Annotated in this window: 94 protein-coding genes and 2 pseudogenes (1 of these 96 running past the window's edge); 64 read left to right on the forward strand and 32 right to left on the reverse strand. The window is 53.5% G+C overall.

The genetic code is table 11. The annotated features are described in order from the left end of the window. The first annotated feature begins 422 nt into the window (after positions 1 to 422). Complete coding sequence (locus OGV57_RS16650) at positions 423 to 1,721, forward strand: MFS transporter (RefSeq protein ID WP_054528662.1); 1,299 nt, start codon at positions 423 to 425, stop codon at positions 1,719 to 1,721. On the opposite strand, the gene OGV57_RS16655 is transcribed toward OGV57_RS16650, so the two are convergent. The 5 genes from OGV57_RS16655 to trxC form a co-directional block, all read right to left on the reverse strand. Then, positions 1,718 to 2,053, reverse strand: a complete 336-nt coding sequence (locus OGV57_RS16655; RefSeq protein ID WP_191239131.1) for a YfiM family lipoprotein — start codon at positions 2,051 to 2,053, stop codon at positions 1,718 to 1,720. The genes OGV57_RS16650 and OGV57_RS16655 overlap by 4 nt on opposite strands. Positions 2,054 to 2,085: 32 nt before the next feature. After that, entirely contained in the window at positions 2,086 to 3,441 is a 1,356-nt protein-coding gene (pssA, locus tag OGV57_RS16660) for a CDP-diacylglycerol--serine O-phosphatidyltransferase (RefSeq protein ID WP_008319601.1), read from the reverse strand. A 114-nt stretch (positions 3,442 to 3,555) separates the two neighbouring features. Continuing rightward, a complete protein-coding gene (locus OGV57_RS16670; RefSeq protein WP_054528661.1) occupies positions 3,556 to 6,216 on the reverse strand; it encodes a bifunctional acetate--CoA ligase family protein/GNAT family N-acetyltransferase in 2,661 nt (886 codons plus the stop codon). Positions 6,217 to 6,252: 36 nt separating this feature from the next. After that, positions 6,253 to 6,951: a tRNA-uridine aminocarboxypropyltransferase gene (gene tapT, locus OGV57_RS16675; protein ID WP_032937942.1), complete on the reverse strand. Its 699-nt coding sequence runs from the start codon at positions 6,949 to 6,951 to the stop codon at positions 6,253 to 6,255. A gap of 69 nt (positions 6,952 to 7,020) precedes the next feature. Next, the gene (trxC, locus tag OGV57_RS16680) at positions 7,021 to 7,440 is read right to left on the reverse strand and encodes a thioredoxin TrxC (protein ID WP_032937941.1); all 420 of its coding nucleotides are present in this window, start codon (positions 7,438 to 7,440) and stop codon (positions 7,021 to 7,023) included. A 207-nt stretch (positions 7,441 to 7,647) separates the two neighbouring features. Between trxC and OGV57_RS16685 the strand changes: the two genes are divergently transcribed. Next, positions 7,648 to 8,727, forward strand: coding sequence for a tRNA/rRNA methyltransferase (locus OGV57_RS16685; protein WP_054528660.1), 1,080 nt, complete (start codon positions 7,648 to 7,650; stop codon positions 8,725 to 8,727). Between the two features lie 33 nt (positions 8,728 to 8,760). On the opposite strand, the gene ung is transcribed toward OGV57_RS16685, so the two are convergent. After that, a complete protein-coding gene (ung, locus tag OGV57_RS16690; RefSeq protein WP_003037561.1) occupies positions 8,761 to 9,450 on the reverse strand; it encodes a uracil-DNA glycosylase in 690 nt (229 codons plus the stop codon). 317 nt (positions 9,451 to 9,767) lie between these two features. Between ung and grcA the strand changes: the two genes are divergently transcribed. After that, the gene (grcA, locus tag OGV57_RS16695; protein ID WP_003037563.1) at positions 9,768 to 10,151 is read left to right on the forward strand and encodes an autonomous glycyl radical cofactor GrcA; all 384 of its coding nucleotides are present in this window, start codon (positions 9,768 to 9,770) and stop codon (positions 10,149 to 10,151) included. A 79-nt stretch (positions 10,152 to 10,230) separates the two neighbouring features. Here the strand turns inward: grcA and eamB are convergent. Then, a pseudogene (gene eamB, locus OGV57_RS16700) lies at positions 10,231 to 10,637 on the reverse strand (cysteine/O-acetylserine transporter); the annotation flags it as partial. Between eamB and OGV57_RS16705 the strand changes: the two are divergent. Beyond that, positions 10,634 to 11,246 (forward strand): annotated as a pseudogene (locus tag OGV57_RS16705) (substrate-binding domain-containing protein); the annotation flags it as partial. The pseudogenes eamB and OGV57_RS16705 sit on opposite strands and share 4 nt — an antisense overlap. Before the next feature lie 17 nt (positions 11,247 to 11,263). Here OGV57_RS16705 and srmB read toward each other — a convergent pair. Then, positions 11,264 to 12,592 carry an ATP-dependent RNA helicase SrmB gene (srmB, locus tag OGV57_RS16710; RefSeq protein ID WP_003037569.1) on the reverse strand — a complete coding sequence of 443 codons (1,329 nt, stop codon included), beginning with the start codon at positions 12,590 to 12,592 and terminating at the stop codon, positions 11,264 to 11,266. Positions 12,593 to 12,722: 130 nt separating this feature from the next. On the opposite strand from srmB, the gene trmN reads away from it, so the two are divergent. After that, a complete protein-coding gene (trmN, locus tag OGV57_RS16715) occupies positions 12,723 to 13,460 on the forward strand; it encodes a tRNA(1)(Val) (adenine(37)-N(6))-methyltransferase TrmN (RefSeq protein ID WP_003847060.1) in 738 nt (245 codons plus the stop codon). Here trmN and nadB read toward each other — a convergent pair. Then, positions 13,445 to 15,067, reverse strand: a complete 1,623-nt coding sequence (gene nadB / locus OGV57_RS16720; protein ID WP_003037572.1) for an L-aspartate oxidase — start codon at positions 15,065 to 15,067, stop codon at positions 13,445 to 13,447. The genes trmN and nadB overlap by 16 nt on opposite strands. 305 nt (positions 15,068 to 15,372) lie before the next feature. Here nadB and rseD point away from each other — a divergent pair, with 305 nt between their 5' ends. From rseD to acpS, 12 genes are all read left to right on the forward strand, one after another. Beyond that, positions 15,373 to 15,495, forward strand: coding sequence for a rpoE leader peptide RseD (gene rseD / locus OGV57_RS16725; protein ID WP_223306697.1), 123 nt, complete (start codon positions 15,373 to 15,375; stop codon positions 15,493 to 15,495). Next, complete coding sequence (gene rpoE, locus OGV57_RS16730) at positions 15,492 to 16,067, forward strand: RNA polymerase sigma factor RpoE (protein ID WP_003037573.1); 576 nt, start codon at positions 15,492 to 15,494, stop codon at positions 16,065 to 16,067. Before rseD ends, rpoE begins: the two co-directional genes overlap by 4 nt. A 31-nt stretch (positions 16,068 to 16,098) precedes the next feature. After that, the gene (gene rseA, locus OGV57_RS16735) at positions 16,099 to 16,749 is read left to right on the forward strand and encodes an anti-sigma-E factor RseA (protein WP_003037574.1); all 651 of its coding nucleotides are present in this window, start codon (positions 16,099 to 16,101) and stop codon (positions 16,747 to 16,749) included. After that, a complete protein-coding gene (gene rseB, locus OGV57_RS16740; RefSeq protein ID WP_003847063.1) occupies positions 16,749 to 17,705 on the forward strand; it encodes a sigma-E factor regulatory protein RseB in 957 nt (318 codons plus the stop codon). Before rseA ends, rseB begins: the two co-directional genes overlap by 1 nt. Beyond that, the gene (gene rseC, locus OGV57_RS16745) at positions 17,702 to 18,166 is read left to right on the forward strand and encodes a SoxR-reducing system protein RseC (protein ID WP_054528659.1); all 465 of its coding nucleotides are present in this window, start codon (positions 17,702 to 17,704) and stop codon (positions 18,164 to 18,166) included. Before rseB ends, rseC begins: the two co-directional genes overlap by 4 nt. Positions 18,167 to 18,436: 270 nt before the next feature. Next, entirely contained in the window at positions 18,437 to 20,236 is a 1,800-nt protein-coding gene (lepA, locus tag OGV57_RS16750; RefSeq protein WP_003037577.1) for a translation elongation factor 4, read from the forward strand. Between the two features lie 15 nt (positions 20,237 to 20,251). After that, the gene (gene lepB / locus OGV57_RS16755) at positions 20,252 to 21,226 is read left to right on the forward strand and encodes a signal peptidase I (protein WP_003037578.1); all 975 of its coding nucleotides are present in this window, start codon (positions 20,252 to 20,254) and stop codon (positions 21,224 to 21,226) included. A gap of 269 nt (positions 21,227 to 21,495) precedes the next feature. Further along, positions 21,496 to 22,176 (forward strand): ribonuclease III, encoded by a 681-nt coding sequence (gene rnc, locus OGV57_RS16760; RefSeq protein ID WP_003037579.1) that lies wholly within the window; start codon positions 21,496 to 21,498, stop codon positions 22,174 to 22,176. Further along, positions 22,173 to 23,078, forward strand: coding sequence for a GTPase Era (gene era, locus OGV57_RS16765; protein ID WP_003037581.1), 906 nt, complete (start codon positions 22,173 to 22,175; stop codon positions 23,076 to 23,078). The genes rnc and era overlap by 4 nt, the downstream gene beginning before the upstream one ends. 27 nt (positions 23,079 to 23,105) lie before the next feature. Next, positions 23,106 to 23,834 carry a DNA repair protein RecO gene (gene recO, locus OGV57_RS16770; RefSeq protein ID WP_003037583.1) on the forward strand — a complete coding sequence of 243 codons (729 nt, stop codon included), beginning with the start codon at positions 23,106 to 23,108 and terminating at the stop codon, positions 23,832 to 23,834. A gap of 11 nt (positions 23,835 to 23,845) precedes the next feature. Beyond that, positions 23,846 to 24,577, forward strand: coding sequence for a pyridoxine 5'-phosphate synthase (gene pdxJ / locus OGV57_RS16775; protein ID WP_016150781.1), 732 nt, complete (start codon positions 23,846 to 23,848; stop codon positions 24,575 to 24,577). Continuing rightward, entirely contained in the window at positions 24,577 to 24,957 is a 381-nt protein-coding gene (gene acpS, locus OGV57_RS16780; protein WP_054528658.1) for a holo-ACP synthase, read from the forward strand. The genes pdxJ and acpS overlap by 1 nt, the downstream gene beginning before the upstream one ends. Positions 24,958 to 24,986: 29 nt before the next feature. Here acpS and OGV57_RS16785 read toward each other — a convergent pair whose 3' ends face one another. Both OGV57_RS16785 and OGV57_RS16790 read right to left on the reverse strand, forming a co-directional pair. Beyond that, positions 24,987 to 25,247 carry a YfhL family 4Fe-4S dicluster ferredoxin gene (locus OGV57_RS16785; protein WP_003037590.1) on the reverse strand — a complete coding sequence of 87 codons (261 nt, stop codon included), beginning with the start codon at positions 25,245 to 25,247 and terminating at the stop codon, positions 24,987 to 24,989. A gap of 55 nt (positions 25,248 to 25,302) precedes the next feature. Then, positions 25,303 to 26,151 (reverse strand): MurR/RpiR family transcriptional regulator, encoded by an 849-nt coding sequence (locus OGV57_RS16790; protein ID WP_003037593.1) that lies wholly within the window; start codon positions 26,149 to 26,151, stop codon positions 25,303 to 25,305. Positions 26,152 to 26,268: 117 nt separating this feature from the next. Here OGV57_RS16790 and murQ point away from each other — a divergent pair, with 117 nt between their 5' ends. From murQ to tadA, 4 genes are read left to right on the forward strand one after another with little or no spacing between them, the layout of a single operon-like run. Beyond that, entirely contained in the window at positions 26,269 to 27,162 is an 894-nt protein-coding gene (gene murQ, locus OGV57_RS16795) for an N-acetylmuramic acid 6-phosphate etherase (protein ID WP_032937935.1), read from the forward strand. A gap of 9 nt (positions 27,163 to 27,171) precedes the next feature. Further along, entirely contained in the window at positions 27,172 to 28,536 is a 1,365-nt protein-coding gene (locus tag OGV57_RS16800) for a PTS transporter subunit EIIC (protein ID WP_054528657.1), read from the forward strand. Between the two features lie 3 nt (positions 28,537 to 28,539). After that, positions 28,540 to 29,175, forward strand: coding sequence for a phosphatidylglycerophosphatase C (gene yfhb / locus OGV57_RS16805; protein ID WP_003037603.1), 636 nt, complete (start codon positions 28,540 to 28,542; stop codon positions 29,173 to 29,175). 17 nt (positions 29,176 to 29,192) lie between these two features. After that, a complete protein-coding gene (gene tadA, locus OGV57_RS16810) occupies positions 29,193 to 29,729 on the forward strand; it encodes a tRNA adenosine(34) deaminase TadA (protein WP_071524296.1) in 537 nt (178 codons plus the stop codon). A gap of 12 nt (positions 29,730 to 29,741) precedes the next feature. Here tadA and mltF read toward each other — a convergent pair whose 3' ends face one another. Then, on the reverse strand, positions 29,742 to 31,292 hold the full coding sequence (mltF, locus tag OGV57_RS16815; RefSeq protein WP_003838390.1) for a membrane-bound lytic murein transglycosylase MltF: 1,551 nt from the start codon (positions 31,290 to 31,292) through the stop codon (positions 29,742 to 29,744). Positions 31,293 to 31,548: 256 nt separating this feature from the next. Here mltF and purL point away from each other — a divergent pair, with 256 nt between their 5' ends. The 5 genes from purL (at position 31,549) to glnB (ending at position 40,001) form a co-directional block, all read left to right on the forward strand. Then, entirely contained in the window at positions 31,549 to 35,436 is a 3,888-nt protein-coding gene (purL, locus tag OGV57_RS16820; protein ID WP_054528656.1) for a phosphoribosylformylglycinamidine synthase, read from the forward strand. A gap of 635 nt (positions 35,437 to 36,071) precedes the next feature. Then, complete coding sequence (gene qseE / locus OGV57_RS16825) at positions 36,072 to 37,502, forward strand: two component system sensor histidine kinase QseE/GlrK (protein WP_003847077.1); 1,431 nt, start codon at positions 36,072 to 36,074, stop codon at positions 37,500 to 37,502. Between the two features lie 22 nt (positions 37,503 to 37,524). Then, positions 37,525 to 38,268, forward strand: a complete 744-nt coding sequence (gene qseG / locus OGV57_RS16830; protein WP_003847079.1) for a two-component system QseEF-associated lipoprotein QseG — start codon at positions 37,525 to 37,527, stop codon at positions 38,266 to 38,268. Continuing rightward, a complete protein-coding gene (glrR, locus tag OGV57_RS16835; RefSeq protein ID WP_304502307.1) occupies positions 38,268 to 39,602 on the forward strand; it encodes a two-component system response regulator GlrR in 1,335 nt (444 codons plus the stop codon). The genes qseG and glrR overlap by 1 nt, the downstream gene beginning before the upstream one ends. Positions 39,603 to 39,662: 60 nt before the next feature. Next, the gene (glnB, locus tag OGV57_RS16840) at positions 39,663 to 40,001 is read left to right on the forward strand and encodes a nitrogen regulatory protein P-II (protein ID WP_002914032.1); all 339 of its coding nucleotides are present in this window, start codon (positions 39,663 to 39,665) and stop codon (positions 39,999 to 40,001) included. 101 nt (positions 40,002 to 40,102) lie between these two features. Here glnB and hmpA read toward each other — a convergent pair whose 3' ends face one another. After that, a complete protein-coding gene (gene hmpA, locus OGV57_RS16845) occupies positions 40,103 to 41,293 on the reverse strand; it encodes an NO-inducible flavohemoprotein (RefSeq protein ID WP_016150774.1) in 1,191 nt (396 codons plus the stop codon). A 326-nt stretch (positions 41,294 to 41,619) separates the two neighbouring features. On the opposite strand from hmpA, the gene glyA reads away from it, so the two are divergent. Continuing rightward, the gene (gene glyA / locus OGV57_RS16850) at positions 41,620 to 42,873 is read left to right on the forward strand and encodes a serine hydroxymethyltransferase (protein ID WP_003037627.1); all 1,254 of its coding nucleotides are present in this window, start codon (positions 41,620 to 41,622) and stop codon (positions 42,871 to 42,873) included. A gap of 92 nt (positions 42,874 to 42,965) precedes the next feature. On the opposite strand, the gene hcaD is transcribed toward glyA, so the two are convergent. From hcaD to hcaE, 5 genes are read right to left on the reverse strand one after another with little or no spacing between them, the layout of a single operon-like run. Beyond that, positions 42,966 to 44,168, reverse strand: coding sequence for a phenylpropionate dioxygenase ferredoxin reductase subunit (gene hcaD / locus OGV57_RS16855; protein WP_054528655.1), 1,203 nt, complete (start codon positions 44,166 to 44,168; stop codon positions 42,966 to 42,968). Positions 44,169 to 44,177: 9 nt separating this feature from the next. Continuing rightward, positions 44,178 to 44,990, reverse strand: coding sequence for a 3-phenylpropionate-dihydrodiol/cinnamic acid-dihydrodiol dehydrogenase (gene hcaB, locus OGV57_RS16860; RefSeq protein ID WP_003838406.1), 813 nt, complete (start codon positions 44,988 to 44,990; stop codon positions 44,178 to 44,180). Continuing rightward, entirely contained in the window at positions 44,987 to 45,307 is a 321-nt protein-coding gene (hcaC, locus tag OGV57_RS16865) for a 3-phenylpropionate/cinnamic acid dioxygenase ferredoxin subunit (protein WP_003847084.1), read from the reverse strand. Before hcaC ends, hcaB begins: the two co-directional genes overlap by 4 nt. Beyond that, positions 45,307 to 45,825: a 3-phenylpropionate/cinnamic acid dioxygenase subunit beta gene (hcaF, locus tag OGV57_RS16870; RefSeq protein WP_003847085.1), complete on the reverse strand. Its 519-nt coding sequence runs from the start codon at positions 45,823 to 45,825 to the stop codon at positions 45,307 to 45,309. The genes hcaC and hcaF overlap by 1 nt, the downstream gene beginning before the upstream one ends. After that, on the reverse strand, positions 45,822 to 47,183 hold the full coding sequence (gene hcaE / locus OGV57_RS16875) for a 3-phenylpropionate/cinnamic acid dioxygenase subunit alpha (protein WP_003847087.1): 1,362 nt from the start codon (positions 47,181 to 47,183) through the stop codon (positions 45,822 to 45,824). Before hcaE ends, hcaF begins: the two co-directional genes overlap by 4 nt. Before the next feature lie 135 nt (positions 47,184 to 47,318). Between hcaE and hcaR the strand changes: the two genes are divergently transcribed. Then, positions 47,319 to 48,212 carry a DNA-binding transcriptional regulator HcaR gene (gene hcaR, locus OGV57_RS16880; protein WP_044701979.1) on the forward strand — a complete coding sequence of 298 codons (894 nt, stop codon included), beginning with the start codon at positions 47,319 to 47,321 and terminating at the stop codon, positions 48,210 to 48,212. A gap of 3 nt (positions 48,213 to 48,215) precedes the next feature. On the opposite strand, the gene OGV57_RS16885 is transcribed toward hcaR, so the two are convergent. Then, entirely contained in the window at positions 48,216 to 49,409 is a 1,194-nt protein-coding gene (locus OGV57_RS16885) for an ROK family transcriptional regulator (protein ID WP_003037640.1), read from the reverse strand. Positions 49,410 to 49,523: 114 nt separating this feature from the next. Here OGV57_RS16885 and OGV57_RS16890 point away from each other — a divergent pair, with 114 nt between their 5' ends. The 4 genes from OGV57_RS16890 to OGV57_RS16905 all read left to right on the forward strand — a co-directional run bounded on the left by OGV57_RS16890 (position 49,524) and on the right by OGV57_RS16905 (position 56,382). Beyond that, on the forward strand, positions 49,524 to 52,790 hold the full coding sequence (locus OGV57_RS16890) for a DUF5107 domain-containing protein (protein ID WP_054528654.1): 3,267 nt from the start codon (positions 49,524 to 49,526) through the stop codon (positions 52,788 to 52,790). Positions 52,791 to 52,863: 73 nt separating this feature from the next. Next, the gene (locus OGV57_RS16895) at positions 52,864 to 54,303 is read left to right on the forward strand and encodes a sugar porter family MFS transporter (RefSeq protein WP_003838420.1); all 1,440 of its coding nucleotides are present in this window, start codon (positions 52,864 to 52,866) and stop codon (positions 54,301 to 54,303) included. Next, on the forward strand, positions 54,303 to 55,145 hold the full coding sequence (locus OGV57_RS16900; RefSeq protein ID WP_054528653.1) for an aldose 1-epimerase: 843 nt from the start codon (positions 54,303 to 54,305) through the stop codon (positions 55,143 to 55,145). The genes OGV57_RS16895 and OGV57_RS16900 overlap by 1 nt, the downstream gene beginning before the upstream one ends. Before the next feature lie 88 nt (positions 55,146 to 55,233). Further along, positions 55,234 to 56,382, forward strand: coding sequence for a 3-phenylpropionate MFS transporter (locus tag OGV57_RS16905; RefSeq protein ID WP_003037650.1), 1,149 nt, complete (start codon positions 55,234 to 55,236; stop codon positions 56,380 to 56,382). Here OGV57_RS16905 and csiE read toward each other — a convergent pair. The 7 genes from csiE to OGV57_RS16940 all read right to left on the reverse strand — a co-directional run bounded on the left by csiE (position 56,377) and on the right by OGV57_RS16940 (position 64,760). After that, entirely contained in the window at positions 56,377 to 57,654 is a 1,278-nt protein-coding gene (gene csiE, locus OGV57_RS16910; protein ID WP_054528652.1) for a stationary phase inducible protein CsiE, read from the reverse strand. The two genes, OGV57_RS16905 and csiE, sit on opposite strands and share 6 nt — an antisense overlap. A 322-nt stretch (positions 57,655 to 57,976) precedes the next feature. After that, positions 57,977 to 58,576, reverse strand: coding sequence for a KpsF/GutQ family sugar-phosphate isomerase (locus OGV57_RS16915; RefSeq protein WP_003847099.1), 600 nt, complete (start codon positions 58,574 to 58,576; stop codon positions 57,977 to 57,979). Further along, on the reverse strand, positions 58,573 to 60,210 hold the full coding sequence (locus tag OGV57_RS16920; protein ID WP_046670152.1) for an FGGY-family carbohydrate kinase: 1,638 nt from the start codon (positions 60,208 to 60,210) through the stop codon (positions 58,573 to 58,575). Before OGV57_RS16920 ends, OGV57_RS16915 begins: the two co-directional genes overlap by 4 nt. Before the next feature lie 17 nt (positions 60,211 to 60,227). Further along, the gene (locus OGV57_RS16925) at positions 60,228 to 61,181 is read right to left on the reverse strand and encodes an ABC transporter permease (protein WP_003037658.1); all 954 of its coding nucleotides are present in this window, start codon (positions 61,179 to 61,181) and stop codon (positions 60,228 to 60,230) included. 1 nt (position 61,182) lies between these two features. After that, positions 61,183 to 62,172: an ABC transporter permease gene (locus OGV57_RS16930; protein WP_003037661.1), complete on the reverse strand. Its 990-nt coding sequence runs from the start codon at positions 62,170 to 62,172 to the stop codon at positions 61,183 to 61,185. Continuing rightward, positions 62,165 to 63,673, reverse strand: a complete 1,509-nt coding sequence (locus OGV57_RS16935; protein ID WP_003838428.1) for a sugar ABC transporter ATP-binding protein — start codon at positions 63,671 to 63,673, stop codon at positions 62,165 to 62,167. Before OGV57_RS16935 ends, OGV57_RS16930 begins: the two co-directional genes overlap by 8 nt. A gap of 103 nt (positions 63,674 to 63,776) precedes the next feature. Beyond that, positions 63,777 to 64,760: an autoinducer 2 ABC transporter substrate-binding protein gene (locus tag OGV57_RS16940; RefSeq protein ID WP_003037665.1), complete on the reverse strand. Its 984-nt coding sequence runs from the start codon at positions 64,758 to 64,760 to the stop codon at positions 63,777 to 63,779. A gap of 420 nt (positions 64,761 to 65,180) precedes the next feature. Between OGV57_RS16940 and OGV57_RS16945 the strand changes: the two genes are divergently transcribed. Both OGV57_RS16945 and OGV57_RS16950 read left to right on the forward strand, forming a co-directional pair. Further along, positions 65,181 to 65,819 (forward strand): DUF1007 family protein, encoded by a 639-nt coding sequence (locus OGV57_RS16945; protein WP_054528651.1) that lies wholly within the window; start codon positions 65,181 to 65,183, stop codon positions 65,817 to 65,819. Continuing rightward, positions 65,810 to 66,790 carry a nickel/cobalt transporter gene (locus OGV57_RS16950; protein WP_054528650.1) on the forward strand — a complete coding sequence of 327 codons (981 nt, stop codon included), beginning with the start codon at positions 65,810 to 65,812 and terminating at the stop codon, positions 66,788 to 66,790. Before OGV57_RS16945 ends, OGV57_RS16950 begins: the two co-directional genes overlap by 10 nt. 72 nt (positions 66,791 to 66,862) lie before the next feature. Here OGV57_RS16950 and suhB read toward each other — a convergent pair whose 3' ends face one another. Then, positions 66,863 to 67,666 (reverse strand): inositol-1-monophosphatase, encoded by an 804-nt coding sequence (gene suhB / locus OGV57_RS16955; protein WP_003037670.1) that lies wholly within the window; start codon positions 67,664 to 67,666, stop codon positions 66,863 to 66,865. A 118-nt stretch (positions 67,667 to 67,784) separates the two neighbouring features. Between suhB and trmJ the strand changes: the two genes are divergently transcribed. From trmJ to sseB, 11 genes are all read left to right on the forward strand, one after another. Continuing rightward, positions 67,785 to 68,516: a tRNA (cytosine(32)/uridine(32)-2'-O)-methyltransferase TrmJ gene (gene trmJ, locus OGV57_RS16960; RefSeq protein WP_054528649.1), complete on the forward strand. Its 732-nt coding sequence runs from the start codon at positions 67,785 to 67,787 to the stop codon at positions 68,514 to 68,516. Between the two features lie 173 nt (positions 68,517 to 68,689). Beyond that, positions 68,690 to 69,181: a Fe-S cluster assembly transcriptional regulator IscR gene (iscR, locus tag OGV57_RS16965; protein WP_003037674.1), complete on the forward strand. Its 492-nt coding sequence runs from the start codon at positions 68,690 to 68,692 to the stop codon at positions 69,179 to 69,181. A 112-nt stretch (positions 69,182 to 69,293) separates the two neighbouring features. After that, a complete protein-coding gene (gene iscS / locus OGV57_RS16970; RefSeq protein ID WP_003037677.1) occupies positions 69,294 to 70,508 on the forward strand; it encodes a cysteine desulfurase in 1,215 nt (404 codons plus the stop codon). Positions 70,509 to 70,533: 25 nt separating this feature from the next. After that, complete coding sequence (gene iscU / locus OGV57_RS16975) at positions 70,534 to 70,920, forward strand: Fe-S cluster assembly scaffold IscU (protein WP_002913991.1); 387 nt, start codon at positions 70,534 to 70,536, stop codon at positions 70,918 to 70,920. A gap of 20 nt (positions 70,921 to 70,940) precedes the next feature. Beyond that, positions 70,941 to 71,264 (forward strand): iron-sulfur cluster assembly protein IscA, encoded by a 324-nt coding sequence (iscA, locus tag OGV57_RS16980; RefSeq protein ID WP_054528648.1) that lies wholly within the window; start codon positions 70,941 to 70,943, stop codon positions 71,262 to 71,264. Between the two features lie 108 nt (positions 71,265 to 71,372). Further along, a complete protein-coding gene (gene hscB, locus OGV57_RS16985; RefSeq protein ID WP_003838436.1) occupies positions 71,373 to 71,888 on the forward strand; it encodes a co-chaperone HscB in 516 nt (171 codons plus the stop codon). Positions 71,889 to 71,903: 15 nt separating this feature from the next. After that, positions 71,904 to 73,754 (forward strand): Fe-S protein assembly chaperone HscA, encoded by a 1,851-nt coding sequence (gene hscA / locus OGV57_RS16990; protein ID WP_054528647.1) that lies wholly within the window; start codon positions 71,904 to 71,906, stop codon positions 73,752 to 73,754. Between the two features lies 1 nt (position 73,755). Further along, the gene (gene fdx, locus OGV57_RS16995; RefSeq protein ID WP_003037690.1) at positions 73,756 to 74,091 is read left to right on the forward strand and encodes an ISC system 2Fe-2S type ferredoxin; all 336 of its coding nucleotides are present in this window, start codon (positions 73,756 to 73,758) and stop codon (positions 74,089 to 74,091) included. 11 nt (positions 74,092 to 74,102) lie between these two features. Beyond that, positions 74,103 to 74,303 carry a Fe-S cluster assembly protein IscX gene (iscX, locus tag OGV57_RS17000; protein ID WP_003037694.1) on the forward strand — a complete coding sequence of 67 codons (201 nt, stop codon included), beginning with the start codon at positions 74,103 to 74,105 and terminating at the stop codon, positions 74,301 to 74,303. Positions 74,304 to 74,364: 61 nt separating this feature from the next. Next, positions 74,365 to 75,648, forward strand: coding sequence for an aminopeptidase PepB (gene pepB / locus OGV57_RS17005; protein ID WP_003037696.1), 1,284 nt, complete (start codon positions 74,365 to 74,367; stop codon positions 75,646 to 75,648). A gap of 109 nt (positions 75,649 to 75,757) precedes the next feature. After that, a complete protein-coding gene (gene sseB, locus OGV57_RS17010) occupies positions 75,758 to 76,534 on the forward strand; it encodes an enhanced serine sensitivity protein SseB (protein WP_032937889.1) in 777 nt (258 codons plus the stop codon). A gap of 36 nt (positions 76,535 to 76,570) precedes the next feature. Here the strand turns inward: sseB and timP are convergent, their stop codons facing one another. Continuing rightward, the gene (gene timP, locus OGV57_RS17015; protein WP_306460201.1) at positions 76,571 to 76,699 is read right to left on the reverse strand and encodes a small toxic inner membrane protein TimP; all 129 of its coding nucleotides are present in this window, start codon (positions 76,697 to 76,699) and stop codon (positions 76,571 to 76,573) included. 339 nt (positions 76,700 to 77,038) lie between these two features. Then, positions 77,039 to 77,890: a 3-mercaptopyruvate sulfurtransferase gene (gene sseA / locus OGV57_RS17020; protein ID WP_003037701.1), complete on the reverse strand. Its 852-nt coding sequence runs from the start codon at positions 77,888 to 77,890 to the stop codon at positions 77,039 to 77,041. A gap of 206 nt (positions 77,891 to 78,096) precedes the next feature. On the opposite strand from sseA, the gene OGV57_RS17025 reads away from it, so the two are divergent. The 16 genes from OGV57_RS17025 to OGV57_RS17100 all read left to right on the forward strand — a co-directional run bounded on the left by OGV57_RS17025 (position 78,097) and on the right by OGV57_RS17100 (position 107,716). After that, the gene (locus OGV57_RS17025; RefSeq protein WP_054528646.1) at positions 78,097 to 83,031 is read left to right on the forward strand and encodes an alpha-2-macroglobulin family protein; all 4,935 of its coding nucleotides are present in this window, start codon (positions 78,097 to 78,099) and stop codon (positions 83,029 to 83,031) included. Further along, complete coding sequence (gene pbpC, locus OGV57_RS17030; protein ID WP_054528645.1) at positions 83,032 to 85,344, forward strand: peptidoglycan glycosyltransferase PbpC; 2,313 nt, start codon at positions 83,032 to 83,034, stop codon at positions 85,342 to 85,344. Between the two features lie 148 nt (positions 85,345 to 85,492). Next, on the forward strand, positions 85,493 to 85,924 hold the full coding sequence (ndk, locus tag OGV57_RS17035) for a nucleoside-diphosphate kinase (RefSeq protein ID WP_003037710.1): 432 nt from the start codon (positions 85,493 to 85,495) through the stop codon (positions 85,922 to 85,924). A gap of 290 nt (positions 85,925 to 86,214) precedes the next feature. Beyond that, positions 86,215 to 87,381 (forward strand): dual-specificity RNA methyltransferase RlmN, encoded by a 1,167-nt coding sequence (gene rlmN, locus OGV57_RS17040; protein ID WP_003037713.1) that lies wholly within the window; start codon positions 86,215 to 86,217, stop codon positions 87,379 to 87,381. A 284-nt stretch (positions 87,382 to 87,665) separates the two neighbouring features. Then, entirely contained in the window at positions 87,666 to 88,658 is a 993-nt protein-coding gene (rodZ, locus tag OGV57_RS17045; protein ID WP_003838449.1) for a cytoskeleton protein RodZ, read from the forward strand. A 26-nt stretch (positions 88,659 to 88,684) separates the two neighbouring features. Next, a complete protein-coding gene (ispG, locus tag OGV57_RS17050) occupies positions 88,685 to 89,803 on the forward strand; it encodes a flavodoxin-dependent (E)-4-hydroxy-3-methylbut-2-enyl-diphosphate synthase (RefSeq protein ID WP_003838451.1) in 1,119 nt (372 codons plus the stop codon). Positions 89,804 to 89,913: 110 nt separating this feature from the next. After that, positions 89,914 to 91,188 carry a histidine--tRNA ligase gene (hisS, locus tag OGV57_RS17055; protein ID WP_003835173.1) on the forward strand — a complete coding sequence of 425 codons (1,275 nt, stop codon included), beginning with the start codon at positions 89,914 to 89,916 and terminating at the stop codon, positions 91,186 to 91,188. A gap of 13 nt (positions 91,189 to 91,201) precedes the next feature. After that, positions 91,202 to 91,822, forward strand: coding sequence for a YfgM family protein (locus OGV57_RS17060; protein WP_003037727.1), 621 nt, complete (start codon positions 91,202 to 91,204; stop codon positions 91,820 to 91,822). Between the two features lie 10 nt (positions 91,823 to 91,832). Then, on the forward strand, positions 91,833 to 93,011 hold the full coding sequence (bamB, locus tag OGV57_RS17065; protein ID WP_003838454.1) for an outer membrane protein assembly factor BamB: 1,179 nt from the start codon (positions 91,833 to 91,835) through the stop codon (positions 93,009 to 93,011). Between the two features lie 117 nt (positions 93,012 to 93,128). Beyond that, complete coding sequence (der, locus tag OGV57_RS17070; protein WP_003037733.1) at positions 93,129 to 94,601, forward strand: ribosome biogenesis GTPase Der; 1,473 nt, start codon at positions 93,129 to 93,131, stop codon at positions 94,599 to 94,601. Positions 94,602 to 94,901: 300 nt separating this feature from the next. Beyond that, the gene (locus OGV57_RS17075; RefSeq protein WP_003037736.1) at positions 94,902 to 96,443 is read left to right on the forward strand and encodes a peptide MFS transporter; all 1,542 of its coding nucleotides are present in this window, start codon (positions 94,902 to 94,904) and stop codon (positions 96,441 to 96,443) included. A gap of 63 nt (positions 96,444 to 96,506) precedes the next feature. Next, positions 96,507 to 97,541, forward strand: coding sequence for a Gfo/Idh/MocA family oxidoreductase (locus OGV57_RS17080; protein ID WP_003838460.1), 1,035 nt, complete (start codon positions 96,507 to 96,509; stop codon positions 97,539 to 97,541). Between the two features lie 53 nt (positions 97,542 to 97,594). Continuing rightward, complete coding sequence (locus OGV57_RS17085) at positions 97,595 to 97,813, forward strand: zinc ribbon domain-containing protein (protein ID WP_003838464.1); 219 nt, start codon at positions 97,595 to 97,597, stop codon at positions 97,811 to 97,813. 205 nt (positions 97,814 to 98,018) lie between these two features. Then, positions 98,019 to 100,217 carry an intimin-like inverse autotransporter SinH gene (gene sinH, locus OGV57_RS17090; protein ID WP_054528644.1) on the forward strand — a complete coding sequence of 733 codons (2,199 nt, stop codon included), beginning with the start codon at positions 98,019 to 98,021 and terminating at the stop codon, positions 100,215 to 100,217. Positions 100,218 to 100,275: 58 nt separating this feature from the next. Continuing rightward, positions 100,276 to 101,232 carry a SinI family autotransporter-associated protein gene (locus tag OGV57_RS17095; protein ID WP_003838469.1) on the forward strand — a complete coding sequence of 319 codons (957 nt, stop codon included), beginning with the start codon at positions 100,276 to 100,278 and terminating at the stop codon, positions 101,230 to 101,232. A 133-nt stretch (positions 101,233 to 101,365) separates the two neighbouring features. Continuing rightward, a complete protein-coding gene (locus OGV57_RS17100) occupies positions 101,366 to 107,716 on the forward strand; it encodes an adhesion domain-containing protein (RefSeq protein ID WP_054528696.1) in 6,351 nt (2,116 codons plus the stop codon). Positions 107,717 to 107,747: 31 nt separating this feature from the next. Here the strand turns inward: OGV57_RS17100 and xseA are convergent, their stop codons facing one another. After that, positions 107,748 to 109,115, reverse strand: coding sequence for an exodeoxyribonuclease VII large subunit (gene xseA / locus OGV57_RS17105; RefSeq protein WP_003838475.1), 1,368 nt, complete (start codon positions 109,113 to 109,115; stop codon positions 107,748 to 107,750). A gap of 160 nt (positions 109,116 to 109,275) precedes the next feature. Here xseA and guaB point away from each other — a divergent pair, with 160 nt between their 5' ends. Together guaB and guaA are read left to right on the forward strand one after the other, a co-directional pair. Continuing rightward, positions 109,276 to 110,742, forward strand: coding sequence for an IMP dehydrogenase (gene guaB, locus OGV57_RS17110; protein WP_003037756.1), 1,467 nt, complete (start codon positions 109,276 to 109,278; stop codon positions 110,740 to 110,742). Between the two features lie 63 nt (positions 110,743 to 110,805). Then, positions 110,806 to 112,383 carry a glutamine-hydrolyzing GMP synthase gene (guaA, locus tag OGV57_RS17115; RefSeq protein ID WP_003037760.1) on the forward strand — a complete coding sequence of 526 codons (1,578 nt, stop codon included), beginning with the start codon at positions 110,806 to 110,808 and terminating at the stop codon, positions 112,381 to 112,383. 97 nt (positions 112,384 to 112,480) lie between these two features. Here the strand turns inward: guaA and mscS are convergent, their stop codons facing one another. Both mscS and OGV57_RS17125 read right to left on the reverse strand, forming a co-directional pair. Next, complete coding sequence (gene mscS / locus OGV57_RS17120) at positions 112,481 to 113,359, reverse strand: small-conductance mechanosensitive channel MscS (RefSeq protein WP_054528643.1); 879 nt, start codon at positions 113,357 to 113,359, stop codon at positions 112,481 to 112,483. 364 nt (positions 113,360 to 113,723) lie between these two features. Beyond that, positions 113,724 to 113,927, reverse strand: coding sequence for a YfgG family protein (locus OGV57_RS17125; protein ID WP_071524479.1), 204 nt, complete (start codon positions 113,925 to 113,927; stop codon positions 113,724 to 113,726). Between the two features lie 350 nt (positions 113,928 to 114,277). On the opposite strand from OGV57_RS17125, the gene OGV57_RS17130 reads away from it, so the two are divergent. Then, positions 114,278 to 115,343, forward strand: the beginning of a protein-coding gene (locus tag OGV57_RS17130; RefSeq protein ID WP_008319753.1) for a bifunctional diguanylate cyclase/phosphodiesterase. 1,205 nt of this gene lie beyond the right edge of the window; only the first 1,066 of its 2,271 coding nucleotides appear in the window; the start codon lies at positions 114,278 to 114,280; its stop codon lies off the right edge, out of view.

Here is a 115,343-nt window from a genome sequence, read left to right on the forward strand (position 1 = left end):
TTTGAACGTTGCGCAGCAACGGCCCGGAGGGTGGCGGGCAGGACGCCCGCCATAAACTGCCAGGCATCAAATAAAGTGAAAAAGCCCATCCGTCAGGATGGGCTTTTTTGCGTGTGTGCGGGGTAAAAACCGCCGGGCTGAACGTATTGATTGTGCAGGCCTGATAAGCGTAGCGCATCACGCAATTCCGGCGGCAGATTGCTGGATTCGACGTAACCGCCTTAATCGACTAACAAAAGCACACTGTCTCGATCTACTACACGGATCTCTCCCTCGAACATATCTGAATCCTTTCTCTGCTAATTAAAATCGTGATCTTTCCTGCATAATAATATATAACAATTATATAACATTTAATTCACTAAAAAACACACAACCATCATTGATAAATTCATGCGATCGTTGGCAGGGGTACAATTCTAATGGCTGATAGTAGTGTAACTGAGAACGGGGCGCTGGCAGACGGCGATACCCGCCGTCGTATATGGGCGATTGTCGGAGCATCATCAGGGAATCTGGTCGAATGGTTTGATTTCTATATCTACTCTTTCTGTTCTCTTTATTTTGCTCATATCTTTTTCCCATCAGGAAATACCACCACACAACTCTTACAAACCGCCGGCGTGTTTGCCGCAGGCTTCTTGATGCGACCAATTGGAGGCTGGTTGTTTGGCCGTATTGCGGATAAGCACGGGCGTAAAAAGTCCATGTTGCTGTCCGTTTGTATGATGTGTATGGGATCGTTGGTGATTGCTTGTCTACCGGGATATGAAACTATCGGTACCTGGGCCCCTGCGTTATTACTGCTGGCCAGACTATTCCAGGGGTTATCTGTAGGTGGTGAATACGGAACCAGCGCGACCTATATGAGTGAAGTTGCCGTTGAAGGTAAGAAAGGTTTTTATGCTTCATTCCAGTACGTGACGTTAATCGGCGGACAGTTACTGGCATTGCTGGTTGTGGTCATATTACAGCACACGTTAGAAGACTCTGCACTCAGAGCGTGGGGTTGGCGTATTCCATTTGCGTTGGGCGCCGTGCTGGCTATTGTTGCGCTATGGCTGCGTCGCCAACTGGATGAAACCTCGAAACATGACGTTCGCGCACTGAAAGAAGCGGGTTCCCTGAAAGGTCTGTGGCGTAATCGCAAAGCTTTTGTCATGGTGCTTGGCTTTACCGCCGCGGGTTCGTTGTGTTTTTACACGTTCACAACCTACATGCAGAAATACCTGGTCAATACCGCTGGTATGCATGCCAACGTAGCCAGCGGGATTATGACGGCAGCACTGTGTGTGTTCATGCTGGTTCAACCGCTGTTCGGCGCTTTGTCAGATAAGATTGGTCGGCGTACTTCAATGCTGTGTTTTGGCGCGTTGGCCGCGATTTTCACTGTTCCCATTCTGACAGCATTGCAAAGCGTAACATCCCCGTATATGGCGTTTGCTCTGGTGATGTGTGCCCTGTTAATCGTGAGTTTCTATACGTCAATCAGCGGTATTTTGAAGGCTGAGATGTTCCCGGCGCAGGTGCGCGCTCTGGGAGTTGGCTTATCTTATGCGGTGGCTAATGCCCTGTTTGGTGGCTCAGCTGAATATGTGGCGTTATCCCTGAAGTCTGTCGGTATGGAAACGACATTCTTCTGGTACGTCACCGCGCTGGCAGTTGTCGCGTTTTTAGTATCGCTGATGCTGCATGGGAAGGGGAAAGGTCTGCGCCTCTAGTAATGTGCCAGTTGCCAGACCGCATAGCCGGTAGACGCGCCTGCAACATCCCAGGCGAAGTCCTTCCAGCTCCAGCCGCTCCCTGCGGGACGGCTGTCCCACAGTTCTTTTGACGCGCCCAGGCTGACTGAGAACATCAGGCCGATAGCCGCACTGCGATCGCGGCTGTTGCCCTGATGTTGGGCATATTCAGTGCCGGCTGCGGCAAGCATGGCGGAGGCGATGAAGTGTTGAGCTTTGTCTTGCCCACTCCACTGGTCGTTAGCCATGTGGCTGCAGCCAGAAATGGCCAGAATGCTGGTAAGAATGAACAGGCGCACCGTTGCCTCCATATGAAAAACCCCGTCACTGGACGGGGTCTTGATTACAGAATACGGCTAATTAATCTGTCGATACGAATGCGGCGTAGTCGACGAATGAGCTTACGCACTTTGACTGGATAGTCAGCAATACTTTGCAGGTCGCGATAGTGCTTAACGACGGTAGTATGCGTACGGATAAGCTCCAGCTCTTTATCGCGCTGGGGAGTCAGCTCTTGCTTAGGATCGTGGATAAGGATGGCGTTTTCCAGATCCAGACGCCAGGCGCGAGGGTTAAGGTTGTTGCCGGTGAGCAGCATCCATTTATCATCAACCCACATACCTTTCAGATGATAGGTGTTGTCATCATCTTTCCATAGGCGTACGACCAGCTGGTCGGTATTCACGTAATACTGCAATCTGCTCAGGAAACGGCGCAGATTTATTTCATACAGATAAGGCAGCGCGCCGATGATCTTGAATGGCTCATCTTCTGGAATGAAAAAGTCGTTGGCGGTTTTATCACCGACAATGATTTCAACCTTTTTCCCTTCACGCAGCAGTTGAATGATATTGCGCACCAGTATGGCGGGCAGGTTGAAATAAGGGGTACAGATTGTGAGTTTGTGCTCCGCGCAGGGCATAAGATGGAAAATGGTCTTATTTAACAGACTGGATTTCCCAAGGCCCACCAGAGGCGTAACCGAAAGCTGTTCGTTATCAGCATCACCCTGAAAATGGAATGACGCATCACGCAGTTCTTGGCGGTACAGGCGGATATCGTTTTTAATTTCCGGGCTTTTAGGTCGGTTGATATCATCAAGGCGGTTAACGCCGCGACCCTTTATCAGGTTCTGCGTAACCCAATCGAACATGATATCGGCCATTTGCGCATTGCGAATCAACTGATAACGGTCATAGCGATATTTATCATGCTGATGCAGGTAAACATCGTTCAGACTGGCCCCGCTGTACAGGACGCTGTCATCGATAATAAAGCCTTTGAAATGCAGGACGCCAAGCGCTTCACGGGTGTTAATCGGAACGCCATAAACAGGAATATCGATACCAGGGTTTTCTTGCGCCATTCGGCAATACCAGTCAGCATTAGTATTGGATGCCGCAGCCCCAATACGACCGCGCTGAGCTCTGTGCCAGTCGACAAGTACCCGGACATCCAGTTCAGGACGCTGCCGTTTTGCCGCATAGAGAGCGTCAAGTATGCCTTTACCACCGTCATCCTGTTCCAGGTACAGCGCAATAATGCAGATCCGTCGCGTCGCGCTGGCTATTTTTTCCAGCAGAGTCTCCCTGAAATTAGCGGGAGCATAAAAGAAATCTACATCATCAACTGACTGAGAAATCTTGGGTAGTTGGGCAAGGTGTTGTTGATGTTTATTACGCTTAAATTTTGACAACATCACAGTGCATTTCTTCTCTGTTCATTGAAGGGTCCTCTGTGCTATGCAGACGACATAAGCGGGCAATGATACCACCAGTACCCATTAATGTGGTCAACATTTCCAGTACCTTACTCACGATTCCTCACATTGGGCCAGATTAAGCGTTAGCCCAACAATTCCCTCTTCGAGCTGGACGTCAACAACAAACCCGAGTTTTCGGGCCAGGGCGACCATCCCACGATTGTTTGGCATCGTAATACCATTCAAACGTATAAGTCCGTGATCTCGGGTATATGCAATTAATTTTTCCATCAATCGGCGACCCAGTCCAAGCCCTTTGAGATCGGAACGAACCAGTACGGCAAACTCAGCATCTACGTTATCAGGATCCGAGATTGCTCGCGTTACGCCGAGGATCTCTTCGTGATTATCTTTACAACGCACCGCAACAAAAGCCATTTCCCGATCGTAGTCGATCTGCGTCATATTGGCTAAATCTTCGTGGGTAAATTCATTGATCTCACTGAAATAGCGATAATAAAGATCTTCTTTTGTCACTTGAGAAATGAACTGCTGTAGATGAGGTTCATCCTCCGGTAAAATGGGGCGGAACAGACAGCGCTCGCCGTTCTTCAACTCCACCCACTCTTCAAGCTGATGGGGGTAGGGACGTACAGCCAGCCTGCTTTCGTTATCTCCCGCGAAAGGGGCAATATCCAGCGTAACGTCCAGCGCGGTAAATTCTTCGGCGGAGGCCAGCAGAGGATGAATATCCAGACGCTGAATTTCCGGGCAGTCGACGATCAGGTTGGAGACCTGCACCAGAAGTTGGCTCAACCCGGCGATATCCAGCGGACGTAGTGCGCTGCGAGCGCGGATCTTTTTATTTTTGATCCCCTGGATCACCAGATAACGCGCCAGATTCATGTTCAATGGCGGCAAGGCCACCACGGCTTGCTCTTCCGGTCGCCACTCAACACCACCTTCACCCAGCATAATCAACGGACCAAATACCGGGTCGTGTTCAACGACGACGCGAAGTTCTTGAGCACCAGCGCGATTCGCCATACTTTGTACTAATAAACCGTGAATGCGTGCCTGCGGCCAGGCCATTTTTACCCGATCGAAAATTGCATTGGCAGCCTGCTGCACTTCTGTTGCTGTACGCAGGTAGAGCATTACCCCCTGAACTTCCGACTTATGCGGGATATCAGGAGAACGCAGCTTGAGCGCCACCGGGTAGCCGATTTGCTCCGCGATGTGTACGGCCTCTGCGCTGTCGCTGGCGATCCAGGTCGGCAGTGTATGTAAGCCATAGGCCTGTAAAATAGGCTGAACTTCATGAGTATCCAGTGACGTTGCGCCTTCTGCAATCGCCTGTTGTAACAGATTATGCGCTTCGGCGGTGTTGGTGGTCAGATTGTCGGGTAGCGCTGGCGTTTCACGCAGTTGCTTCTGGTTACGCCGGTACTCCACCATATGCATAAATGCAGTGATAGTGCCTTCAGGCGTGCGGTAGGTTGGTAATCCGGCTTCGCTAAACAGTCTGCGGGCTTCCTGAGAGGAAAACTCTCCGCACCAGTTGGTCAGCAACGAGACGAATTTTCCTCGGGGATGATGCTTTACCGCTTCAATCAATGCCTGTGCGCTTTCGGTTCCGGGAGCGGCTGCGCTGGGTGAATGAATCACCATCAACGCGTCGAAATCCTGGCTGGCGAGCAAAATATCCAGCGTCTTAACGTAGTGTTCGCTGCTGGCGTCATCACGCAGATCCAGTGGGTTGGCGATATCAACATGTTCAGGCAATGCATCGCGTAATTTCTGGCAGGTGTCTTCACTCAACGTCGCCAACTTGCCATTTTTTGACCACAGTTCATCTAATGCCAGTGCGGCAGGCGCGGCCCCATTGCTGATGATCATCAGCCTGTCGCCACGTAGTGGACGCATGTGGCTCAAGGTTTCGACTGCTGAGAACAGCTCGTGAGTGTCTTGTACGCGCAGTAAACCGGCGCGCTGAATAGCTGCATCCCACGCAGGGTCCATCCCGGCGCTGGTATGCAGTAAACGCTGCGCTGCAGGGCTGCGACCACTCTTAATCACCAGAATAGGTTTATTGCGCGAGGCGCTACGGGCGGCGGAAACAAAGCGCCGGGCATCACTTAAATGTTCGAGATACAGCAATATCGCGCTGGTTTTACTGTCGCGTGCCAGGTAATCCAGTAGCTCATCAACGTCGATATCCAGGCTATCACCCAGTGCGATAAAGTAAGAAAAGCCCATTTCTCTCTGCTGTGCCCAGTCGAGTATGGTATTGGATACGGCGGCGGATTGAGAGATGAAAGCCAGCTTGCCGCGCTTAATCGGGACGGGGGAAAAGCTGGCGTTAAGTCCTTGCCAGGGTGCGAGAAGTCCCAGGCTGTTGGGACCCAGAAGACGTATGTTGTAGCGTGATGCGCAGGCCAGCAGCTCCGCGTGCTGCGCCGAGGGTGCTGAGAGAATAATGCAGGTTTTACAACCTTTCTCGCCAAGTGCTTCGAGTAATGCCAGGTTACGGCTGGCATTGGTGCACAACACGGCGAGATCGGGGCTAAAAGGCAGGCTGTTGATATTGGGCCACGCCAGTACGCCCAACACCGCTTTCCATGCGGGCGTCACCGGTAAAACAGGTCCATTGAAACCGCCAGCAAGCAGGTTACGCATCATCAGGTAACCCGCGCGATTAGGCTTCATTGACGCCCCAATCACCGCAATGGATTTCGGTCGCAATAGTGCTTCCAGACCACGCTGACTCATATCGGCTTCCTTAATGACACCAGTGACCGAATGATTTTAAACGTTTTCTGATGAATCTGCTGTGACGTTTCCCTGATGTTGAGTTTTTCCTGCCAGGTAGCGGGTTTTAAAGCGAGTAAAATGATCGCTTAACCCTTCTGCGGCTTGCGTATCTCCCGCCAGATCCAACAAGGCGATGGCCACCTCGGCTGTGCAATATTGCCCTTCGGCGTGAACGCCACGCAGGTGGTAAGCAGAAAGGCGTGATAAATCAACAGAGATCACCGGCAGGTTATCGAGGTACGGGCTTTTGCGGAACATTTTACGCGCCTCAGGCCAGGTGCCGTCGAGCATGATAAACAATGGGGGCTTACCGGCTGGTGGCGTGAAAATCACCTCACGCTTTTCACCTGCATAGGAGGCCGGGAATACAACCATCGGCTGGTAATCCGGATTTTTCACCAGTTCCAGCAGCGCCTGCGGCGGCTCGGTACGCGACCACTGAAAAGCCGTGGTATCGGGCAGAATATCGGCAATTAAACGCCCCGTGTTGCTGGGCTTCATCGGCTCGGTATCAAACATCACCAGACAAAAGCGACTTTTTGCCTCAGAGGGCGCCAGAGTTGCGCACAAGCAGAGCTTCTGCGGCAGCAGGCAGCGTTGACAGCGGCGAACGCGATTACCTCGGGCAAGGAAAGGACGCGTGGCGCGCGCGAGGCGCTCAGCGCGTAACTGAAGAACAGCGTTATCGGTCATGGGGAAACACGTTGAAAAACGCTATTGTCGCAGAGGTGAAAACGGGGCACAAGATGCGCCCCGTAGAGATTATAATGATTCGTTAAGCCAGTTATCAAACGGGGCTTTTGGTACAGCGCCGTTAAGCATGTCGACGATTTCACCTTTTCTGAAGATCATGATGGTCGGAATGCTGCGGATACCGAAACGGGCGCTGAGTTCACGCTCGGCTTCCGTATTCACTTTAACAAAACGCACTTTGCCGCTACGCTCTTCCGCGACATCTTCAAAAATCGGGGCGAAGTTACGACATGGACCACACCAGGGGGCCCAAAAGTCAACGACCACCGGGAGATCGTCTTTTAACAGTTTATCCAGTGTCTCACCGGTCGCATTGATCACCTCCCCATCAAACAGGTCGTGACCACAGCGTCCGCATTTAGCCGCTTCCTGGACACGATCGTCAGGGATGCGGTTGATAGCCTGGCAGCTGGTACAAACGGTATTCATAACTAACCTCTGGATGAGTGGAGTGGACTTCACGGCATAAACGCCAGTATGTTTCTATTATGTTACATATTATCGGAGAGTCTGTTCTAAACAACAATGCGTTTTATTCAATGAGTACAATAGTCCTTAGCTTTTAAATGAAATAATGGCTAACGACGTGCACATCGGGTAATCTGCGCGCTTCGCGCAGAGCAGGTGGAGAAAAACATGAGCGACGAACTGAAGAACAAAAACGGCAAGGTCAAAGTGATGTACGTCCGCAGTGACGATGACTCGGATAAACGCACCCAAAATCCACGTACTGGCAAAGGCGGCGGTCGCCCCGGTACTTCCCGAGCCGAAGGCGGTCGTCGCCCTGCCCGTGATGAACGAAAGGGTCCGAACAGCGAACGTGGTCGTGAACGCGGGCGTGACCGCGATGTAGAACGCGACCGCAGACGTGAAGATTCACCGTGGCGTACCGTTTCCCGCGCACCGAATGATGACGCAGCGGATAAAGCCGATCACGGCGGTATTAGCGGTAAGAGCTTTATCGATCCTGAAGTATTACGCCGTCAGCGCGCGGAAGAAACCCGCGTTTACGGTGAGAATGCCTGTCAGGCTCTGTTCCAGAGTCGTCCGGACGCTATCGTCCGCGCCTGGTTTGTTCAGAGCGTAACCCCGCGTTTTAAAGAAGCATTACGCTGGATGGCGGCAAACCGCAAAGCCTATCACGTGGTTGACGAAGCCGAGCTGGCGAAAGCCTCAGGCACCGAACACCACGGTGGCGTCTGTTTCCTGATCAAAAAACGTAACGGTACTACCGTTAAGCAGTGGGTCGGTCAGGCAGGGGCGCAGGATTGCGTGCTGGCACTGGAAGATATCGCTAACCCGCATAACCTGGGCGGTATGATGCGTAGCTGCGCGCACTTCGGTGTGAAAGGCGTGGTGGTTCAGGATGCGGCGCTGCTGGAATCGGGGGCGGCTATCCGTACTGCTGAAGGTGGAGCAGAGCATGTTCAGCCGATTACCGGTGACAGCATTGTCGATGTGTTGGACGATTTCCGTAACGCGGGTTACACGGTAGTGATGACCTCAAGCGTGAAAGGTAAACCGCTGTTTACTACCACGCTGCCGGAAAAAATGGTGCTGGTATTAGGGCGTGAGCGTGAAGCTCTGCCAGAAGCAGCATGTTCAGCCGACGACCTGTGCGTGGCGATTGACGGTACCGGCAAGGTAGAAACGCTCAATGTTTCTGTCGTGACCGGCGTTTTGCTCGCGGAGTGGTGGCGTCAGAACAAAGCCTGATAATAAAAATGCCAGCGAATCGCTGGCATTTTTTTACTCGCTTTCTGCGGGTAATACCGGCATCCAGTCAATCGGTTTTTCACCTCGTTGTTCCAGCCATTCATTCGCCAGTACAAAGTGATTGCAACCAAAGAAACCGCGATGCGCAGAGAGTGGTGATGGGTGGGGCGCTTTCAACACATGGTGACGCTGCGCATCAATAATCGCGCCTTTCTTCTGTGCGTGAGAACCCCAGAGCAGGAAAACCACGCCTTCCCGATGTTGGTTAATCAGGCTGATGACTTTATCGGTAAATGTTTCCCACCCAAGGCTGGCGTGAGAATGTGCCTGACCGGCGCGAACGGTGAGTACGGTGTTGAGTAACAGTACCCCCTGGCGTGCCCAGCTTTCCAGATATCCGTGTGTGGGGCGGGTGAAGCCGGGAATTGTTGCTTCCAGCTCTTTGTACATGTTCAGCAACGAAGGCGGAGTGGCAATCCCCGGACGAACAGAGAACGCGAGACCGTGTGCCTGGCCTGGGCCGTGGTAAGGATCCTGACCCAGGATGACAACTTTCACGTCACCAAGCTCGGTAAAACGAAACGCGTTAAACACATCTTTTTGCGGCGGATAAATTGTCATTCCTGACTGACGCTCGCCGGCAACAGTATGCAGTGTGTTAACAAAATAAGGCTGCTGTTTTTCTTCAGCCAGCACATCGTGCCAGGTTAATTCGGTGGCCATCTCGCTCTCCTGCGAATTTTCAATCCCCCTAGCTTAACTGCTTCTTTCGACGTCGCAAAATTCTGTACGTTTCTCAATGGTCTACCCCTTAAAGATAGTTGAAAATTTATGTAAAAAGTTTAGCTGTGTACACGGCGTAAGTTGATGTAAAACAATAAAATCCACCTATCACCACTTTTCATGTGTGGTTTTTGTTGATTTAAATCAAAGATTCAAGGGTGTGTGAGGGGTATATATACACTCAAGCAACAATGGTTTTACCAATTGGCCGGATGACGGCCAACCGAGATCAAATAATTTTGCCGGGGAGGCATCAAATGATTACAGGTATCCAGATTACTAAAGCTGCAAACGACGACCTGCTGAACTCTTTCTGGCTGCTGGACAGCGAAAAAGGCGAAGCACGCTGCATCGTTGCGAAAGCAGGTTTCAATGCTGATGAAGTCGTTGCTGTCAGCAAACTGGGCGAAATCGAATACCGTGAAGTACCGGTAGACGTACAGCCGGAAGTCCGCGTGGAAGGTGGTCAGCATCTGAACGTGAACGTTCTGCGTCGCGAAACGCTGGAAGATGCAGTTAAGCATCCGGAAAAATATCCGCAGCTGACCATCCGTGTTTCTGGTTATGCAGTGCGTTTCAACTCTCTGACCCCAGAACAGCAGCGCGACGTTATCGCTCGTACCTTTACTGAGAGCCTGTAAGGCTCACGGGGAATAGCCCCGTTTAGCAAAGAATCAAAAAGCGGAAGATGCCAGTGTGTCTTCCGCTTTTTTGCATCCGTTAGTAAAAGATCCTTACCGCGCAATACACCAACAGCAGCGCCAGAATGATATTCAACTGCCGGCCGTAACGGCGAAAAACGCGCTGAAAAAGATGGCCCGCCAGCGCCCAGCAGGCATTTCCGAAGGTGCCGATCAGCGCCAACAGAATACTCACCCCAATCAGCCAGTGTGCGTCCTGAGTGTACGGTAATACAAACGTGGATAACGCGGTAATGCCGTACAAAATGATTTCACGTTAACAAACTGCAAGCCAAAACTCGCCCAGAAGCTAATCGGCTCTGACCGCAAATCATCGTTTGTAGCCGGGCTGGTGGCGATCTTCAGCGCCAACCACAGGATATAAGCTGCCCCAGCCCAACTGAGCCAATGGATGATGGCAGGATCCATAACCGCCAGTGAAAATGACGGGCGAAACGCTGCTGGCGTATAAAATGCTGCAGGTTTTACAGCGAGTTAAACAACGTGCGCCCCATGTGCGGTTGTCTTTACAGTCACTCAATTGTTATGTAATTCGCGATGCGTTGCTCAGTGATGAGGTCGATCTGGGGGGGTTATCGGGTGGGTAATGACGATGCCCTTGAGTTGATGCCGCTAGGCGATCAGTCACTGGCATTAGTTGCTTCGCCGCTGCTCCAGCACGTTAATTTTACTCAGTATAACCAGCACATTCCCTGCAGTTTTATCATTAATGAGCCGCAATGTATTTTCAGACAGCGCTTCGAGGGGCTACTGCGCAAACGACAGATTACGCTGGAAAATACCATTGAGTTATGGAGCATTGAAAGCATTAAGCAGTGCGTATCGGCAAATCTTGGGGTCAGCTTTTTGCCGCGTTTTGCCGTTGAGAGGGAGCTACGTTCAGGGGAATTGATTGAATTACCGTACAGTGAACAACCTGAGTTAATTACGGCATTGTGTGGCTATCATGCCGGAAAAGTCGTTAGTCCGGCGATGCGTGTGTTTCTTGAGTGTATTGAAGAGAGTTTTGCATCACGTGAAAAAATGCCGGGCTAAACGGCCCGGCATTCGGTTTACTCTTTGTCGGACTGCTGGGTAGCAGCTCCGCTCGGCTTACGACGTTTGCCGATATTTTTTGCATCGCGGTGACGTTTTTTCACCCGCGGCTTCTCTTTCTCTTTCGCTTTTTTCTCGGCGCGCTTCGCCAGCACTTTCTTGGATGGTTTACCGTTGGATTTCTCACTTGGCGCGCGCGTGGTTGGACGCAGTTCGTCGATGACGCGTGCTTTCAGCGGCTCGTCAATATAGCGGCTCGCTTTGCCGAGAAGCAGATGGTCGTGCGCTTCAACCAAAGAGATCGCAGTACCTTTACGACCTGCGCGACCGGTACGGCCAATGCGGTGCAGATAGGCATCGCCACTGCGCGGCATGTCGAAGTTAAACACATGGCTGACGTCAGGAATATCGATCCCGCGAGCGGCAACGTCGGTGGCTACCAGCACGTTCACGCGGCCATCGGTCAGGCGTTTGATCGCTTCATTGCGTTTGTTCTGCACCATCTCGCCTTCGAGATAGCAGTTGTTAATGCCCGCCTGGCGCAGCCAGCCTGCCAGCTCGTGCACACGCTCGCGTTTACGTACGAAGACAATCGAGCGGGTCGCTTCCGGCTGTTTTAACAGATGGATCAGCAGGGCAGTTTTGTGCTCGATGTCATCAGCACGGTAGTAAAACTGATGGATCTTCTTGCGTTCGCGGGTGGACGGATCCGCTGAGACTTCGACCGGATCTTCCAACAGACGCTCGGCAAAATCTTTAATCGCATCGCCTTCCAGCGTGGCGGAGAACAGCATGGTTTGCTTACGCCAGCGGGTTTCACCGGCGATATGTTCGATGTCCTGGGCAAAACCCATGTCCAGCATACGATCTGCTTCATCGAGAATTAGCGTCTCAACCGCATGGCAGTCGAAGTTTTCTTCTTTAATGTATTGCAGCAGACGACCCGTGGTGGCAACCACGATGTCCTGGTTTTCGCTAAAGACTTCCATGTGGTTCATGTAAGCCACGCCGCCGGTAATGGTCGCGATATCCAGATGCGTATTTTTCGCCAGCTCACGGGCGTGTTCAGCAACCTGCATCGCCAGTTCGCGCGTTGGCGTCAGGATTAAAATGCGCGGCGGACCAGATTTCTTGCGTGGGAAGTCGAGCAGGTGCTGCAACGCTGGCAGCAAATATGCCGCCGTTTTACCGGTGCCTGTCGGCGCAGAACCGAGTACATCACGGCCATCGAGCGCAGGCGGAATGGCGGCAGCCTGAATGGCGGTCGGGCGAGTGAAACCTTTTTCCTGGAGGGCATCCAGAAGGCTTTCATCGAGTTCAAGTTCGGAAAAAGTCGTTACAGTCATGTTCTACCTCTGAGTGGGGCGCTGATTATAGACGTTACGGCTGCAATCTTCATCTGTTTGTATGGATATACCTTCTCAGGTATTGTTTTTATCCTATGTTATCGTTTTTTTTCCAGGAAGGTTGTTCTTCATGCCCCAGTCTACATCCGTACTGAAACGTAATGGATTTACTTTTAAGCAGTTTTTTGTGGCACACGATCGCTGTGCAATGAAAGTCGGAACGGACGGCATTTTATTGGGGGCCTGGGCCCCCGTTGCGGGCGTAAAGCGGATCCTGGATATTGGTACCGGGAGCGGCCTGTTGGCGCTGATGCTGGCCCAGCGCACTGATGAAAACGTCATCATTGACGCCGTGGAGCTTGATGTCGACGCCGCGCAGCAGGCGCAGGAGAACATCGCGCAATCTCCGTGGATGCATCGCGTGAGTGTTCATACAGAAGATGCGCAACAGTGGATACCGCGTCAGACCGTGCGTTTTGATTTGATAATCAGCAATCCTCCCTATTATGAACAGGGCGTGGAATGCGCTACACCGCAGCGCGAGCAGGCCCGCTATACCACCTCGCTCGATCACCAGGCGTTGCTTACGTTGGCGGCGGACAGCATTACGGAAGACGGTTTTTTTTGTGTGGTGCTACCGGAGCAGATTGGTAACGCATTTACTCAGCAGGCGCTTAGCATAGGCTGGCATCTGCGATTGCGCACGGATGTAGCAGAAACCGAGGCCCGTCTACCGCATCGGGTATTGCTGGCATTCTCCCCGCAGGCCGGGGAGTGCTTTAGCGACAGGCTGGTGATCCGTGGGCCAGACCAACGTTACTCTGAAGGTTATACGGCGCTGACCCAGGCGTTCTATCTGTTTATGTGATGACTGAGCGGCGAGAGAATTGACGGGCCCGCCTCTGGAAGCTGTTCTGGGTAATCCAGCGTGTAGTGCAGGCCCCGACTCTCTTTGCGCATCATCGCGCAGCGGACAATCAGCTCGGCAACCTGCACCAGATTGCGCAGCTCCAGTAGGTTGTTCGACACACGGAAATGGGCGTAATACTCGTCGATTTCCTGTTGCAGCATGGTGATACGGCGCAGGGCGCGTTCCAGACGTTTAGTGGTGCGCACAATACCGACGTAATCCCACATGAACAGCCGCAGCTCATGCCAGTTATGCTGGATAACAACCAATTCATCTGGATTTTCTACCCGGCTTTCATCCCAGCCCGGGAGCGTGCTGACGCCGCGTGCATAAGGCATACGCCTGTCGATATCTTCAGCCGCGGACCAACCGTAAACCAGACACTCCAGCAATGAGTTCGATGCCATCCGGTTGGCGCCATGCAGGCCGGTGTAACTCACTTCGCCGATCGCATACAACCCATCGACATCGGTACGGCCAAAGTCATCAACCATCACGCCGCCGCAGGTATAGTGCGCGGCAGGCACGATGGGAACAGGTTCTTTGGTTAGATCAATGCCCAGTCCCAGCAACTTTTCATAAATCATCGGGAAATGCTGACGAACAAATTCTTCCGGTTTATGACTGATATCGAGGAACATGCAATCTGCACCCAGGCGCTTCATTTCATGATCAATGGCGCGGGCGACAATATCGCGGGGAGCCAGTTCGCCACGCTCGTCAAAATCGGGCATAAAGCGTGAACCGTCCGGGCGTTTCAGGTGCGCGCCTTCGCCGCGCAGCGCTTCGGTCAGCAGAAAATTGCGCGCCTGCGGATGATACAGCGCTGTTGGGTGAAACTGGTTAAACTCTAGGTTGGCGACGCGGCATCCCGCACGCCAGGCCATTGCAATTCCGTCACCCGAGGAAATATCCGGATTGGTGGTGTATTGATATACCTTTGACGCGCCGCCGGTGGCCAGCACTACCGACTTCGCATGGCAGGTTTCTACGGCTTCTTTATTACGATTCCAGATCCAGGCACCGACAACCCGACGCGTTCCCGGCAGACCGATTTTATCGGAGACAATCAGGTCGACAGCATTACTGCGCTCGAGAACCCGGATGTTGGGATGATTTTGTGCCTGGCTGACGAGGGTGGTTTCGACTTCTTTGCCGGTAGCATCCGCAGCGTGCAGGATGCGTCGATGGCTGTGACCGCCTTCACGGGTCAGGTGATAGCTCTCTTCACCGTTAGGCTGAACCTGCGTATCAAATAAGACGCCCTGATCGATAAGCCATTGAACGCAGGTACGGGCATTGCTGGCGACAAATTCCACCGCATGGCGATCGCACAGCCCGGCCCCGGCAATCAGCGTATCTTCAACGTGGGAGTCGATACTGTCGGTTTCATCGAAAACCGCGGCAATACCGCCCTGGGCATAAAATGTCGAGCCTTCGCTGACCGGCCCTTTGCTCAGGACAATAACCTGATGCTTTTCAGCCAGGCGCAGCGCCAGTGAGAGTCCGGCAGCCCCGCTGCCAATGATCAGCACGTCACAGGATAATTCAGGAGTCGTATTCATGATTTTTGTTTAATTTACTAAACAGTGTTTGGTCACCATAGCACCACATTGCGCGATACTGCACGTTTTATTTTTAAACGTGTTGCAATGACTAAACATGAAAGAAAAACATGATGAGGGTGAAATAGGCAAAAATATTTTGTGAAGCAGGCCGTTAGCATCAGATTATGTGATGAAATAAAGTGCCCGTTGGGTTACTCTGCAAGCGGTGAAATGGGCATTTCTGTACAGATAGTGCGTTGATCGGGTTATGTAGACTTATAATGAGAGATAAGACCTGTCTACAACATGACAAACAAAAAACAATGCGTAACGGAACTTTACGAAACTTGAGCACTCTAAGCATTTGCTTGCTCATAGTGAAGCTGATGGAGTGGCGTTTCGAAGGCGCGTGGAAATTTGGTTTGGGGAGACTTTACCTCGGATGAGCGAGCAGTTAACGGACCAGGTCCTGGTAGAACGGGTCCAGAAGGGAGATCAGAAAGCCTTTAACCTACTGGTAGTGCGCTATCAGCATAAGGTGGCGAGTCTGGTTTCTCGCTATGTACCGTCGGGTGATGTACCCGATGTAGTACAAGAAGCATTTATCAAAGCCTATCGTGCGCTGGACTCGTTCCGGGGGGATAGTGCTTTTTATACCTGGCTGTATCGTATTGCGGTCAATACAGCGAAGAATTACCTGGTCGCTCAGGGGCGTCGTCCACCTTCCAGTGATATAGATGCGATTGAAGCAGAAAATTACGAAAGTGGCGGTGCGCTGAAAGAAATTTCGAACCCTGAGAACTTAATGTTGTCAGAAGAACTGAGACAGATAGTTTTCCGAACTATTGAGTCCCTCCCGGAAGATTTACGCATGGCAATAACCTTGCGGGAGCTGGATGGCCTGAGCTATGAAGAGATAGCCGCTATCATGGATTGTCCGGTGGGTACGGTGCGTTCACGTATCTTCCGAGCGAGGGAAGCTATTGATAATAAAGTTCAACCGCTTATCAGGCGTTGACGATAGCGGGATACTGGAAAAGGTATTAGGCATGCAGAAAGAAAAACTTTCCGCTTTAATGGATGGCGAAACGCTGGATACTGAGTTGCTCAAAGAGCTGGCTCACGACCCGGAAATGCAAAAAACCTGGGAGAGTTATCACCTGATTCGCGATTCCATGCGAGGTGATACTGCCGACGTTCTCCATTTCGATATTTCCGCCCGCGTAATGGCCGCCATCCAGGATGAGCCGGTACGTCAGACGGCGCCATTGATTCCTGAGGCCCAGCCAGCACCGCACCAGTGGCAGAAAATGCCGTTCTGGAAGAAAATGCGTCCGTGGGCCGCGCAGCTTACTCAAATGGGTGTGGCCGCGTGTGTATCACTTGCAGTTATTGTTGGCGTCCAGCACTATAATGGGCAATCTGAAACGTCCCAGCAGCCCGAAACGCCGGTATTTAATACATTACCGATGATGGGTAAAGCCAGTCCGGTAAGCCTGGGTGTACCTTCTGATGCGACGGCCAGCGGCGGTCAGCAACAGCAGGTACAGGAGCAGCGTCGTCGTATTAATGCCATGTTGCAGGATTACGAACTGCAACGTCGACTGCACTCTGAACAGCTTCAGTTTGAGCAGGCCCAGACACAGCAAGCCGCTGTGCAGGTGCCAGGAATTCAAACTTTAGGAACGCAATCGCAGTAATGAAGCAACTTTGGTTTGCCATGTCACTTGTGGCTGGTAGCCTGTTCTTCTCTGTCAACGCCTCGGCCAATCCTGCGTCCGGGGCGTTGTTGCAGCAGATGAATCTGGCCAGCCAGTCGCTCACCTATGAGCTGTCATTTGTCAGCATCAATAAGCAGGGTGTTGAATCCCTACGTTATCGCCATGCCCGCCTGGATAACCGTCCGCTCGCGCAACTGTTGCAAATGGATGGTCCGCGCCGGGAAGTGGTGCAACGTGGCAACGAAATCAGTTATTTTGAGCCAGGTCTCGAACCGTTCACGCTGAACGGCGACTATATCGTTGACTCGCTGCCCTCCCTGATTTACACCGACTTCAAACGTCTTGCTCCCTACTATGATTTTATCTCAGTAGGCCGCACCCGTATTGCCGATAGGCTCTGTGAAGTGATCCGCGTTGTGGCGCGTGACGGCACCCGTTACAGCTATATCGTTTGGATGGACACTGAGACCAAGCTGCCAATGCGTGTTGATCTTCTTGACCGTGATGGCGAAACGCTGGAACAGTTCCGCGTCATCGCGTTTACTGTTAACAACGGTGTCAGCGACAGCATGCAGACGCTGGCGAAAGCCAATCTGCCGCCGTTGTTGTCAGTTCCTGCGGGTGAGAAAACCAACTTCAACTGGAGTCCGTCGTGGTTGCCGCAAGGCTTCAGCGAGGTGTCCAGCAGTCGACGTCCGCTGCCGACGATGGATAACATGCCGATCGAATCACGGCTTTATTCCGATGGTCTGTTCAGTTTCTCCGTGAACGTAAACCGCGCGATGCAAAACAGTGCCGATCAACTGCTGCGCACTGGACGCCGCACGGTTAGCACCAGCGTGCGAGATAACGCCGAAATCACTATTGTCGGTGAGCTTCCGCCGCAAACGGCGAAGCGTATCGCGGATAATATTAAGTTCAGGGCTGCACAATGATTAAAGAGTGGGCGACGGTCGTCTCCTGGCAAAATGGTCTGGCGACGGTCAGCTGTGATGTTAAAGCATCATGTAGCAGCTGTGCTTCCCGGACCGGATGCGGGAGCCGCGTGCTGAACAAACTGGGACCACAGACCACACACACCATCGTGGTGCCCTGCGACGATCCCTTGACCCCTGGTCAAAAAGTTGAACTGGGCATTGCCGAAGGTAGCCTGCTCGGTTCGGCGATGCTGGTCTACATGTCTCCGTTGGCGGGACTGTTTCTTTTCGCGGCGCTATTCCAGGTACTGTTTGGTTCCGATCTTGCGGCATTAAGCGGAGCAGTGCTGGGGGGCGTGGGCGGATTCCTGATTGCTCGTGGATACTCTCGTAAGCTTGCTGAACGCGAAGCCTGGCAGCCGGTCATTCTGAACGTTGCTCTCCCACCCGATCTTATTCGCGTCGAAACCCAGCAGTGATATCTTTGCCTGATGGCACTGCGCTTATCAGGCCTACAGCGTCCTCAGATGCAGGCGTAGGCCGGATAAGGCGTTTATGCCGCCATCCGACAAAAGTTTCATCGACTTTGCAAAGTTGTTTCCAGTTCCCGCTATCCTTGCTCTATGAACATTTCCTCGCCTCAGCGTTGTAGTGTAGAATGCGGCGTTTCACTTAAACAGACGTTAAGCTCAGAACAGCGACTTCTCAGAGCCTGCTCAGGCGGGCGTAAGGCACAATAATTACACTATATGAAGAACATACGTAACTTTTCAATCATAGCTCACATCGACCACGGTAAATCGACGCTGTCTGACCGTATTATCCAGATCTGCGGTGGCCTGTCTGACCGTGAAATGGAAGCGCAGGTTCTCGACTCGATGGATCTTGAGCGTGAGCGCGGTATTACTATCAAAGCGCAGAGCGTGACGCTCGATTTCAAAGCATCTGATGGTGAAACCTATCAGCTTAACTTTATCGACACCCCGGGCCACGTTGACTTCTCGTATGAAGTTTCCCGTTCGCTTGCCGCCTGTGAAGGTGCACTGCTGGTGGTTGATGCCGGGCAGGGCGTAGAAGCACAGACCCTGGCTAACTGCTATACCGCCATGGAAATGGATCTGGAAGTGGTGCCGGTTCTGAACAAAATCGACCTACCGGCCGCCGATCCTGAACGCGTAGCGGAAGAGATCGAAGATATCGTCGGTATCGATGCGACAGATGCCGTTCGCTGCTCGGCGAAAACCGGCGTTGGCGTCACTGACGTTCTTGAACGTCTGGTACGCGACATTCCGCCGCCGGAAGGTGATCCGGAAGGCCCATTACAGGCGCTGATCATCGACTCCTGGTTCGACAACTACCTTGGCGTGGTGTCGCTGGTGCGTATTAAAAACGGCACCATGCGTAAAGGCGACAAAATTAAAGTAATGAGCACCGGTCAGGTCTATAACGCCGACCGCCTGGGGATCTTCACGCCAAAACAGGTTGACCGTACCGAGCTGAAATGCGGCGAGGTAGGTTGGTTGGTTTGTGCGATTAAAGACATCCTCGGCGCGCCGGTTGGCGATACCCTGACTCAGGCGCGTAACCCGGCAGACAAACCGCTGCCAGGCTTTAAAAAAGTGAAGCCACAGGTTTACGCCGGTCTGTTCCCGGTCAGCTCTGACGACTATGAAAACTTCCGTGACGCGCTTGGCAAGCTGAGCCTGAACGACGCCTCCCTGTTCTACGAACCGGAAAGCTCTACCGCGCTGGGCTTCGGCTTCCGTTGTGGCTTCCTTGGTCTGCTGCACATGGAGATCATTCAGGAACGTCTGGAGCGTGAATACGATCTGGATCTGATCACTACCGCGCCGACCGTAGTCTACGAAGTCGAAACCACGGCGAAAGAGACTATCTACGTCGATAGCCCGTCCAAGCTGCCGCCGCTGAACAACATCTACGAACTGCGTGAGCCGATCGCTGAGTGTCACATGCTGCTGCCGCAGGCTTACCTTGGCAACGTCATCACCCTGTGTATCGAGAAGCGTGGCGTCCAGACCAACATGGTTTACCACGGTAACCAGGTGGCGCTGACGTATGAGATTCCGATGGCGGAAGTAGTACTCGATTTCTTCGACCGTCTGAAGTCGACCTCTCGCGGCTATGCGTCGCTGGACTATAACTTCAAACGCTTCCAGGCGTCTGACATGGTGCGCGTTGATGTCCTTATCAACAACGAACGTGTCGATGCGCTGGCGCTGATTACTCACCGCGACAACTCCCAGAGCCGTGGCCGCGAACTGGTTGAGAAGATGAAAGATCTAATCCCTCGCCAGCAGTTTGATATCGCGATCCAGGCGGCCATTGGTACGCACATCATCGCGCGTTCAACGGTTAAGCAGTTGCGTAAAAACGTTCTGGCGAAATGCTACGGCGGTGATATCAGCCGTAAGAAAAAGCTGCTGCAAAAACAGAAAGAGGGTAAAAAGCGCATGAAGCAGATCGGTAACGTCGAACTGCCGCAGGAAGCGTTCCTCGCCATTCTGCATGTCGGTAAAGACAGCAAATAATCTTAAGGAGTTGGCATGGCGAACATGTTTGCCCTGATTCTGGTGATTGCCACACTGGTGACGGGCATTTTATGGTGCGTAGATAAATTCATCTTCGCACCAAAACGCCGGGAGCGTCAGGCAGCAGCGCAAGCTGCTGCAGGTGATTCACTGGATAAAGCAACGCTGAAAAAAGTATCCCCTAAGCCGGGCTGGCTGGAAACCGGGGCATCCGTTTTCCCGGTACTGGCGATTGTGCTGGTGGTACGTTCATTTATTTATGAGCCGTTCCAGATCCCGTCAGGTTCGATGATGCCGACGCTGCTTATCGGTGACTTTATCCTGGTGGAGAAATTCGCCTACGGGATTAAAGATCCGATTTACCAGAAAACGCTGATCGAAACCGGTCATCCGAAACGCGGTGATATCGTGGTGTTTAAATATCCGGAAGATCCGCGCCTGGACTACATTAAACGTGCTGTCGGTTTACCGGGAGACAAAGTAACGTACGATCCAGTGGCGAAAGAGGTGACTATTCAGCCTGGATGCCGTTCCGGTCAGGCGTGTGAAAACGCGCTGCCGGTAACGTATTCGGATGTTCAGCCAAGTGATTTCGTACAGACCTTTGCGCGCCGTAACGGTGGGGAAGCGACCAGTGGCTTCTTTGAAGTTCCGCTGAACGAAACGAAAGAGAACGGTATTCGTCTCTCTGAGCGTAAAGAAACGCTGGGTGAGGTCACGCACCGCATTCTGACTGTGCCAATCGCGCAGGATCAGGTGGGAATGTATTACCGCCAGCCTGGTCAGCAACTGGCAACCTGGATCGTCCCGCCAGGGCACTACTTCATGATGGGTGATAACCGTGACAACAGTGCGGACAGCCGTTACTGGGGATTTGTGCCGGAAGCGAATCTGGTGGGTAAAGCGACCGCTATCTGGATGAGTTTCGATAAGCAAGAAGGTGAATGGCCGACCGGTGTGCGTTTAAGCCGTATTGGTGGCATTCACTAATCGCCGATAATCGTTCACGTTGTCGTCATTACGGCGGCAGCGTGAATTATTTCTCGGATAAATTCCCGCAGACTAACGACATCCCTTGTCGTTGTGTATAGAATATTCCCCCGAAGTTTTAGGTTGGCACCGACAGGTTGCCACGGCACACGAAACAGCGTTGGTTTGTATATAAAAGCATGCAGGCGAAGCCAGATGGCTCCGCAAAGTGCGTATATCAGGTCTGTTTCGTGTGCTGAATTGTTGACGCATTCATTTATTGGTATCGCATGAACCCCATCGTAATTAATCGGCTTCAACGGAAGCTGGGCTACACTTTTAATCATCAGGAGCTGTTGCAGCAGGCATTAACTCACCGGAGCGCCAGCAGCAAACATAACGAGCGTTTAGAATTTCTGGGCGACTCTATTTTGAGCTTTGTTATCGCTAATGCGCTGTATCACCGTTTCCCTCGAGTGGACGAAGGTGACATGAGCCGCATGCGCGCAACGCTGGTTCGCGGCAATACGCTGGCTGAATTAGCCCGTGAGTTTGACCTCGGTGAATGTTTACGTTTGGGGCCTGGTGAGCTGAAAAGCGGTGGCTTCCGTCGTGAATCGATCCTGGCCGATACCGTTGAAGCGTTGATCGGCGGCGTCTTCCTCGACAGCGATATTCAAACCGTTGAGCAATTAATCCTGAACTGGTATCAAACTCGTCTGGATGAAATTAGCCCGGGCGATAAACAAAAAGATCCGAAAACGCGCCTGCAGGAATATTTGCAGGGTCGCCACCTGCCTCTGCCGTCTTATTTGGTGGTGCAGGTCCGTGGTGAAGCACACGATCAAGAATTTACTATCCACTGCCAGGTCAGCGGCCTGAGTGAACCGGTGGTTGGCACGGGTTCGAGCCGTCGTAAGGCTGAGCAGGCTGCCGCCGAACAGGCGTTAAAAAAACTGGAGCTGGAATGAGCGAAGAGAAAACTTACTGCGGATTTATTGCCATCGTCGGTCGCCCGAACGTCGGCAAATCCACCCTGTTGAATAATCTGCTTGGGCAGAAGATTTCTATTACCTCACGTAAGGCTCAGACAACACGTCACCGTATTGTTGGCATCCATACCGAAGGCGCGTATCAGGCGATTTATGTCGATACCCCGGGCCTGCATATGGAAGAAAAACGAGCGATCAACCGCCTGATGAATAAAGCGGCGAGCAGCTCGATCGGTGATGTTGAACTGGTTATTTTCGTTGTGGAAGGCACCCGCTGGACGCCGGACGACGAAATGGTGCTCAACAAGCTGCGTGATGGCAAAGCCCCGGTTATTCTGGCTGTGAACAAAGTAGACAACGTTCAGGAAAAAGCCGATCTGCTGCCGCACCTGCAGTTCCTGGCAAGCCAGATGAACTTCCTTGATATCGTGCCGATTTCTGCCGAAACCGGCTTGAATGTCGATACCGTTGCGGGCATCGTGCGTAAGCATTTGCCGGAAGCTATTCATCACTTCCCGGAAGATTACATCACCGATCGTTCTCAGCGCTTTATGGCCTCAGAAATCATCCGTGAAAAGCTGATGCGTTTTCTGGGTGCTGAATTGCCGTACTCCGTTACCGTGGAAATTGAGCGTTTTATCTCCAATGAGCGCGGTGGTTACGATATCAACGGTCTGATCCTCGTTGAACGTGAAGGGCAGAAGAAGATGGTTATTGGCAACAAAGGGGCCAAGATCAAAACCATCGGCATCGAAGCGCGTAAAGACATGCAGGAGATGTTCGAAGCGCCGGTTCACCTCGAACTGTGGGTGAAGGTGAAATCCGGCTGGGCCGATGACGAACGCGCGCTGCGTAGCCTCGGTTACGGCGACGACGTCTAAACCCATCTTCTGAAACACGGCGAGTATATGGAAGGATGGCAACGAGCCTTTGTCTTGCATAGTCGCCCCTGGAGCGAAACCAGTCTCGTGCTGGACGTCTTCACGGAAGAGTCGGGTCGCGTGCGCCTGGTGGCTAAAGGCGCACGTTCCAAACGTTCTAATCTCAAAGGCGCGCTCCAGCCTTTTACCCCGTTGTTGCTTCGCTTTGGTGGGCGTGGAGAGGTCAAAACCCTACGTAGTGCTGAAGCCGTTTCTCTGGCGCTCCCTCTTAGCGGTATCACGCTGTACAGCGGCTTGTATATCAACGAGCTTGTCTCGCGCGTACTCGAGTACGAAACCCGCTTTTCTGAACTCTTTTTCGATTACCTGAACTGTATTCAGGCGCTGGCTGGCGCGACGGGTTCGCCAGAACCTGCATTGCGTCGCTTTGAGCTGGCCTTACTTGGACATCTGGGGTATGGCGTCGATTTTACCCACTGTGCAGGCAGCGGCGAGCCGGTAGACGACACGATGACCTATCGTTACCGGGAAGAAAAAGGGTTTATTGCCAGCGTCGTTATTGATAACAACACCTTTACCGGACGCCATCTCAAAGCACTTGAGTCGCGTGAATTTCCTGATGTCGATACGTTACGCGCCGCGAAACGCTTTACCCGCATGGCGTTAAAGCCGTATCTTGGTGGTAAGCCGTTAAAAAGCCGGGAACTGTTCCGGCAATTTATGCCAAAACGCGCAGTAAAAACAAATAATGATTAACGAGGATTGTCATGGCTGAATTACTGTTAGGCGTCAATATTGACCACATTGCCACGTTACGTAATGCACGCGGTACCGCATATCCGGACCCGGTTCAGGCAGCGTTTATCGTTGAACAGGCGGGCGCGGACGGTATTACCGTACATCTGCGTGAAGACCGTCGCCATATCACCGACCGTGACGTGCGCATTTTGCGCCAGACGCTGGATACGCGCATGAATCTGGAAATGGCAGTCACCGAAGAGATGTTGGCGATTGCCGTTGAGACTAAGCCGCATTTTTGCTGTCTGGTGCCGGAAAAACGTCAGGAAGTTACCACTGAAGGTGGTCTGGACGTCGCCGGTCAGCGTGACAAGATGCGCGATGCCTGCAAACGCCTGGCGGACGCAGGCATTCTGGTTTCGCTGTTTATCGATGCCGACGAAGAACAGATTAAGGCCGCTGCGGAAGTTGGCGCGCCGTTTATTGAAATTCACACCGGCTGTTACGCTGATGCGAAAACTGACGCAGAGCAGGCCAGCGAACTGGCGCGTATCGCCAAAGCGGCGACCTATGCTGCAAGCCTTGGCCTGAAGGTGAATGCGGGTCACGGTCTGACGTATCACAACGTTAAAGCTATCGCACGGATCCCGGAAATGCACGAGCTGAACATTGGCCATGCCATTATCGGGCGCGCGGTGATGAGCGGTCTGAAAGATGCCGTAGTCGAAATGAAGCGCCTGATGCTGGAAGCGCGTGGCTAATGGCGATTTTGGGATTAGGTACGGATATCGTGGAGATTGCCCGCATCGAAGCGGTAATTTCCCGTGCCGGCGACCGCCTGGCAAGACGTGTGCTCAGCGACAACGAATGGGCAATCTGGGAAACGCATCAGCAGCCGGTGCGTTTTCTGGCGAAGCGTTTTGCAGTCAAAGAGGCGGCAGCAAAAGCCTTTGGCACGGGTATTCGCAATGGGCTGGCGTTTAATCAGTTTGAAGTCTTTAACGACGAACTCGGTAAGCCGCGTCTGCGATTATGGGGAGAGGCGTTAAAACTGGCGGAAAAACTCGGCGTCGTGCATATGCATGTGACGCTGGCCGATGAGCGTCACTACGCCTGCGCCACGGTGATTATCGAGAGTTAGATTCTGCACGTTGCCGGATGGCGACGCGGTTAAAGTTTATCGGCGTGGTGCATCAGCACAAACTTATCCCACAACTGCTCTTCTGTTTCGACATGTGCCGGATCTTTCAAAATAGTATTGGGGATCGGGCACACCTTCTGGCAGGTTGGCGTGTCGTAATGGCCTACGCATTCCGTACACTTGTCGCTGTTAATCTCGTAAATGCTATCACCCATCGAAATTGCCTCATTCGGGCATTCGGGCTCGCACATATCGCAATTGATACACTTTTTAGTGATTAACAGGGCCATCAGGAAACTCTCAAAACATCACAAATCGGGCGGGCATTATACGCGCATTCTTTGCTCAGACCAGTTTTTTTACCAGTGCTTCGCTGTGGCGAATACGTTCCGGGGCATGCTCCAGATCCTGCTGCACCAGCGCCATAAACAGTAAATCAGTGAGCATCATTTGCGCATGAGTGGAGGAAATCGCTGCGCTGCGCGTGGCTTGCTCCTCGGCAATCGTGTACAGACAATGACTTGCCCGTTGCTGCAGGGCGTTCGGTGTAAATCCAGTGATGGCGAGGATTTTCGCGCCGGTGCGCAACGTTTCATCCGCAGCCAGGTTGAGCTCGCGGCGCTCTCCGGTATACGAAATGGCCAGCAGCAGATCGTTGGGCGAAAGGGCTTGCACCGTCGCCAGCAGGGCGTGCATATCGCGTTCCACCACCGCGTTAAAACCAATCTTCAGCAACTTCCAGGCAAAATTCTGTGCCACCAGACCCGATGCGCCAATCCCGGTCACGATAATGCGCCGGGCTGAGCGCAACATTGTGACGCTCTCCATCAGTTTCTCTTCGCTGTTGACGTCCAGCGTCGCATGCATCGCCGCCACGTTCTCCTGAATCAACTTTTCCCCCACCAGACGCATAGGATCGTCACCGCGAATCTGATTATGTACCGGAATGGAATGGGGGTTGGGATTGCTGGCCAGCGCTTCGCTGATCGCCAGTTTGAGTGCAGGAAATCCTTTAAAACCCATCTTTTGCGCGAACTTCACCACGCTGGACTGGCTGACGCCCGCCTCCGCGGCCAACTGCTGCGAACTGAGATGACGCGCAGTATCCGGCTGGGAAAGGAGATAATCCGCCAATTTTTTATCGCTTTGCGCGAGGTCCGGGTAACGCTGACGAATGCGAATTAAACAGTTCATGCTGTCTCCTGGCGAAAACGTGATGGCGATTACAAAACAAAATTTCATTCGCCTGGATGAATATAATATTCCATTATGGCAGATTATTATGAATTAAAAATTCCTAAGGAACAAAAAATGAATCTCGGTGCATTAGTTTCAGAAACCCGCAATCCCCAGACCATGGACCTGGATGCGCTCTCCACGCTGGAGTTGGTTCATCGTTTTAATCAACAGGATACGCTGGTAGCCGAAGCAGTAAAAGCAACTCTGCCTCAAGTTGCGTGTGCGGTCGATGCGGCAGCTAACGCGCTAAAAGCAGGTGGTCGCATTATTTACATGGGAGCGGGGACCAGCGGGCGTCTCGGGGTACTGGATGCATCTGAATGCCCACCGACCTTCGGCGTTCCACACGGTCTGGTGGTTGGATTGATTGCCGGGGGACCGGGCGCGCTGCTGAAGGCGGTTGAGGGTGCGGAAGATAACCCACAGTTAGGTGAAGACGATCTACGTGCGCTCAATCTTACCGCGCAGGATCTGGTGGTGGGGCTGGCAGCATCTGGTCGCACGCCGTATGTAATTGGTGGGCTGAAATATGCACGTTCGGTTGGCTGTACGACGGTGGCTATTTCTTGCAATCCGGATTCCCCTATCGCGCATGAAGCGGATATCGCCATTTCTCCGGTAGTGGGGCCAGAGGCGCTGACCGGGTCAACACGACTGAAATCCGGCACCGCGCAAAAGCTGGTGCTCAATATGATCTCCACCGGTGCGATGGTGAAATTTGGCAAGGTGTACCAGAACCTGATGGTGGATATGCAGGCAACTAACGTCAAACTGATCGATCGGGCGTGCCGTATGGTGGTTGAAGCCACGGGCATTGCGCGTGAACAGGCGCAAGCGCTGCTAAAGCAGACTGATTTTGACGTTAAGCCAGCTATTTTAATGGCGCTCACCGGCCTTGACGCCGCTGCCGCCCGCGAAAAGCTTGCCGCTCACCAGGGTTTTTTACGCGCGGCGTTAGAACACTAAGAGGTGTATATGGATAAGACGGCGGTGCTGGCCAGCGATATTCTACTGGGCGTTGGCGGAGAGAAAAATATTCTGCGCCTGGAAAACTGTATGACCCGCGTCAGGGTTGAAGTTCAGGATGATGGACAGCTCGATATCCCTCGTCTCAGGCAACTGCCCGGTGTCAGCGGCTACGTGAAGCAGGGCGCGCAGCACCAGATTATTGTCGGCCCCGGTAAAGCGGCCAAAGTGGTGGATGCCATGCGTTCCCTGATTGCCGATGGCGGCGAGCGAGCAGGTGCCAATAATATCGAGCGCACAAAGTCAGATGCCAAAGCGAAGTACAAAGCGCCGATGAGCGATGCGCTGCGCAAGCTGGCGAACGTCTTTATCCCTCTTATTCCGGCGTTTATCGCCTCCGGTTTGATTACCGGCATTATTAACATCCTTAAGCGCCCGGACATCGTGGGGGATTTTGCGACCCACTATCCGAATATGCTGGGGTTGATGGGCATATTTGGCAGCGCCGTGTTTGCCATTATGAATATTCTGGTCGGGGTGAATACCGCCAAAGTTTTCGGTGGTTCCCTGGCGATGGGCGGGGTGATGGCGGGGATCCTCTCCAGCCCGCAACTGGCACAAATCACGCTGTTTGGCGAAGCGTTGCAGCCAGGGCGCGGCGGAGTGATCGCGGTACTGCTGGTGGTGGCGTTGATGTGTTGGATCGAACGCAAATTCCGCGAGCTGTTGCCAGAATCACTGGAGCTTATCCTTAATCCGCTGCTGACTACCATCATTACCGGCGTAATCGCGATTGTGGCGCTGCAACCGCTTGGCGGCTGGATTTCTGAGTCTATTGCTCACGGCGCATCCTGGGCTATCGATCGCGGCGGTTTTCTGGTCGGTGCCGTGCTGGCAGGAACCTTCCTGCCGTTGGTGCTCACTGGACTTCATCAGGGATTGGTGCCCATCCATGTTGAGCTGGTTCAGGCACACGGTTATAACGCGCTCTTTCCGATCCTGGCGATGGCGGGCGTTGGGCAAATAGGTGCTGCGATCGCGGTTCTGATGAAAACCCGAAATGCGCGGTTAAAAAAAGTAATCAAAGGTGCACTGCCTGTCGGACTGCTGGGTATAGGCGAGCCGCTGATTTTTGGCGTAACGCTGCCGTTGGGTAAGCCGTTTATCGGTGCATGTCTTGGCGGCGCGGTAGGTGGAGCGCTGATTAGCTACTGGAAGGTGGCGACGGTCATCACATTTGGCATCTCCGGCTTACCGCTGGCACTGACGATTGTTGCCGGAAAAGTGATGTTCTATCTGTTAGGCTATCTGGTAGCAGTTATCGCCGGGTTCCTGTTTACCTGGCTATTGGGATTCACTGATCCAGAGGAATAAGGTTTGACCAATCACCAGCGCCGCGTTGTCTTTTTTGATTTGGATGGCACGTTACACCAGCAGGATATGTTCGGTAGTTTTATTCGTTATCTGCTGCGTCGCCAGCCGCTGAACGCGTTGCTGGTACTGCCTCTGCTACCGGTGATTGCGCTGGCATTGCTGATACAAGGGCGCGCCGCCCGCTGGCCAATGAGCCTGCTGTTATGGGGATGCACTTTTGGTCGCAGCGAGGCGCGTCTGAAAGCGCATCAGGCCGACTTTGTGCGCTGGTTTCGCAGTAACGTGACGGCGTTTCCGCTCGTTCAGCAGCGCCTGACAACCTACCTGTTAAGCTCTGACGCTGACATCTGGCTTATCACCGGCTCTCCGCAGTCGTTGGTCGAGCAGGTTTACTTTGATACTCCGTGGTTACCGCGAGTCAATCTGATCGCCAGCAAAATGGCGCGGGGATACGGCGGCTGGGTGCTGACTCTGCGCTGTCTGGGCCATGAGAAAGTGACACAACTGGAGCGGCAGATTGGCGCACCGTTGTCTCTCTACAGCGGCTACAGCGACAGTAAGCAGGATAATCCGTTACTCTCTTTTTGCCAGCATCGCTGGCGCGTCACGCCGCGCGGAGAGCTGCAACAACTCGAATAGAGTAAACGATAGCGTCTGTGTATAATGCGCCCGCTTTTATTGGTGGAGTAACCCCTTTGTCAGATGTTGAATTTAGCCACGAATACTGGATGCGTCATGCTTTAACGCTGGCTAAGCGCGCCTGGGATGAGCGTGAAGTCCCGGTGGGTGCGGTATTGGTACATAACAACCGAGTGATTGGCGAAGGCTGGAACCGCCCGATAGGTCATCATGATCCGACTGCCCACGCTGAGATTATGGCGCTGCGTCAGGGCGGCCTGGTGCTGCAAAACTACCGTCTGTTAGATGCCACGCTGTACGTCACTCTGGAGCCGTGCGTGATGTGCGCAGGCGCGATGGTGCACAGCCGTATCGGTCGGGTCGTTTTTGGTGCACGCGATGCGAAAACGGGCGCTGCCGGGTCATTAATGGATGTGCTGCATCACCCTGGGATGAATCATCGGGTTGAAGTGACAGAGGGGGTCCTGCGGGATGAATGTGCCACGTTGCTCAGTGATTTCTTTCGCATGCGTCGGCAGGAAATCAAGGCCCTGAAAAAATCCGCTAATCAGTAAATACCAATCAGACTACTGGTCCTCTTTCTTCTGTGCCGAAAATAGCAGGGAAGGGGAGTGCGACAGGTAGTTTGACGACGTCTGAGTCAGAAAGGCTGAAAGCGGAAATTTATCTTTACCCAACAGCTCAGCCGGCGACACCGCCGGGTAATCCTGAGCCAGTTGCTGTGTTTCCTGCGCCTGTTTTTCTTTCTCCTGCAGATACCCCACCAGGCTAATCTGGTACTTACGGATATTTTCCACATAGGCGTAAGCTTCGTGGCCACGCGCATAGCCATAGGTCAGCTTGTTGTAATACGGCTTTTGGCTGAGCAGCGGTAGCCGCTGTTTTACGTCGGACCAACTGTTCGGATTGCCTTTGGTTTTCACCGTTAGCGCCCGCGCATCAAGCATGTGCGCATAACCCATGTTATAGGCTGCAAGGGCAAACCAGATGCGTTCTCCTTCGGGGACGGTATCCGGTACTTTACTCATCATATCCTGCAAGTATCGCGCGCCGCCGCTGATACTCTGTTCGGCATCGGTACGGTCGGTCAGCCCGAGACTCTGAGCAGTATTTTTGGTCAGCATCATCAGTCCGCGTACGCCGGTCGGGGATGTGGCCTGCGCGTCCCAGTGCGACTCCTGATAGGATATTGCGGCGAGCAGTCGCCAGTCTATCTCCTGCGCATACTTCTCAAACAGCGGCTTAAGGTCCGGCAACACGCTGTCTACGGCGCGCAAAAAGGTGCGGGTATCGACATAGTCAAAATCATCGCCATGCCCGAGATATTTCTCTTCCAGCCGTGCCAGAGAACCGTCTTCATTCATGGTGTTAAAGAAATCCAACAAGGCGGCAGACAGCGTGTTGTCATCGTCCAGACGACTAAACCAGGTCACCGGCTGTTCGTCAGAGACGTCCAGCGCCACGGCCAGCTCAGGATGCACGCGTTGGTATAAGCTGATGGCGACAGAATCTGCAATGGTGTAATCCAGCTTTCCGGCGATTACATCATCGAGCAATTCGGTGGTGCCCTTTTTGTCATCAACTTTCCAGCTCAGATCGGGAAATTTTTTCTCTTTTAGCTGCTGGAGGTCGTTAACCACCACGTGCCCCGGGGCGATAGTCAGTTGGCTTTCGTTCACGGTGGCAAGCGTGCGCGGGCGATATTGCCCAACCCGGTACACCAGCTGTTGTGAAACCGAATAATAGGTCGGGCCTGGCTGGTAATTTTTCACCCGCTCGCTGTTATAGACCAGGCCTGCGGCTAACAGGTCGGCATTGCCGTTATCCAGGTCGTCAAAAAGCTGGCTGATGTTCTGGCGTACGGTAACTTTTAACTTCACGCCTAAGTAGTCGGCAAATTCCTGGGCCAGTTCATAATCCAGGCCGAATTTTTTGCCGTTGAGGGTCGCGTAAGTTAACGGCGAGTCGATGGTACTGACGCGCAGCTCTCCCCGCGACTGAATGGCGGCGATACGATTTTCGGCTTTACCGAACCAGGGAATAGATGGCCAAAGGGCCGCTGCCAACAACAGCGTCAATATGCCGATGAACAGATAATTAATCTTTAATTTTTTCAATTAGTTAATTCTCTGAACCGTACGTTTTCTCTGCCTGCTGTGGTGCTGATTAAGAAGTGAAGTCGTCATTAATGAACGGCATTTTGCTTAAACTTGCGTCAGTTGGCAACTTATTCAGAAATCTGACCGCATTTGATGATAAGTGACGGTCGTGATTTTATTTCGACGCAAACGGTTTCGTCGGCGCGGTAGATTCTTTATAATGACGCCCGTTTCCCCACTTGGGCACACCGAAAGCTTAGAAGACGAGAGACTTATGATGGAAATTCTGCGTGGTTCACCTGCACTGTCTGCATTCCGTATTAACAAACTGCTGGCACGTTTTCAGGCTGCCAACCTCCAGGTCCACAATATTTACGCCGAGTACGTCCATTTTGCCGATCTGAATGCACCGTTAAATGAAGATGAGCACGCGCAGCTTGCACGCCTGCTGAAATATGGTCCTGCTCTGCAAAGCCACGCGCCGGAAGGAAAACTGCTGCTGGTTACGCCTCGCCCTGGCACCATCTCCCCGTGGTCTTCTAAAGCGACTGATATTGCCCACAACTGCGGTCTGCACCAGATTAGCCGCCTGGAACGTGGCATTGCCTGGTATGTAGAAGCCTCTACACTGACCGCTGAGCAATGGCAGATGGTGGCCGACGAACTGCACGACCGCATGATGGAAACGGTTTTCTCTGCGCTGAACGATGCCGAAAAACTGTTTGTCCATCACCAACCGGCGCCGGTCTCCAGCGTTGATCTACTGGGTGAGGGGCGTCAGGCGCTGATCGACGCTAACCTGCGTCTGGGTCTGGCGCTGGCGGAAGACGAAATTGACTATCTGCAGGATGCGTTCACCAAACTGGGGCGCAACCCGAACGACATTGAACTGTACATGTTTGCGCAGGCCAACTCCGAGCACTGCCGCCACAAGATTTTTAACGCCGACTGGGTTATCGACGGTAAACAACAGCCTAAGTCGCTGTTCAAGATGATCAAGAATACCTTCGAAACCACGCCGGACCACGTGTTGTCTGCCTATAAAGACAACGCCGCGGTAATGGAAGGTTCTGAAGTGGGCCGCTATTTTGCCGATCACAAAACCGGCCGCTACGATTTCCATCAGGAACCAGCCCACATCCTGATGAAGGTAGAAACTCATAACCACCCGACGGCTATCTCTCCGTGGCCAGGTGCGGCAACCGGCTCCGGCGGAGAAATCCGCGATGAAGGTGCAACCGGTCGTGGTGCAAAACCGAAAGCCGGGCTGGTAGGCTTCTCCGTCTCCAACCTGCGTATTCCTGGCTTTGAACAGCCTTGGGAAGAGGACTTTGGTAAGCCGGATCGTATTGTCACCGCGCTCGACATCATGACTGAAGGCCCGCTGGGCGGCGCGGCGTTTAACAACGAATTTGGTCGCCCGGCGCTGACCGGCTACTTCCGTACCTATGAAGAAAAGGTCAACAGCCATAACGGCGAAGAGCTGCGCGGTTACCATAAACCGATCATGCTGGCAGGCGGGATCGGTAACATCCGTGCCGATCACGTGCAGAAGGGCGAGATCGTCGTTGGCGCCAAGCTGATCGTCCTCGGTGGCCCGGCGATGAACATTGGCCTTGGTGGCGGGGCAGCCTCCTCTATGGCTTCCGGTCAGTCTGATGCCGATCTTGATTTCGCTTCTGTACAGCGTGATAACCCGGAAATGGAACGTCGTTGCCAGGAAGTTATCGACCGTTGCTGGCAGATGGGTGATGCGAACCCAATTCTGTTTATCCATGACGTTGGCGCGGGTGGCCTGTCTAACGCCATGCCGGAGCTGGTAAGCGATGGCGGTCGCGGCGGTAAGTTCCAGCTGCGCGATATCCTCAGCGATGAGCCGGGTATGAGCCCGCTGGAAATCTGGTGTAACGAGTCACAGGAGCGCTACGTGCTGGCGGTTGCTGCTGACCAGCTTCCGCTGTTCGATGAGCTGTGTAAGCGTGAACGCGCGCCGTACGCGGTCATCGGTGAAGCTACCGAAGAACAGCATCTGACCTTGAGCGACAGCCACTTCGACAACCAGCCGATCGACATGCCACTCGATGTGCTGCTGGGTAAAACACCGAAAATGACCCGCGATGTGCAGACGCTGAAAGCCAAAGGCGATGCCCTGAATCGTAGTGAAATCTCGATTGCAGATGCGGTTAACCGCGTGCTGCATCTGCCAACTGTCGCGGAGAAAACGTTCCTCGTGACTATCGGTGACCGTACCGTTACCGGTATGGTGGCGCGTGACCAGATGGTTGGTCCATGGCAGATCCCGGTCGCCAACTGCGCGGTCACTACCGCAAGCCTCGATAGCTACTACGGCGAAGCGATGTCTCTCGGCGAGCGCGCGCCAGTCGCATTGCTCGACTTCTCAGCCTCTGCGCGTCTGGCTGTAGGTGAGGCGCTGACCAACATTGCGGCAACGCAGATTGGCGATATCAAACGCATTAAACTGTCGGCCAACTGGATGGCGGCTGCAGGTCACCCTGGCGAAGACGCCGGACTGTACGAAGCGGTAAAAGCCGTTGGGGAAGAATTATGTCCGGCGCTTGGCCTGACCATTCCGGTGGGCAAAGACTCTATGTCGATGAAAACCCGCTGGCAGGAAGGCAACGAACAGCGTGAAATGACCTCGCCGCTATCGCTGGTGATCACCGCCTTTGCCCGCGTGGAAGATGTGCGCCACACCATTACCCCGCAGCTTTCTACTGAAGATAACGCCCTGTTGCTGATTGACCTTGGTCTGGGTCACAACGCGCTTGGTGCGACGGCGCTGGCGCAGGTTTACCGTCAACTGGGGGATAAGCCTGCCGATGTGCGTAACGTAGCGCAACTGAAAGGCTTCTACGACGCCATTCAGGCGCTGGTCGCACAACGTAAGCTGCTGGCCTACCACGATCGCTCCGACGGTGGCTTGCTGGTGACGCTGGCGGAAATGGCCTTCACTGGTCACTGCGGTATTGAAGCTGATATCCACTCTCTGGGGGAAGATCGTCTGGCGGCGCTGTTTAACGAAGAGCTGGGCGCGGTGATTCAGGTTCGCGCAGGTGATCGTGAAGCGGTTGAGGCGTTGCTGGCTCAACATGGCCTTGCCGATTGCGTGCACTATCTGGGGAAAGCCGTGCAGGGCGACCGCTTCGTGGTCGAAGCAGATGGTCATGCGGTGTTCAGCGAAAGTCGCACCACGATGCGTATGTGGTGGGCGGAAACCACCTGGCAGATGCAACGTCTGCGCGATAACCCGGAATGCGCCGATCAGGAACACGACGCTAAAACCAACGATGCCGATCCGGGTATCAACGTCAAACTGACGTTCGATATTAACGACGATGTTGCCGCGCCGTATATCGCCACCGGTGCGCGTCCGAAAGTGGCCGTGCTGCGCGAGCAGGGCGTTAACTCCCACGTCGAAATGGCGGCAGCTTTCCACCGTGCGGGCTTTGACGCCATCGATGTACACATGAGCGATCTGCTGGGGGGACGCATCGGCTTGGGTAACTTCCAGGCGCTGGTAGCCTGCGGCGGCTTCTCTTACGGCGATGTACTCGGCGCAGGGGAAGGTTGGGCGAAGTCAATTTTGTTCAACAACCGCGTGCGTGATGAGTTCGAAACCTTCTTCCATCGCCCGCAAACCCTGGCGCTCGGGGTGTGTAACGGTTGCCAGATGATGTCTAACCTGCGTGAGCTAATCCCCGGAAGCGACCTGTGGCCGCGCTTTGTGCGTAACCACTCCGACCGCTTTGAAGCCCGCTTCAGCCTGGTCGAAGTGACGCAAAGCCCGTCTTTACTGCTTGCCGATATGGTGGGGTCGATGATGCCGATTGCCGTTTCTCACGGTGAAGGTCGTGTGGAAGTGCGTGACGGTGCGCATCTGGCTCAGCTTGAGAGCAAAGGTCTGGTGGCACTGCGCTACGTCGATAACTTCGGTAAGGTGACCGAGGCTTACCCGGCTAACCCGAACGGTTCGCCGAACGGTATTACTGCTGTGACCACTGAAAATGGTCGCGTCACCATTATGATGCCGCACCCGGAACGCGTGTTCCGTACCGTGAGCAACTCCTGGCACCCGGAAAATTGGGGCGAGGACAGCCCGTGGATGCGTATCTTCCGCAACGCGCGTAAACAGCTTGGATAATTAGCCTATGATCATCAAGCCCCTCTTGTGAGGGGCTTTTTTTTGTCTGCCGCCTGATAACGCTACGCTTATCAGGCTTACGGGGAAATGCGGTTGTAGGCCGGATAAGGCGTTCACGCCGCTATCCGGCAATAAACTCAGCGCTTGCACCTAAAAGTAAAGTGTCGGGAAATGCCGACATAGGTAAGGTTACATTGTCGCCAAAAGGAGACATTTAATTATTTGATTTAAAACGAATTTATTTTTAAGTGTTACAGGTGTTGCTGATTGGCGACGGTGTGGGTGAAAAATGGACAATATCATTTCTCATATAAATAATCATATTTTCTATATTTATCATTGTGTTAATAAAGTGTTTTGAATATTGGCACAGATGCTGCATAATATTAACCAGTGGCTCATTCACCTTCTTATGTCAGCCCCTTCGGGACGTGCTACATAAACTTCGAATGACGCACAACAAGGTGCCTGCCGTCCAACATCTGATATTAGCGAAGCTCATATCAACCTCCGGGCGAAACGTCGAGTTAGGCACCGCCTTATTCCGCAACAAAGCCGGGTTAATCCCGGCTTTGTTGTATCTGGCGTTCCCCTCAGTTAGCATCAACCTATTCCTGTCCATTGAGAGTAACGCCTTGAAGCGCTGGTCAGTTTTCCCCCGATCTTTACGTCAATTGGTGATGTTGGCATTTTTGCTGATCCTGTTGCCGTTGTTAGTTTTGGCCTGGCAGGCATGGCAAAGTCTGAATGCCCTGAGCGCGCAGGCTGCGCTGACGAACCGCACCACGCTGATTGACGCCAGACGCAGTGAAGCGATGACCAATGCTGCGCTGGAGATGGAGCGCAGCTATCGGCAATACTGTGTGCTTGATGACTCAACGTTGGCCAAGGTCTACCAAAGTCAGCGTAAACGCTACAGCGATATGCTGGATGCGCATGCGGGGGTGTTGCCAGATACCAAGCTCTACCAGGCGTTGCGTCAGGATCTTAACGATCTCGCGCAGTTGCAGTGTAAAAACAGCGGCCCTGACAGTGTGTCGGCTGCACGGCTGGAAGCGTTCGCCAATGCCAATACCGAGATGGTGCAAGCGACGCGTACCGTCGTCTTTTCTCGTGGCCAGCAGTTACAGCAGGAAATAGCCGAACGCGGGCAGTTTTTTGGCTGGCAGGCACTGGTGCTGTTTCTCCTTAGCCTGGCGATGGTGCTGTTGTTTACCCGTATGATTATCGGTCCGGTGAAGGGCATCGAACGGATGATCAACCGTCTGGGAGAAGGGCGCTCGTTGGGCGATAGCGTATTATTAACTGGGCCCCGCGAGCTGCGATCCGTGGGGCAGCGTATTATCTGGTTAAGTGAACGCCTCTCCTGGCTTGAGTCGCAACGGCATCAGTTTTTACGCCATCTTTCTCATGAGCTGAAAACACCGCTGGCGAGTATGCGTGAAGGTACCGAATTGCTGGCCGATCAGGTAGTGGGCCCGTTAACACCGGAGCAAAAAGAGGTGGTCGGCATCCTCGATGACAGCAGCCGCAACTTGCAAAAACTGATTGAGCAACTTCTCGATTACAACCGCAAGTTGGCGGATGATGAGGCTGAGCTTGAAAGTGTGGAAATCGCGCCGCTGGTGGAAAGCGTTGTTTCTGCGCATAGCCTGCCCGCTCGCGCCAAAATGATACATACTGATGTTGCGCTTGCGGTGAACGCCTGCCTGGCAGAACCGATGCTGTTGATGAGCGTGCTGGACAATCTTTATTCCAATGCGGTGCACTACGGCGCTGAATCCGGTAACATTTGGATCCGCAGCAGTTTGCATGGATCAACGGTATACATCGATGTAATGAATACCGGCACACCGATCCCTGAAGCAGAACAGACCATGATCTTCGAGCCTTTTTTCCAGGGTAGCCATCAGCGAAAAGGGGCGGTAAAAGGAAGCGGGTTGGGGCTAAGCATTGCCAGAGATTGCATTCGCCGTATGCGGGGCAAACTGTATCTGGTTGATGACCACGCGCAAAACGTTTGTTTTCGCATAGAACTGCCGCTAGCTGCTGCGAAAAATCACTAAAATAAACCTAAGTCTGGTGAGTATGCCATACGTTGTTGCCCGAATGCTTAAACGACATTTTCTTCATCGCGTCATCCTCGCAAGCCTGCCGTGCCTGGCACTGGTTGGTTGCGTCCCGAACGCGGTGAATCATATTATCGGCGATCCTTCGCAGGAGAAAATTCCGCCTAATCAACTGGCGGACTACCTTGCAACCGACTGTACGGATATCTGGTCGCTGTCTGGCCAGTCCACAGAAACCAACCCGCTGTACTGGCTGCGGGCGATGGACTGTGCCGATCGCATGATGCCGGTACAGGCGCGCAGTGAAGCCAGTGCTCAGCTCACGGATACCTGGCAGAGCGCTTTCAAACGCGGGATCCTGCTTGATAACGCCCGCATTACCCCGCCTGAACGGCGAGAGGCAGTTACGCGTCTCGACGCGTTAAGCCCACAAATTCCGAGTCAGGTTCGACCGCTTTATCAGGCCTGGTTCCGTAATCAAATGTTGCAGTTACAGCTTGCCGAAGAGCGCCTGCGCTACAGTAAGCTCCAGCAGTCGTCAGACAGCGATCTCGATACGCTGCGTCAACAGCAACAACATTTGCAGTCCCAGCTCGATCTCACGACCCGCAAGCTGGAGAATCTGACCGATATTGAGCGCCAGCTTTCAACGCGCAAACCCGCCGGTAACTACAATCCTGATGCGCCGCACGGGAACGATAAACTCACTACGCCTGATAACGAAGAAGGCGCAGCGCCGTCTGCCGATGAGGTTACGCCATGATAAGCCGTAAGCCCGCGCATCTGCTGTTGGTGGATGACGATCCGGGCCTGTTGAAATTACTTGGAATGCGACTAACCAGCGAAGGCTACAGCGTCGTGACCGCGGAAAGTGGGCAGGAAGGGTTACGGGTACTGAACCGTGAAAAAGTGGATCTGGTTATCAGCGATCTGCGCATGGATGAAATGGACGGCATGCAGCTGTTTACTGAAATCCAGAAAGTGCAGCCGGGCATGCCGGTGATTATCCTGACCGCTCACGGCTCCATCCCGGACGCCGTTGCGGCGACCCAGCAAGGGGTCTTCAGTTTTCTCACTAAGCCAGTCGACAAGGATGCGTTATATCACGCGATTGACGGGGCGCTGGAACAGTCTGCGCCTGCTACTGATGACAGTTGGCGTGAGTCCATTGTCACCCGTAGCCCGCTGATGCTACGTCTGCTGGAACAGGCGCGAATGGTGGCGCAGTCGGATGTTAGTGTCTTGATCAACGGCCAAAGCGGAACCGGGAAAGAAGTTTTCGCCCAGGCTATTCACAACGCCAGCCCGCGCAGCCACAAGCCCTTTATTGCCATTAACTGTGGCGCGTTGCCGGAACAACTGCTGGAGTCTGAACTGTTTGGTCATGCGCGCGGCGCTTTTACCGGCGCGGTGAGTAATCGTGAAGGGTTGTTTCAGGCCGCGGAAGGCGGCACGCTTTTTCTCGATGAGATTGGCGATATGCCTGCACCGTTACAGGTGAAACTGCTGCGCGTATTGCAGGAACGAAAAGTCAGACCGTTGGGCAGTAACCGCGATATCGACATTGATGTGCGGATCGTTTCTGCGACCCACCGCGATTTACCCAAAGCGATGGCTCGGGGCGAATTTCGCGAGGATTTGTACTATCGCCTCAACGTGGTGAGCCTGAAGATCCCTGCGCTGGCCGAGCGTACGGAAGATATTCCGCTGCTGGCGAACCATCTGCTGCGCCAGTCTGCTGAACGGCACAAACCGTTCGTACGCGCCTTTTCAACCGATGCCATGAAGCGGTTAATGACCGCCAGCTGGCCGGGCAACGTGCGTCAACTGGTCAACGTAATTGAGCAGTGCGTGGCGTTGACCTCTTCGCCGGTGATCAGCGACGCGCTGGTGGAGCAGGCGCTGGAAGGGGAAAACACCGCGCTGCCGACATTTGTTGAGGCGCGTAACCAGTTTGAGCTTAACTATCTGCGTAAGCTGCTGCAAATCACCAAGGGCAATGTGACTCACGCGGCAAGAATGGCGGGGCGCAACCGCACCGAATTCTATAAGTTGCTTTCTCGACACGAGCTGGATGCAAACGATTTCAAAGAATAAATCTGCGGATTATGTTAGCTTTATTCGATCAAAAGACAGGCGACCTTTTCAAGGAATAGCATGAAAAAGATTGATGCGATTATTAAACCCTTCAAGCTGGACGACGTCCGCGAAGCGCTGGCAGAAGTCGGTATCACCGGGATGACGGTAACGGAAGTGAAAGGCTTTGGCCGTCAGAAAGGCCATACCGAGCTGTACCGTGGCGCGGAATATATGGTGGATTTTCTGCCGAAGGTAAAAATTGAAATTGTGGTTACCGACGACATCGTCGATACCTGCGTCGACACCATTATCCGTACTGCCCAGACCGGCAAGATCGGCGACGGTAAGATTTTTGTCTTCGACGTGGCTCGCGTTATTCGTATTCGTACCGGTGAAGAAGACGACGCGGCAATCTAAGCCGCGCCGTTAATTTGTCGGCCTGACAAGCGTAGCGCATCAGGCCGAGTGATTGCCGGATGGCAGCGTAAACGCCTTATCCGGCCTACTCGCGTAATACATTACAAGACTTTATGCGGACCGAAGCATTCGTAATGAATGTTCTCGTTTTTCACGCCCAGGCCGACCAGCTGCTTCGCGGCGAACTGCATGAAACCAACCGGACCGCACAGATAAAACTGCATCGCCGGATCGCTGATTGCGCTTTCCAGCTTGTTCAAGTCCATCAGACCTACGCTATCAAACGCACCTTTCGCGCGATCGGCTTCGGTTGGCTCACGATACCAGGTGTGCGCACTAAAGCGTGGCAGCGTTTTGCCGAGTTCATTTACTTCATCAGCGAAGGCATGTACATCGCCATTTTCTGCCGCGTGGAACCAGTTAACCTGCGCCGTATGCTTCGCTTTTGCCAACGTGTCCAGCATCGCCAGCATTGGGGTTTGTCCCACGCCTGCGGAGATCAGAGATACCGGGGTGTCGGTCGCGACGTCCATAAAGAAATCGCCCGCAGGTGCGGCCAGGTGAACAATGTCGCCAACATTCGCGTGGTTGTGCAGCCAGGTGGAAACCTGACCACCGTCTTCACGCTTAACGGCAATACGATAGCCTTTGCCGTCAGGTTTACGGGTCAGTGAGTACTGACGAATTTCCTGATGCGGGAAACCTTCCGGCTTTAACCAGACGCCCAGGTATTGTCCCGGATGATATTCAGCTACTGCGCCACCATCGACAGGTTCAAACTCAAAGCTGGTGATCAGTGCACTGCGTGGGGTTTTTGCCACGATGCGGAAAGGACGGGTACCTTCCCAGCCGCCATTTTTATTGGCATTTTCGCTATAGATTTGCGCTTCACGGTTGATGAAAACGTTCGCCAGTACGCCATACGCTTTACCCCACGCATCCAGAACTTCCTGGCCTGGGCTGAACATTTCGTCCAGCGTTGCCAGCAAATGACCACCCACGATGTTGTACTGCTCTGGTTTAATCTGGAAACTGGTATGCTTTTGCGCGATTTTCTCAACCGCTGGCAACAGCGCCGCCAGGTTTTCGATATTGCTGGCATACGCGGCAATCGCGTTAAACAGCGCCTCGCGCTGATCGCCATTACGCTGGTTACTCATGTTGAAAATTTCTTTCAGCTCTGGGTTATGCGTAAACATGCGATCATAGAAATGTGCGGTCAGCTTCGGACCTGTTTCAACCAGCAGGGGAATGGTGGCTTTCACTGTAGCGATGGTTTGTGCGTCAAGCATACGGTCTTCCTTTATCTGAGACTTTAATGATGTATGTCAAATGCATCTTATAAAAAATACCCCTGCATTGTAAATGGTTCTTTGTAACTTTGCGTTGTAAAGGTTACATCGTGAAAAATCTGCATCACAAACCTGAAAAGAAATCCGTTGAAATTCAGCAGACCTTTGTTCTCCAAAGCCTTGCGTGCCGTGAAGGTAATCGTTTGCGTAAAATCCTTTGTCAAGACCTGTTATCGAAGAATGATTCGGTTATACTGTTGGCCGTCGTCCAACGGGACTGCCTTTTTAGGCCGAAATTCTATTGTTAGCTGAGTCAGGAGATGCGGATGTTAAAGCGTGAAATGAACATTGCCGATTATGATGCCGAACTGTGGCAGGCTATGGAGCAGGAAAAAGTACGTCAGGAAGAGCACATCGAACTGATCGCCTCCGAAAACTACACCAGCCCGCGTGTTATGCAGGCGCAGGGTTCTCAGCTGACCAACAAATATGCTGAAGGTTATCCGGGCAAACGCTACTACGGCGGTTGCGAGTACGTTGATATCGTTGAGCAACTGGCTATCGATCGTGCAAAAGAGCTGTTTGGCGCTGACTACGCTAACGTACAGCCGCACTCTGGTTCTCAGGCTAACTTCGCTGTTTACACCGCTCTGCTGCAACCGGGCGATACCGTTCTGGGTATGAACCTGGCACAAGGCGGCCACCTGACTCACGGCTCCCCGGTTAACTTCTCCGGCAAACTGTACAACATCATCCCTTACGGTATTGATGAGTCTGGCAAAATTGACTACGAAGACATGGCGAAGCAGGCCAAAGAGCACAAACCGAAGATGATCATTGGTGGCTTCTCTGCTTACTCCGGCGTTGTTGACTGGGCAAAAATGCGTGAAATCGCTGACAGCATCGGTGCATACCTGTTCGTCGATATGGCGCACGTTGCGGGGCTGATTGCCGCAGGCGTTTATCCGAACCCGGTTCCACACGCACACGTTGTGACCACCACCACCCACAAAACCCTGGCGGGTCCACGCGGTGGCCTGATCCTGGCGAAAGGCGGTGACGAAGAGCTGTACAAAAAACTGAACTCTGCTGTGTTCCCAAGCGCGCAGGGCGGCCCGCTGATGCACGTGATCGCAGCGAAAGCCGTGGCGCTGAAAGAAGCGATGGAGCCTGAGTTCAAGGTTTACCAGCAGCAGGTTGCTAAAAACGCCAAAGCGATGGTGGAAGTGTTCCTGAACCGTGGCTACAAAGTGGTTTCTGGCGGTACTGAAAACCACCTGTTCCTGCTGGATCTGGTTGATAAAAACCTGACCGGTAAAGAAGCTGATGCCGCGCTGGGCCGTGCTAACATCACCGTTAACAAAAACAGCGTACCGAACGATCCGAAGAGCCCGTTTGTGACTTCCGGTATCCGTATCGGTTCTCCGGCAATCACTCGCCGTGGCTTCAAAGAAGCGGAAGCGAAAGAGCTGGCTGGCTGGATGTGTGACGTGCTGGACAACATCAATGACGAAGCCGTAATCGAGCGCGTCAAAGGTAAAGTTCTGGATATCTGCGCACGCTTCCCGGTTTACGCGTAAGCCATACTGATTGCTGGATGGCGGTGTAAACACCTTATCCGGCCTACAGGTAACTCACATGTAGGCCGGATAAACGAAGTGCCATCCGGCAGTTATATTGACTTAAGCAAGATTGTTTCATCGACTAAAGCCGCCATTGGTGGCTTTTTCTTTGCCTGAATCCATTTTCTCAATAAACGTATTTCTCGGCCCTGATTCAACGTTACTGCGCCGACAATCACGCCATCCTGCAGGTTAAACCATATTGCTTTATGCGCATCTGAATGGCCGCGTATGAACCAGCTTTCTCCCTGCATTTCGCCAACAAATTGTAGGTTGTCATTAAATTGGTCGGTCCAGAACCAGTCTGGTGTCTTCTCCGGCAACGGCAGATTTAGCATTGTGGCGGCGGCAATCTGTGCCTGAAAATTGGCGTTTTCCCAGCTTTCCATGCGTACTAACGAACCGTCGGGCTTGCGCGTTATCGCTACGTCACCGGCGGCGAAAATGTCCGGATCGGAGGTGGTGCAGGCGCTATCAACGATAATGCCGTTCGCCGTCTCCAGCCCCGCTTCGCGGGCCAGCGCATCATTCGCCACGATACCGATGCCGTAAACCATCGCATCGGCCAGCAGCGTCTCGCCGTTTTGCAGGGTGAGCGAGAGACACTCTCTCGCTTCGGCGTGTTCAATGGCGCTGTTGAGTAACACCCGCACGCCCGCCTGCTGGTGGCGGGCAAGCAGGTAGTCGCGCACCGGAGCAGGCGCGTTACGGCCCATGACCGTTGGTGCCAGCTCCACCACTGTCACCTGACAGCCTCGTTGAGTCGCGCTGGCCGCCAGTTCCAGACCAATGGTGCCCGCACCGACAATGACAATCGACTTACCCGGCAACAAAGTGTCGCGCAGGCGCTCGGCATCAGCGGCATGACGCAGAGTAAAGCATCGATCGCCCAGCTTATCTAACAGCGGAAGGGGGCGTGCCGCAGCGCCCGTCGCAATCAGTAGCCGATCCCACGGATAACTCTGCCCATCAGCCAGCACCAACTGATGCGTTTGGCGGCCGAGCGTCTGTACAGTAACACCCAGATGCAGCTGTACGTTGTGTTCCCGCCACCAGTCAGCGGGGAGTATCGGCTGAAGTTGCGGATTGTCGTCCAGCAGCATCGCTTTGGAGAGCGGTGGACGTTCATAGGGCAGATGCTGCTCATCGGAAAACAGGTGTAATTCGCCGTTAAATCCCTGCTGGCGCAGTGCGGCAGCAGCCATAGCAGCAGCCTGGCCGCCGCCGACGATAGCGATAGTTTTTTGGTTCATAACGCCTCCTCAGAGATCCAGTCCGGCGGCAACGTGACGAATACCGCGAATACCCAGACCGGCGTCGGCATTGATCATTACGCCACTTAATGTGCGGTTGTTGCGTTTTGACGCCAGCATCACATACGGACCGGTAAAATCCGCAGGCTCAGGGAAAAACTGTAGCGGCAAAATAGCGGCGATTTTTTCTGGCGTCAGCGACTGCATAATCGATGTATCGTTTTGTCCCAACGCTTGCGGGCCGCGTAGATCTGTCGCCATACCGCACGGACCGACACCGTTAACACGTACCTTTGGCGCCAGCTCGTAGGCCAACTGGCGAATCAGCCCGGTAGCCGCATGTTTAGAGGCGGTATACAGAGGGCCGCCGCCGCCGGGATACCATGACGCATTGGACAAGGTAAAGATGATGCTGCCTTCGCTGGCGATAAGTGCGGGGGCACAGGCTTTCGCCCCCAGCAGATAACCCAGCACGTTGACGTTAAACAGCTCATGAAAGCCGCTCTCCAGTACGTCTGCAGGCGTATTGACCAGCGAGGCGTTGTGATCCCATATGCCCGCATTACCGATAAAACAGTCCAGCTTGCCAAACGCTGTGAGGATTTGATCCACCGCGCGCTGATAGTCGGCGTAGCAGGTGACGTTGCCTTCGATTGCCAGTACATGTTCGCCAAAGCGCTGACGCAGACTGGCAACTTTAGCTGGCGACAGTTCCAGCGTGGCGACCTGCGCACCTTCTTCGATGAAACGCTCGACCAGCGCCAGGCCAAGGCCGGAGCCGCCGCCAGTGATAAAGACCACGTTATCGCGTAAATCGCTCATCTGGCGTCCTCCGGAATATCAACAAACACATCGCTACCGTCCACATATACTGCGTAGGTGGTTAGCGGATCGGTGGCGGGTAAACATAACGCCTTGCCGGTTTTCAGGCAGAAGCTGGCGGCATGCAGTGGGCATTCCACTGTAGCGTCGTCTTCCAGATAACCTTCCGACATCGAGGCGTTACCGTGGCTACAGCGATCGTTAATGGCATAGAACTCGCCGCCAACATTGAACAGCGCGATGACGGGCGAGGTATCAAGCCGGAGCGCTTCACCCTCCGGCAAATCCCCTACAGGGCAGGCAAATACACGGCTCATCAGAACAGTACACTCAGGTTATGGGAGGTGATCACCGCTTGATCCAGCACGATCTCACGCGCCAGTAAGCGCCACTCATCGCCGGGCAAATGACGGACTTTGTCCACGCGCGTGCCGACGTAAAACGTCTCGTCCCGCTCTTTTTGCGCGCGATACAGCAGATAGTTGAGGCGCACGGCGAACACGTCGGGCACGTCGGTTTCGCTGATTTGTAAGTTGCTAATCAGATGACGGGTACGCGACGGCGGCTCTTCCGCCCAGGCCATGCCGGTTTCCAGCCGCGCGATGCGGCGCTCAAGCTGGTCTTTGTTGTCGTTGAAAATCCAGGTGGTTGGTGGCTGCACGCCTTTGCGGCGGTCGCGCGTCTGGGCGTTGACCGTGGTACGCATGGTGTAGCGAATGTCGTCATCCAGTTGCGCCAGCCAGTCGCGAAACTGCCAGTCGTCGAGCATACGCGCTTCTTCATACAGAAACTGGCTGATGCGATGATGCAGTTCGAGAGAAACTAAAGTGCTCATTTCATCACCTCCTGCTGGTAGGCGGCGGTTTTCTCGTGCACTTCCTGCCAGCTTTCGCTGCTGAGCAAATCGGCCCAGCGTTGGTACATGCCACGCGCGGCGGTTTCAGAAAAGATGTAGTTGGTGATCCCCGGAATGCCGTCTTCACGACGTTTCTCCTGGCCAAGCCCCATTTCCAGACACAATTTCGTGTTGCGTGCGCGATGACCTTTCAGCAGTTTTTGAATTTCACACCAGTTTTCCGAGTCGTCCTGCTCCAGGAACCCGGCGGGGCCAAAAGCCCGTGTGGCGCTGTTTTCAAACGCGGCTTTCACTTCATCAGAGGCGGCTTTGTCGGTAATACAGAACGCCCACACCTCAACCTGGTCCGGCCCACGCGGGTGCCAGACGCGCAGCGTGGCGGTACCGTTGAGCCAGGAAAGCGTGGGGAAAATGTTGTTGTGACCGGCCAGACGCAGGGCGCGAACCTTGCCCAAGCGTTGTTCGGCTTCCGCGTAGGTGTCGCGGTAGTAGCTGGAGACCTCACCATCGACCCAGACGTTGGCATCAGGATTCTCAGTAAAGAAAAATCCGCTGCCGTGCCCGTCCTGACCGAACTGTAGCGCGTCTTTGGCGGTTTCCCACACCGGGCGGGCGGTCTGACCATCGCCGAGGCGCTTATCGCTACCGTCGTCTTTCGCTCCCAGCACCTGCACCGCAGAGGCATGGCTGAACAGCGCGTGATACTGGTCGCTGGCAAACTGTTCGGCGGGGAATTTCCAGTTACAATCGATGGTCCACTTCTGGACGCCACCGACGATTTCGGTGCCGCCTTCACGACGATCGAGTACGCCGTCGAGATACCAGGCGATGTCGCCGAGATAATCGCCAAGCGCAGGCGCGGAGGTATCCCAGTTACCGAAAATCAGTCCCTTGTAGCTCTCTACGCCAGGCACTTCGTTCAGCCCCCAGTGCGATTTGCATAAACCTTGCGGATAAGCGCGCGGCTCCAGCGGGACGTCGATCAGCTCGCCGTTAATACCGTAAGACCAGCCGTGATACGGGCAGGTGAAGGCGCGGGTATTGCCGCAGTCGGCGTAGCTGACGCGCATCGCACGGTGGCGACACTGGTTGAGAAACGCTTTGATGCTGCCGTCTTTCTGGCGAACCACCACCACCGCATCCTCGCCCATGTAGGTGTTAAAAAAATCACCGGGTTTAGGGATTTGGCTTTCGTGGGCGAGAAATAGCCAGCAGCGTCCGAAGATGCGTTCCAGCTCCAGTTGGTAAATTTCAGGGTCGGTATAAATTCGTGGGGTTACGCGACCGTTTTGCGTGTCGATCAGTTGGTAGATGTCTAAATTTGAGGGTGTGGTCATATTTTTTAATCCTGAAAGCTAAGATGTATTGACCTTCTTTTTTTGTACCCTAAGGATGTTGCTGGTTAGTTATCAATCTGTGAAATAGTAAATTTCTACCAGTTGAGACATTTTTTCGATAACAAGGAGAAGGGCATGGAACTGAGGCACTTACGCTATTTCGTAGCAGTGGCGCAGGCGCTGAATTTCACCCGAGCGGCAGAAAAGCTGCATACCTCTCAGCCGTCGTTAAGCAGCCAGATCCGCGATCTTGAAACCTGCGTGGGCGTTCCGTTGCTGGTGCGGGATAAACGAAAAGTTGCGCTGACGGCGGCCGGTGAGTGCTTTTTACAGGATGCGCTGGCGATCCTCGAACAGGCGGAAAACGCCAAAGTTCGTGCCCGTCGAACGGTGCAGGAAGATAATCATTTCTCCATTGGCTTTGTCCCTTCCGCAGAGGTCAATCTGTTGCCGAAGGTGCTGCCTTTGTTTCGTTTAAAACAACCGGATACGCACATTGAACTGGTGAGTCTGATCACCACCGAGCAGGAAGAGAAGATCCTCAGCGGAGAGCTGGACGTTGGCTTAATGCGCCACCCGGTGTACAGCCCGGATCTCGATTATCTGGAGCTGATTCATGAGCCGTTGGTAGTTGTGTTACCGGTGAATCATCCGTTAGCTAATGAGCAGGCAATCTCCGCAGAACAACTACACGGCGTGAATTTTGTCAGTACCGATCCGGCCTATTCCGGCGCGTTAGCGATGATTGTCAAAAACTGGTTTCAGCAGCAAAAAAGCCAGCCTAACATTGTGCAAGTGGCAACCAACATTCTGGTGACCATGAACCTGGTCGGCATGGGGTTGGGGGTGACTTTGATACCCGGTTATATGAATAATTTTAATACCGGACAGGTGGTTTTTCGGCCAATTATTGGTGATGTCCCAACCATCGCGTTGCTGATGGCGTGGAAAAAAGGATCGCTCAAACCGGCACTGACCGATTTTATCGCCACGGTACATGAACGTTTGGCCGTGAGTCTGACGGTGTAATGGTTACAACTCGCTGAGCTGTGACTCGACATACAGATAGCCAATTCCCATGAGTTGCTGGGCACGATTGAGCTGGCCGAAGCTTATCTGAGTCGCTCTGGCGCGCGGGTTATCACCGTGATCAAACGGGTTAAACCCAGTTTGCTGCACCAAGGTATTGAGCCAGCTATCGCCAAAAGCACAGCTACGACCGTACAACCATATCTGATTAATATTCAGTATATTCAAAAAGTTATATAAACTAAGCCCAATGGCGCTGGCGGCATGCTCGGCCCAGGCCTGAATACGAACATCACCGTTCTGCCAGGCAGTAATAAGCTGGTCGGTGGTGAGTGTTTCCGGATCGTAAAGGGACGTCGGCTGCGATTTCATCCACACGCGGGCCTGTTTTTTCAACGCGCTCAATGATGCCACAGTTTCCAGACAGCCATAGCGACCGCAGTCACAGGCAATTCCATCGGGATGAACGATGGTGTGTCCAATCTGGCCGCTGCCATACAGACTACCGCGCCAGATATTGTCGTTAATCACAAACGATGAGCCGATACCGTAATCAACGTTAATCACGCAAAAATCACCGTTAGCCGCTGGGTTTTGCCATTTTTCGGCCAGCGCCAGCATCACACAGTCATTGTCCAGGCGGACCTGTACGCCAAGCATCTCTTCCAGCAGATATTTTATTTCCACCGGTGTTTTCCACGGGGCCTGGGGCATGGTTTTTGATGCGCCGGTGATCGGATCAACCTGGCCGTGAACGCCGAGTGCCAGATTAATCGTGACCTCGGGAAATTGTCGACGGTATTCCCGCCAGTGTGCAGCCAGGGCTGACAGCAGCGCTTTGGGGGTTTCCGGCTTAATGACCTCATGACGCCAGTCGCCGATGGCAACCAGCCGTGCGTCCGCCAGTTGGCTGGTGATACTGGTAGGGGTGACGTTGATACATAGCGTCCATGCGCCTTTTTCTGGCAAATGATAGCTGCCGCTGCTCAAACCGCGCTGGCTTAAGGTTTTTCGCGAATGACTGATCCTCCCCTCATCCATTAGCTCTTCGAGGATATTGCTGACCGCCGGGATCGACAGGCTGGTGAGCTGCGCCAGCTGTGACTTGCTGAGCTGCTTTTCCCGCCACAGGTGCGACAAAAAGATCTGCTTATTCGCCTGACGAACCCTGGCGTTGTTGAACCCCGAACGCTGCATTCACTTAACTCCCTTAACTATATTGCGTGAGCATTGCGCATTTTAGCGCCACTTAACTGCCGCAGAATAGCATCAAGTTAAATTTTTACTTTTTCTTATTGAGTGGAGAGCGGCATGTACGGTTCAGTTAAAGTCTGGCAAGAAACGATCACCCTCCCAACGTGGACGGCGGGTGAAGAAGATGCCAACCCAATGTTTCTGGAAAAGCGGGTTTACCAGGGATCTTCTGGCGCGGTGTATCCGTATGGCGTGATTGATACGCTGACCGGCAAACGTGAAATGCGCGACTATCAGGCGGTGTGGATGGAGAATGACTTCATTCGCGTCATGCTGTTGCCGGAGTTAGGCGGGCGTATTCATCGAGCGTATGACAAAGTACAGCAACGCGATTTTGTCTACTACAACGAAGTGGTGAAGCCCGCTCTGGTTGGTTTGCTTGGGCCGTGGATCTCTGGTGGCATTGAATTTAACTGGCCGCAGCATCATCGCCCAACCACTTTTATGCCAGTCGATTTTACGCAGCAGCAGGGTGAGCATGGCGAATATACCGTATGGATGGGTGAGGTAGAACCTATGCGCGGTTTACAGGTGATGACCGGATTTACGCTGTATCCGGATCGCGCCCTGATCGAGATAACCGGGAAGGTGTTTAACGGTAACGCTACGCCGCGCCATTTTTTATGGTGGGCGAATCCAGCGGTGAAGGGCGGCGACGATCACCAGAGCGTGTTTCCGCCGGATGTGACCGCAGTATTTGACCACGGTAAGCGTGATGTTTCTGCGTTTCCTATCGCCACCGGCACATACTATAAAGTGGACTACTCGGCTGGCGTGGATATCTCGCGCTACAAAAACGTGCCGGTACCGACCTCCTACATGGCTGAAAAATCAGATTATGATTTTGTTGGTGCATGGCATCACGGTGAGCGAGGCGGTCTGCTACATGTGGCTGACCACCACGTTTCGCCAGGGAAAAAACAGTGGACCTGGGGCTATGGCGACTTTGGCGTTGCCTGGGATCGTAACCTTACCGATGACAACGGTCCTTATATTGAACTGATGACTGGGGTCTTTACCGACAACCAGCCGGATTTCACCTGGCTTGCGCCGTACGAAGAGAAAGTCTTCGTGCAAAACTTCCTGCCCTACAGCGAACTGGGCATGGTGCAAAACGCCAGTACGCAGTTGGCGCTTCGTCTGGTACGTGAGCGTAGCCAGCTTTCTGTGGGCGTTTATGCGATTGCGCCGCTGCACGACGTGCAGATTACGCTTTCTGCCGATGGACAACCGTTCTATGAGCATACGCTGACCCTGGAGCCCGGACAAAGCTGGCTGGCTGATGTGTCTGACGATAACCATGCGCGGGTAACGATGACTGTCACTGGCGCCGATGGCATTACGCTTTTGCAGTACGAAGAGCACATCGAGCAAGAGTTACCACTGCCATCGGCGGCCGTCGCGCCAGCGCTGCCAGAAGCGCTTTCTAATACCGATGAACTCTATTTTATTGGTCAGCATCTGGAGCAGTACAACCATGCCAGCCGCTATGCCGAAGATTATTATCGCCGCGCGCTGGACGTTGATCCGCTGGACTACCGCAATAATGTGGCCCAGGGGACGCTGGCGCTAAACCGCGCGGACTGGGCGCTGGCGGCACAATGTGCCGGCAAGGCGCTGGAGCGGGCGCATAAGCTCAATAAAAATCCGCGTGATGGCGAGGCGAGTATGCTGCTGGCCGCCGCACAGGAACGTCAGGGCGATGATGACAGCGCGTGGGATAATTATTATAAGGCCAGCTGGAGCGGCAACTGCCGGGATGCGGCTTTCTGGTCGTTAGCGCGTCTGGCGATGAAGCGTCAGGACTACGCTGGCGCATTGGAAAAGGTGGAGCAGAGCCTGCGCTTTAACGGCAGTAATAACCTGGCGATGGGATTGAAAGCGCTGGCGCTGGCAAAGCTTGATCGCAATGCGCAAGCGCTGGACTACATTCGCCAACAGCTGGTGGATTATCCGCTGAGCTATACCCTGCATTATGCTCGCTGGGCAATCTGCCAGGACGAAGCGACAGCGCTTGCGCTGATCTCGATTACCGGGCGTCGCGGGACCAACGCGTGTGAACTGGCAGGCTGGCTGACCTCTTTGGGGCAAAAGGATGCTGCCCGTGGTGTGCTGGAACTGCTCGACAGCCAGGAAACGCTGCCGATGCTGTGGCGCGCCTCGCTGAGCGATAATCCACAATCCTTCATTGAACGTGCTCGTGAGTGTCTGCAAAACCGCGTGCGTTTCCCCAATACGCTGGATGAAGTGCAGATGCTGCAAACTCTTGAGCAAAGCGCTTTTGCCCGCTATTTACTCGGCTGTTTCTGGTACAGCAAACGGCGTTATGCCGAGGCGGTTTCCTGCTGGCAGTTCACGCTTGTGCAGGAAGCGGATTTCGCTCCGGCGCATCGTTTACTGGGGATTTACGCCTGGAACAAACTGCACGATGCACAGCAGGCGAAACAGTATCTGTCGCAAGCCGTGGCGCTGGAGCCGCAAAATGCCCGCTTCCTGTTTGAACTCGACTATCTCAACAAGCTGATGGCACAACCGGCTGAACAGCGTCTGCAGCGGCTGGAAGCCAGCAAAGAGATTGTTTTCCAGCGTGATGATCTGACGGTGGAACTGCTCAGCTTGTGGAATGGGTTGGGGCGCTATGACGATGCCGCCGCAGTATTACGTGAGCGGGTGTTCCATCCGTGGGAAGGCGGTGAAGGTAAAGCCACCGGGCAATATCTGCTTAATCAATTACATCGCGCGCTGGCTGCCGTGCAGTCCGGCGACCCGCAAACTGCTATTACGCAACTGCAACAGGCGCTGCACTATCCGAAAAACCTCGGGGAAGGCCGTTTGCCAGGGCAAACGGATAACGACATCTGGTATTTGCTGGGGTATTGCGCGCAGCTGCAAGGCCATTTCGAAGAATCTCAGCGCTACTTCTCCCGTGCGACGCGCGGCGGAAGCTCACTGGATGCCGGACGTTACTACAACGACCAGCCAGTGGACTATCTCTTCTGGCAGGGTATGGCGCAGAGAAAACTTGGCGATGATGCAGAGGCGGACGCTCTGTTCAATAGCTTCCTGCAATGGGTTGAGTCGCATCACGACAACGTGCCGGATGTTGATTTCTTTGCCGTATCGCTACCCGACCTGGTGGTGCTGGATACCTCAGTAGAAGCAAAACACCAGCAACACTGCCTGTTTATCAATGCGCTCGGGCATCTGGGGCTAGGAAATAGCGCCGCCTGTCAGCGTGAACTTGATGAACTCCTGCAACTCAATCCGGCACATGACAAGGCATTACTGCTGCGTCACGCCATTAACGTAAGGCTTTTCCAGTAATACCCGAAACGGGTGGGGGATAACCTCACCCGAAACCTACTGTACCCTGCGTTTCCCTGAAAGAGGAATCATAATGAATAACGCGCAGACACATTTAAAGATTGGTTACGTCTGGACTATCTGCCTGGTTGCGGCCTGCGGAGGTTTACTGTTTGGCTATGACTGGGTGGTGATCGGCGGGGCAAAACCCTTCTATGAAGCATATTTCTCGATTACCGATCCGGCGCAATCCGGCTGGGCGATGAGTTCCGCGCTGGTTGGTTGTATCTTTGGCGCGCTGATTTCCGGCTGGTGCGCCGATAAATTTGGCCGAAAAATGCCGCTGATTCTTTCAGCGATCCTGTTTAGCGCTTCTGCATGGGGAACTGCCGTCGCCAGTAACTTCGATATGTTTATTGTCTATCGCATTGTGGGTGGCGTGGGGATTGGTCTGGCGTCTGCGCTAAGTCCGCTGTATATCGCCGAGGTCAGCCCGGCGGAAAAGCGAGGTCGCTTTGTTGCCGTTAACCAGCTCACCATCGTCATTGGCGTACTGGCGGCGCAGCTTATCAACCTGATGATTGCCGAACCTGTTGCCACAGGCGCTACGCAGCAGGCCATTGTTGAAAGCTGGAACGGTCAGACAGGCTGGCGCTGGATGTTTGGTGCTGAATTAGTGCCTGCGGTAATTTTCCTGGTGCTGATGTTCTTTGTACCTGAATCGCCGCGCTGGCTGGTGAAAGCGGGCAAAGCCGATCGTGCGCGTGCCATGCTGCAGCGCATTGGTTCGGCGGAATATGCCGGGCAAACGCTGAAAGAGATTGAACATACGCTGCAAAAAGATAATCACAAGGTCGCGTGGTCAACGCTGTTACAACCGCAGATCAAACCGATCGTGATTATTGGCATGGTGCTGGCAGTGTTCCAGCAGTGGTGTGGGATCAACGTTATTTTCAACTATGCGCAGGAGATCTTCGCCTCTGCCGGATTCGACATCAACGGTACGTTAAAATCGATCGTGGCGACAGGGATCATCAATCTGGTCTTTACCCTTGCTGCTCTGCCGTTAGTGGACAAAATTGGCCGTCGTAAATTGATGCTGTTCGGCGCGTCAGGATTGACGGTTATCTACGTACTGATTGCCGGGGCGTACGGGTTGGGCATTATGGGCTGGCCGGTTCTGGTTCTGGTGCTGGCGGCAATCGCGATTTATGCTCTGACGCTGGCGCCGGTGACCTGGGTGCTGCTATCAGAAATTTTTCCCAACCGCGTGCGCGGGCTGGCAATGTCGCTGGGGACGCTGGCGCTGTGGATTGCTTGTTTCCTGCTGACCTATACCTTCCCGCTGCTCAATGCGAGTCTGGGCGCGTCGGGAAGCTTCCTGCTGTACGGTGTGATTTGCGCGATGGGCTTCATCTATGTTCTGCGTAATGTACCGGAAACCAAAGGCGTGACGCTGGAAGCGCTGGAAGAACAGCTGGCGGCGCAGCATACAAAAGTTGGTGCATCAACCCAACCGCGAAGCGCCCGCTAATGGATGGTCTGCTGACGCTACAAAACGCACATCTGCGGATGTGCGTCGATCCGCAGGGCGGTTCTCTATTAAGCCTGGTTTCGTTACAACATCAACAGGCCATTTTACGCGAAGGTCATGGTCAGCGGCCTGGTGATTGCGGCCTGTTCCCGATGCTGCCGGTCGCGAATCGGGTGGCGGGAAATCGTTTTATGCTGCGCGGTGAAGAGGTGGTTTTACCTCAGCATGGCGCAGACGACACTTTCTTCCTGCACGGTGACGGCTGGCTGCAACGCTGGCAGATTTTTACCGCTACCCAAAGCGGCTGTTTGCTGCAGTTGCGCAGTTGGCACCCCTGCGGCTACGACTATACGGCGCGGCTTTGTTATCAACTGGAAACCTCAAGCCTGCACGCCTCGTTGACGCTCACCCATTGCGGTGAGCAGCCAATGATTTACGGCTGTGGGTTCCATCCATTTTTCGCCTTTGATAAGCGCAGCACGGCGCAGTTCACCGCCGGCGGTTACTGGCCGGAGGGGGAACAGCATCTGCCGCTGGAATGGCAACGCGATATCCCTGCAGTGGCGGATTTTAAGCATGCGCAATACGGTGAGGATAGCTGGCTGAATGTCGGATATTCTGGCTGGAGCGGGCGGGCCGTTATTCAGCGGGATGTGATGAAAGTCACGATTTTAGCGCAAACTCCGTGGTTGATGCTGTTCAGAATGTCGGGTGAGGAGTTCCTGTGCCTGGAGCCGCAAACGCATCCGGTGAATGCCCACAACATGCAGGGGCAGCCGGGATTGCAGGTTTTAGCGCAGGGAGAACGCTGCCATTTTGCAATGCAAATTAGCGTCGAATAGGGCAAAAATCATGTTATCTGCCTGTTAATGCTCTCTTGCGCCAGCCTGCGTTTGTCGCCAGACTATCGCCTCCAAACGGGAGGGATTCATGGCTTTGCATTCCACGCGCTGGCTGGCGCTCGGTTATTTCACCTACTTCTTTAGCTACGGTATCTTTCTGCCTTTCTGGAGCGTCTGGCTCGAAGGGTTAGGGCTGACGCCGGAAACCATCGGTTTACTGCTGGGCGCGGGGCTGATTGCCCGTTTTCTCGGTAGCTTGCTGATTGCACCGCGTGTGAGCGATCCCTCTCGGCTGATCTCAGCGTTACGTATTCTGGCCTTGTTGACGTTGGTGTTTGCGCTGGCCTTCTGGGCGGGGACTAACGTGGCGTGGCTGATGGTGGTGATGGTCGGCTTTAACCTGTTTTTCTCGCCGCTGGTGCCGCTGACTGACGCACTGGCCAACACCTGGCAAAAACAGATAACCATGGATTACGGTCGGGTGCGACTGTGGGGATCCGTGGCCTTTGTGATCGGCTCTGCGTTGACCGGCAAACTGGTGAGCCTGTTCGACTATCGGGTGATCCTGGTCCTGTTATCGCTTGGCGCCGCCTCAATGCTGCTGGGCATGATGATTCGCCCGAGCGTGCAACCAGCGGGTGAAAACCGTCAGCAGGAGAGCGCAGGATGGCCCGCCTGGCGCGCGCTAATAACCCAAAGCTGGCGTTTTCTGGCCTGCGTGAGTCTGCTGCAGGGCGCACATGCAGCTTATTACGGTTTCAGTGCCATTTACTGGCAGTCTGCCGGGTATTCCGCTTCGGCGGTGGGCTATTTATGGTCATTAGGCGTGGTGGCGGAAGTGATTATTTTTGCGCTCAGCCACAAGCTGTTCCGCCGCTTTAGCGCTCGCGATCTTCTGCTGCTTTCCGCCGTTTGCGGCGTGGCGCGTTGGGGGCTGATGGGCTGGAGCACAGAGCTGCCATGGCTGATTGTGGTGCAAATCCTGCATTGCGGAACGTTTACCGTCTGCCACCTGGCGGCGATGCGTTACATTGCTGCGCGACAGGGCAGTGAAGTGATTCGTCTGCAGGCGGTATATTCTGCGGTGGCGATGGGCGGCAGTATCGCCATCATGACCGTTTTCGCCGGCTATCTGTACCAGAACCTGGGCAGCGGCGTATTCTGGGTGATGGCGCTGGTGGCGCTACCAGCTATCGTTCTGCGCCCGAAAGTGGTGGCGCAGCCTGCGACGTTATGATTCAAGGATTTTGCGGATTTGCTGCTGCTGGTGAGACGTTAGCGCCAGATCCGCATGAATCAGCGGGGGAGAAAACAGCGGTAGCGGCGTGGTGTACGGTGTAATAATCAGCGTTACGCCACGCGGCGCTCCCTCTTTTTGAAAGTCCTGCATCGGCATATGCTTTACGTTGAGCGGCAGCAGCGTCAGTTCGCGCAGCTGTTGCTCTATATGCGCTTCAAGTTGTTCGTTACTACCGGTCAGCAGGATAATCTGCTTTTCGTGCAAATCCTTCTCCTGCATCAGCCAGGCGCCGAAAATAACGGCGACCAGGCCGATCTCTTCTTCTGAAAACTGGACATCGTATTCCGCTTCAAAGCCGTGAATCGCCTCGCGGGTAGTTCGAACCAGCCGGGGATAAAGTCGGCTGAACTCCTCCGGTAGCGTGTTATCAATGCCGATGGCAAATACGCTGCGGTTCAGTGCCTGGGCCAGGTGGATATACAACTGGTCATTCAGCCCTTGCTCGTCGCTGAAGCGCACGTTGCCATACTCGCGAAAACGCAACACCAGCCGCGCAATAGCAAGGCGCAAGCGGCGATCCTGCTGGTGATTATCGCGGATCGGGTCGGGGATGCGGATCATTGAGAATAACAACGCCATAAACAGCGATTCGCCCAGCGGCGCACTTTGCATGACGTGGCGCTGCCAGTGGCGGCCAATTTCCTCGGCGAGCGGATACTCCGCGCAGGATTGCGCCCACCGTTGCTGGAGTGGATTAAACTCCGGGGTGATCCCCGCGTGGTGCTGTAGCAGACAACATTGTAAATACAAGCGCAGGAACTGGATGTCACGACACTCAAACGGCTTCTGTAAGCGCCGGGAGCACAGATTGATGAGCGCATGCAGATTGGTGTCGTCATACAGAGTACGTGCGATACCTTGTTGTTTAAGAGCAATTTTTAAAGTGGGCGTGAAATGCTGAGCGATAAAAGTAGGGCAAATCCGCAGGCCACGGCGCAGCCACTGCAACAGACACAGACGCTGATTTAGCGGGGTTCCTTCGATCGCATAGCCACCATTCTGCGCGGTGGCTATCGTGAGCCGGTGATAGCGCTGGATTTCGAGCCCTGCGCCAATAATATCTTCCTGAACCGTGGCATCATCGACACCGTTGAGGCTGCTGAAGGTTTGTGTAGTCGCGATTTGCCCCGGCAGGAAAAGCGTCAGCAGAACCTGGCAACGGCGCTGGGGAGCGGAAAGTACAGATGGCGGAGCAAGCGTTGACATCATCTGTAGGGTCTCCCGTAAGTATGTTTGATAAGAATAGCTAAAGTTTGCTCATAGATTTGAGGAATGGAATGCTTTCCACCAGGAATGCTGGAGAGCGTCACAGAATTTTTAACGTGCGGAACAGATAGCGGGAGTGGAACGCAGCGCGTTAATCCGCTTTTTCACTGTTTTATCTTTTTGTTGAGATATAAAAAATGCCAGAGGGGGGAATGCTGGCGGAGGAGGTATGAAAATGCTATCTCAGAGAAGTGAAAAACCTAAAGTGAACGTAGCAATACGACGGAGGCAACAGATTCATTACCTCCGTAACAGCTGTCTGGCTTTACTTCTCACGACTCAACGTTAATCCCACATCGCCGCCCGGATGTACCGCCAGCAGCGTTTCCTTTGAGTAGCCGCTCTCGCTCATCAGACAGGCGCAGGCGGCGTCAAAGATAGCCAGCACCAGTAAAATAGAGGTGGTAGCCAACATGTTCAGCGGATCGGCCTCGCGTTGTACACCGGTGGAAATCACTAGCTTCGATGCTTTCGCGATGGCCGAATCGGCGTTTTCAGTCACGCTCAGGATGGGCACATTCCTCGCAGCCAACCCGGGCAGCAGCCGGGTGAGCTCGTCCGAATTACCCCCGCGCGACAGCATAATCACCAGGTCGTCGGCGCGTAAAAAACCGAGATCGCCATGCGCTGCATCCGTCGCGTTGAGGTAAATCGCTGGACGTTCCACGCAGGCAAGCATATGTGCGACTTTACGTGCTGCAATGCCAGAGGTACCGACGCCGGTGACGACGATTTTGCCCTGACAACCGCGCAGCTCCGCCATCAGCAACTGCCAGACAGGTTCAGTCAGATGCTGCCCCAGACCCGCCAGGGCATCGCTATAGAGCTGGAATACGCCGCTGGCCTGAGACCAGGAGTTACTCATGCGTCCTCCTGCATCAACTGGCGGTATTTCATATGATCCTGATACATCTCGTGGAATACCCGATATTTGCGATCGTAGTACTGCTTAATGCGATTAGTCTGCGGGGTAACCGTTTTACCAATCCGGCTCATCGCTGACATTGCTTCCGGGAAGGTATCGAACACGCCCGCGGCGATAGTTCCCATCATGGCGCCACCCAGCAGCATGGCTTCGCTCTCTTCAGGCAGCAGCATCGCACAGCCGGTGGCGTTTGCATGCTCCTGAACGAAGATCGGGTTTTTCGTCCCGCCGCCGCTGGCCATAATGGTATCGATGGTGTAGCCGCTTTGATTCATCGTTTCAATGATATGACGGGTTCCCAGCGCAATGGCCTGAATGGTCGCGAGGTACTGTAACGCCATATCTTCCGGCGTGCGCGACAGCTTCAGTCCGGTGATAGCGCCTGTGAGCGTTGGGTTGGCGCGAGGTGAACGGTTGCCGTGGAAATAGGGCAGGATGTGCATGTCACGGGTTAAAAATGCGATATCTTCCGGCTCACCGGCCATTTTACGCAGCAGCGCATTCAGCACTTCATAAATGGTCTGCCCTTGAGATTTCGCCTGGGTCAACAAGGTTTCGTAACAAGGATGCGACTGAATAACGTGGTCGATTAACGCCCCGGTTGCCGACTGTCCACCTTCGTTAAGCCAGTATTCTGGCAGCACTGCTGAGTAGTAAGGACCCCAAACACCGCCGATAAAACGCGGCTCTTTGGAAATCGCCATGTGTCCGGTAGAGGTGCCGCCAATCAGCGCGACGCGGCGGTCAAAATCCGCCACCTCGCCAGAGACACCGCTCGCGCCGAGCGTGCCGAGCGTACCGGCGTGGGCATCGATGATCGAGACGCTGACAGCGGTCCCCGGAATCAGCCCCATTTCGCTGGCGGCGCGCGGAGAAAGACCATGACCGAGCGGTTCGCCCATGGTTTTCACGTAGCGACCAATTTTGGCAGCATCATGTTCCAGCAAGTCTTCCAGCCCAATCTGGCGGAAATAGCTGTCATCCCATTTGTCTTCATGGCCCATATAGGTCCATTTACACACCGTCGAGCACAGTGAGCGCGTGTCATCGCCCGTTGCGCGCCAGGTCAGGAAATCGGGCAGGTCAAAGTAGTATCCCGCATTGGCCCAGGTGTTGGGCATATGTTGCTTCAACCACAGCAGTTTGGGCGTTTGCATTTCCGGGGAGATAATACCGCCAACGTAGTCCAGCACCCGATGATGCAGGGCGTTAATGCGCTCAGCCTGAGTAATGGCGCGGTGATCCATCCACACAATGATATTCTGTTCGCTGCGCCCGGACGGACTAATGGTCAGCGGTTTACCTTCTTTATCCAACACCACCAGTGAACAGGTCGCGTCAAAGCCCAGACCTTTCACCTGGATAGGGTTGATATCCGACTGGTTAATCGCATCGCGAACCGCGTTACACACTGCCTGCCAGATGTTATCGGAAGACTGCTCAACAAAATCGGCCTGCGGGCGGTAAATCTCGATGGCCCGACTGGCCTGGCCGACCATTCTGCCGTTGAGATCAAACACGCCAGCACGGGCGCTTCCGGTTCCGACATCCACACCAATAAAGTAACTTGCCATAATTTTTTCTCCTGAAATCAGGCTTTACGATTCTGTAATGCGATAAAGAGGATCAGCACCGCGCCCCACAGCGCCATCGTCAGATAGCTGCTGACCCCCAGCAAGTTAAGGCCGCTTTCCAGCATTTGCAGCACAATCAGCGCCAGTACCAGGCCGATAATGCGTCCGAAGCCGCCATCCGGATTGATGCCGCCGAGTACGGAGGCAAGGATGGTGACCAGCAGGTAGGACTCACCGTATCCGGCTTTTGCCGAGTTGAATTTCGCCATCATCAGAATGGCGGCGACCCAGCCGAGCAGGGCTGAAATCACGTACACGGAAATTTGTACCCGTACGGTATTAACACCACTGTAGCGGGTAGCCTGTTCATTGGAGCCGACGAGATAAAGACTGCGCCCCAGCGTGGTGTGCTCCAGCAGTACCCATAGCAGGATTGCCACCAGGAAAAAGAGCAACAGCGCCACCGGAATACCCGCAATCGTGGCGTTGCCAAGGTACTGAATGGCGGTCGGGAAACCCGAAATCACCGTCCCGTTGGAGAGCAGAATATTCAGCCCGGAGATAAGTGTCATCGTGCCGAGGGTGGCGAGAATCGGTGAGACGCCGACCCAGGCAATCAGCGCGCCGTTGAGCGTACCGATAGCCACCGCCACGGCTGCACCTGCCAGCAGCGCCAGCACCAGAAACAGCGGGTTATCCGGATGGGTAACGATAATCGCTGCCATTACCAGCGAGCAGGCGTTCGCCCCGGCAATAATTGACAGGTTAATGCCGCCGGTCAGCATGGTCATACCCATCCCGAGGGCCAGCATACCGAGGATCGGTAACTGTGAGCCTATCGACTGGAAGTTAGCGACGCTAAAAAAACGGCTGCCGAGCAGGGCTGAGAAAACCAGGGCGACGACCACAATAATGACGCATTGCAGACGAATGATGGCATCACCGGGTAAAAATCTGGCGATTGTTTTCATCTCAAAGCTCCCTTGCCAGTTTGCGTTTTTCGTTCCAGGCCGTGGCACTGATGCTGACCAGGATAATGGCGCCGCTGAATACGGTGTGCCAGTAAGAGGAGACGCTGAGTAGCGTCAGACCATTTTGTAAGAAGGCGAGCAAGACAACGCCGAGCAGGGTTCCGGTCAACGTACCGCGCCCGCCGCTCATGCTGGTTCCGCCGAGTACGACCGCCGCCAGCACCGTCAGCTCAAAGCCGAGCAGCGAATTGGGTGCAACTGACTGGGTGATTTGCGCCTGAACCACGGCGGCAACACCTGCCAGAATGCCCATATAGCCATAGACGTAGAAATGCAGCTTCAGCAGATTCAGCCCCAGGCGTGAGGCCGCGTCGCGGTTGCCGCCCATGGCGTAAACCTGACGGCCAAGACGTGTATAGTTCATCAGCACTGCGGTAAAGACGATCACCGCCGCCAGGCACAGCAGGGGCAGGGTCAGGCCGTAGTCGTAGCCATCTGCCGCGGTGAAGGAGAACCAGTTAATGCCGTTCATAAACCAGTCAGGGAAACCGTACAGCCAGGTGCCTTTGGTGGCGTAAACCAGAAGGCCGTAGTAGACGTTCAGCGTGGCGATGGTAATGATGATTGCCGGAACGCGCAGCCAGTAGACCAGGAAGCCATTAATGAGCCCAAGCAGCAGGCCCACCGCAATCGCAATGGTTAACGCCAGAGCGAAGTTGCCGCCGTGGCCGATCACCCAACTGGCCATCGCATACTGGGCAATCGCGGTCATCGCCGGAAATGAGATATCGATCCCACCGGAAATCAGCACCACAAACAACCCGCAGGCGAGAATGCCGAGAATCGCGTAGCTGGTGGCCACATCTGTCAGATTGCCGAGCGAGAGGAACTCATCGGTGCTGACACTTAGCCCAACCGCCAGCGCCACGACCAGCAGGCCCAGCCAGAATTCATGTTGCCCGATTAAACGGGACAGATGCATCTTATTCATTGATTACCTCGACCACTTCAGCAATCTCCTCTTCACGGCAGTGATGAGGATTAAATTCCGCCACCAGTCTGCCGCGACGCATCACCAGCACGCGGTGGCTGTTGTAATATGCTTCCGGAATTTCATCGCAAATCATCAGCACCGCCATACCTTGTTCCGCCAAATCGCGGGCTATCTGATAAATGCCCTCTTTGTTGGCGATATCCACGCCGACGGTAGGCGAGTCGAGGATCAGAATGCGGGGATTGGTCGCCACCCATTTGGCAATGGCGATACGCTGGGCATTGCCACCGGAAAGGGTTTTGACCGGCAGGTGCGGATCGGACACTTTGATATTCAGTTCGCGGATTAAATCGGCGACCAGCTTTTGCGCTTTACGATGATCGAGCAAGCCGCTACCGGTGTGCAGTTGATCAAACACCGTGACGATGGTGTTGTCGTAAATCGACTGCTCCATGATCAGCCCCTGCGTCAGGCGATCTTCTGAGACGTAGCCGATCCCATGCTTAATGGCGTCGTGGTTATTACGAAGCGTGACCGGCTGACCGTTAATACGCATCTCGCCGCTTTCCGGCTGGGTCATGCCGAACAAACTGAGGCAAAGTTCGGTACGCCCGGCGCCCAACAGGCCGACAATCGAGACAATCTCGCCGCCATGTAGCGACAGATTAATGTTCTGGTATTTGCCTCTGCGGCTGAGGTTGCGCAGCTCCAGCAGGGGTTCTCGATCGTCGAATGATTTCTCCGGCAACGGGCTGTAGTGGAAGCGTTGTCCGGTCATCAGGAAAGCCAGCTCGTGACTGTCCAGTTCGCTGGCAGGATATGTGCCCACCAGTTTGCCGTCGCGCATGACGCTGATACGGTCTGCCACTTCCATCACTTCATCCAGACGATGGCTGACAAACACCACGCAAATGCCGGCTGCTTTCAGTTCGTTAACCACCTTCAGCAGGCCATTGACCTCCTGGCGGGTTAGCGAGGCGGTGGGCTCGTCCATAATCACCAGACGCGCATCTGCGGCAATTGCCCGGCAAATAGCGACCAGCTGTCGGTCGGCAATCGAGAGTTTTTCTACTTTTTTATCGGGATCGATATTCACCCCGATACGTTTCATGGCTGCCAGCGCCTGCTGTTTCATAGCACCACGACGCACCCAGATATCACCGCCCGGCAGATAGCGGTTGACCGCGATATTTTCTGCGACGCTAAAGTTGGGGAACAGCGACAGGTCCTGATAAATAACCTGAATGCCATAATGGGAAGAGAGCTGCGGCGTCAGGTGATGGAACAATTTTCCGTCGAGTAAAATCTGCGCGCCTTTTTCCGGGTGATAAACCCCGGAGATCACTTTAATAATGGTACTTTTACCACAGCCGTTTTGACCCGCCAGACAGTGAACTTCGCCTTTTCTCAGCGTCAGATTCACGTTATCCAGCGCCAGCACGCCCGGGAATTGTTTGCTGATATTCTCAAGAGTGATAAATGCGGTGGTGTCTGCCATGGACAATACCCCTGCGAGCGCCCTGACGGACGCTGAGTGTTAGTTTGGTTGATAGCGCCGACCAGACGGTCGGCGTTAAGGTTCCCTGGTGTTGGCTAAAGCCTTAGAAACCAAGTGATTGTGCGTTGTCTTTGGTGACTTCGAGGATCTTGTTAAAGCGGATCACTTTCTTCTCCGTGTCGATATCGGCTTTCCCTAAACCGTCGATACTCAGATCTGCATTGACTTCTTTGCCCTGCAACAGCTGATCGGCAACCGTTACCAGCGCATAGCCCGCATCTTTTGGATCCCACAGCAGCGCTTTTTTGATATCTCCACGCATCAGGTAAGGCGCAGCCTGCGCTGGCATGGCGATCCCGACAACGGCAATTTTATCTTTGGCGCGTTTTTTCTGCACAGCCTGACCAGCACCAATTGGACCCAGTGAGCCGAAGCCGATAATGCCCTTCATCTGCGGATAGGTTTTCATCAGATCCAGCGTTGTGGCGTAGGATTTATCAATGCTTTCCGCGACCGGCAGGCGTGAAGTGACCTCGAACATTTCCGGATATTTTTCTTTCTGGTACTTAATTGCATAATCAGCCCACGCGTTATGCAGTGGGACCGTCAGCGAACCAACATAGATTGCATACCCGCCTTTGCCGCCCATATTTTTCGCTAACTCATCGACGTTGGCTTGTGCGTATTTTTCACTATCGATGGTTTCGATATCCCACTGACCGATTTGCTCGTCCGGGGATTCGTGCGTCAGGACCACAATGCCTTTATCGCGCGCTTTTTTCAGTACTGGCTCAAGAACCTTGGCATCGTTTGGTACCACGATGATCGCGTTGACGTTTTTGGCGATCAGATCCTCAATCACTTTGACCTGCTGTGCCGGGTCCGGCGTAGACGGACCGGTCTGGTAAGCGTTCACATCCAGTTTTTTTGCTGCTTCGTTAACACCGGTTTCCATGCGGTTAAACCAGGGAATACCGGTGACCTTTGCAACCACAGCAATTTCATATTTTTCCGCCGCAAAGGACGTGCCGGACAACATGCATGCAGAAACCAGGGTTGCACTGAGTAATGCGAGTTTGAATTTCATAGTTGTACCTTTCGTAGGGGGCAGGACATGTCACGGCGTGAAGTTAACAACGAATGGAAGAGGGAATGAATCATAAGTTTGGAGAATGTGATATACGCCCACTATTGTGAATTTATAGAAATAAAATGGTTAACAATTAGTTAAATTTGAATGATTTTGCATTCAAGTGTTCAAACTAAGTGTTAACTAAACATTAAAATGAAACTTTTAATTAACATTTTATTATCATTTGACTTAGGCTTTGACACCGAAAAGGTGTTTGGGTGGAATTTCCCGAAGAAGAAATTATCGAAATTGAGAACTGAATCGATACCGGAAAAGGGTGCTCATCTTTTTTTCGTTCAATGATATCCTCGGCACACTTGCGCCAAATACGGCATCATTATTTGTGGCGGTGTTGATTTTTATCGTGGAGAACTCATGCAAGGCGTTAAACGTATCTTTATGACGTTGTTTCTCGCTGTCCTGTCTTTTGGCGCAGGTGCGCATCCCCACAGCTTTATTCATCTGAAAACCGAAGTTGTGAGCGAAAATGATCGGTTCGTCGCGCTAAAAATGCGCTGGACGATGGATGAAATCACGTCGGCGGATCTGCTTTACGACGCGGGGAATGCTAAACCTGGTGATGAAATTTGGAAAAAACTGGCGGCGGAAGTGATGGCCAACGTTCTCGGGCAGCACTATTTCACCGAAGTGTGGCACGATGGGAAAAAGGTAAAGTTTAAAAACAGACCGACGGAATATGGCATGGAGCGTGAAGAACACCAGGCGGTGCTGACGTTCGTTCTGCCGCTGGCCGAAGCTCAACCACTGAGCGGTCAAAAATATACTATTTCAACCTTCGATCCGACCTACTACGTCGATATGAGCTATGACAAAGACAGCGACGCCCGGCTTTCGCAGACCATAAGCCAGCAATGCCATATTTCAATGCATACGCCGACGCCGAATGAACACATGTTGAGTTTTGCGCAGTCGCTGGATAAAGAAGACGCACCGCCGGAGGATATGGAGTTGGGTAAACAGTTTGCACAGACGGTGACGCTGCAATGTCAGTAGTTTATCAACAACGCGCAGCCAGACGCCGTTGGCTTACGCTATGGCCACTGGCGGTCTTTTTGTTGCTGGCGACAGGCGGGGTGCTGTGGTTGTGGCAGGCCTGGCCTCAGGTAATGATGCACAGTGTCGTCTGGCAGCGCGACGTTAACCAGCAGATGAGCGGGTTGCTGAAAGCGGTTGCCGCGAACCCCACACGTGCGGGCGGATCTCTGCTGTTGTTTAGCTTTATATATGGGGTATTGCACGCATTGGGGCCTGGGCACGGCAAAATCGTCATCACGACCTGGCTTGCGACGCATCCGTCGAAGCTCAAGTCGAGCATTGGGCTGACGCTGGCGTCTTCCCTATTGCAGGGGCTGGTGGCAATAGGACTGGTGGTTGTAGTCCTCACGGTGCTGCAACTGCCTGCCCGACAGCTGCATATGAGCAGTTTCTGGCTGGAGAAAGGAAGTTATGCGCTGGTTGGCGTGTTGGGCGTTTTATTGTGTGTCCGTGCGCTGAAGAAATTGCGCCAGCTGCTGATGCGCCCGAAATTCACCGCCTTTACGCCGCACCATGTGCATCACGAGGGCTGCGGCTGCGGGCATCAGCATTTGCCCAACCCGGAACAACTGCAAAGCGGCGATGACTGGCGCGCCCGGTTGATGATTATTCTCTCTATGGGCATGCGTCCCTGCTCTGGCGCAATTATGGTGCTGCTGTTCAGTAAAGTGGTTGGCGTCTTTAGCTGGGGTATGGCGTCGGCGTTGGCGATGGCGGCAGGAACCTCTTTGACGATTACGTCACTGGCTTTGCTGGTACATAGCTTTCGCTCATTGGCGGTGAAAATTAGCGGGCATAAAGCGCCGGTGCTGTGGCGACAGATTGGCTGGACGACGCTGGCGTTAGCCGGTGGTGCGGTGCTTATTGTTGCTGCGGTAGTGATGTGGATGAGCGCGGTGCCGGTAGGGCGAGGGATAAGACCATTTTAGATTAGTGAGCGGAATGGTATGACTTGTAGGCCGGATAAGACGCGAAAGCGTCGCATCCGGCACCACAGCAGATTAACGCTTCAGCGCATCGCTCAGTTCGTCACGCATGTTAGCCAGCATGGCTTTAACAACGCGCGGGTTACCTGCAACGATGTTGCCGGTTGCCAGGTAGTTATGACCACCGGTGAAGTCGCAAACCAGTGCGCCAGCTTCACGTGCAATCAGCTCACCTGCTGCGAAATCCCATGGTTTCAGACCGATTTCGAAGTAACCGTCAACGCGCGCAGCGGCAACGTAAGCCAGATCCAGCGCAGCAGAACCTGTGCGGCGGAAGTCAGCGCACTCGGTAAACATTTTACCAAGAATTTTCATGTAAGAAGCGGCGTGCTGCTTCGCTTTGAACGGGAAACCGGTGGCGATGATGGTGCCGTCCAGATCGCGGGCGGTGCTGCCACGCAGACGATAGCCGTTCAGCTGTGCGCCCTGGCCGCGAGTGGCGGTGAACAGTTCGTTACGCATTGGATCGTAAACAACGGCGACTTCAGTACGGCCTTTAATGCGTACTGCGATAGATACCGCGAAGTGCGGCAGACGTTTTACGAAGTTGGTAGTGCCATCCAGTGGATCGATAACCCATTGAACATCCTGATCTTCACCTGCGTGCTCACCGCTTTCTTCGGTGATGATGGTGTGCTGTGGGTAAGATTTGCGAATAGTTTCGATAATAATCGCTTCGGCGGCTTTATCGACGTTAGTCACGAAATCATTGCTGCCTTTCTGGCTGGTTTCTACAGAGTCTGGGGTTTCGTAGTGTTTGGCAATTACATTACCCGCCTTGCGCGCTGCGCGCACGGCGATGGTCAGCATCGGATGCATCGGTCTCTCTCACTGGATGTTAAAGAACGGGAAAACGGCGCAGAGTATAGCAGCGAGTTCGGAATATGTCTTCGTTTTATGATAATATGCCCGAATAATCTTTAGCCGAAGAAATACAATGCTGCAAAATATTCGAATCGTGCTGGTGGAAACCTCTCACACTGGCAACATGGGCTCTGTAGCCCGCGCAATGAAAACCATGGGGTTAACCAATCTGTGGCTGGTAAATCCACTGGTTAAACCGGACTCTCAGGCCATCGCTCTGGCGGCAGGTGCCAGTGATGTAATTGGCAGCGCGCAGATTGTCGATACTCTCGATGAAGCGCTGGCAGGTTGCAGCCTGGTAGTAGGCACCAGTGCGCGCTCCCGTACGCTACCGTGGCCGATGCTGGATCCGCGTGAATGCGGTTTAAAAAGCGTCTCTGAAGCGACGAATTCGCCCGTAGCGCTGGTGTTTGGTCGTGAACGTGTTGGCCTGACGAATGAAGAACTGCAGAAGTGCCATTACCACGTCGCTATTGCCGCGAACCCGGAATACAGTTCGCTGAACCTGGCGATGGCGGTGCAGGTCATCTCTTATGAAGTGCGCATGGCCTGGCTGGCAACGCAGGAAAGCGAGAAGACCGCAGAATACGAAGAAGCTGAGTATCCGCTGGTCGATGATTTAGAGCGTTTTTACGGTCATCTGGAACAAACGCTGCTGTTGACCGGATTTATCCGTGAAGGGCATCCGGGGCAGGTGATGAACAAGCTGCGCCGTCTGTTTACGCGTGCGCGTCCTGAGAGCCAGGAGCTGAACATTTTGCGCGGAATTTTAGCTTCAATTGAGCAACAGAATAAAGGCAAGTAAACGTAACGCCTCCGGCAAGTAAAAATGGCACTGAAGGTTAAATACCTGACTAAATTAGTCAAGTAAATAGTTGACTGATTTAGTCGGGAATGTCAGACTTGCCCCTGCTATGCAATACCCCCATTTTACAATAAAAAACCCCGGGCAGGGGCGAGTTTGAGGCTAAGTAAGACATGAGACTGACATCAAAAGGGCGTTATGCCGTGACCGCAATGTTGGACGTTGCGCTCAACTCCGAAACGGGCCCGGTACCGTTGGCTGATATTTCTGAACGTCAGGGAATTTCCCTGTCATATCTGGAGCAGCTGTTTTCCCGTTTGCGTAAAAACGGTCTGGTTTCCAGCGTACGTGGACCAGGCGGCGGGTATCTGCTGGGTAAAGATGCCGGCAGCATCGCAGTAGGTGAAGTAATCAGCGCTGTGGACGAGTCTGTAGATGCGACCCGTTGCCAGGGCAAGGGCGGTTGTCAGGGCGGCGATAAATGCCTGACCCACGCGCTGTGGCGCGATCTGAGCGATCGTCTGACCGGTTTCCTCAACAACATTACGTTGGGCGAACTGGTGAATAATCAGGAAGTCCTGGATGTGTCTGGTCGCCAGCACACGCATGACGCTCCACGCACTAATCGTGCACAAGACGCGATCGACGTTAAGTTACGCGCATAATAAAAGTATTTTAGAATCAGGCCGGGGTGTTACACACCCCGTTAACTCGGTCGTACATCCAGCCGGTTGCCTGATTCCTTGCATTGAAGCGATGTACGGAGTTTATAGAGCAATGAAATTACCGATCTATCTCGACTACTCCGCAACCACGCCGGTGGACCCGCGTGTTGCCGAGAAAATGATGCAGTGTCTGACCCTGGACGGAAACTTTGGTAACCCAGCGTCTCGTTCACACCGTTTCGGCTGGCAGGCTGAAGAGGCGGTAGATATCGCCCGTAACCAGATTGCTGACCTCGTGGGCGCTGACCCGCGTGAAATCGTCTTTACTTCCGGTGCGACTGAATCCGATAACCTGGCGATTAAAGGTGCAGCCAACTTTTATCAGAAAAAAGGCAAGCACATCATCACCAGCAAAACCGAACACAAAGCCGTGCTGGACACCTGTCGTCAGCTGGAGCGCGAAGGGTTTGAAGTCACCTACCTCGCCCCGCAGCGTAACGGCATTATCGACCTGAAAGAACTTGAAGCGGCAATGCGTGACGACACTATCCTCGTGTCCATCATGCACGTGAATAACGAAATCGGCGTGGTGCAGGATATCGCGACTATCGGCGAAATGTGCCGTGCGCGCGGCATCATCTATCACGTTGATGCGACCCAGAGCGTGGGCAAACTGCCTATCGATCTGAGCCAACTGAAAGTTGATCTGATGTCCTTCTCTGGCCACAAAATCTATGGTCCGAAAGGTATCGGTGCGCTGTACGTGCGTCGTAAACCGCGTATTCGTATTGAAGCGCAGATGCACGGCGGCGGTCACGAGCGCGGTATGCGTTCCGGTACGCTGCCTGTGCACCAGATCGTCGGCATGGGTGAAGCTTACCGTATCGCTAAAGAAGAGATGGAAACCGAGATGGCGCGCCTGCGCAGTCTGCGTAACCGTCTGTGGGACGGCGTGAAAGATATGGAAGAAGTGTATCTTAACGGCGATCTCGAGCAGGGCGCACCGAACATTCTCAACGTTAGCTTCAACTATGTTGAAGGCGAATCGCTGATTATGGCGCTGAAAGATCTGGCTGTATCCTCCGGTTCTGCATGTACTTCTGCAAGCCTGGAGCCATCCTACGTGCTGCGCGCGCTGGGGATGACCGACGAGCTGGCACATAGCTCAATTCGTTTCTCTTTAGGTCGTTTCACTACCGAAGAAGAGATTGACTACGCCATTAATCTGGTTCGCAACTCCATCGGCCGCCTGCGTGACCTTTCTCCGCTGTGGGAAATGTTCAAACAGGGCGTGGATCTGAACAGCATTGAATGGTCACATCACTAATCGGTACCGATAAGGAGAATTCAGCATGGCTTACAGCGAAAAAGTAATCGATCATTACGAGAATCCACGTAACGTGGGTTCTTTTGACAACAGCGACGAGAACGTGGGCAGCGGCATGGTGGGTGCACCAGCCTGTGGCGACGTGATGAAGTTGCAGATCAAAGTCAACAATGAGGGTATCATTGAAGACGCGCGTTTCAAGACTTACGGCTGCGGTTCCGCTATTGCTTCCAGCTCTCTGGTTACCGAATGGGTAAAAGGGAAATCTCTGGACGAAGCACAGGCGATTAAAAACACCGATATCGCCGACGAGCTTGAACTGCCACCGGTGAAAATTCACTGCTCTATTCTGGCTGAAGACGCGATTAAAGCCGCGATTGCGGATTACAAAAGCAAACGTGAAGCAAAATAATTAAGAGTTGAGGTTTTATTATGTCGATTACCTTAAGCGACAGTGCAGTAGCGCGTGTAAATACCTTCCTGGCAAACCGCGGTAAAGGGTTTGGTCTGCGTCTGGGCGTGAGAACCTCCGGCTGCTCAGGTATGGCCTATGTACTGGAATTTGTTGACGAGCCGGCTGCTGAAGATACCGTGTTTGAAGACAAAGGCGTTAAAGTTGTGGTCGACGGTAAGAGCCTGCAATTCCTCGACGGTACGCAGTTAGACTTCGTCAAAGAAGGTCTGAACGAAGGGTTTAAGTTTACTAACCCGAACGTGAAAGACGAATGTGGATGCGGCGAAAGCTTCCACGTGTAACGCGCTTACCGATAACCCCACCGTGGTCGCCTGCGCGTGGGGTTTGTTTTACCTGACTCTCTGGTTTTGCTCCCGTGAACAACAGAGAATCGATGCCCTGAGAATGTTATGGACTACTTCACCCTCTTTGGCTTACCGGCCCGTTATCAGCTCGATACTCAGGCGCTGAGCCTACGTTTTCAGGATCTACAACGTCAGTATCATCCTGATAAATTTGCCAGCGGTTCCCAGGCGGAACAACTTGCTGCGGTTTCGCAGTCCGCCACTATCAACCAGGCCTGGCAAACGCTGCGTCATCCTTTGATGCGCGCCGAATACTTATTGTCTTTACACGGCTTTGACATCCGTAGCGAACAGCACACGGTGCGCGATACCGCGTTTCTGATGGAACAACTGGAGCTGCGGGAAGAGCTGGACGAAATTGAACAGGCAAAAGACAGTCAACGTTTAGATGCGTTTATGCAACGCGTCAGCGAAATGTATAACGTTCGTCATCAACTGATGGTGGAACAGCTGGATAGCGAGACGTGGGACGCAGCGGCAGATACCGTGCGTAAGCTGCGTTTTCTCGATAAACTGCGAAGCAGTGCAGAACAACTCGAAGAAAAACTGCTCGATTTTTAATTTCCGGAAGCGAAAATGGCCTTATTACAAATTAGTGAGCCTGGTCTGAGCGCCGCGCCGCACCAGCGTCGTCTGGCGGTAGGTATCGATTTAGGCACCACCAACTCCCTGGTTGCGACCGTACGCAGCGGCCAGGCCGAAACGTTGGCAGACCATGAAGGTCGCCACCTGTTGCCGTCAGTGGTTCACTATCAGCAGCAGGGTTATTCTGTCGGTTACGATGCCCGCGCCAATGCTGCGCTGGATACGGCAAACACCGTCAGTTCGGTAAAACGCATGATGGGCCGCTCTCTGGCGGATATCCAGGCGCGTTACCCGCATCTGCCATATACGTTCCAGGCAAGCGAAAACGGCTTGCCGATGATTGAAACCGCTGCCGGATTGCTTAATCCGGTGCGCGTCTCCGCGGATATTCTGAAAGCGCTGGCCGCGCGGGCAACCGAATCACTGTCCGGCGAACTGGACGGCGTGGTAATCACCGTTCCGGCTTACTTTGACGATGCACAGCGTCAGGGGACCAAAGACGCCGCGCGTCTGGCGGGCCTTCACGTATTGCGTCTGTTGAACGAACCGACCGCAGCTGCGATTGCCTATGGTCTGGACTCCGGTCAGGAAGGCGTGATTGCGGTCTACGATCTTGGCGGCGGTACTTTTGATATTTCTATTCTGCGCCTGAGCCGCGGCGTGTTTGAAGTGCTGGCGACCGGCGGTGATTCCGCGCTCGGCGGCGACGATTTTGACCATCTGCTGGCCGATTATATTCGCGAGAAGGCTGGCGTGGCCGACCGTAGCGATAACCGCGTACAGCGCGAACTGCTGGATGCTGCTATTGCAGCGAAAATCGCGCTTAGCGACGCTGATTCTGTAACGGTTAACGTGGCGGGATGGCAGGGTGAAATCACCCGTGAAACCTTTAATGAACTCATTTCCGCACTGGTCAAGCGTACGCTGCTGGCCTGCCGTCGCGCGCTGAAAGATGCGGGCGTGGAGCCGCAGGATGTGCTGGAAGTGGTGATGGTCGGTGGTTCAACTCGCGTGCCATTGGTGCGTGAACGCGTCGGTGAATTTTTTGGCCGTACGCCGCTGACTTCTATTGACCCGGACAAAGTGGTCGCTATTGGTGCGGCAATCCAGGCAGATATTCTGGTCGGAAATAAACCGGACAGCGAAATGCTGCTGCTGGACGTTATCCCGCTGTCCCTGGGACTGGAAACCATGGGCGGTCTGGTGGAGAAAGTGATCCCACGTAACACCACGATTCCGGTGGCGCGCGCGCAGGACTTTACCACCTTTAAAGATGGCCAAACCGCGATGTCCATTCACGTAATGCAAGGCGAGCGTGAGCTGGTGCAGGACTGCCGTTCACTGGCGCGTTTTGCGCTGCGCGGCATCCCGGCATTGCCAGCTGGCGGCGCACACATCCGCGTGACCTTCCAGGTGGACGCCGATGGCCTGCTGAGCGTCACCGCCATGGAAAAATCCACCGGCGTTGAGTCCTCAATTCAGGTTAAACCGTCCTACGGTCTGACCGACAGTGAAATCGCCTCCATGATTCAGGATTCGATGAGTTTTGCCGAGCAGGACGTTAAAGCCCGTATGCTGGCAGAACAGAAAGTCGAAGCGGCACGCGTACTGGAAAGTTTATCCGGTGCGTTGAACGCTGATGCCGCGCTGTTAAGCGCCGCAGAACGTCAGGCTATCGACACCGCCGCCGCGCATTTGAGCGAGGTTGCACAGGGTGACGATGTTGACGCGATAGAACAAGCCATTAAAAACGTAGACAAACAAACCCAGGAATTCGCCGCTCGCCGCATGGACAAGTCCGTCCGTAGCGCGCTGAAAGGCCATTCCGTGGACGAGGTTTAATATGCCAAAGATTGTTATTTTGCCTCATCAGGATCTCTGTCCCGATGGCGCAGTTCTGGAAGCTGAGACCGGCGAAACCATTCTTGACGTTGCCCTGCGTAACGGTATCGAGATTGAACACGCCTGTGAAAAATCCTGTGCCTGCACAACCTGCCACTGCATCGTACGTGAAGGTTTTGATTCTTTGCCGGAAAGCACAGAAGAAGAAGACGACATGCTGGATAAAGCCTGGGGACTGGAGCCGGAGAGCCGTTTAAGCTGTCAGGCACGTGTCACCGAGGACGATTTAGTGGTCGAAATCCCACGTTACACAATCAATCATGCACGTGAGCATTAACAGAGGGTAGTATGGGACTGAAGTGGACCGATAGCCGTGAAATCGGCGAGGCGCTGTACGACGCGTTCCCCGATCTCGACCCCAAGACCGTTCGTTTCACCGATCTGCACCAGTGGATCTGTGACCTGGAAGAGTTCGATGATGATCCACAGGCATCGAACGAAAAAATCCTTGAGGCCATTTTGCTGGTCTGGCTGGACGAAGCCGAATAAGTCAACGGGCTGCCCACGGGTGGCCCGTTTTCCTGTATGCGCGAAAATAAGGATAAATAAAATGACAGAAGCCATGAAAATTACGCTTTCCACGCAACCCGCTGATGCCCGCTGGGGTGAAAAGGCGACATACAGCATTAATAATGATGGCATTACCCTGCACCTGAACGGAAAAGATGACCTCGGCCTTATCCAGCGCGCCGCCCGTAAAATTGACGGCCTGGGTATTAAACATGTCCAACTGGATGGTGAAGGCTGGGATACCGAACGTAGCTGGGCGTTCTGGCAGGGCTACAAAGGACCAAAAGGCACCCGCAAAGTTGAGTGGGCCGCTCTGGATGAGGCGCAGCGCAAAGAGCTGGATAACCGCCTGAAAATTATTGACTGGGTGCGCGATACCATTAACGCCCCGGCAGAAGAGCTGGGCCCGGAACAGCTGGCGCAACGCGCAGTAGACCTGCTGTGCTCTGTTGCCTGCGATAACGTCTCTTACCGCATCACTAAAGGCGAAGATCTGCGCGAGCAGAACTACATGGGATTGCATACCGTAGGTCGTGGCTCCGAACGTCCTCCGGTACTGCTGGCGCTGGATTACAATCCAACTGGCGATAAAGAAGCCCCGGTTTATGCCTGCCTGGTGGGTAAGGGAATTACTTTTGACTCCGGCGGTTACAGCATCAAGCAAAGCGCATTTATGGACTCGATGAAGTCTGATATGGGCGGCGCGGCAACGGTGACCGGCGCGCTGGCGTTCGCCATCACCCGTGGTCTGAACAAGCGCGTGAAGCTGTATCTGTGCTGCGCGGATAACCTGATCAGCGGCAACGCCTTTAAACTCGGCGATATTATTCACTATCGCAACGGTAAAAAAGTTGAAGTGATGAATACCGATGCCGAAGGGCGTCTGGTACTGGCCGATGGCCTGATCGACGCCAGCGCGCAAAAACCAGAATTGATCATTGATGCCGCCACGCTGACCGGCGCGGCGAAAACTGCGCTGGGCAACGATTACCATGCGCTGTTTAGCTTTGACGATCAACTGGCTGCCCGTCTGCTGGCAAGCGCGGCGCAAGAAAACGAGCCGTTCTGGCGTCTGCCGTTGGCAGAGTTCCACCGTAGCCAGCTGCCGTCTAACTTTGCCGAGCTGAATAATACCGGCAGTGCGGCCTATCCGGCGGGTGCTAGCACCGCGGCGGGTTTCCTGTCCCATTTCGTGGAAAACTATCAGCAAGGCTGGCTGCACATCGACTGCTCTGCAACCTATCGCAAAGCGCCAGTTGAGCAGTGGTCTGCGGGCGCAACTGGTCTGGGTGTGCGCACGATTGCAAATCTGCTGATTGCCTGAACGGTGTTTTTGTAGGCCGGGTAAGCGAAGTGCCACCCGGCATTTTGCCTGATGGCGACGCTGTGCGTCTTATCAGGCCTACAACCCATATACATAATTTGTGATCTCTATGTCCGAAACGAAAAACGAATTAGAAACCCTGCTGGAGCAAGCGGCGACAGAGCCTGCGCATCGTCCGGCATTTTTCCGTACTTTACTGGAGTCTACCGTCTGGGTGCCGGGTACAGCCGCAGAAGGCGAGGCGGTGGTTGAAGACAGCGCCCTCGATCTTCAGCACTGGGAAAAAGAAGACGGCACGACCGTGATCCCGTTCTTCACCTCCCTGGAAGCTCTTCAGCAGGCGGTTGAAGATGAGCAGGCATTTGTCGTCATGCCGGTGCGTACATTGTTTGAAATGACGCTCGGCGAAACGCTGTTTCTCAACGCGAAACTGCCGACCGGCAAAGAATTTATGCCGCGTGAAATCAGCCTGCTGATGGGGGAAGAAGGGAATCCGCTCAGCACCCAGGAAGTACTGGAAGGCGGTGAATCGCTGATCCTCTCTGAAGTCGCTGAGCCTCCGGCGCAGATGATTGACTCGCTGACTACGCTGTTTAAAACCATTAAGCCGGTAAAACGCGCGTTTCTCTGCTCGATCAAAGAAAGTCCGGATGCCCAACCCAACCTGCTGATTGGCATTGAAGCCGATGGCGATATTGAAGAGATTATTCATGCCACGGGGAGTGTTGCAACGGATACGTTACCGGGTGATGAACCGATTGATATTTGCCAGGTGAGGAAAGGTGAGAAGGGCGTGAGCCACTTTATCACTGAGCACATCGCACCGTTCTATGAACGTCGCTGGGGCGGTTTCCTGCGCGACTTTAAACAGAATCGGATTATCTGAGTGAAGGAAAGCCGCCCCGAAAGGCGGCTACCAGGCTTACTTGCTCTGGGCGCTGAGCGTCATGCGTGCAGAATTACCTGAGTAACTCTGATCACCGTGAAGACACAATGCACCAGATACAACAAGCACGATACAGAAGTATCGTATCTTCATTGCGCGGTCCATGCGAAGACCGCATCACGACAGCACCACTGGCGATAATGCCGTGATAGCAAGCACTGATGTACGCTTGCTTATACGGCCATGGGACATCCTTTCCTGAAACCAGTGCCCGCTTGCGAGGCGGCGAAAAGGGCCGGAAAAGATAATACCTCAAATAGTGAATAGTTTCGCAGCTAATTAACTTGACATTCACTCCCTTAAAAGGGACTATTTGCCCCCTGATGTACGCTTGCATTGCTATGGTGACATAGCCTGCTGGAAAGGCCGCGAACCGGACCAGCACAAAAAAACCGCTCATTTGAGCGGTTTTTTTGTGGACGAAAAAGATGAATAAATCAGATTTTATTTAGCCTCAGATGGTTCTACCGGTAAATCGTTGCGAGCACCCCACTCGCTCCATGCGCCGTCATACAATGCGACGTTAGAAACGCCCAGCGTGGCAAGTGCCAGCACCACCACGGCAGCCGTTACGCCGGAGCCGCAGCTGGCGATAATCGGGCGGTCAAAGCTCACGCCGTGGCTGAAGAAAATAGCATCCAGTTCGTCGGTAGTTTTCAGCTCGCCGTCACGAACCAATTCTGTCCACGGTACATTAAGCGCACCGGGCACATGACCACGCTTCAGGCCCGGGCGAGGTTCGTCAACTTCTGCGTTAAAACGCGCAGCCGGTCGCGCATCGACAATCTGTGCGGTTTTTTCATGACTGGCCAGCAGTACATCGGTAACACGCACAACAGCGCCAGGCGTAAAGGCCACGTTAAATTCACCTTCAGGTAAATCCTCATCGCCTTCCTTGAGCATTAGATCATCGCGCTTCCAGCCTGCCAGACCGCCCGCCAGAATGGAGACATTTTCGACGCCAAATGTCCGCAGCATCCACCATGCGCGTGGCGCGGAAAACAGATTACCGTCATCGTAGATAACCAGATGCTTATCTTGATCAACGCCCAGTTCGCGCATCGCAACGGCAAAAGCTTCCGGGCGCGGCATCATATGCGGTAGCGGTGAGGTATGATCGGAAAGCGCTTCAATATCAAAAAAGACTGCGCCAGGAATATGGCCCGCACGATACTCCTCGCCAACGTCGCGATCTTCCTGTCCTGGAGGTGCCATTCGGGCATCAAGAATTTGTATTTCCGGGTCGTCAATGTGTTCGGCAAGCCAGTCGGCAGCGACAAAGAAGGCGGTGGTCATAGGCATCTCCATTTTTACCAGGTTTTGGCAAATTGTCGGATGTTTACCGTAAAGCGACAAGTAAAACAGGCTGATTTGTCAGGTGAATCCACATTAATCACTAAAATTAAGACAACGTTGTTCAGTTACTGACTTCCACCGCCGGAAATCTGACGCATAATAGTTGTTCTACGTAGCTAACGGGCCACTACGGCCAGGGATGAAAAATGAAACATTTACGCGTAGCGGCCTGCATGCTGATGCTGGCACTGGTCGGGTGCGATAATAATAACGAAAAATCACCGACGGCTGCGAAGCCTGATGCGCCTGCGCCACAGACAGCGCCAGCAAAAGATAAGGCTCAATTACAAAAACTGATGCAGCAAAGCCAGGGCAAGTCGCTGACGCTGCTGGATGCCTCAGAGGTCCAGCTCGACGGTGCGGCAACGCTCGTGTTGACCTTCTCCATTCCCCTCGATCCGGATCAAGATTTTTCCCGCGTCGTGCACGTTGTTGATAAAAAAAGCGGCAAAGTGGATGGTGCCTGGGAGCTGGCGCCAAATCTGAAAGAGCTACGCTTACGCCATCTGGAACCTAACCGGGAACTGGTCGTTACCATTGAGCGTGATTTGCTGGCGCTGAATAAAGCGACGTTCGCTATTGATTATGAAAAAAACATTACTACTCGCGACGTCCAGCCAAGCGTAGGGTTTGCCAGTCGCGGCTCGCTGCTGCCGGGAAAAGTGATTGAAGGGCTGCCGGTGATGGCCCTTAACGTTAATAGCGTAGATGTGAACTTCTTCCGCGTGAAGCCTGAGTCGCTCGGTGCGTTTGTCAGCCAGTGGGAATACCGCAATTCGTTGACTAACTGGGAATCTGACAATCTGCTGAAAATGGCGGAACTGGTGTATACCGGACGCTTTGACCTCAATCCTGCGCGCAACACCCGTGAGAAGCTGCTGTTGCCGCTGAGCGATATCAAGCCGTTGCAGCAAGCAGGTGTTTACATCGCGGTGATGAATCAGGCTGGACAATACAACTACAGTAATGCCGCTACGCTGTTCACGCTCAGCGATATTGGTGTGTCTGTACACCGTTACCATAATCAACTGGATGTCTTTACGCAGAGTCTGGAAAACGGCGCCGCGCAGCAGGGGATTGAGGTCACGTTACTCAATGAAAAAGGACAGACGTTGGCGCAGGCTACCAGCGACGCTCAGGGTCATGTCAAACTGGAGACTGATAAAGACGCGGCTTTATTGCTGGCCCGCAAAGACGGGCAAACCACGCTGCTGGATCTGAAGCTCCCGGCGTTGGATCTGGCTGAATTTGATATTGCCGGTGCGCCGGGATACAGCAAGCAGTTCTTTATGTTTGGCCCACGCGATCTCTATCGTCCTGGCGAAACGGTGATCCTCAACGGATTACTGCGTGACAGCGATGGCAAAACGTTGCCCGACCAGCCGGTGAAGCTGGAGGTCGTGAAGCCCGACGGACAAGTGTTACGTTCGGTAGTTAGCCAACCGGAAAACGGCTTGTACCGCTTTAGCTGGCCGCTGGACACCAACGCGCCAACGGGTATGTGGCATATTCGGGCTAATACCGGTGATAACCAGTCGCGGATGTGGGATTTCCACGTCGAAGATTTTATGCCTGAGCGGATGGCGCTCAATCTCTCCGCCAATAAGATCCCGGTGGCACCAACTGATGAAGTGAAGTTCTCGGTGGTGGGCTACTACCTGTACGGCGCGCCCGCTAGCGGTAATGCTCTGCAAGGGCAGCTTTATCTGCGTCCATTACGAGATGCCGTTCAGGCATTGCCGGGCTTCCAGTTTGGGAATATCGCCGAAGAAAACCTTTCCCGCAGCCTCGATGAAGTTCAGCTCACGCTGGATGACCACGGACGCGGCGAAGTGACCACCAACAGCCAGTGGCAGGAGACGCATTCCCCGTTACAGGTGGTTTTGCAAGCCAGTCTGCTGGAGTCGGGGGGCCGCCCGGTGACGCGTCGGGTTGAGCAAGCCATCTGGCCTGCGGATACGCTGCCGGGCATTCGTCCGCAGTTTGCAGCAAAAGCCGTCTATGACTACCGCACCGATACCACCGTGAATCAGCCTATCGTTGATGAAAACAGCAACGCCGCTTTCGACATTGTGTATGCCGATGCGCAAGGCGAGAAAAAAGCGGTGTCCGGTTTGCAGGTGCGTTTGATCCGCGAGCGACGAGATTATTACTGGAACTGGTCTGAAGGCGAGGGCTGGCAATCACAGTTCGATCAAAAGGATCTGGTTGAAGGTGAGCAGACTCTGGATCTTAAGGCCGATGAAACCGGTAAAGTCAGCTTCCCGGTTGAGTGGGGCGCCTATCGTCTGGAAGTGAAAGCTCCAAATGATGCGGTGAGCAGCGTACGCTTCTGGGCCGGTTATAGCTGGCAGGATAACAGCGACGGCAGTGGGGCTGTGCGTCCCGATCGCGTGACGCTGAAACTGGACAAACCCAGCTATCGTCCCGGTGATACCATGAAGCTGCACGTTGCCGCTCCCGCTGCTGGCAAAGGTTATGCGATGGTGGAATCCAGCGAAGGCCCGCTGTGGTGGCAAGAAATAGACGTACCGGCGGATGGTCTCGATATCTCCATCCCAATCGATAAAACCTGGAATCGCCACGATTTGTATCTTAGTGCGCTGGTGGTTCGTCCTGGCGACAAGTCCCGTTCGGCAACGCCAAAACGGGCGGTCGGTTTACTGCATTTGCCGTTAGGTGACGAAAACCGTCGTCTGGCGCTGGCGCTGGAAAACCCGGCGAAAATACGTCCAAACCAGCCGTTGACCGTCAAGATTAAAGCCAGCGTCAAAAATGGCGACGTACCAAAACAGGTTAACGTGCTGGTCTCTGCCGTTGATAGCGGGGTGCTAAACATTACCGATTACGCCACGCCAGATCCGTGGCAGGCGTTTTTCGGGCAAAAACGCTATGGCGCGGATATTTATGATATTTACGGCCAGGTGATCGAAGGGCAAGGACGCCTGGCGGCGCTGCGCTTTGGTGGTGATGGCGATGAATTAAAACGCGGCGGTAAGCCACCGGTTAATCACGTCAATATTGTGGCGCAACAGGCGCTGCCGGTCACGCTTAACGATCAGGGCGAAGGTACGGTGACGTTACCTATCGGTGATTTCAACGGCGAGCTGCGGGTAATGGCGCAGGCCTGGACGACGGATGACTTTGGCAGCAGCGAAAGCAAAGTGATTGTCGCCGCACCAGTAATTGCTGAGCTGAATATGCCGCGCTTTCTGGCGGGGGGAGATACGTCGCGCCTGACGCTGGACGTGACTAACCTGACTGACAAACCGCAAACGCTGAATATTAAGCTCGCGGCCAATGGTTTACTGGAGCTGATGGGGCAAGATCCCGCACCGGTAAATCTGGCGCCAGGCGTAAGGACTACGCTGTTTATTCCGGTGCGCGCGCGGGAAGGGTTTGGCGATGGCGAAATTCAGGCAGAAATTAGCGGTCTGACTTTACCGGGTGAAACGCTGCCTGTTCAGCATAAACAGTGGAAGATTGGCGTGCGTCCGGCGTTCCCGGCGCAAACCGTTAATAATGGTGTCGCACTTCAGCCGGGCGCGACCTGGCAGCTTCCGGGCGAAGAACTGACCAATTTCTCCCCTGTGACGATGCAAGGGCAACTGCTGTTCAGCGGTAAGCCGCCGCTAAACCTGGCGCGCTATATCCGCGAACTGAAAGCGTACCCTTACGGTTGTCTGGAGCAAACGGCGAGCGGGTTGTTCCCATCCTTATACACCAACGCTGCGCAATTGAAGGCGTTAGGTATTGTGGGCGACAGCGATGAAAAACGTCGTGCGGCAGTTGATATTGGGATTTCCCGTTTAGTGCAGATGCAGCGTGATAACGGCGGTTTTGCGCTGTGGGATAAAAACGGGTCGGAAGAGTACTGGCTGACCGCGTATGTCATGGATTTCCTCGTCCGGGCAAATGAACAGGGCTACAGTGTCCCGGTAGAGGTGATTAACCGGGGCAACGAGCGGCTACTGCGCTATTTGCAGGATCCGGGCATGATGTCGATTCGCTATACCGACGACTCTTCAGCAAGCCGGTTTGCCGTACAAGCCTACGCCGCGTTGGTTCTGGCACATCAGCAAAAAGCTCCGCTCGGCGCATTGCGTGAGATCTGGGAGCGTCGTGCGCAAGCAGCCTCTGGTTTACCGCTGTTACAACTGGGGATCGCGCTGAAAAATATGGGCGATGCCAATCGCAGTGAACAGGCGTTGACGCTGGCCCTGAATACACCGCGCCGCGATACGCAACAGTGGATGGCGGATTACGGCAGTGCCTTACGGGATAACGCGTTGATGCTGGCCTTGCTCGAAGAGAACAAGATCAAACCTGACGTGCAGAATACGCTGCTGAACACGTTGTCAGAACAGGCCTTTGGACAGCGCTGGCTCTCGACTCAGGAAAATAATGCGTTGTTCCTTGCCGCGCGTACGTTACAGGATTTGCCTGGTACGTGGCAGGCGCAAACGTCACTCTCGGAACAACCATTAGCAGGGGATAAATCGCTAACCCGCAATCTGGATGCCGATGCGCTGTCTACGCTGAGCGTCACCAATACCGGTAATCTACCGCTGTGGTTGCGTCTGGATGTGAGTGGTTATCCACAAACCGCACCGACGCCTGCCAGCAACGTTTTGCGTATTGAGCGGCAAATCCTGGGAATTGACGGAAATAGCAAATCGCTGGATTCGCTGCGTAGCGGCGAACTGGTGCTGGTCTGGCTGGAGGTAAAAGCCAGCCAGAACGTGCCGGATGCGCTGGTGGTCGATTTACTGCCAGCAGGACTGGAACTGGAAAACCAGAATCTGGCCAACGGCAGTGCCAGCCTGCAGGATAGCGGCAGCGAAGTGGCGAATCTGCTTAATCAGATGCAGCAGGCAGATATCCAGCACGTTGAGTTCCGTGACGATCGCTTTGTCGCCGCGGTGGCGGTCAACGAAGGACAACCGGTTACGTTGGTGTATCTGGCGCGGGCGGTAACGCCGGGGACCTACCAGGTTCCTGTCCCGCAGGTGGAATCAATGTATGTTCCGCAGTGGCGCGCGACCGGTGCGACAGAGGGACTTTTGATTGTCAGACCGTAAATGATACGCGGGTTGGGTAAATGCAGCTGCTGGCTCTGGCTGGCAGCCGTTGCACTATTGTTTGTGGCGGCGGTTTGGGCAGCAGATAAAATCTGGCCGCTGCCGCTGCACGAAGTCGATCCGGCGCGGGTCGTGGTGGCGCATGATGGTACGCCGCTGTGGCGCTTCGCCGATGCGGATGGTATCTGGCGGTATCCGGTAACGATTGATGAGGTGTCGCCCCGATACCTTGAGGCGTTAATTAACTACGAAGACCGCTGGTTCTGGAAGCATCCCGGCGTCAATCCGTTTTCAGTACTGCGCGCGGCATGGCAAGACCTCTCCTCTGGGCGTGTGGTTTCTGGCGGCAGTACGCTCACCATGCAGGTCGCACGATTACTCGATCCCCATCCGCGAACCTTTGGCGGCAAGTTTCGCCAACTCTGGCGCGCATTGCAGCTGGAATGGCATCTCTCCAAACGCGACATCCTGACACTGTATCTTAACCGCGCGCCGTTTGGCGGTACGCTGCAGGGCGTGGGGGCGGCAAGCTGGGCTTATCTTGGTAAATCACCCGCGCAATTGAGTTACTCCGATGCCGCGCTGCTGGCTGTTTTGCCACAGGCGCCGAGCCGTCTGCGTCCGGACCGCTGGCCGGACCGTGCTGAAGCGGCGCGTAATAAAGTGCTCGAACGTATGGCGACCCAGGGCATTTGGCCTGCCAGACAGGTGCAGGAGTCGCGTGAAGAACCGGTCTGGCTGGCACCCCGGCAAATGCCGCAGTTAGCACCGTTATTCTCGCGCATGATGCTGGGAAAAAGCCGAAGCGATAAAATCGTGACTACCCTTGATGCCGGATTGCAGCGTCAACTGGAAGAGCTGGCGCAAAACTGGAAGGGGCGCGTACCTGCGCGCAGTTCGCTGGCGATGATCGTGGTCGATCACACCGATATGAGCGTACGTGGCTGGGTGGGGTCGGTAGATATGAATGACGACTCCCGTTTTGGTCATGTGGATATGGTGAATGCGATCCGTTCGCCTGGCTCGGTGCTGAAGCCGTTTGTTTATGGCCTGGCGCTGGATGACGGACTCATCCATCCCGCTTCGTTATTGCAGGATGTCCCGCGGCGAACCGGGGACTATCGACCGGGGAATTTTGACAGCGGTTTTCATGGCCCGGTGAGCATGAGCGAAGCGCTGGTGCGCTCGCTGAATTTACCCGCCGTGCAGGTACTCGAAGCCTATGGCCCGAAGCGTTTTGCCGCATCGTTACGTAACGTCGGCTTACCGCTGTATCTGCCCGCAGGGGCTGCGCCGAATCTGTCGCTGATTTTAGGTGGCGCGGGGGCAAGGTTGGAAGATATGGCCGCAGCGTACAGTGCCTTTGCCCGCCAGGGAAAAGCGGGAAAACTGCGTCTGCAGCCGGGTGACCCACTACTGGAACGTCCGTTGATGTCGGCGGGCGCGGCGTGGATTATTCGCCGCATTATGGCCGACGAAGCGCAACCGCTGCCGGATAACGCGCTGAGCAGAGTGGTTCCTCTGGCGTGGAAAACGGGTACCAGCTATGGCTATCGCGATGCCTGGGCGATTGGCGTTAATGCGCGTTATGTGATCGGTATCTGGACCGGCAGGCCCGATGGTACGCCAGTGGTGGGGCAGTTTGGTTTCGCCAGTGCCGTGCCGTTGCTCAATCAGGTCAACAATCTTTTGCTCTCTCGCGGGACAAATCAGCCGGAAGATCCACGCCCTGAATCCGTGAGTCGTGGTGTGGTGTGCTGGCCGGGCGGGCAATCTCTTGCCTCCGGTGACAGCAACTGCCGTCGCCGTCTGGCAACCTGGTTACTGGATGGCAGTCAGCCGCCAACGTTATTATTGCCCGAGCAGGAAGGGGTTAATGGCATTCGTTTTCCTGTCTGGCTGGATGATGAAGGCAAACGTGTGGCGGCGGATTGCCCGCAGGCGCACGAGCAAACGTTAATCGTTTGGCCGTTGCCGCTGGAGCCATGGCTACCGGAATCAGAACGTCGTGGGGCGAGATTACCGCCAGTTTCTGCCACATGTCCGCCGCTGGGACAAGACGCTTCGCAGCCGTTGCAGTTGACAGGCATTCGTGATGGCGCGATTGTGAAGCGTTTACCCGGTTCTGCTCAAGCCTCATTGCCGGTGCAAACCAGCGGTGGGAGCGGTGAACGCTGGTGGTTTCTTAACGGTGAAAGGCTGGATGAACGCGGACGTCGTCTTACGTTACGGCTGGCGACTAAAGGGGATTATCAACTGCTGGTGATGGATGATGCAGGCCAGGTAGCGACGGTGAGATTTTCGATGCAGTAGACCAGTTAGTGACTGTTTGTTGCTAAAATTCATCTTATTTTAAAGAAATGTTACCTTCATCAATAGTCAATTGCCGGGATGCTCTTTATAATCCGCGCCAGGTCGTACATCTATATAGACAACAACAGAACACATTACAGAGGTTATCATGGCTATTGAACGTACTTTTTCCATCATCAAACCAAACGCGGTGGCAAAAAACGTTATTGGGAGCATCTTTGCGCGCTTTGAAGCAGCAGGGTTCAAAATCGTCGGGACTAAAATGCTGCACCTGACCGTTGAGCAGGCGCGTGGTTTCTATGCTGAGCACGATGGCAAACCGTTCTTTGACGGTCTGGTTGAATTCATGACCTCTGGTCCGATCGTTGTTTCTGTTCTGGAAAGCGAAAATGCCGTACAGCGTCATCGCGATCTGCTGGGCGCAACCAACCCAGCGAATGCGCTGGCCGGTACTCTGCGTGCAGACTATGCTGACAGCTTCACCGAGAACGGTACTCACGGTTCCGACTCCGTTGAGTCAGCGGCGCGCGAAATCGCCTATTTCTTTGGTGAAGGTGAGGTTTGCCCGCGCACTCGCTAATCTCCTGCGTCTTTCACGTCGCAGATGCGTTGGCTGCATTCGTTTACCCCGGTCACATAGTTTTCTATGCTCCCGGGGATGCTCGAACTTGCCGCCTTCCTGCGACGCGAAATCCTTTGGAGATGAATTAGCGATTTACATATTATTTTCGCTAATGCTTCGTGCAAACGTGGCATCCCTGCGCCAGACTTTGTACAATGCAACGCCCCGGAAGAGCAGATCGCTTGCCGGGGCGTTTCTTTTTAACCCTCCACGGGCCACAACGTGTAACAACGAGGCCGGAAAAAATTATGTCTGAATTAGTTAACACCTCTGAAGTCGTCATTCCTGCGGTTCCAAATAAAAATGGAAAAATTAACCTGCTGGATCTGAACCGTCAGCAAATGCGAGAATTCTTCAAAGAGATGGGCGAAAAACCGTTTCGTGCCGATCAGGTCATGAAGTGGATGTACCACTATTGCAGCGACAACTTTGATGACATGACTGACATCAATAAGGTGCTGCGTAACAAGCTGAAAGAAGTGGCTGAAATTCGCGCCCCGGAAGTGGTGGAAGAGCAGCGTTCTTCTGACGGTACGATCAAATGGGCTATCGCTGTTGGCGATCAGCGCGTTGAAACGGTGTATATCCCGGAAGACGATCGTGCGACCCTGTGTGTTTCTTCACAGGTCGGTTGCGCATTAGAGTGTAAATTCTGCTCTACGGCGCAACAGGGCTTTAACCGTAACCTGCGGGTATCGGAGATCATTGGCCAGGTCTGGCGCGCGGCGAAAATCGTCGGCGCGGTCAAAGCAACGGGCGTGCGTCCTATCACCAACGTGGTGATGATGGGGATGGGTGAGCCGCTGCTCAACCTGACCAACGTAGTGCCGGCGATGGAAATCATGCTGGATGACTTCGGTTTTGGGTTGTCCAAGCGTCGCGTCACGCTCTCCACCTCGGGCGTTGTCCCTGCGCTGGATAAGCTGGGTGATATGATTGACGTCGCGCTGGCGATTTCTCTGCATGCGCCGAACGATGAAATTCGTGACGAAATTGTACCGATCAACAAAAAGTACAATATCGAAACATTCCTTGGCGCGGTTCGTCGTTATCTGGAGAAATCCAACGCTAACCAGGGCCGTGTGACCATTGAGTATGTGATGTTAGATCACATCAATGATGGCACTGAACACGCGCATCAGCTGGCAGAACTGCTGAAAGATACGCCGTGTAAGATCAACCTGATCCCGTGGAACCCGTTCCCGGGCGCGCCGTATGGCCGTAGTTCTAACAGCCGTATCGATCGTTTCTCCAAAGTGTTGATGAGCTATGGTTTCACCACCATTGTGCGTAAAACACGTGGCGATGACATCGATGCAGCCTGTGGTCAGTTGGCGGGCGACGTTATCGACCGTACCAAGCGTACTTTGCGTAAGCGTATGCAGGGCGACGCTATCGACATTAAGACCGTTTGATGTTGGCGCACTACGGTATAATTCTTGTACCGTAGTGCAACGTAAGCCATATGAGGTTTTTTGTTGTCGTCGTCAGGTCAATAATAACGGTGCGTTTTTGTCGACTTTAAGGCAGTATGTAACGGCGTAACAAGTGTTTAGCCCTCAGGTTTACGCCGTTTTGTCATTGATAGTCTGACCGTTTTATACTGTCTGACGAAGGTTAACTGACCAGATGTTTCGCGGTGTGGGTGAGCATTGTGGCTCGCCGGCATCAGAACCCAAATATTACGCAGCTGTAGCGAATGAATACTGAAGCCACGCACGACAAAAATGAAACACTATCCACCGGCATTCGTCTGCGCAATGCCCGTGAACAACTCGGATTCAGCCAGCAGGCAGTCGCGGAGCGACTTTGCCTGAAGGTCTCCACGGTACGCGATATTGAAGAAGATAAGGCGCCAGCCGATCTCGCTTCAACATTCCTGCGCGGGTATATCCGTTCTTATGCGCGTCTGGTGCATATTCCTGAAGAAGAACTGTTGCCAGGGCTGGAAAAACAGGCTCCGATTCGTCCTGCCAAAGTCGCACCGATGCAGAGCTTCTCGCTCGGTAAGCGTCGTAAGAAACGCGACGGCTGGTTAATGACCTTTACCTGGCTGGTACTGTTTGTCGTTGTCGGACTGACTGGCGCCTGGTGGTGGCAGAACCATAAAGCGCAGCAGGAAGAGATCACCACCATGGCCGATCAATCCTCCGCTGAGTTGAATGCCGGTAAAGAGGGTGCGCAGAATGTACCGTTAGATACCAGCGCTGCAGCAAGCCAGGATACCACGTCGGCTGCTGAAAATGGCGCGGTAACGGATTCAGCGCCAGCGCAACAAGATACCGCAGCGGCTCAGGCCCCGGCTGCTGATGCGCAACAAAACGCCGTCGTTGCCCCTTCTCAGGCTAACGTCGATACTGCAACCACAGCGCCAGCTACCGCGGCACCGCTGCCGACCGATCAGGCAGGTGTGACTACACCTGCAGCCGATCCTAACGCGCTGGTGATGAACTTTACCGCCGATTGCTGGCTGGAAGTCACCGATGCGACCGGTAAAAAACTGTTCAGCGGGATGCAGCGTAAAGATGGCAATCTGAATTTGACCGGTCAGGCACCGTACAAACTGAAGATTGGTGCTCCGGCGGCAGTGCAGATTCAGTTCCAGGGTAAACCTGTCGATCTGAGTCGTTTTATCAGAACTAACCAGGTTGCGCGTCTGACCGTTAATGCCGAACAATCACCGGCTCAGTAACAGACGGCAATGCGGGAGATTTTTTAATGCATAACCAGGCTCCAATTCAACGTAGAAAATCGACACGCATTTACGTTGGGAACGTGCCGATCGGCGATGGTGCGCCCATCGCCGTACAGTCTATGACTAATACGCGTACCACGGACGTGGAAGCGACGGTTAATCAGATTAAAGCGCTGGAACGCGTAGGCGCAGACATTGTTCGTGTCTCTGTACCGACAATGGATGCCGCAGAAGCGTTCAGGCTTATCAAACAGCAGGTTAACGTCCCGCTGGTTGCCGATATACACTTCGACTATCGTATCGCACTGAAGGTGGCGGAATACGGCGTTGATTGCCTGCGTATTAACCCAGGTAATATCGGCAGTGAAGAGCGTATTCGCATGGTGGTGGATTGCGCTCGTGATAAAAATATTCCTATCCGTATCGGCGTCAACGCCGGATCGCTGGAAAAAGATCTGCAGGAAAAATACGGTGAACCGACGCCTCAGGCGCTGCTGGAATCCGCGATGCGCCACGTGGATCACCTCGATCGTCTGAACTTCGATCAATTCAAAGTTAGTGTTAAAGCGTCTGACGTTTTCCTCGCCGTAGAATCCTATCGCCTGCTGGCGAAACAGATCGATCAACCGTTGCATCTGGGGATCACCGAAGCTGGTGGCCTGCGTAGTGGTTCGGTGAAGTCCGCGATCGGCCTTGGCCTGCTGTTATCTGAAGGGATCGGCGATACGCTGCGTGTTTCTCTGGCGGCCGATCCGGTGGAAGAGATCAAAGTTGGTTTCGATATCCTGAAATCGCTGCGCATTCGCGCGCGCGGGATCAACTTCATCGCTTGCCCAACCTGTTCGCGTCAGGAGTTTGACGTTATCGGTACGGTTAACGCGCTGGAGCAACGCCTGGAGGATATCATTACGCCAATGGACGTTTCGATCATCGGCTGCGTAGTAAACGGCCCTGGTGAAGCGCTGGTTTCTACGCTGGGCGTGACGGGCGGTAACAAGAAAAGCGGCCTGTATGAAGACGGCGTGCGTAAGGACAGACTCGATAACGACGACATGATTACGCAGCTTGAAGCCCGCATTCGTGCCAAAGCAAGTATTCTGGACGAAGCGCGTCGTATCGACGTGCAGCAGCTTGAAAAATAACAACGTGATGGGAAGCGGCATGCTTCCCGTGTATGATTGAACCCGCATGGCGCCCGCATTGTTCGGGTTAGCGCTGAGGGTTCATTTTTATATTCATAAAGAGAATAAACGTGGCAAAAAACATTCAAGCCATTCGCGGCATGAACGATTATCTGCCTGGCGAAACCGCCATCTGGCAGCGCATTGAAGGCACTCTTAAAAACGTGCTCGGCAGCTACGGTTACAGTGAAATCCGCTTGCCGATTGTAGAGCAGACCCCGTTATTCAAACGCGCGATCGGTGAAGTCACCGACGTGGTTGAAAAAGAGATGTATACCTTTGAGGACCGTAATGGCGACAGCCTGACGTTGCGTCCTGAAGGGACTGCGGGCTGCGTACGCGCCGGCATCGAACATGGTCTCCTGTACAATCAGGAACAGCGTCTGTGGTATATCGGGCCGATGTTCCGCCACGAACGTCCGCAGAAAGGACGCTATCGTCAATTCCATCAGCTGGGTGTCGAAGTGTTTGGCCTGCAAGGCCCGGACATCGATGCGGAACTGATTATGCTGACCGCTCGCTGGTGGCGCGCGCTGGGTATTTCTCAGCATGTCAGCCTGGAGCTGAACTCGATCGGTTCGCTTGAAGCCCGCGCTAACTACCGTGATGCGCTGGTTGCCTACCTGGAACTGCACAAAGAGAAACTGGACGAAGACTGCAAGCGCCGTATGTACACCAACCCGCTGCGCGTTCTCGACTCCAAAAACCCGGAAGTGCAGGCGCTGCTCAACGACGCGCCTGCACTGGGCGACTATCTGGATGACGACTCGCGCGAGCACTTCGCGGGCTTGTGCAAACTGCTGGAGTCCGCAGGCATTGCTTACACCGTCAATCAGCGTCTGGTTCGTGGTCTTGATTACTACAACCGCACCGTATTTGAGTGGGTCACCAGCAGCCTGGGCTCTCAGGGTACCGTGTGTGCCGGTGGTCGTTACGACGGTCTGGTAGAGCAACTTGGCGGTCGTGCAACGCCTGCCGTGGGCTTTGCTATGGGTCTGGAACGACTTGTTTTGTTAGTTCAGGCAGTTAATCCGGAATTTAACGCAGATCCTGTTGTCGATATATACCTGGTCGCTTCAGGGGCGGACACGCAGTCGGCAGCAATGACGCTTGCAGAACGTCTGCGCGATGAAGTTCCTGGTGTGAAACTGATGACAAACCACGGTGGCGGCAACTTTAAGAAACAGTTTGCCCGTGCCGATAAGTGGGGCGCCCGCGTTGCACTGGTACTGGGCGAGTCCGAAGTGGCTGACGGTACTGTTGTAGTGAAGGATTTGCGCTCTGGTGAGCAAACGGCAGTAGCGCAGGATAGCGTTGCCGCGCATTTGCGCACTTTACTGGGCTAAGGAGAAGGACAGCGTGGAAATTTACGAGAACGAACACGACCAGGTTGATGCGGTAAAACGCTTCTTTGCTGAAAACGGCAAGGCGCTGGCTGTTGGGATCATTTTAGGGGTTGGCGCGCTGGTTGGTTGGCGTTACTGGACCAGCCATCAGACGGAGTCCGCACGCTCTGCTTCTCTGGCGTATCAAAATACGGTAACTGCGGTTAGCGCGGGTAAACCGGACAGCATTCCTGCCGCTGAGAAATTTGCTGCAGAGAATAAAAATACCTATGGCGCGCTGGCTTCACTGGAACTGGCGCAGCAGTTTGTTGACCAAAATGAACTTGAGAAAGCCGCAAGCCAACTGCAACAAGGCTTGGCTGCGACCAGCGATGAAAATCTCAAAGCAGTGATAAACCTGCGTCTGGCTCGTGTTCAGGTTCAGCTTAAACAGGCTGATACCGCGCTGAAAACACTCGAAACCATTAAAGGTGAAGGGTGGGCGGCCATTGTTGCCGATCTGCGTGGTGAAGCGTTGTTGAGTAAAGGCGACAAACAAGGTGCGCGTAGCGCATGGGAAGCGGGTGTGAAAAGCGATGCCTCTCCTGCTCTGAGCGAAATGATGCAGATGAAAATCAATAATTTGTCCATCTGAGAGGGACCCGATGCAATTGCGTAAATTACTTCTGCCAGGGCTGCTTTCCGTTACCCTATTGAGCGGCTGTTCACTGTTTAGTGGCGAAGAAGATGTCGTTAAGATGTCCCCATTACCGGTGGTTGAAAACCAGTTTACTCCGTCTACGGAATGGAGCACCTCTGTAGGAAACGGTATTGGTGATTTCTATTCCAATCTTCATCCTGCGCTGGCGGATAACGTTGTCTATGCTGCCTCTCGCGCTGGTGTAGTTAAAGCGTTGAACGCAGGCGACGGCAAAGAAGTCTGGTCTGTGAATCTGGGTGAGAAAGATGGCTGGTTCTCCCGTGCATCTGCACAGCTTTCTGGCGGTGTAACCGTGGCCGGCGGTCATGTTTATATCGGCAGTGAAAAAGCACAGGTTTATGCGCTGAACACCAGTGACGGTACTACCGCATGGCAGACGAAAGTCGCTGGTGAAGCGCTGTCTCGTCCTGTTGTGAGCGATGGCGTGGTATTGATCCACACCAGCAACGGTCAGTTGCAGGCCTTAAACGAAGCCGACGGCGCCATCAAATGGACCGTTAACCTCGACATGCCTTCTCTGTCTCTGCGTGGTGAATCCGCTCCGGCAACCGCCTTTGGCGCAGCTATTGTTGGCGGTGATAACGGTCGCGTAAGCGCCGTGCTGATGCAGCAGGGCCAGATGATTTGGCAGCAGCGTATCTCTCAGGCGACAGGCCCAACGGAAATCGATCGTCTGAGCGACGTTGATACCACGCCGGTTATCGTCAATGGCGTTGTTTACGCGCTGGCTTATAATGGTAACCTGACGGCGTTGGATCTGCGCAGTGGTCAGATCATGTGGAAACGCGAACTGGGCTCGGTGAATGATTTCATCGTCGACGGTAACCGTATCTACCTGGTTGACCAGAACGATCGCGTGCTGGCACTGACCACCGATGGCGGCGTGACGCTGTGGACGCAAAGCGATCTGCTGCACCGTCTGCTGACGTCCCCGGTATTGTATAACGGCAATCTGGTCGTCGGTGATAGCGAAGGCTACCTGCACTGGATTAACGTTGACGATGGCCGTTTTGTTGCCCAGCAGAAAGTTGACAGCTCAGGTTTCCTGACCGAGCCGGTCTCTGCTGATGGTAAACTGCTGATCCAGGCGAAAGACGGTACGCTGTACTCTATTACGCGTTAATCGTCGCGGCCGCTCGCTTTGAAAAACGGCTCCTGGTGCAGGGGCCGTTTTACTGTTTTTAACAACGGAGCAAAAATGTGCCCGTTGTCTGATGATTTTTTAAATGAGGCTTTAAACATGGTACCTGTGGTCGCGCTTGTCGGGCGCCCTAACGTTGGCAAATCCACGTTATTTAACCGTCTAACTCGCACCCGAGATGCGCTGGTTGCGGATTTCCCGGGTCTGACTCGTGACCGTAAGTACGGTCGTGCGGAAATTGAAGGCCGCGAGTTTATCTGTATTGATACCGGCGGTATTGATGGCACCGAAGACGGTGTTGAAACCCGTATGGCGGAACAGTCGCTGTTGGCTATCGAAGAAGCGGACGTTGTGCTGTTCATGGTGGATGCGCGTGCTGGCCTGATGCCAGCGGATGCAGCTATTGCGAAACATCTGCGCTCGCGCCAGAAACCGACGTTCCTGGTAGCCAACAAAACTGACGGACTCGATCCTGACCAGGCGGTTGTTGATTTCTACTCTCTGGGTCTGGGTGAAATTTATCCGATCGCGGCGTCCCATGGTCGTGGCGTTCTCAGCCTGCTGGAGCATGTTCTGCTGCCGTGGATGGATGACGTTGCTCCGCAGGAAGAAGTCGACGAAGACGCGGAATACTGGGCGCAGCTGGAAGCCAAAGAAAATGGCGAAGAAGAGCCTGAAGATGATTTCAATCCGCAGGATTTGCCGATCAAACTGGCGATCGTGGGTCGCCCGAACGTAGGTAAGTCCACACTTACTAACCGTATTCTTGGCGAAGATCGTGTGGTGGTTTACGACATGCCGGGGACCACGCGTGACAGTATTTATATTCCGATGCAGCGCGATGAGCGCGAATATGTGCTTATCGATACCGCGGGCGTGCGTAAGCGCGGCAAAATTACCGAAGCGGTAGAAAAATTCTCAGTTATCAAAACGCTGCAGGCGATTGAAGATGCCAACGTGGTGATGCTGGTGATTGACGCGCGCGAAGGGATTTCCGATCAGGACCTGTCGCTGCTGGGCTTTATCCTCAACAGTGGGCGCTCACTTGTTATCGTTGTGAACAAGTGGGATGGTCTGACGCAGGAAGTAAAAGAGCAGGTCAAAGAGACGCTGGACTTCCGTCTGGGCTTTATTGATTTTGCACGCGTACACTTTATCTCTGCGCTGCACGGCAGCGGTGTGGGTAATCTGTTTGAATCGGTCCGTGAAGCGTATGACAGCTCCACCCGTCGCGTGAGCACCGCGATGCTGACGCGCATCATGACCATGGCAGTAGAAGATCATCAGCCGCCACTGGTGCGTGGTCGTCGTGTGAAGCTGAAATACGCCCACGCGGGCGGTTATAACCCGCCAATCGTGGTGATTCACGGCAACCAGGTCAAAGACCTGCCGGATTCCTACAAGCGTTATCTGATGAACTATTTCCGCAAATCTCTGGACGTAATGGGCACGCCGATCCGTATTCAGTTCAAAGAAGGGGAAAACCCGTTTGCCAACAAACGCAATACGCTGACTCCGACTCAGATGCGTAAACGTAAGCGTTTGATTAAACACATTAAAAAAAGCAAGTAATCGTTGCTGATGCAGATGAAAACCCGCGCTTGTCGCGGGTTTTTTTTCGTTATTCCAACGTCAACCTCAGCCCGCGCAATGTCAATCACTATTCGTTTTTTACCAAGTTTAAATCTAAGAAAGTAGACAATTGTCGAGTTTTCATCTTAAAGTCCCCCGGTTGGTACTAGACAAAACTACTGCCAGGTTATCAAATGGTTAAATAAATCTTCGCCGCATGTAAAAAATCGACCAGCTACGTAACTGGTCGGCGTACATCGCGGTGTTTACACGCACGACGACATAACTTTCGGGAGAATTATGCAATCCTCTGTTAATCAAAAAGAAAGCCGAACTTTCTTCGGTCATCCTTATCCGCTCGGCTCATTGTTCTTTACTGAGATGTGGGAGCGTTTTTCGTTTTATGGCATTCGTCCGTTACTGATCCTGTTTATGGCGGCTACCGTTTATGACGGTGGCATGGGACTGGCGCGTGAAAATGCCTCGGCGATTGTCGGTATCTTTGCCGGTACCATGTATCTTGCTGCGCTGCCAGGTGGCTGGCTGGCGGATAACTGGCTTGGTCAGCAAAAAGCGGTGTGGTATGGCTCCATCCTGATAGCACTTGGTCACCTGTCGATTGCACTCTCGGCCATCATGGGTGACAACCTGTTTTTTATTGGCCTGATGTTCATTGTGCTCGGTTCTGGCCTGTTCAAAACCTGTATCTCGGTGATGGTGGGTACGCTGTATAAAAAAGGCGATGCGCGCCGTGACGGCGGTTTCTCGCTGTTCTACATGGGTATCAACCTGGGTTCCTTCATCGCGCCATTGATCTCCGGCTGGCTGATTAAAACTCACGGCTGGCACTGGGGTTTTGGTATCGGTGGTATCGGAATGTTGGTGGCATTGCTCATCTTCCGTATCTTTGCCGTTCCGGCGATGAAACGCTACGATAGCGAAGTGGGCCTGGACTCGACCTGGAACAGCCCGGTTGTGAAACGTAATGGTGTGGGCGCGTGGCTGCTGGCGTTGGCAGTTGGTGTAGCAATTGTTGTTACCCTGATTGCGCAGGGAGTGATTGTGATTAACCCGGTCGCGGTTGCCAGCATGCTGGTGTACGTGATTGCCGCGTCAGTTGCGCTTTACTTTATCTATCTGTTCGTCTTTGCGGGGCTGAACCGTAAAGAACGCGCCAGGCTGCTGGTTTGCTTTATCCTGCTGGTTTCCGCTGCGTTCTTCTGGTCTGCCTTTGAGCAGAAACCTACCTCGTTCAACCTGTTCGCCAACGACTACACTAACCGTATGATCGGCGATTTTGAAATCCCGGCAGTATGGTTCCAGTCGATTAACGCTTTGTTCATCATTCTGCTGGCCCCGGTATTCAGCTGGGCGTGGCCAAAACTGGCGAGCATGAATATTCGCCCAAGCAGTATCACCAAGTTTGTCATCGGCATTCTCTGCGCAGCGGCGGGCTTTGGCGTGATGATGCTGGCGGCGCAAGACGTGCTGGCAAATGGCGGCGCGGGTGTTTCTCCATTCTGGCTGGTAGGCAGTATCCTGATGCTTACGCTCGGCGAGCTGTGTCTGAGCCCAATTGGTCTGGCGACCATGACGCTGTTGGCACCGGAAAGAATGCGTGGACAGATGATGGGTCTGTGGTTCTGCGCCAGTGCGCTGGGTAACCTGGCCGCGGGTCTGATTGGTGGTCATGTGAAGGCCGACCAGCTTGATATGCTGCCAGATCTCTTCGCGCGCTGCTCGATTGCGCTGCTTATCTGCGCCGCGGTACTGATCGTTCTCATTGTTCCGATTCGTCGCATGCTGGAGAATACACAGACTAAACCGGCAACTAGCGCCTGATAGCACCTCGATGATGCCGGGGCAGACGTTATGCCCCGGTAATTCAACTTTTGAGGTGAGAACATGCTGTTAGGGTTTGTTGGGCTGGGCGCAGTCGTTGAAACGGCATACTTGCCCGCATTACGTAGCCTCTTCGGTGATTCATTACGCTGTGTGGGGTTTGATGTTCAACCCACAAAACAGCCAGCAGGCGTGACGCGTTGTACGTCGCTCGAAGAGCTGCTTACTCAGCCTCTTGATACCCTGTTCATCACGACCGCATCCTTGCATCACCTTGAGGTGCTTGAACAGGCCCTGGCCTCTCCCATCGCACGTATCGTGGTTGAAAAACCTATTGTCGCCACGCTCTCCCAAATTGAAAAACTGAAAATGCTGCTGGCTCAACCAGGCGCTGCCGATCGTGTACTGGCACTCGACCACTGGATGGCGCGCATCGAAACGGTGAAACGAGGGTTGGTCAGCACTTTTGCCGAGATTGTGAAAATCGAAGGTTTCTTGCAGGAGCCAAGTGGATTTAACGCTGCAGGGGAGCCGATAGCGCTTAACTTTGCCACCGGTGAACCGGACACGCGTGAACTTCGCCACCCGGATGGCGTGATTCTGGATATCGGTACGCACGTGTTAGCAATGCTGCGGGAAACGGTACGGTATCTGGGAGGGAATAATGAGATGGTGCTGCGGTTAGTGAGTGCTAAAGACCGTCTGGGACGTGATATCCCCCAGAGTGACCTGACCACGGCAGAAGGCGAGGCGCATCTTCAGGGGCAGATTAGCGGCATTCCACTGGATATCTGGCTCAACAAATATGCAGGGCCAGCTGGTGGGCAAAAAGGTCTGCGGCTTTATCTGCATGACGGACGTATTATCAGCCATGACCGACGCGGTACAGAAGATGTACTGGAAGTGATTGACGGCGAGGTGGTACAACGCTGGAGCATTACTGGTACGATTTACGCCCATTGTCTCGCTGAGCAAATTCTGGGAGCGCAAAGTTTGTTTGAACGTTGTCCGCAGGAGGTGAGCCAAACGACACTGCGCAGGCTGGAAGAAGTGGAGTGCCTGTTAACATTGCAGCAGCAGTTACGTGGGCCACATTAAGCGCATGGTGTTAAAATAAAAGCAGCAATACATTTTCTGTATAAGGACACGATATGTCGATTACCTGCCCGGATTGTCATGCAGAGCTGGAGCCGCAAAATGGTGTGGCGCACTGCGAGCATTGTCACAAAGATATTCAACTGGAAGCGCGTTGTCCGGAATGCCATCTGCCACTGCAAGTATTAAAAGCCTGCGGAGCGGTGGATTATTTCTGTCAGAACGGCCATGGCCTTATTTCGAAGAAACGCGTGGAATATAATGTCATAATATAAATTATATTATGAATAATTTTTGCTGATTAATATTTATTATGAATGCTAATCAGCTTTAATCATTATTATTACAAATATTTTATCTTGCTTTGATAATCTGGCTGATTTTTTAGGATTATATTTAGGTTATAAAGGCATTCATTAGCGTGAATCATAAATATAATGTTCCTGTTGTACAGCAACTTTGTTAATACAGGAACATGTTATGGCCCGAAGGGCGCGCTTTGTTATCTTGCTTGTTCTATTCGTTTCTGGCGCAGTTATTGCCGGGGACAATATTGTTGCGCCTGCAGCAATCAATAACATAAGTGAGTCTACGTTGCCCGATCTCGGCAGTGAGTCGGTACTAAAAGAACAGCATAATAACGAAGATCAATCCATTAAAGAGAAAGGTGTCGACTATTTTATTAACTCTGCGACACAAGGCTTTGAAAACCTGACGCCTGACGCGTTGAAATCACAGGCGCAAAGCTATTTGCAAAATCAAATTACCTCCTCCACGCAATCGTATATAGAAGGGTTAATGTCACCGTACGGAAAAGTACGGACCAGTTTATCTGTTGGCGAAGGGGGCGATCTTGATGGTAGCTCTCTCGACTATTTTGTTCCCTTATACGACAACCAATATACATTGATTTTTAGCCAAGTCTCCGCGCAGCGTAAAGAGGACCGGACCATTGGAAATATCGGTTTTGGCTTGCGTCAAAATGTGGGGGATTGGTTACTCGGCGGCAACGCTTTTTATGACTACGATTTTAGCCGTGGGCACCGTCGCTTAGGTTTGGGCACTGAGGCATGGACAGATTATCTGAAGCTCTCTGGCAACTATTACCATCCACTTTCTGACTGGAAAGAGTCTGAGGATTTCGAGTTTTATGAAGAGCGCCCCGCCCGGGGATGGGATATTCGGGCTGAAAGCTGGCTGTCATTTTATCCACAGATCGGTGGGAAATTAGTCTACGAGCAGTACTATGGCGATGAAGTGGCATTATTTGGTACCGACAATTTACAAAAAAATCCCCATGCGGTAACCGTTGGTCTCAATTACATGCCTGTGCCGATGGTCACGTTGGGTGCAGATTACAAAGCCGGCACTGGAGATAATGCCGACCTTAGCATCAACGCAACCGTCACTTATCAGTTAGGTACGCCCCTGGCGGCTCAGCTTGATCCGGAAAACGTAAAAATTCAGCGCTCTTTAATGGGCAGTCGTACCGATTTTGTCGAGCGTAATAATTTTATCGTTCTTGAATACCGTGAAAAAGATCCCCTTGATGTTGCGTTATGGCTCAAAGCCGATGCGACCAATGTCCATCCTGAATGCGTAATTGAAGACACGCCTGAGTCTGCGGTGGGACTGGAGAAATGTAAGTGGACGATCAATGCGCTTGTCTCTCATCACTACAAAATCATCTCCGCCTCCTGGCAGGCAAAAAATAATGCCAATCGCACATTAGTGATGCCAGTAGTAAAAGCTGATGCCCTCACTGAAGGGAATAATAATCGCTGGAATCTGGTCCTCCCTGCGTGGGTCAATGCGGATACAGAAGCACAGCGTACAGAGTTAAATACCTGGAAAGTGCGCATGACCCTGGAAGATGAAAAGGGGAATAAGCAAAACTCGGGTGCTGTGGAAATTACCGTCCAGCAGGATCGTAAAATCGAATTGATTGTCGATAACGTCGCTGACGCCGATCGTACCGATCATAGCCATGAGGCCAGCGCTTTGGCGGATGGCGTCGATGGTGTTGTGATGGACTTGGTGCTGACTGATTCATTTGGGGATACGACCGATCGTAACGGTAAAGTGCTGGTGGATGAGGCTATGGCGCCTGAACTCTATGACAGCAATGACAAAAAGGTGTCGCTTTCCTCCACAGCTTGTACCGCCGAATTGCCCTGCGTCTTCATTGCCAGCCGTGACAAAAAGGCGGGAACCGTCACGCTCTCCAGTACGCTTCCTGGTACGTTTCGCTGGAAAGCGAAGGAAGACGTCTACGGCGACAGTAACTATGTTGACGTGACGTTTACCGGTGATGCGTTTGATGCGTTGAATGCGCTCATTTATCAAATGAAAACATCTTCTCCCGTTAATTTGAGCGGCAAACAAGATAGGCATCCTGTCGTTAATAATACCTATCGATTTGTACTGTGGCGTGATGCCAATAAAGACGGCGTTTTCCAGATGTCAGAACAACTGGCAGAAGATGAAATGGCGCTTTATGACTATCAATGGGAATTTACCGGGCAAAGCGTGACGGGAAATACCGGAGCACAAGCCAATACCCGCAATGAAGATCTGGTGTTGCCAGCAACAAATAGAGAGGCTGCGCAAAAATTCGCTGCTCATGAGCAGGATGGTATTCAGGGCTATGGCATACGCGTGGTGTATAGCCAGAAATAGTGTCAGCGTAGTGGCTGACCAGCCAGTCGCTGAATGTTGAAGAAAAAGGAGAGTCTTGATGCAATTAGTATTAAAACGGCGGCTGACGAAGGTCGCACTGGCGTTGGCTGTGGCAGGGTATTGTGCTGTGCCTGCAGTCGCGGCTAATGGGAATCTGAAAGCCGGTCAGTGGCAAAGCGCGACAGAAAGTACCGGTACTATTCAAGGGACTATCCCGTGGATTACACGGGCTGCAGATAAAACGGCGGAAACGGATAAAGCACATGTCACGGTGACGATTGACCGTGGTAGTCGAACCGTGGCAACTGAAGGTGATCGGCAGTTTCACGCGGGCGACAAAGTGAAGGTCAACTGGGCTATCGGCGATACGGAAGGTGACCTGGATGCGGATAACACGGCGACCAAAGCGACTGTGCAGTGGATGAGCTATAGCGATCAGAATGGCGGCGATGCACAAGAGATAGGTACAAAAGGCAGCGACACCTATGAAATTCAGGCTGCGGATGCCGATCGCTACATCGGTATTAAAATTACGCCTACCACAACTACCGGCGATCCGAATGTTGCCACAGAATTGCTGCTAAACGATCTGTCGACCAACGCTGGCGGTGGTTCTGACGATGATGACATTCCGGAAGGTCCGGTGGTCGATGAAAATGTCCACGTCGTCATCTACGAGGCGGGTACAACAACCAATCTGTTGGGCACGAGCACCAAACTTAAAACCAACACCACCTATAAAGTGCTGCTGTGGAAAGATAAAAACGCCAGTCGCTCTTACGATGCAGGTGAAGAAGTTACCAGTGATTACAACTACCGCTGGAAATTCACCGGTAACAGTCTGCAGTTGGGCACTGTGGGTGGGATTGTCAACGCTACCTACAACAATAGCGATCTGGTTATTCCGCTTACCAACGCCGAAGCGAAGGCTGCCTTCGATTATGCCGATGGCGTTACCCTCGGCAACGATGGCGTCCAGGGATATGGCTTGTCTATCGACTACCAACGTAAATAAAACCGTGCAAGACCGCTTCCTTAGGGAGCGGTTTTTCCGCGCCCTTTGTTTAGCTCGGGGTTAAGCAAAGTGTGTTGAAACGCGAACACAGAATAAATGGGTAGTGACTGCTCAAGGATAGGGGATCTGGCAGGTGAATAAAGTTTATCGCTCTTTACTGGCGTTAGCTCTGTTAATGGGTGCAGTGCCGGTACTTTCTGCACTAAAAAGTGGGGCATGGCAGGAGTTGCGCACAGCTACGGATGCGATAAACGGCACCCCGCCGACGGCGGACAGCGCGTTCGTTCCGGTTTATCAGGGCAGCGTTGTGCTCTCTCCCGGTGAAGCGCACGCTGTGGCCTTCAGCGCGATGCCCCGCGACTTCAGCGTTGACGATTCAGCCAGCGCACTGCAGTTGGCTAATCCGCTCGATACCGAGGGCGATCTGTTCGCCATACCGCCGCTGCGCTGGGAAAGCGAACAGACGCCCGCTATCAGTTTAGTCTGGGCAGATGCCGCCACACCGGATGAACCGCTTAACCCGCAGCCGGTCGCCAATAAAACGTTCTGTGCGCAGAATATGGCCGGCGGGCATTACGTGGTCTGGCCACAACTGGAAGATAGCAGTGCGCTACCCGCGCTTTACCTCATTACGTCGACGGGAACACCGAACAGCAATACGGTTGCTTTAACCGAACAAAAAGTGGCGATTGACGTAGCTACCGCCGTGGGCGAGCCACTGTCACTCAGCGCCGTGCCGATGGACGACACGTTAAAAGCAGCCAAGGTCAAAGCAGGGGAAAGTATCACGCTGACCGTTACCACCCGCGATTGCGCCGGTAACGTGGTGGGCAATACCGCATTTATTATTACCCGCAGCGATGCGCTTAACCGCCAGAACATCGTCAACAATAATGCACCGGTACACGTTGGTGATACGGAACTGACCACCACGGCGACGGAATACCACGGTGTTACGGGCGCTGACGGCAAAGCGACAGTGACCGTCACCCAGGCAAACGGTCCCGGCGTAAAAACTACCCTGACGGTGATGCCGGCAAACAATACGGCGCTAAAAGACAGCGTCGATGTCATTTTCACCACCCTGACCAGCCCGGACAGCGACAAAGCGGCGATGTGGGGGCATATGGAAGAAAGCGCTACGGCAAACGTCGATGGCGTCATCTATACCTTCACGCGTCCAAAACTGGCGGCGGAAACCAGTGGCACTAGTGCTACTTTTGCTGCCAGCAATGAAAGCTGGGCGCAGTTTACCTGGGATAGCGCGGATAACCACTGTGCCATTTTGCCGGATGCCGAACAGCTGGTGGCGCTGCGGGCCGCCCACAGCACCGCGGCGGCCTATCCCGGTTGGCCAATTGATACCTACTGGTCGTCCACGAAAGATCAGCTCGATATTTATCACTACGCTACCAGTATGGGGAGTGGGGCGGTGATACGAGAAAGCAACAGTACGGCTTTACTGGTGAGCTGCGTGGATAAAGCGCTGCCTTTAGCGTATCCACAAATCACGCTTTCTCCCGATGCGCCATACAAGGCGGAAGTCGGTGAGACGATTGATGTGATAGCCAGCGTGGTTGACCGGAATACCAATAAACCGTTGCCTTATCGCTATCTTGAACTGTTTGTCGACCCCGCCTCTAACCGTAAAGGGGAGCATAAAGATGAGTGGGATAATCTGCGGGTCGTTGTCCGTAGTGATGATATGCGTGCATCGTCCCCGGAACACTATACCGGGGTAACGGACGCGAACGGTCAGGTACATTTGTCGTTAAGTCATGACAGTGGGGTAGGGGTAGAAACGCCGATCCGCATTGTGATGGCGGATGATGAAGGCGCAAGCATCACGTTCCCCTTTAATGTGATTTTTACGGTGATAACCAGCCCGGACGTTGACGGGGCGAATATGTATGGCCATATGCAACGGGGTATTGTGGAGAAGGGTAATCTCTACAAGCGTCCGCTATTGGCGTCCGAAACAAGTCATAAAACCGGTCAGCAAAGTGAAAATAGCGAAGAATGGGCCACCTTTGATTCTCTGATCTCTGCCACGAATCAGTGCGGCGCAGGTCAGGTCCCCGACACGGGTTCTCTTGAAACGCTCTACAGCGCACATCCTGATAATAAAATCCTGACAGAACACGGCTGGCCGACGGCGTCTGATGCTTATATGGCCGATGATGCCACGCAGATGGCGTACTTTAATCTGGACGATGGTAGCAAGGGGGTCGGTGGCTCAGCCCACTATTTGACCTGTTCGGCGAATGAGATGGTGTCCCAACTGGAGGTTTATTTCAATGATGATACTTCGTTGCGGTTGCCCGTAGCCAAAACAGGCGATCAAATCAAAATGAACGTCCATTCACAAAATGCGTTGAACGGAGCAACGATAGCGAATGTGAAGTTTTCAGTCACCATGGGGCTCGGCAAAAATCGCAGCGGGATGACCACCGGCTTTACTGACCCAAGTCAGGGGGAATTGCTATTTGACAGCGTTGCCTATGGCGCGGGTACATCTTCAATGACGTATGAGGGGATGACGGATGCGAACGGTGACGCGCAAATTATTCTTGCGCAGCCACGCGGCGTGGGGTTAATCACACAGCTAAGCGTAGTACCGATTGATTCACTGCTGAACTCGCCTATCTCGCGTAGCGTGAAGTTTACCGTTCCGACAAGCCCGGATACGCCAAAAGCCCATATGTGGGGGCATATGGCGGACGTCATAACCGTGGATAATCTCACGTTTGAACGCCCGAAACTGGCGGCAGAGTCAGGGGCAACCCGAACCCAGGATGAAGCGAATGAAACCTGGGCTCGCCTCACACATGCCGATGCGCTGGGAAATACCGCAGCCGGGGGATGTGCGCTTAATCGTCTGCCACGTATCGACCAGCTTACCACTTTGTACAATGCCAACAATGACGGCGAGATACATACGGTTGCCGGATGGCCTGTGGGGCTGGGCTACTGGTCCGTCACGTACGCCAGCCAGTCCAGCTGGCAACAGATATCGTTGTCGGGTGGTGAGGTGACGGCGGGGGGCGATGTTTCGGATTACGTCAGTTGCCTGACCAGCGATAACCCGGCGGCGGCGTCCATCACCATTGAACCGGTGGATGCGTCGCAGTGGTATGACAACAACGTTAATAGTGTACATGCGGTAAGAGTGAAGAAAGGCGAGACGCTACAACTGAAGGTCACGGTGAAAGACGCCAATGGAAACCCTGTGCCGCAAGCGCCTTTTGTCATGAGCCGTGGTGATGGTTTTACCCGACAGAATGTTAAACATGCCGCTGGCAGCGGTGATGGTATTGTGTCGCCGGTGGTCATTGACGGCGAATCTGTTAACGACACGGCGACGAAAATCGGCGGCCTGACGGGCGTGGACGGCAGCAAAATCATCAATGTGACCCGCCCGGATACGCATGGCACTAAAGTGGCGATAACGGCGGCGCTGTACGGCAATGCCAGCGTGAGTGCCAGCCTCGACACCATCTTTACGGTGGTCACCAGCCCCGACTCGGACAAGGCGACGCTGTGGGGGCATATGACGGACACGCTGACGGCGGCAGACGGTACGAACTACCACCGGCCGCAGCTGTACGGGGAGTTAAGCAGCACCAACAATGTGACGAGCTATACGGAAGATAAAGAGGTGTGGGCCGGGTTCTATGGGCCTGATAGCGGTAAGAGCAATCCGGACAGTTGCGCCAAAGGCTACTATCCCACGGTCAGTTCGCTGGATTCTCTGTACAGTAAATATCCTGACAGAAGTATCAAAACAGTGCAGGGCTGGCCTATTGACCGTTCTTACTGGAGCGGCACCTACAGTAGCTCGTTCTCGACTGAAACGTTCTCACGTTATTCGGCAGTTGACCTGGACGATGGCAGCCATCAGACATTATCCGCGACGGACGCTAACGGGAGACAGTACCAGATTTGTTCGGATACGCAGACGGCGCAGGCGGTATTGATTACGCTCACGTCAACGCTGACGCAGGATGCCACTGCGCAGGCGGTGAAGGTAAAAACGGGCGATACCATTCCACTGCTGATCACCACCACCGATGCCGCTGGCAACCCGGTGGGGAATATCCCATTTACCCTTAAACGTGACAAAGGAACAGCCCGTACCACTACTTATACCACCTGGAGTACGCCAACGATGCAACTGACGCAGAGCGGGCAGGCGTCGCAGAGCTGGAGTTTCAACGGAACATACTACGGCGTGACGGGCGCAGACGGTACGCTGGCTGTCGATTTGGCTGAGAGTAGTGGGCCAGGCGTCAAAAACGTGCTGACCGCCGGTCTATATAACAGCACAACGGTTACTGCGTCGCTGCCTGCGGTGTTTACGACAATCACCAGCCCGGACAGCAATAAAGCCAATATGTGGGGTCATATGCCGGAGACTTTCACCGCCAGCAACGGTGCGGAATTTATGCGTCCCAGACTTATGGATGAGCTGGATTCAGCCACTGATACGACTGCCGTTATAGAGAATAATGAAAAGTGGTATACGGTGAAAAACATCGAGAAAGGACGTGGCGCCTGCGCAATGAACCGGATGCCGCGAGCCGCTGATTTGACCTCATTGTCTCAAGGTCATCCGAATGGCGCGTTAGCGACAGATTTAGGCCTCCCGATGATAACGTCGAAATCATGGTGGGCGGGTGATATGGCGATAAAAAGTCAAACCTCGCTGGCGTATCAATATATGAGTCTGAAGGCGGGTGTTATCAACACGAACTCAGCATCGACCGTAAGTAATGTTGCACAATTGTGTCTGACCACGACGTATGAGTCGTTCATCTCCCTTGACTCCAGCGCGTGGGATGAAGAAAAACAGGCTTTTGTGGCGAAAAAAGGCGAGGCGATACCGGTAACCGTAACCGTGACGGACGCAGCCGGCAGGCCGCAGGCGAATACGGTTGTGAGGGTGATGCGCGGCTTTTCATCCTCCCGCAGCAATACATCGGTATCCACCAGTGCGGCAACCATGACGCTCACCCCCACTTCGCCATTGGGGACGGTACTGACCAACTTCACTGGCAACAGTAGCTTGTATGAAGCGACCGGTGAGGATGGTATGTTGCAGTTAACATTAAATCAGGACAATACCACCGGGCTGAAAACGACTATTACCGCCAGCCTGGCAAGTGACAGCCTGGTGAAGGCCAGCAAAGACACCACCTTTACCGTCATTACCAGCCCTGATGTGGCGTCAGCAGATTACTGGGGGCATATGCCGGAGACGGTGCCGGGACCGGATAACGTTGTTTATCAGCGTCCCCACTTGCAGGCAGAAGCACCGTCGGGGGTAGGTTATCTCCTGTACAATAACGAAAAATGGGCCGCGCCGACGCCTGGGCAGGTGCTTTCGACGGATAAATCCGTATGCGGTATTGCGTTTACGCCGATGATGAGCGACCAACAGGCGCTGTATCAGCGTTATCCTCATGGTACGCTGGAAGCGCAGTATGGCTGGCCGGTGAAATCCGATCAGCTCTGGTGGCCGGCTGATTTAAAGTCAGGAAATGCCTATCACACTCTGAACCTGAATACTGGTCAGGTATCCAAGCAGACGAATTCCTCAACGAAAGAGATGCAGGCTTGTCTGGTTGACGCGCGTAATATCCCTGGCTTAATCACGCTGACCTCGACGGTGATGGATGTGGCGAAAGCAGCAGCTGTAGTGAAGAAAGGCGAAGCTATTCCGCTGACGGTGACGGTGAAAGACCGCGCTGGTAATCCAATGCCAAATGAGCCGTTTACCCTGAGTCGATCTGATGCGGAAAGTCGGAACGGTACTGCATACACAGTGAATGGCGCAGACGATTTAACATTGCAGGCGCTGTCTCCTTCGTTGTCAACGACATCAATGACGACAACCAGCGTCGTGTTTAGCGGTGTAACTGGGGCTGACGGTACGGCAACCTTTACGGTGCGCCAGGATGCGAGCCTGGGGTTAAAAACGGCGCTAACGGTTACCGCGACCAATGATGTGTTGCTAGCAACCACCTCAACGCTTGACGTGATATTTACCGTAATAACCAGCCCGGACAGCAACAGCGCCGCTATGTGGGGTCATATGCCGGACACTCTAAGTGTTGATAGCATAACGCTACACCGGCCGTTGCTGTATAGGGAATCCCCTGGAGCAACGGACCAGAGGACGGATAATTATGAATCATGGGCCGGTGTCTATTCTCGAGATACTGGTACTGGCTATGATATGAGCAATAACTGTGGTGGGGTGGCCTATTTCCCGGAAAAAAGTTTACTGGAGAAAATGAGAGACGAACAGATAGCAACAGCTAACGGATGGCCTGTGTCTGTACTGCGTTATGTGAGCCGTACACCTTCGACGTATAACTATTGCGAGGTTTCGTTAAATGAAGGGGGCATCACAAATTGCCCAACAACCCCGACGGGGTCGAATTCGGGCGGGATAGGCTATGGGGCCTGTATTGTGCCGTAAATGCTCACATAGAACGAGGCAAGTAAGAACGTTATTGCGAACGGCGTGGCTTTTTAGTTGGGGTAATGTTGTGAACTTCGCTGGTAATCCAGCCGTCCTCCAGTCGGGTGGTCAGTAGATCGCCCGCTTTCACCTGTTTTACTTTCTTCAGCACCTCTCCATTCTGTGCGGTGGAGACGCTATAGCCGCGCGCTAACGTTGCCAGCGGGCTGACGGCTTCCAGATGGGTGACCGCGTTGCCGAAACGCTCGCGCTGCTCGCTTAGCCGCGCGCGGATATTTTCCGCCAGTCGATATTCCAGTTGCTGCACCCGTGACTGCGCGCGATGAATGCGCGGCTGCGGATTCTGCTGGTTCAGCCGCTGCAGCATGCGCTGCTGACGCTGATTGGCCTGTTTAATTTTATTCTCAAGTGCGAAGTTCATTCTCTGACGCAGTCGTTCCAGCACGGTCTGCTGGCGGGCCAGACGCAGCTGCGGATGCTGCTGTTGCAAGCGGTGATTAAGCTGGGTAAATCGGCGAGTTCGGTTGGCGAGATAGTAATCCATCGCCATTTCCAGACGTTGCTGACCATGCTGAATTTGACGCAGCAGTTCGAGCTGATTGCGGCTGACAATTTCTGCGGCCGCCGACGGCGTTGGCGCGCGGAGGTCGCCGACAAAATCGGCAATGGTCACATCGGTTTCATGGCCGACGGCACTCACCACCGGAATACGGCTGGCAAAAATCGCCCGTGCTACGCGCTCGTCGTTAAAGCTCCACAAATCTTCCAGCGAGCCGCCGCCGCGCCCGACGATTAATACGTCACACTCGCCACGGGCGTTTGCCAGCTCAATTGCGCGCACAATCTGCCCCGGCGCATCGTCGCCCTGGACAGCGGTTGGATAGATAATAACGGGCAGGGAAGGGTCGCGGCGTTTCAATACGTGGAGAATATCGTGTAGCGCTGCCCCGGTTTTCGAGGTTATCACCCCGACGCAGTGGGCCGGTGAGGGCAGCGTTTTTTTGAACTGCTGATCGAACAGCCCTTCAGCCTGTAGTTTGGCCTTCAGTTGCTCATACTTCTGTTGCAACAGACCTTCACCCGCAGGCTGCATGCTCTCAACAATTATCTGGTAGTCCCCACGCGGCTCATACAATGTAATGTTGGCGCGCACCAGCACCTGTTGCCCGTGCTGCGGGCGGAACGTTACCCGGCGGTTGCTGTTGCGAAACATCGCGCAGCGAACCTGAGCGGTGTCATCTTTGAGCGTGAAGTACCAGTGACCGGAGGACGGCTGAGTGAAATTGGAGATTTCACCGCTGATCCACACTTGCCCCATTTCCTGCTCAAGCAGCAAACGAACCGTCTGATTCAGGCGGCTTACGGTAAAAATTGAGGTGGTCTGAGAGGATAACATGTGAGCGGGATCAAATTCTAAATCAGCAGGTTATTCAGTCGAAAGTAACATGCTCACAGAGGAGCGCAAGGTTTTTTTGCAAAAAAGTGTGGATGCAATCGGTTACGCTCTGTATAATGCCGCGGCAATATTTAATAACCTCCCAGGTGAGATATTGCCCATGCTACGTATCGCAAAAGAAGCCCTGACGTTTGACGACGTCCTCCTCGTTCCCGCTCATTCTACCGTTCTGCCGAATACTGCTGACCTCAGCACCCAGTTGACGAAAACCATTCGCCTGAACATTCCTATGCTCTCCGCAGCAATGGACACCGTGACGGAAGCGCGCCTGGCAATTGCCCTGGCCCAGGAAGGCGGCATCGGTTTTATCCACAAAAACATGTCCATCGAGCGCCAGGCTGAAGAAGTTCGCCGCGTGAAGAAACACGAATCTGGCGTGGTAACTGACCCACAGACCGTACTGCCAACCACTACTCTGCGCGAAGTGAAAGAACTGACCGAGCGTAACGGCTTTGCAGGCTACCCGGTGGTGACTGAAGATAACGAACTGGTCGGTATCATCACCGGCCGTGACGTGCGTTTTGTGACTGACCTGAACCAGCCGGTTAGCGTATATATGACGCCAAAAGAGCGTCTGGTGACCGTTCGTGAAGGCGAAGCGCGCGATGTCGTTTTCGCCAAAATGCACGAAAAACGCGTTGAGAAAGCGCTGGTTGTTGATGACAGCTTCCATCTGCTCGGTATGATCACCGTTAAAGATTTCCAGAAAGCTGAACGTAAACCTAACGCCTGTAAAGACGAGCATGGTCGTCTGCGCGTGGGCGCTGCGGTTGGCGCGGGCGCAGGTAACGAAGAGCGTGTTGACGCGCTGGTTGCCGCGGGCGTTGACGTACTGCTGATTGACTCCTCTCACGGCCACTCTGAAGGCGTACTGCAGCGTATTCGTGAAACTCGCGCTAAATATCCTGATCTGCAGATTATCGGCGGTAACGTTGCTACGGGCGCAGGTGCTCGCGCGTTGGCTGAAGCTGGCTGCAGCGCTGTTAAAGTGGGTATTGGCCCTGGCTCCATTTGTACTACCCGTATCGTGACCGGCGTCGGTGTTCCGCAGATCACCGCCGTTTCTGATGCCGTTGAAGCGCTGGAAGGCACCGGTATTCCGGTTATCGCCGATGGCGGTATTCGTTTCTCCGGCGACATCGCTAAAGCGATTGCTGCTGGTGCTGCCGCAGTGATGGTTGGTTCCATGCTGGCGGGTACTGAAGAATCCCCGGGCGAAATCGAACTGTACCAGGGCCGTTCTTACAAATCTTACCGCGGTATGGGTTCTCTGGGCGCGATGTCCAAAGGGTCTTCTGACCGTTACTTCCAGAGCGATAACGCCGCTGACAAACTGGTCCCGGAAGGTATCGAAGGCCGCGTAGCCTATAAAGGTCGCCTGAAAGAGATCATTCACCAGCAGATGGGCGGCCTGCGCTCCTGTATGGGGCTGACCGGCTGTGGTACTATCGACGCGCTGCGAACGAAAGCAGAGTTTGTACGCATCAGCGGTGCGGGTATTCAGGAAAGTCACGTTCACGATGTGACCATCACCAAAGAGTCCCCTAACTACCGCATGGGCTCCTGATAAGTTTCCGCGCCCGGCTATATGCCGGGCGAATTTGTTTCACTTGCCTCGGAATTAGCGTCAATGACAGACAATATTCATAAACATCGCATTCTCATCCTCGATTTTGGCTCGCAGTACACTCAGCTGGTTGCACGTCGCGTACGTGAACTGGGCGTCTACTGTGAACTGTGGGCATGGGATGTTACGGAAGCACAAATTCGCGAATTCAACCCAAGCGGTATTATTCTTTCCGGTGGCCCGGAAAGTACCACTGAAGAAAACAGCCCGCGTGCGCCGGAATACGTTTTCAATGCGGGCGTGCCGGTGTTCGGCGTGTGCTACGGCATGCAGACCATGGCAATGCAGCTCGGTGGTCATGTTGAAGGTTCTAACGAACGTGAATTCGGCTATGCGCAGGTTGAAGTTCAGACCGACAGCGCGCTTGTCCGCGGTATTGAAGACTCCCTGACCGCAGACGGCAAACCGTTGCTGGATGTGTGGATGAGCCACGGCGACAAAGTGACTGCCATTCCGGAAGGTTTCGTGACCGTTGCCAGCACCGACAGCTGCCCGTTTGCTATCATGGCGCACGAAGAAAAACGCTTCTATGGCGTGCAGTTCCACCCGGAAGTTACCCACACCCGTCAGGGCATGCGCATGCTGGAGCGTTTTGTGCGCGATATCTGCCAGTGTGAAGCGCTGTGGACGCCGGCAAAAATTATCGATGACGCCGTTGCCCGCATTCGTGAGCAGGTTGGCAATGACAAAGTTATCCTCGGTCTGTCCGGTGGCGTTGACTCCTCTGTGACTGCGATGCTGTTGCACCGTGCGATCGGTAAAAACCTGACCTGCGTGTTCGTCGACAACGGTCTGCTGCGCCTGAACGAAGCCCAGCAGGTAATGGATATGTTTGGTGACCATTTCGGCCTGAACATCGTTCACGTTGAAGGCGAACAGCGTTTCCTCGACGCGCTGAAAGGCGAGAACGACCCGGAAGCCAAACGTAAGATCATCGGCCGCGTATTCGTTGAAGTGTTCGACGAAGAAGCGCTGAAGCTGGAAGACGTTAAGTGGCTGGCACAGGGAACTATCTATCCGGACGTGATCGAATCCGCGGCATCTGCCACCGGTAAAGCGCACGTTATCAAATCTCACCACAACGTGGGCGGTTTGCCGAAAGAGATGAAGATGGGGCTGGTTGAGCCGCTGCGTGAGCTGTTCAAAGACGAAGTGCGTAAAATCGGTCTGGAGCTGGGCCTGCCGTACGACATGCTGTACCGTCACCCGTTCCCGGGACCGGGGCTGGGGGTACGTGTGCTTGGCGAAGTGAAGAAAGAGTACTGCGACCTGCTGCGTCGCGCGGATGCTATCTTCATTGAAGAACTGCACAAAGCTGACCTGTACAACAAAGTCAGCCAGGCGTTCACCGTGTTCCTGCCGGTACGTTCCGTTGGCGTCATGGGCGATGGCCGTAAGTACGACTGGGTTGTTTCCCTGCGTGCAGTAGAAACCATCGACTTTATGACCGCGCACTGGGCGCACCTGCCGTATGATTTCTTAGGCCGCGTCTCTAACCGCATCATTAACGAAGTGAACGGCATTTCCCGCGTTGTGTATGATATCAGCGGTAAGCCACCGGCTACCATTGAGTGGGAATAATAGCCCTTTCTGTTAGCGGTTTCTGAACCGGTAATATGTAAAAAAACCCTCTTTTTATAGAGGGTTTTTTATTGCGCTCATACCGAAGCGCTGTGAATTAATCAACCAACTGTAGCTGGGGTTGAGATTGGGGGGCTACGTTCTCAACGCGAATATCCATCTGCGGATACGGCAGGGAGATATGGTTGGCGTCCAGGGCTTCTTTAATGTTTTCCAGCAGATCGTAATAGGTATTCCAGTATTCGATGTTGGGCACCCATACGCGGACGTAAAAATTCAATGCTGAAGCGCCCAGTTCGCCCAGACGAACGGTTACCCCACGTTGCTTATCGATGCGGGTATCCTGCTCGATAATATGGTTAATCACGCGCTTAACGTCGGCTATCCGGCTCTGATAGCCGACGCCAATCACCAGATCGATACGGCGGAAAGGGTGGCGGGAATAGTTAATGATATTGTCAGCGATGATCTTACCGTTTGGAATGACCACTTCTTTGCTGTCGGCGGTGAGCAAGGTGGTGGAGAAAATATGCACCTTTTCCACCGTTCCGGTAACTGCCCCAATTTGTACCACTTCTCCGGCGCGGAATGGACGCAGGGAGACCAATAATACGCCAGCGGCAAAGTTGGAAAGCGATCCTTGTAGCGCGAGTCCAATGGCCAACCCGGCGGCACCAATGACGGCAATAATGGAGGATGTTTCGATACCGACGCGACCCAATGCGGCAACAACGGCAAAGGCGAGGGTAATGTAACGTACCAGCGCGGTGAAGAACTGGATAATGGTTCGGTCAACTTTACGTTTTAACAGTAATTTTTCCAGACCACTGGAGATCAGGCGAGAGACAAATTTACCGATAAACAGTAAAATTACGGCTGCAACGATATTCCAGCCGAATTGAATAACCGCATCGCTGTGTCCAGCGATCCATTCAAGACCGCTGCTTATTTTCGGAAATAATGAAAAACCACTCATGGTATTACCCTGTAGAATTTAAAATGGTAATGATTCAAATAAGCATTTAATTTCATACACAATATTAATGCTTTCACCTGTGATATTTTCTGGTGATATTAATTGACGTCTATTTGAACACAGTGTGTCTTTTTATACCCAGTAAATCGGAACGTAAAAATGAACGCGAATGGTGCGGTGAAGTGGGATTAAAAGATTGTGAATTTGTGCGAAAAACACGGTCTATTATCCGATAACTCCGTGCGTGTGGTGGGTAAGGCAGCGTATTGTTTCATCACTCAAATCCCTTACCGGATGGTTAAATGTCAGGCGATTAGCCATCCGGTAAGGAATCTTAATGCTGAGATATTACAGGCGCGAGCGATCAGCGCACGTCGGTTTGAGCAGGAGATGCCTGTTGCGGCTGGGTGATCTGCTGAGAGTCTTTTTTGTTCTGGTGGTGGTGCCACGCACCTATAGCGGAGTAGACGAAGCGTCCGAAGAAGAAGAGAAAGCTGATAAGCAGTACGATCCGGATCATGCGACTATTAAATCGGTGTCGTTTGCGTAGGCTGGTAACCTGGCTCACAAAAGGTTCCTTGTAGTGTACCCAACTGAGGGCGATACTCACATTAAGGCATACTGTGAGGCAATGGTCAATTTTTCGTTATGTAAAATTGCTTCAGTTGTTTTATCCTCATATGTTATGAAAATTAATATTATTATTTGCATTAATAATGAATTAACGATAAGGAACGATGAAAATAGTAATAATTGATTAATGAGGGGCTTTTTTTTTGATATATATCAAACGTCACCCTTTACTGATAACTAAAATCGATGAGACATAGTGATGTATTTAACTTCATCGTTTTAGAGTCAGGTGGGATGCCTGTCTGAATACCCCCTGCAGGATGTGCGGGATTCTACTGAGCATCTATGAAACTCAATAAAAATTATATTTGTATGAGAGATAGATGGTGGGCGTTACCTCTCATCATACCATCTTTGCTGTTGCCTATATTGAGCACTGCCAATACCTATGCCCATATTAGTACTGGGACCGTAATTCTTTTCTACATGCCTTTGGCGTTGATGATTAGCCTGATGCTATTTTTTGGCTGGGCGGCATTGCCGGGAATTATCATTTCCATTATCTGCTACAAATATCCGCAGGTTGGGTTATTTGAAACGCTCTCAATAATTTCGCACTTTATTGTAACGATAGTGCTGAGTTGGGGAGGGTATAAAGTATTTGCACCCCGGCGGAACAACGTATCTCACGGTAACTCCCACCTGATGTTTCAGCGCATGTTTTGGCAGGTCTTCTGCCCAGCGACGCTGTTTCTGATCCTCTTCCAGTTTGCCGCATTTGTGGGCGTTTATGAGAGTAAATCCGGCATGGTGGGGGTTATGCCCTTTAATACTGGCACGTTGATCAACTATCAGGCTATGCTGGTCGGGAATCTGATTGGGGTTCCTTTGTGCTACTTTATTATTCGCACGATCCGCAACCCTTTGCATGTCAGAGGCTATTTTTCTCAATTAAAGCAGCAGTTTGATACCAAAGTTACCAAAACTGAGTTTGCGGTCTGGCTGATTATATTGGCTGTACTTATGGCATTGCTGTGTATGCCGTTAAATGAACAAAGCTCAATATTCAGCACAAATTATACTCTGTCGTTGTTGCTACCTGTCATGCTCTGGGGAGCAATGCGTTACGGTTACAGATTTATTTCGCTGATATGGTCTGTCGTACTTATTACCGCAATTCATTATTACCAGCGCTATATGCCCTGGTATTCTGGCTACGATACCCAGCTTGCCATTACCTCATCGAGTTATCTTGTTTTCTCCTTCATCGTGAACTTCATTGCCGTACTGGCAACGCGCCAACGCTTTGTTACCCGGCGCAACCATCGTCTGGCATTCTTTGATCCGATGGTGCATCTGCCAAATTTGCGCGCATTGAACCGGGATTTGAAAAAAACGCCATGGTCAGTGC

It is taken from the genome of Citrobacter sp. Cf087 (genome assembly GCF_030334285.1).
Taxonomy (GTDB): Bacteria; Pseudomonadota; Gammaproteobacteria; order Enterobacterales; family Enterobacteriaceae; genus Citrobacter; species Citrobacter freundii.

What these genes read in the sequence shown, in the direction of transcription:
- OGV57_RS16925 (WP_003037658.1), bottom strand. Translation starts at nt 61,181, where the DNA reads ATGAAAACAATCGCCAGATTTTTACCCGGTGATGCCATCATTCGTCTG.
- iscR (WP_003037674.1), top strand. Translation starts at nt 68,690, where the DNA reads ATGAGACTGACATCAAAAGGGCGTTATGCCGTGACCGCAATGTTGGAC.
- rodZ (WP_003838449.1), top strand. Translation starts at nt 87,666, where the DNA reads ATGAATACTGAAGCCACGCACGACAAAAATGAAACACTATCCACCGGC.
- OGV57_RS16920 (WP_046670152.1), bottom strand. Translation starts at nt 60,210, where the DNA reads ATGGCAAGTTACTTTATTGGTGTGGATGTCGGAACCGGAAGCGCCCGT.
- sinH (WP_054528644.1), top strand. Translation starts at nt 98,019, where the DNA reads ATGGCCCGAAGGGCGCGCTTTGTTATCTTGCTTGTTCTATTCGTTTCT.
- xseA (WP_003838475.1), bottom strand. Translation starts at nt 109,115, where the DNA reads ATGTTATCCTCTCAGACCACCTCAATTTTTACCGTAAGCCGCCTGAAT.
- OGV57_RS16930 (WP_003037661.1), bottom strand. Translation starts at nt 62,172, where the DNA reads ATGAATAAGATGCATCTGTCCCGTTTAATCGGGCAACATGAATTCTGG.
- hcaR (WP_044701979.1), top strand. Translation starts at nt 47,319, where the DNA reads ATGGAACTGAGGCACTTACGCTATTTCGTAGCAGTGGCGCAGGCGCTG.
- iscX (WP_003037694.1), top strand. Translation starts at nt 74,103, where the DNA reads ATGGGACTGAAGTGGACCGATAGCCGTGAAATCGGCGAGGCGCTGTAC.
- hmpA (WP_016150774.1), bottom strand. Translation starts at nt 41,293, where the DNA reads ATGCTTGACGCACAAACCATCGCTACAGTGAAAGCCACCATTCCCCTG.
- rpoE (WP_003037573.1), top strand. Translation starts at nt 15,492, where the DNA reads ATGAGCGAGCAGTTAACGGACCAGGTCCTGGTAGAACGGGTCCAGAAG.
- ndk (WP_003037710.1), top strand. Translation starts at nt 85,493, where the DNA reads ATGGCTATTGAACGTACTTTTTCCATCATCAAACCAAACGCGGTGGCA.
- era (WP_003037581.1), top strand. Translation starts at nt 22,173, where the DNA reads ATGAGCGAAGAGAAAACTTACTGCGGATTTATTGCCATCGTCGGTCGC.
- fdx (WP_003037690.1), top strand. Translation starts at nt 73,756, where the DNA reads ATGCCAAAGATTGTTATTTTGCCTCATCAGGATCTCTGTCCCGATGGC.
- hcaE (WP_003847087.1), bottom strand. Translation starts at nt 47,183, where the DNA reads ATGACCACACCCTCAAATTTAGACATCTACCAACTGATCGACACGCAA.
- OGV57_RS17080 (WP_003838460.1), top strand. Translation starts at nt 96,507, where the DNA reads ATGCTGTTAGGGTTTGTTGGGCTGGGCGCAGTCGTTGAAACGGCATAC.
- purL (WP_054528656.1), top strand. Translation starts at nt 31,549, where the DNA reads ATGATGGAAATTCTGCGTGGTTCACCTGCACTGTCTGCATTCCGTATT.
- sseA (WP_003037701.1), bottom strand. Translation starts at nt 77,890, where the DNA reads ATGACCACCGCCTTCTTTGTCGCTGCCGACTGGCTTGCCGAACACATT.
- OGV57_RS16800 (WP_054528657.1), top strand. Translation starts at nt 27,172, where the DNA reads ATGGATAAGACGGCGGTGCTGGCCAGCGATATTCTACTGGGCGTTGGC.
- csiE (WP_054528652.1), bottom strand. Translation starts at nt 57,654, where the DNA reads ATGATGTCAACGCTTGCTCCGCCATCTGTACTTTCCGCTCCCCAGCGC.
- der (WP_003037733.1), top strand. Translation starts at nt 93,129, where the DNA reads ATGGTACCTGTGGTCGCGCTTGTCGGGCGCCCTAACGTTGGCAAATCC.
- OGV57_RS17025 (WP_054528646.1), top strand. Translation starts at nt 78,097, where the DNA reads ATGAAACATTTACGCGTAGCGGCCTGCATGCTGATGCTGGCACTGGTC.
- rnc (WP_003037579.1), top strand. Translation starts at nt 21,496, where the DNA reads ATGAACCCCATCGTAATTAATCGGCTTCAACGGAAGCTGGGCTACACT.
- OGV57_RS16945 (WP_054528651.1), top strand. Translation starts at nt 65,181, where the DNA reads ATGCAAGGCGTTAAACGTATCTTTATGACGTTGTTTCTCGCTGTCCTG.
- bamB (WP_003838454.1), top strand. Translation starts at nt 91,833, where the DNA reads ATGCAATTGCGTAAATTACTTCTGCCAGGGCTGCTTTCCGTTACCCTA.
- OGV57_RS16895 (WP_003838420.1), top strand. Translation starts at nt 52,864, where the DNA reads ATGAATAACGCGCAGACACATTTAAAGATTGGTTACGTCTGGACTATC.
- hscA (WP_054528647.1), top strand. Translation starts at nt 71,904, where the DNA reads ATGGCCTTATTACAAATTAGTGAGCCTGGTCTGAGCGCCGCGCCGCAC.
- OGV57_RS16890 (WP_054528654.1), top strand. Translation starts at nt 49,524, where the DNA reads ATGTACGGTTCAGTTAAAGTCTGGCAAGAAACGATCACCCTCCCAACG.
- pdxJ (WP_016150781.1), top strand. Translation starts at nt 23,846, where the DNA reads ATGGCTGAATTACTGTTAGGCGTCAATATTGACCACATTGCCACGTTA.
- OGV57_RS16685 (WP_054528660.1), top strand. Translation starts at nt 7,648, where the DNA reads ATGAGCGACGAACTGAAGAACAAAAACGGCAAGGTCAAAGTGATGTAC.
- guaA (WP_003037760.1), top strand. Translation starts at nt 110,806, where the DNA reads ATGACAGACAATATTCATAAACATCGCATTCTCATCCTCGATTTTGGC.
- timP (WP_306460201.1), bottom strand. Translation starts at nt 76,699, where the DNA reads ATGGACCGCGCAATGAAGATACGATACTTCTGTATCGTGCTTGTTGTA.
- suhB (WP_003037670.1), bottom strand. Translation starts at nt 67,666, where the DNA reads ATGCATCCGATGCTGACCATCGCCGTGCGCGCAGCGCGCAAGGCGGGT.
- trxC (WP_032937941.1), bottom strand. Translation starts at nt 7,440, where the DNA reads ATGAATACCGTTTGTACCAGCTGCCAGGCTATCAACCGCATCCCTGAC.
- OGV57_RS17095 (WP_003838469.1), top strand. Translation starts at nt 100,276, where the DNA reads ATGCAATTAGTATTAAAACGGCGGCTGACGAAGGTCGCACTGGCGTTG.
- OGV57_RS16885 (WP_003037640.1), bottom strand. Translation starts at nt 49,409, where the DNA reads ATGCAGCGTTCGGGGTTCAACAACGCCAGGGTTCGTCAGGCGAATAAG.
- srmB (WP_003037569.1), bottom strand. Translation starts at nt 12,592, where the DNA reads ATGACTGTAACGACTTTTTCCGAACTTGAACTCGATGAAAGCCTTCTG.
- OGV57_RS16950 (WP_054528650.1), top strand. Translation starts at nt 65,810, where the DNA reads ATGTCAGTAGTTTATCAACAACGCGCAGCCAGACGCCGTTGGCTTACG.
- murQ (WP_032937935.1), top strand. Translation starts at nt 26,269, where the DNA reads ATGAATCTCGGTGCATTAGTTTCAGAAACCCGCAATCCCCAGACCATG.
- trmN (WP_003847060.1), top strand. Translation starts at nt 12,723, where the DNA reads ATGCCCCAGTCTACATCCGTACTGAAACGTAATGGATTTACTTTTAAG.
- iscA (WP_054528648.1), top strand. Translation starts at nt 70,941, where the DNA reads ATGTCGATTACCTTAAGCGACAGTGCAGTAGCGCGTGTAAATACCTTC.
- pbpC (WP_054528645.1), top strand. Translation starts at nt 83,032, where the DNA reads ATGATACGCGGGTTGGGTAAATGCAGCTGCTGGCTCTGGCTGGCAGCC.
- glnB (WP_002914032.1), top strand. Translation starts at nt 39,663, where the DNA reads ATGAAAAAGATTGATGCGATTATTAAACCCTTCAAGCTGGACGACGTC.
- hcaB (WP_003838406.1), bottom strand. Translation starts at nt 44,990, where the DNA reads ATGAGCGATTTACGCGATAACGTGGTCTTTATCACTGGCGGCGGCTCC.
- hcaD (WP_054528655.1), bottom strand. Translation starts at nt 44,168, where the DNA reads ATGAACCAAAAAACTATCGCTATCGTCGGCGGCGGCCAGGCTGCTGCT.
- hcaF (WP_003847085.1), bottom strand. Translation starts at nt 45,825, where the DNA reads ATGAGCACTTTAGTTTCTCTCGAACTGCATCATCGCATCAGCCAGTTT.
- qseG (WP_003847079.1), top strand. Translation starts at nt 37,525, where the DNA reads ATGCCATACGTTGTTGCCCGAATGCTTAAACGACATTTTCTTCATCGC.
- rseA (WP_003037574.1), top strand. Translation starts at nt 16,099, where the DNA reads ATGCAGAAAGAAAAACTTTCCGCTTTAATGGATGGCGAAACGCTGGAT.
- OGV57_RS16905 (WP_003037650.1), top strand. Translation starts at nt 55,234, where the DNA reads ATGGCTTTGCATTCCACGCGCTGGCTGGCGCTCGGTTATTTCACCTAC.
- ispG (WP_003838451.1), top strand. Translation starts at nt 88,685, where the DNA reads ATGCATAACCAGGCTCCAATTCAACGTAGAAAATCGACACGCATTTAC.
- OGV57_RS16900 (WP_054528653.1), top strand. Translation starts at nt 54,303, where the DNA reads ATGGATGGTCTGCTGACGCTACAAAACGCACATCTGCGGATGTGCGTC.
- glyA (WP_003037627.1), top strand. Translation starts at nt 41,620, where the DNA reads ATGTTAAAGCGTGAAATGAACATTGCCGATTATGATGCCGAACTGTGG.
- nadB (WP_003037572.1), bottom strand. Translation starts at nt 15,067, where the DNA reads ATGAATACGACTCCTGAATTATCCTGTGACGTGCTGATCATTGGCAGC.
- acpS (WP_054528658.1), top strand. Translation starts at nt 24,577, where the DNA reads ATGGCGATTTTGGGATTAGGTACGGATATCGTGGAGATTGCCCGCATC.
- trmJ (WP_054528649.1), top strand. Translation starts at nt 67,785, where the DNA reads ATGCTGCAAAATATTCGAATCGTGCTGGTGGAAACCTCTCACACTGGC.
- rseC (WP_054528659.1), top strand. Translation starts at nt 17,702, where the DNA reads ATGATTAAAGAGTGGGCGACGGTCGTCTCCTGGCAAAATGGTCTGGCG.
- OGV57_RS16785 (WP_003037590.1), bottom strand. Translation starts at nt 25,247, where the DNA reads ATGGCCCTGTTAATCACTAAAAAGTGTATCAATTGCGATATGTGCGAG.
- OGV57_RS16940 (WP_003037665.1), bottom strand. Translation starts at nt 64,760, where the DNA reads ATGAAATTCAAACTCGCATTACTCAGTGCAACCCTGGTTTCTGCATGC.
- OGV57_RS16650 (WP_054528662.1), top strand. Translation starts at nt 423, where the DNA reads ATGGCTGATAGTAGTGTAACTGAGAACGGGGCGCTGGCAGACGGCGAT.
- grcA (WP_003037563.1), top strand. Translation starts at nt 9,768, where the DNA reads ATGATTACAGGTATCCAGATTACTAAAGCTGCAAACGACGACCTGCTG.
- hcaC (WP_003847084.1), bottom strand. Translation starts at nt 45,307, where the DNA reads ATGAGCCGTGTATTTGCCTGCCCTGTAGGGGATTTGCCGGAGGGTGAA.
- OGV57_RS16790 (WP_003037593.1), bottom strand. Translation starts at nt 26,151, where the DNA reads ATGAACTGTTTAATTCGCATTCGTCAGCGTTACCCGGACCTCGCGCAA.
- recO (WP_003037583.1), top strand. Translation starts at nt 23,106, where the DNA reads ATGGAAGGATGGCAACGAGCCTTTGTCTTGCATAGTCGCCCCTGGAGC.
- rseB (WP_003847063.1), top strand. Translation starts at nt 16,749, where the DNA reads ATGAAGCAACTTTGGTTTGCCATGTCACTTGTGGCTGGTAGCCTGTTC.
- sseB (WP_032937889.1), top strand. Translation starts at nt 75,758, where the DNA reads ATGTCCGAAACGAAAAACGAATTAGAAACCCTGCTGGAGCAAGCGGCG.
- guaB (WP_003037756.1), top strand. Translation starts at nt 109,276, where the DNA reads ATGCTACGTATCGCAAAAGAAGCCCTGACGTTTGACGACGTCCTCCTC.
- lepB (WP_003037578.1), top strand. Translation starts at nt 20,252, where the DNA reads ATGGCGAACATGTTTGCCCTGATTCTGGTGATTGCCACACTGGTGACG.
- OGV57_RS16935 (WP_003838428.1), bottom strand. Translation starts at nt 63,673, where the DNA reads ATGGCAGACACCACCGCATTTATCACTCTTGAGAATATCAGCAAACAA.
- OGV57_RS16915 (WP_003847099.1), bottom strand. Translation starts at nt 58,576, where the DNA reads ATGAGTAACTCCTGGTCTCAGGCCAGCGGCGTATTCCAGCTCTATAGC.
- rlmN (WP_003037713.1), top strand. Translation starts at nt 86,215, where the DNA reads ATGTCTGAATTAGTTAACACCTCTGAAGTCGTCATTCCTGCGGTTCCA.
- rseD (WP_223306697.1), top strand. Translation starts at nt 15,373, where the DNA reads ATGCGTAACGGAACTTTACGAAACTTGAGCACTCTAAGCATTTGCTTG.
- hscB (WP_003838436.1), top strand. Translation starts at nt 71,373, where the DNA reads ATGGACTACTTCACCCTCTTTGGCTTACCGGCCCGTTATCAGCTCGAT.
- iscU (WP_002913991.1), top strand. Translation starts at nt 70,534, where the DNA reads ATGGCTTACAGCGAAAAAGTAATCGATCATTACGAGAATCCACGTAAC.
- tapT (WP_032937942.1), bottom strand. Translation starts at nt 6,951, where the DNA reads ATGACCGATAACGCTGTTCTTCAGTTACGCGCTGAGCGCCTCGCGCGC.
- ung (WP_003037561.1), bottom strand. Translation starts at nt 9,450, where the DNA reads ATGGCCACCGAATTAACCTGGCACGATGTGCTGGCTGAAGAAAAACAG.
- OGV57_RS16670 (WP_054528661.1), bottom strand. Translation starts at nt 6,216, where the DNA reads ATGAGTCAGCGTGGTCTGGAAGCACTATTGCGACCGAAATCCATTGCG.
- OGV57_RS17075 (WP_003037736.1), top strand. Translation starts at nt 94,902, where the DNA reads ATGCAATCCTCTGTTAATCAAAAAGAAAGCCGAACTTTCTTCGGTCAT.
- lepA (WP_003037577.1), top strand. Translation starts at nt 18,437, where the DNA reads ATGAAGAACATACGTAACTTTTCAATCATAGCTCACATCGACCACGGT.
- pssA (WP_008319601.1), bottom strand. Translation starts at nt 3,441, where the DNA reads ATGTTGTCAAAATTTAAGCGTAATAAACATCAACAACACCTTGCCCAA.
- pepB (WP_003037696.1), top strand. Translation starts at nt 74,365, where the DNA reads ATGACAGAAGCCATGAAAATTACGCTTTCCACGCAACCCGCTGATGCC.
- OGV57_RS16655 (WP_191239131.1), bottom strand. Translation starts at nt 2,053, where the DNA reads ATGGAGGCAACGGTGCGCCTGTTCATTCTTACCAGCATTCTGGCCATT.
- OGV57_RS17085 (WP_003838464.1), top strand. Translation starts at nt 97,595, where the DNA reads ATGTCGATTACCTGCCCGGATTGTCATGCAGAGCTGGAGCCGCAAAAT.
- mscS (WP_054528643.1), bottom strand. Translation starts at nt 113,359, where the DNA reads ATGAGTGGTTTTTCATTATTTCCGAAAATAAGCAGCGGTCTTGAATGG.
- iscS (WP_003037677.1), top strand. Translation starts at nt 69,294, where the DNA reads ATGAAATTACCGATCTATCTCGACTACTCCGCAACCACGCCGGTGGAC.